This window comes from Methyloprofundus sp. (assembly GCF_965251085.1).
In the GTDB taxonomy this organism is placed as follows: Bacteria; Pseudomonadota; Gammaproteobacteria; order Methylococcales; family Methylomonadaceae; genus Methyloprofundus.
This window is the reverse complement of the sequence record NZ_OZ252594.1, coordinates 1,095,757-1,211,099: the sequence shown is the minus strand read 5'-3', so window position 1 is coordinate 1,211,099 and position 115,343 is coordinate 1,095,757. Positions and strand designations below refer to the sequence as shown.

At 42.6% G+C, this 115,343-nt stretch carries 89 protein-coding genes and 5 pseudogenes; 40 read left to right on the top strand and 54 right to left on the bottom strand.

Annotation, left to right across the window (positions count from 1 at the left end; genetic code table 11):
* Positions 1–356: 356 nt before the first annotated feature.
* Positions 357–1,718: an IS1380 family transposase gene (locus tag ACQY3F_RS05555; protein ID WP_428352976.1), complete on the bottom strand. Its 1,362-nt coding sequence runs from the start codon at positions 1,716–1,718 to the stop codon at positions 357–359.
* A 281-nt stretch (positions 1,719–1,999) separates the two neighbouring features.
* Here ACQY3F_RS05555 and ACQY3F_RS05550 point away from each other — a divergent pair, with 281 nt between their 5' ends.
* From ACQY3F_RS05550 to ACQY3F_RS05540, 3 genes are all read left to right on the top strand, one after another.
* Entirely contained in the window at positions 2,000–2,845 is an 846-nt protein-coding gene (locus ACQY3F_RS05550) for a formate/nitrite transporter family protein (protein WP_428353931.1), read from the top strand.
* A 270-nt stretch (positions 2,846–3,115) separates the two neighbouring features.
* Positions 3,116–4,351: a DUF3179 domain-containing (seleno)protein gene (locus ACQY3F_RS05545; RefSeq protein ID WP_428353930.1), complete on the top strand. Its 1,236-nt coding sequence runs from the start codon at positions 3,116–3,118 to the stop codon at positions 4,349–4,351.
* Between the two features lie 102 nt (positions 4,352–4,453).
* On the top strand, positions 4,454–5,683 hold the full coding sequence (locus tag ACQY3F_RS05540; RefSeq protein ID WP_428353929.1) for a DUF3179 domain-containing (seleno)protein: 1,230 nt from the start codon (positions 4,454–4,456) through the stop codon (positions 5,681–5,683).
* Between the two features lie 186 nt (positions 5,684–5,869).
* On the opposite strand, the gene ACQY3F_RS05535 is transcribed toward ACQY3F_RS05540, so the two are convergent.
* From ACQY3F_RS05535 to ACQY3F_RS05515, 5 genes are all read right to left on the bottom strand, one after another.
* On the bottom strand, positions 5,870–6,430 hold the full coding sequence (locus ACQY3F_RS05535) for a hypothetical protein (protein WP_428353928.1): 561 nt from the start codon (positions 6,428–6,430) through the stop codon (positions 5,870–5,872).
* Positions 6,431–6,437: 7 nt separating this feature from the next.
* Positions 6,438–8,018 carry an FMN-binding glutamate synthase family protein gene (locus ACQY3F_RS05530; RefSeq protein WP_428353927.1) on the bottom strand — a complete coding sequence of 527 codons (1,581 nt, stop codon included), beginning with the start codon at positions 8,016–8,018 and terminating at the stop codon, positions 6,438–6,440.
* A gap of 134 nt (positions 8,019–8,152) precedes the next feature.
* On the bottom strand, positions 8,153–9,595 hold the full coding sequence (locus ACQY3F_RS05525; protein ID WP_428353926.1) for an aldehyde dehydrogenase family protein: 1,443 nt from the start codon (positions 9,593–9,595) through the stop codon (positions 8,153–8,155).
* Complete coding sequence (locus ACQY3F_RS05520; RefSeq protein WP_428353925.1) at positions 9,592–11,229, bottom strand: acetolactate synthase large subunit; 1,638 nt, start codon at positions 11,227–11,229, stop codon at positions 9,592–9,594. The genes ACQY3F_RS05525 and ACQY3F_RS05520 overlap by 4 nt, the downstream gene beginning before the upstream one ends.
* Positions 11,230–11,249: 20 nt before the next feature.
* Positions 11,250–11,384 carry a hypothetical protein gene (locus ACQY3F_RS05515; protein WP_428353924.1) on the bottom strand — a complete coding sequence of 45 codons (135 nt, stop codon included), beginning with the start codon at positions 11,382–11,384 and terminating at the stop codon, positions 11,250–11,252.
* A gap of 356 nt (positions 11,385–11,740) precedes the next feature.
* Here ACQY3F_RS05515 and ACQY3F_RS05510 point away from each other — a divergent pair, with 356 nt between their 5' ends.
* The 4 genes from ACQY3F_RS05510 (at position 11,741) to ACQY3F_RS05495 (ending at position 18,045) form a co-directional block, all read left to right on the top strand.
* Complete coding sequence (locus ACQY3F_RS05510; protein WP_428353923.1) at positions 11,741–12,613, top strand: hypothetical protein; 873 nt, start codon at positions 11,741–11,743, stop codon at positions 12,611–12,613.
* A gap of 350 nt (positions 12,614–12,963) precedes the next feature.
* The gene (locus ACQY3F_RS05505) at positions 12,964–14,055 is read left to right on the top strand and encodes an efflux RND transporter periplasmic adaptor subunit (RefSeq protein ID WP_428353922.1); all 1,092 of its coding nucleotides are present in this window, start codon (positions 12,964–12,966) and stop codon (positions 14,053–14,055) included.
* 23 nt (positions 14,056–14,078) lie between these two features.
* Positions 14,079–17,150, top strand: coding sequence for an efflux RND transporter permease subunit (locus ACQY3F_RS05500; RefSeq protein WP_428353921.1), 3,072 nt, complete (start codon positions 14,079–14,081; stop codon positions 17,148–17,150).
* Between the two features lie 205 nt (positions 17,151–17,355).
* Positions 17,356–18,045 carry a transposase gene (locus ACQY3F_RS05495; RefSeq protein WP_428353770.1) on the top strand — a complete coding sequence of 230 codons (690 nt, stop codon included), beginning with the start codon at positions 17,356–17,358 and terminating at the stop codon, positions 18,043–18,045.
* A gap of 210 nt (positions 18,046–18,255) precedes the next feature.
* Here ACQY3F_RS05495 and ACQY3F_RS05490 read toward each other — a convergent pair whose 3' ends face one another.
* Both ACQY3F_RS05490 and ACQY3F_RS05485 read right to left on the bottom strand, forming a co-directional pair.
* A complete protein-coding gene (locus tag ACQY3F_RS05490; protein WP_428352924.1) occupies positions 18,256–19,332 on the bottom strand; it encodes an IS91 family transposase in 1,077 nt (358 codons plus the stop codon).
* A pseudogene (locus tag ACQY3F_RS05485) lies at positions 19,329–20,236 on the bottom strand (tyrosine-type recombinase/integrase). Before ACQY3F_RS05485 ends, ACQY3F_RS05490 begins: the two are co-directional and overlap by 4 nt.
* 127 nt (positions 20,237–20,363) lie before the next feature.
* On the opposite strand from ACQY3F_RS05485, the pseudogene ACQY3F_RS05480 reads away from it, so the two are divergent.
* The 3 genes and pseudogenes from ACQY3F_RS05480 to ACQY3F_RS05470 all read left to right on the top strand — a co-directional run.
* Positions 20,364–21,155 (top strand): annotated as a pseudogene (locus ACQY3F_RS05480) (IS1380 family transposase); the annotation flags it as partial.
* A 337-nt stretch (positions 21,156–21,492) separates the two neighbouring features.
* Positions 21,493–22,854, top strand: coding sequence for an IS1380 family transposase (locus tag ACQY3F_RS05475; protein ID WP_428352976.1), 1,362 nt, complete (start codon positions 21,493–21,495; stop codon positions 22,852–22,854).
* 215 nt (positions 22,855–23,069) lie between these two features.
* Complete coding sequence (locus ACQY3F_RS05470) at positions 23,070–23,300, top strand: hypothetical protein (protein ID WP_428353920.1); 231 nt, start codon at positions 23,070–23,072, stop codon at positions 23,298–23,300.
* A gap of 156 nt (positions 23,301–23,456) precedes the next feature.
* Here ACQY3F_RS05470 and ACQY3F_RS05465 read toward each other — a convergent pair whose 3' ends face one another.
* Both ACQY3F_RS05465 and ACQY3F_RS05460 read right to left on the bottom strand, forming a co-directional pair.
* Positions 23,457–24,206, bottom strand: coding sequence for an ISAs1 family transposase (locus ACQY3F_RS05465; protein ID WP_428353157.1), 750 nt, complete (start codon positions 24,204–24,206; stop codon positions 23,457–23,459).
* Positions 24,185–25,237: a Druantia anti-phage system protein DruA gene (locus ACQY3F_RS05460; protein WP_428353919.1), complete on the bottom strand. Its 1,053-nt coding sequence runs from the start codon at positions 25,235–25,237 to the stop codon at positions 24,185–24,187. The genes ACQY3F_RS05465 and ACQY3F_RS05460 overlap by 22 nt, the downstream gene beginning before the upstream one ends.
* Before the next feature lie 191 nt (positions 25,238–25,428).
* Here ACQY3F_RS05460 and ACQY3F_RS05455 point away from each other — a divergent pair, with 191 nt between their 5' ends.
* On the top strand, positions 25,429–26,016 hold the full coding sequence (locus ACQY3F_RS05455) for a hypothetical protein (RefSeq protein WP_428353918.1): 588 nt from the start codon (positions 25,429–25,431) through the stop codon (positions 26,014–26,016).
* A 158-nt stretch (positions 26,017–26,174) separates the two neighbouring features.
* On the opposite strand, the pseudogene ACQY3F_RS05450 reads toward ACQY3F_RS05455, so the two are convergent.
* The 3 genes and pseudogenes from ACQY3F_RS05450 to ACQY3F_RS05440 all read right to left on the bottom strand — a co-directional run bounded on the left by ACQY3F_RS05450 (position 26,175) and on the right by ACQY3F_RS05440 (position 29,260).
* A pseudogene (locus ACQY3F_RS05450) lies at positions 26,175–26,849 on the bottom strand (Druantia anti-phage system protein DruA).
* A gap of 185 nt (positions 26,850–27,034) precedes the next feature.
* Positions 27,035–28,756 carry an IS66 family transposase gene (gene tnpC / locus ACQY3F_RS05445; RefSeq protein ID WP_428353917.1) on the bottom strand — a complete coding sequence of 574 codons (1,722 nt, stop codon included), beginning with the start codon at positions 28,754–28,756 and terminating at the stop codon, positions 27,035–27,037.
* A gap of 111 nt (positions 28,757–28,867) precedes the next feature.
* Positions 28,868–29,260, bottom strand: coding sequence for a putative transposase (locus ACQY3F_RS05440; RefSeq protein ID WP_428357620.1), 393 nt, complete (start codon positions 29,258–29,260; stop codon positions 28,868–28,870).
* Positions 29,261–29,355: 95 nt separating this feature from the next.
* Here ACQY3F_RS05440 and ACQY3F_RS05435 point away from each other — a divergent pair, with 95 nt between their 5' ends.
* Entirely contained in the window at positions 29,356–30,552 is a 1,197-nt protein-coding gene (locus ACQY3F_RS05435; protein WP_428352931.1) for an ISAzo13 family transposase, read from the top strand.
* On the opposite strand, the gene ACQY3F_RS05430 is transcribed toward ACQY3F_RS05435, so the two are convergent.
* The 6 genes from ACQY3F_RS05430 to ACQY3F_RS05405 all read right to left on the bottom strand — a co-directional run bounded on the left by ACQY3F_RS05430 (position 30,483) and on the right by ACQY3F_RS05405 (position 38,151).
* Complete coding sequence (locus ACQY3F_RS05430; protein WP_428353916.1) at positions 30,483–31,922, bottom strand: putative transposase; 1,440 nt, start codon at positions 31,920–31,922, stop codon at positions 30,483–30,485. The two genes, ACQY3F_RS05435 and ACQY3F_RS05430, sit on opposite strands and share 70 nt — an antisense overlap.
* Before the next feature lie 59 nt (positions 31,923–31,981).
* Positions 31,982–32,446, bottom strand: a complete 465-nt coding sequence (locus ACQY3F_RS05425; protein ID WP_428353027.1) for a hypothetical protein — start codon at positions 32,444–32,446, stop codon at positions 31,982–31,984.
* A gap of 578 nt (positions 32,447–33,024) precedes the next feature.
* Positions 33,025–35,256, bottom strand: coding sequence for an IS4 family transposase (locus ACQY3F_RS05420; protein WP_428353915.1), 2,232 nt, complete (start codon positions 35,254–35,256; stop codon positions 33,025–33,027).
* A gap of 605 nt (positions 35,257–35,861) precedes the next feature.
* Entirely contained in the window at positions 35,862–36,611 is a 750-nt protein-coding gene (locus ACQY3F_RS05415; protein ID WP_428353914.1) for an ISAs1 family transposase, read from the bottom strand.
* Positions 36,590–37,642, bottom strand: coding sequence for a Druantia anti-phage system protein DruA (locus ACQY3F_RS05410; protein WP_428353913.1), 1,053 nt, complete (start codon positions 37,640–37,642; stop codon positions 36,590–36,592). The genes ACQY3F_RS05415 and ACQY3F_RS05410 overlap by 22 nt, the downstream gene beginning before the upstream one ends.
* A 161-nt stretch (positions 37,643–37,803) precedes the next feature.
* On the bottom strand, positions 37,804–38,151 hold the full coding sequence (locus ACQY3F_RS05405; RefSeq protein ID WP_428353912.1) for a phenylpyruvate tautomerase MIF-related protein: 348 nt from the start codon (positions 38,149–38,151) through the stop codon (positions 37,804–37,806).
* A 221-nt stretch (positions 38,152–38,372) separates the two neighbouring features.
* Here ACQY3F_RS05405 and ACQY3F_RS05400 point away from each other — a divergent pair, with 221 nt between their 5' ends.
* The 4 genes from ACQY3F_RS05400 to ACQY3F_RS05385 are packed head-to-tail and all read left to right on the top strand — an operon-like array spanning position 38,373 to position 41,354.
* Complete coding sequence (locus ACQY3F_RS05400) at positions 38,373–38,525, top strand: hypothetical protein (protein ID WP_428353911.1); 153 nt, start codon at positions 38,373–38,375, stop codon at positions 38,523–38,525.
* Between the two features lie 9 nt (positions 38,526–38,534).
* On the top strand, positions 38,535–39,089 hold the full coding sequence (locus ACQY3F_RS05395; RefSeq protein ID WP_428353910.1) for a cytochrome C oxidase subunit II: 555 nt from the start codon (positions 38,535–38,537) through the stop codon (positions 39,087–39,089).
* A complete protein-coding gene (locus tag ACQY3F_RS05390; protein ID WP_428357619.1) occupies positions 39,082–40,707 on the top strand; it encodes a b(o/a)3-type cytochrome-c oxidase subunit 1 in 1,626 nt (541 codons plus the stop codon). The genes ACQY3F_RS05395 and ACQY3F_RS05390 overlap by 8 nt, the downstream gene beginning before the upstream one ends.
* 2 nt (positions 40,708–40,709) lie before the next feature.
* A complete protein-coding gene (locus tag ACQY3F_RS05385; protein ID WP_428353909.1) occupies positions 40,710–41,354 on the top strand; it encodes a c-type cytochrome in 645 nt (214 codons plus the stop codon).
* 115 nt (positions 41,355–41,469) lie between these two features.
* Here the strand turns inward: ACQY3F_RS05385 and ACQY3F_RS05380 are convergent, their stop codons facing one another.
* Complete coding sequence (locus tag ACQY3F_RS05380; protein ID WP_428353908.1) at positions 41,470–41,886, bottom strand: OsmC family protein; 417 nt, start codon at positions 41,884–41,886, stop codon at positions 41,470–41,472.
* Between the two features lie 83 nt (positions 41,887–41,969).
* Here ACQY3F_RS05380 and ACQY3F_RS05375 point away from each other — a divergent pair, with 83 nt between their 5' ends.
* On the top strand, positions 41,970–42,497 hold the full coding sequence (locus ACQY3F_RS05375; RefSeq protein WP_428353907.1) for a hypothetical protein: 528 nt from the start codon (positions 41,970–41,972) through the stop codon (positions 42,495–42,497).
* Between the two features lie 97 nt (positions 42,498–42,594).
* Here the strand turns inward: ACQY3F_RS05375 and grxD are convergent, their stop codons facing one another.
* Entirely contained in the window at positions 42,595–42,918 is a 324-nt protein-coding gene (gene grxD / locus ACQY3F_RS05370) for a Grx4 family monothiol glutaredoxin (RefSeq protein ID WP_428353906.1), read from the bottom strand.
* 180 nt (positions 42,919–43,098) lie between these two features.
* On the opposite strand from grxD, the gene ACQY3F_RS05365 reads away from it, so the two are divergent.
* The 11 genes from ACQY3F_RS05365 (at position 43,099) to ACQY3F_RS05315 (ending at position 58,639) form a co-directional block, all read left to right on the top strand.
* A complete protein-coding gene (locus ACQY3F_RS05365) occupies positions 43,099–44,271 on the top strand; it encodes an acetylornithine transaminase (protein ID WP_428353905.1) in 1,173 nt (390 codons plus the stop codon).
* A gap of 11 nt (positions 44,272–44,282) precedes the next feature.
* Complete coding sequence (argF, locus tag ACQY3F_RS05360) at positions 44,283–45,185, top strand: ornithine carbamoyltransferase (protein WP_428353904.1); 903 nt, start codon at positions 44,283–44,285, stop codon at positions 45,183–45,185.
* Between the two features lie 71 nt (positions 45,186–45,256).
* Positions 45,257–45,928, top strand: a complete 672-nt coding sequence (locus tag ACQY3F_RS05355) for a TIGR04211 family SH3 domain-containing protein (RefSeq protein WP_428353903.1) — start codon at positions 45,257–45,259, stop codon at positions 45,926–45,928.
* 354 nt (positions 45,929–46,282) lie between these two features.
* Complete coding sequence (ilvD, locus tag ACQY3F_RS05350) at positions 46,283–47,968, top strand: dihydroxy-acid dehydratase (RefSeq protein ID WP_428353902.1); 1,686 nt, start codon at positions 46,283–46,285, stop codon at positions 47,966–47,968.
* A gap of 260 nt (positions 47,969–48,228) precedes the next feature.
* On the top strand, positions 48,229–49,542 hold the full coding sequence (gene argA / locus ACQY3F_RS05345; protein WP_428353901.1) for an amino-acid N-acetyltransferase: 1,314 nt from the start codon (positions 48,229–48,231) through the stop codon (positions 49,540–49,542).
* 57 nt (positions 49,543–49,599) lie between these two features.
* Positions 49,600–50,181 carry a Uma2 family endonuclease gene (locus ACQY3F_RS05340; RefSeq protein ID WP_428353900.1) on the top strand — a complete coding sequence of 194 codons (582 nt, stop codon included), beginning with the start codon at positions 49,600–49,602 and terminating at the stop codon, positions 50,179–50,181.
* 156 nt (positions 50,182–50,337) lie between these two features.
* Positions 50,338–50,811, top strand: coding sequence for a hypothetical protein (locus tag ACQY3F_RS05335; protein WP_428353899.1), 474 nt, complete (start codon positions 50,338–50,340; stop codon positions 50,809–50,811).
* A gap of 130 nt (positions 50,812–50,941) precedes the next feature.
* Entirely contained in the window at positions 50,942–51,562 is a 621-nt protein-coding gene (locus ACQY3F_RS05330) for a DUF2760 domain-containing protein (protein ID WP_428353898.1), read from the top strand.
* On the top strand, positions 51,559–53,472 hold the full coding sequence (locus ACQY3F_RS05325; protein ID WP_428353897.1) for an Hsp70 family protein: 1,914 nt from the start codon (positions 51,559–51,561) through the stop codon (positions 53,470–53,472). Before ACQY3F_RS05330 ends, ACQY3F_RS05325 begins: the two co-directional genes overlap by 4 nt.
* A 115-nt stretch (positions 53,473–53,587) precedes the next feature.
* Positions 53,588–56,332 (top strand): Hsp70 family protein, encoded by a 2,745-nt coding sequence (locus tag ACQY3F_RS05320; protein WP_428353896.1) that lies wholly within the window; start codon positions 53,588–53,590, stop codon positions 56,330–56,332.
* A 168-nt stretch (positions 56,333–56,500) separates the two neighbouring features.
* Positions 56,501–58,639, top strand: a complete 2,139-nt coding sequence (locus ACQY3F_RS05315) for a TonB-dependent receptor domain-containing protein (RefSeq protein WP_428353895.1) — start codon at positions 56,501–56,503, stop codon at positions 58,637–58,639.
* Positions 58,640–59,222: 583 nt separating this feature from the next.
* On the opposite strand, the gene ACQY3F_RS05310 is transcribed toward ACQY3F_RS05315, so the two are convergent.
* A complete protein-coding gene (locus tag ACQY3F_RS05310; protein ID WP_428353894.1) occupies positions 59,223–60,128 on the bottom strand; it encodes a hypothetical protein in 906 nt (301 codons plus the stop codon).
* Positions 60,129–60,372: 244 nt separating this feature from the next.
* Between ACQY3F_RS05310 and ACQY3F_RS05305 the strand changes: the two genes are divergently transcribed.
* Positions 60,373–61,734, top strand: coding sequence for an IS1380 family transposase (locus ACQY3F_RS05305; protein ID WP_428352972.1), 1,362 nt, complete (start codon positions 60,373–60,375; stop codon positions 61,732–61,734).
* Between the two features lie 324 nt (positions 61,735–62,058).
* Here ACQY3F_RS05305 and ung read toward each other — a convergent pair whose 3' ends face one another.
* Positions 62,059–62,799, bottom strand: coding sequence for a uracil-DNA glycosylase (gene ung, locus ACQY3F_RS05300; RefSeq protein ID WP_428353893.1), 741 nt, complete (start codon positions 62,797–62,799; stop codon positions 62,059–62,061).
* A 275-nt stretch (positions 62,800–63,074) separates the two neighbouring features.
* A complete protein-coding gene (ftsH, locus tag ACQY3F_RS05295) occupies positions 63,075–65,018 on the bottom strand; it encodes an ATP-dependent zinc metalloprotease FtsH (RefSeq protein WP_428353892.1) in 1,944 nt (647 codons plus the stop codon).
* 124 nt (positions 65,019–65,142) lie between these two features.
* Here ftsH and ACQY3F_RS05290 point away from each other — a divergent pair, with 124 nt between their 5' ends.
* Together ACQY3F_RS05290 and ACQY3F_RS05285 are read left to right on the top strand one after the other, a co-directional pair.
* Positions 65,143–65,379, top strand: coding sequence for a TIGR02647 family protein (locus ACQY3F_RS05290; protein WP_428353891.1), 237 nt, complete (start codon positions 65,143–65,145; stop codon positions 65,377–65,379).
* Positions 65,380–65,490: 111 nt separating this feature from the next.
* Positions 65,491–66,078 carry a DUF4136 domain-containing protein gene (locus tag ACQY3F_RS05285; RefSeq protein ID WP_428353890.1) on the top strand — a complete coding sequence of 196 codons (588 nt, stop codon included), beginning with the start codon at positions 65,491–65,493 and terminating at the stop codon, positions 66,076–66,078.
* A 376-nt stretch (positions 66,079–66,454) separates the two neighbouring features.
* Here ACQY3F_RS05285 and ACQY3F_RS05280 read toward each other — a convergent pair whose 3' ends face one another.
* The 3 genes from ACQY3F_RS05280 to ACQY3F_RS05270 form a co-directional block, all read right to left on the bottom strand.
* Entirely contained in the window at positions 66,455–68,368 is a 1,914-nt protein-coding gene (locus ACQY3F_RS05280; RefSeq protein ID WP_428353889.1) for a multiheme c-type cytochrome, read from the bottom strand.
* A gap of 447 nt (positions 68,369–68,815) precedes the next feature.
* Positions 68,816–69,781: a discoidin domain-containing protein gene (locus ACQY3F_RS05275; RefSeq protein ID WP_428353888.1), complete on the bottom strand. Its 966-nt coding sequence runs from the start codon at positions 69,779–69,781 to the stop codon at positions 68,816–68,818.
* A gap of 526 nt (positions 69,782–70,307) precedes the next feature.
* A complete protein-coding gene (locus tag ACQY3F_RS05270; RefSeq protein ID WP_428353887.1) occupies positions 70,308–70,952 on the bottom strand; it encodes a hypothetical protein in 645 nt (214 codons plus the stop codon).
* Positions 70,953–71,889: 937 nt separating this feature from the next.
* Here ACQY3F_RS05270 and ACQY3F_RS05265 point away from each other — a divergent pair.
* Entirely contained in the window at positions 71,890–73,686 is a 1,797-nt protein-coding gene (locus ACQY3F_RS05265; protein ID WP_428353886.1) for a hypothetical protein, read from the top strand.
* Positions 73,687–73,884: 198 nt separating this feature from the next.
* Here ACQY3F_RS05265 and hrpA read toward each other — a convergent pair whose 3' ends face one another.
* From hrpA to ybgC, 12 genes are all read right to left on the bottom strand, one after another.
* Positions 73,885–77,787 (bottom strand): ATP-dependent RNA helicase HrpA, encoded by a 3,903-nt coding sequence (gene hrpA / locus ACQY3F_RS05260; protein WP_428353885.1) that lies wholly within the window; start codon positions 77,785–77,787, stop codon positions 73,885–73,887.
* Positions 77,788–78,135: 348 nt separating this feature from the next.
* On the bottom strand, positions 78,136–79,104 hold the full coding sequence (locus ACQY3F_RS05255) for an FAD-binding oxidoreductase (RefSeq protein ID WP_428353884.1): 969 nt from the start codon (positions 79,102–79,104) through the stop codon (positions 78,136–78,138).
* 632 nt (positions 79,105–79,736) lie between these two features.
* On the bottom strand, positions 79,737–80,744 hold the full coding sequence (gene rluB / locus ACQY3F_RS05250) for a 23S rRNA pseudouridine(2605) synthase RluB (RefSeq protein WP_428353883.1): 1,008 nt from the start codon (positions 80,742–80,744) through the stop codon (positions 79,737–79,739).
* 277 nt (positions 80,745–81,021) lie between these two features.
* Entirely contained in the window at positions 81,022–81,408 is a 387-nt protein-coding gene (locus ACQY3F_RS05245; RefSeq protein WP_428353882.1) for a YbaY family lipoprotein, read from the bottom strand.
* A gap of 55 nt (positions 81,409–81,463) precedes the next feature.
* Entirely contained in the window at positions 81,464–82,111 is a 648-nt protein-coding gene (queE, locus tag ACQY3F_RS05240; RefSeq protein WP_428353881.1) for a 7-carboxy-7-deazaguanine synthase QueE, read from the bottom strand.
* A gap of 5 nt (positions 82,112–82,116) precedes the next feature.
* Positions 82,117–82,932 carry a tol-pal system protein YbgF gene (gene ybgF / locus ACQY3F_RS05235; RefSeq protein WP_428353880.1) on the bottom strand — a complete coding sequence of 272 codons (816 nt, stop codon included), beginning with the start codon at positions 82,930–82,932 and terminating at the stop codon, positions 82,117–82,119.
* Complete coding sequence (gene pal, locus ACQY3F_RS05230; RefSeq protein ID WP_428353879.1) at positions 82,932–83,492, bottom strand: peptidoglycan-associated lipoprotein Pal; 561 nt, start codon at positions 83,490–83,492, stop codon at positions 82,932–82,934. Before pal ends, ybgF begins: the two co-directional genes overlap by 1 nt.
* Before the next feature lie 561 nt (positions 83,493–84,053).
* Complete coding sequence (gene tolB / locus ACQY3F_RS05225; RefSeq protein ID WP_428357618.1) at positions 84,054–85,325, bottom strand: Tol-Pal system beta propeller repeat protein TolB; 1,272 nt, start codon at positions 85,323–85,325, stop codon at positions 84,054–84,056.
* Between the two features lie 74 nt (positions 85,326–85,399).
* Complete coding sequence (gene tolA / locus ACQY3F_RS05220) at positions 85,400–86,341, bottom strand: cell envelope integrity protein TolA (RefSeq protein ID WP_428353878.1); 942 nt, start codon at positions 86,339–86,341, stop codon at positions 85,400–85,402.
* A 7-nt stretch (positions 86,342–86,348) separates the two neighbouring features.
* Positions 86,349–86,774 carry a protein TolR gene (gene tolR, locus ACQY3F_RS05215; protein ID WP_428353877.1) on the bottom strand — a complete coding sequence of 142 codons (426 nt, stop codon included), beginning with the start codon at positions 86,772–86,774 and terminating at the stop codon, positions 86,349–86,351.
* Positions 86,774–87,448 (bottom strand): protein TolQ, encoded by a 675-nt coding sequence (tolQ, locus tag ACQY3F_RS05210; protein WP_428353876.1) that lies wholly within the window; start codon positions 87,446–87,448, stop codon positions 86,774–86,776. Before tolQ ends, tolR begins: the two co-directional genes overlap by 1 nt.
* Positions 87,441–87,845 (bottom strand): tol-pal system-associated acyl-CoA thioesterase, encoded by a 405-nt coding sequence (ybgC, locus tag ACQY3F_RS05205; RefSeq protein WP_428353875.1) that lies wholly within the window; start codon positions 87,843–87,845, stop codon positions 87,441–87,443. Before ybgC ends, tolQ begins: the two co-directional genes overlap by 8 nt.
* Before the next feature lie 502 nt (positions 87,846–88,347).
* Here ybgC and ACQY3F_RS05200 point away from each other — a divergent pair.
* Positions 88,348–88,833: a hypothetical protein gene (locus ACQY3F_RS05200; RefSeq protein WP_428353874.1), complete on the top strand. Its 486-nt coding sequence runs from the start codon at positions 88,348–88,350 to the stop codon at positions 88,831–88,833.
* An 85-nt stretch (positions 88,834–88,918) separates the two neighbouring features.
* On the opposite strand, the gene ACQY3F_RS05195 is transcribed toward ACQY3F_RS05200, so the two are convergent.
* Entirely contained in the window at positions 88,919–89,143 is a 225-nt protein-coding gene (locus tag ACQY3F_RS05195; protein ID WP_428353873.1) for a hypothetical protein, read from the bottom strand.
* A 612-nt stretch (positions 89,144–89,755) separates the two neighbouring features.
* Between ACQY3F_RS05195 and ACQY3F_RS05190 the strand changes: the two genes are divergently transcribed.
* Positions 89,756–91,117, top strand: a complete 1,362-nt coding sequence (locus tag ACQY3F_RS05190; protein WP_428352976.1) for an IS1380 family transposase — start codon at positions 89,756–89,758, stop codon at positions 91,115–91,117.
* A 230-nt stretch (positions 91,118–91,347) separates the two neighbouring features.
* Here the strand turns inward: ACQY3F_RS05190 and ACQY3F_RS05185 are convergent, their stop codons facing one another.
* The 9 genes and pseudogenes from ACQY3F_RS05185 to ACQY3F_RS05145 all read right to left on the bottom strand — a co-directional run.
* Complete coding sequence (locus ACQY3F_RS05185) at positions 91,348–92,016, bottom strand: glycosyltransferase family protein (protein WP_428353872.1); 669 nt, start codon at positions 92,014–92,016, stop codon at positions 91,348–91,350.
* The gene (locus ACQY3F_RS05180; RefSeq protein WP_428353871.1) at positions 92,013–92,537 is read right to left on the bottom strand and encodes a phosphatase PAP2 family protein; all 525 of its coding nucleotides are present in this window, start codon (positions 92,535–92,537) and stop codon (positions 92,013–92,015) included. Before ACQY3F_RS05180 ends, ACQY3F_RS05185 begins: the two co-directional genes overlap by 4 nt.
* Before the next feature lie 418 nt (positions 92,538–92,955).
* Complete coding sequence (gene ltrA, locus ACQY3F_RS05175) at positions 92,956–94,269, bottom strand: group II intron reverse transcriptase/maturase (RefSeq protein WP_428353786.1); 1,314 nt, start codon at positions 94,267–94,269, stop codon at positions 92,956–92,958.
* A 1,313-nt stretch (positions 94,270–95,582) separates the two neighbouring features.
* Entirely contained in the window at positions 95,583–96,374 is a 792-nt protein-coding gene (locus ACQY3F_RS05170) for a hypothetical protein (protein ID WP_428353870.1), read from the bottom strand.
* Positions 96,375–96,589: 215 nt separating this feature from the next.
* Positions 96,590–97,951 carry an IS1380 family transposase gene (locus tag ACQY3F_RS05165; protein ID WP_428352976.1) on the bottom strand — a complete coding sequence of 454 codons (1,362 nt, stop codon included), beginning with the start codon at positions 97,949–97,951 and terminating at the stop codon, positions 96,590–96,592.
* A 92-nt stretch (positions 97,952–98,043) separates the two neighbouring features.
* Positions 98,044–99,444, bottom strand: coding sequence for a hypothetical protein (locus ACQY3F_RS05160; protein ID WP_428353869.1), 1,401 nt, complete (start codon positions 99,442–99,444; stop codon positions 98,044–98,046).
* A gap of 355 nt (positions 99,445–99,799) precedes the next feature.
* Complete coding sequence (gene gor / locus ACQY3F_RS05155; RefSeq protein ID WP_428353868.1) at positions 99,800–101,155, bottom strand: glutathione-disulfide reductase; 1,356 nt, start codon at positions 101,153–101,155, stop codon at positions 99,800–99,802.
* A 288-nt stretch (positions 101,156–101,443) separates the two neighbouring features.
* Complete coding sequence (locus tag ACQY3F_RS05150) at positions 101,444–102,178, bottom strand: DUF3124 domain-containing protein (protein ID WP_428353867.1); 735 nt, start codon at positions 102,176–102,178, stop codon at positions 101,444–101,446.
* Positions 102,179–102,189: 11 nt separating this feature from the next.
* Positions 102,190–102,321 (bottom strand): annotated as a pseudogene (locus tag ACQY3F_RS05145) (MarC family protein); the annotation flags it as partial.
* A gap of 111 nt (positions 102,322–102,432) precedes the next feature.
* Between ACQY3F_RS05145 and ACQY3F_RS05140 the strand changes: the two are divergent.
* A complete protein-coding gene (locus ACQY3F_RS05140; RefSeq protein WP_428352976.1) occupies positions 102,433–103,794 on the top strand; it encodes an IS1380 family transposase in 1,362 nt (453 codons plus the stop codon).
* 208 nt (positions 103,795–104,002) lie between these two features.
* Here ACQY3F_RS05140 and ACQY3F_RS05135 read toward each other — a convergent pair whose 3' ends face one another.
* The 3 genes and pseudogenes from ACQY3F_RS05135 to ACQY3F_RS05125 form a co-directional block, all read right to left on the bottom strand.
* Positions 104,003–104,512: a MarC family protein gene (locus ACQY3F_RS05135; RefSeq protein WP_428353866.1), complete on the bottom strand. Its 510-nt coding sequence runs from the start codon at positions 104,510–104,512 to the stop codon at positions 104,003–104,005.
* Positions 104,513–106,552: 2,040 nt separating this feature from the next.
* Positions 106,553–107,748 (bottom strand): ISAzo13 family transposase gene (locus ACQY3F_RS05130; protein WP_428352995.1). Its coding sequence is split into 2 segments (ribosomal slippage): positions 106,553–106,941 and positions 106,941–107,748, totalling 1,197 coding nucleotides; the frame shifts between segments, so codons are not numbered across the junction.
* Between the two features lie 66 nt (positions 107,749–107,814).
* Positions 107,815–108,148 (bottom strand): annotated as a pseudogene (locus ACQY3F_RS05125) (hypothetical protein); the annotation flags it as partial.
* A 691-nt stretch (positions 108,149–108,839) separates the two neighbouring features.
* On the opposite strand from ACQY3F_RS05125, the gene ACQY3F_RS05120 reads away from it, so the two are divergent.
* The 3 genes from ACQY3F_RS05120 (at position 108,840) to ACQY3F_RS05110 (ending at position 109,995) form a co-directional block, all read left to right on the top strand.
* On the top strand, positions 108,840–109,325 hold the full coding sequence (locus ACQY3F_RS05120; RefSeq protein ID WP_428353865.1) for a Crp/Fnr family transcriptional regulator: 486 nt from the start codon (positions 108,840–108,842) through the stop codon (positions 109,323–109,325).
* 140 nt (positions 109,326–109,465) lie between these two features.
* On the top strand, positions 109,466–109,618 hold the full coding sequence (locus ACQY3F_RS05115; protein WP_428353864.1) for a hypothetical protein: 153 nt from the start codon (positions 109,466–109,468) through the stop codon (positions 109,616–109,618).
* Between the two features lie 62 nt (positions 109,619–109,680).
* Positions 109,681–109,995: a Crp/Fnr family transcriptional regulator gene (locus tag ACQY3F_RS05110; protein WP_428353863.1), complete on the top strand. Its 315-nt coding sequence runs from the start codon at positions 109,681–109,683 to the stop codon at positions 109,993–109,995.
* A gap of 12 nt (positions 109,996–110,007) precedes the next feature.
* On the opposite strand, the gene ACQY3F_RS05105 is transcribed toward ACQY3F_RS05110, so the two are convergent.
* The gene (locus tag ACQY3F_RS05105) at positions 110,008–111,069 is read right to left on the bottom strand and encodes a cytochrome-c peroxidase (RefSeq protein WP_428353862.1); all 1,062 of its coding nucleotides are present in this window, start codon (positions 111,067–111,069) and stop codon (positions 110,008–110,010) included.
* Between the two features lie 210 nt (positions 111,070–111,279).
* Positions 111,280–111,855 (bottom strand): DUF1264 domain-containing protein, encoded by a 576-nt coding sequence (locus ACQY3F_RS05100; RefSeq protein ID WP_428353861.1) that lies wholly within the window; start codon positions 111,853–111,855, stop codon positions 111,280–111,282.
* Positions 111,856–112,382: 527 nt separating this feature from the next.
* On the opposite strand from ACQY3F_RS05100, the gene ACQY3F_RS05095 reads away from it, so the two are divergent.
* The gene (locus ACQY3F_RS05095; protein ID WP_428353860.1) at positions 112,383–113,720 is read left to right on the top strand and encodes a DegQ family serine endoprotease; all 1,338 of its coding nucleotides are present in this window, start codon (positions 112,383–112,385) and stop codon (positions 113,718–113,720) included.
* 189 nt (positions 113,721–113,909) lie between these two features.
* Positions 113,910–115,271, top strand: a complete 1,362-nt coding sequence (locus ACQY3F_RS05090; RefSeq protein ID WP_428352976.1) for an IS1380 family transposase — start codon at positions 113,910–113,912, stop codon at positions 115,269–115,271.
* Positions 115,272–115,343 lie beyond the last annotated feature (72 nt).

Below are 115,343 nucleotides of genomic sequence, written 5' to 3'. Positions count from 1 at the left end.
ATTATTTAACACATTGATTTATATACTAATGTAATCTTTGTTACTTGTAGGTGGGTGGCCAGCATGGCTTAAAATGCTGATTACGTACAACTCACAGCTAAATTAAAAATATTATATAATACCTAAATCCTGCAAGCCCATATTTTGACTCTCATTAACCTGTCTAGCTAAGTGGTTATTAGGTTTTTACTGCCGCTTTGCCAGCCCTCTTTGTCCAACCGATCAAAATATCCAGATTTAAATCATAAATAGAGGAAATTTTTTGTATCGTATGGATATCCCCCGAGCCCAAGGCAATAAACACCCTGCCAACGTGCCATGACCTTTTAATCAAAGTGACTTAACTTCGGTTAATGTTAAGCGAGTAACCCCACCTTAACCCAATCATCCCATTCCTGTGGATAGAGCGGACCTGCAGGTGTTCTGACTCTCAGCTGATTATTGCCTGTGAGTAATTTTCCAGCCACCCGAATCAGATAAGTACGAAGTGTATCCGGCTCCCATTGGCACAACGTTTTGTTGCCACTCAATTGAGCCATCCAGCGCACGGTATTGTAGGCAAGAACGGCGCAATGAAATAATGCGGCATTAGCCAGAAATTGATTCGTTCTGATTTTACCTAAACCCATTTGTGATTTTGCTTCTTCAATCCATGTTTCGCACGTCGCTCGTTCACCATACTTCTTATGTGTTTGCCAAGGCGATAGAGGTTCAGTTGTTACATAACAAAAATAGTCATATTCTGCCGTATCCCAAAGCTCGGACTGAGGTCCTGTCACTTGTTTAGGTTGCTTTATCCTGACCGCGACAAACTGACGAGAGCGAGACCAGCCACCACAACGATATTGAAACTCGCTCTGCTCCCAACCGGGTCGGCCTTGTATGGCTGTCCAGGCCTGTTTGGCCAGCAATGCGTTCAAATTCTTAAGTTTAACCTTTATTAGATACCCATGCCCTCTGGTATCGAGAAATTCAAGCAAATCACCGACAAAATAACCACTGTCACCGCGAAAAATAATGCGCATCCGATTGGGCAAGTGTGCAAGTAACTGTTTGGTAAATTCTACAACACCATTGCTTGTAAAGGCATTGCCTGTCCGGAACCAGGCTTGTAAAATTTCTTTTGTTTCCGCTAGAAAAGCGAGTTGTGGATGGTATGAACGGGCACCTTTCTTTTTGGGGTTGAAGCCTTTGGCACTTCCTTCTTGTCGACCACAAACGGTGTCCACAGTTGAATCGACATCGACCCACTGGACGGATTGTATGCCAGTTTTCGATTTTCCGGAACGAAGCAATCGCCGCCAGTGTTGACCACGCAAAGTATGCGTGAGCGTTTCAAACTGGCTTATCTGCCTATCACTTACTTCTTTAAAGATCCGTAAAATTGTGGTTTCAACAGGAATCTTTATCCAGCCAGCTACTTTGCGCAGTACGCTATCTGCCCATACGGTCGTCACCTTTGCCATTGATGTTGCTCCCCCCATCATGCCAACCAACGTCAATAGAACCACATCAGATAAGTGATGGTCTGCATTTTCACCCCGCCGATGTGGAACGCTTTGTTTTACGGTTTTTTCAAAACCTATCCTGTCTAAATATTTCACGACGGGAATCAGTCCCGCCTGGCTTGTCAATCCATGTGCTGTAGATGTCATTTTTACCGTTCGGGTACGGTTTCTTACGTGAGATGAGGATTTTGATACTTTAGAGGGCTTCATTAAAACAATGAGATAGTGAAATCAGGAAAATGATATTATATCATTGTTTAATAAGGAGTTTTGTGGATTATTATGTATAATGCTTGCAGGATTTAGGTAATATTATAAAATGTCAGTTTCTTAAGAGCCTCGCCATTCCCGAAGTTTTTTATCTGGAATCTTTGCTTAACCATGAGATTCCTGCTCACGCTTGACTGGATAGCATGCAGGATGACGAATATAGCTGAGAGTTATGGGAAATATGGTTTCAGACATACAAAATAAATAACTGGGAGATAAACATGGATACTGAAAACCAACACAGCAAGGAGCCTATGCGGCAGCACCTTTCCCCACCAGAAGTATTAGGGGCTATGCACCGTGAAGCTACCTGGCTATTTCATCTTGAACACACGAAAGTAATGATCCTGGCTCTGTTAGGGGGCGGCTTCATCACCATGGGTGCACTATTTTCAGTGCTGTTATCCGCAGGCGTGGAAGTCACAGGCCTGAAGCTATTACTACAGGGTTTGGGTTTCTCGACTGGGTTTTATATGATCATCTTATCGCGCACAGTTCTTTTTACCGAGGCGAATGTGCTTGTTCCAGCCAGCATGTTACAGAAAAGCTCCAAAGAAATCTGGATACGTGCATTTCAATTCTGGTGTCTTGCCTTGGTGGGAAATGTGCTCGGAGCTTATATTGTAGGAACGGTCATCATGTATGCTCAAAGTTACCCGGAAAGTGTTCATGCAGCTCTTAGGGGAATAATCGCAAAAAAGATGGCTTATATGGAAGTTGGCGGTGTATCTTCCTGGTTTAAAATTATCGTTTCGGGTATGTTTGGAAATGGCCTGATTGGTATGGCTGCCTTTTTTGCTATTATGGCAAAAACCTTAACCAGCAAATTTGTCCCTATCTTCCTTGTGGTATCACTTTTTGTTGCTGGCAACCTGCAACACAGCCCAGCCAATATGGGCTATTTCTCGCTGATAATGGCTATTGATGAGGGGCCTGGATGGACTTCCGCATTTTTGTGGAATATTATTCCGGCAGGCATAGGGAATATTATAGGAGCAACTTTACTGGTCGCTCTGCCATTCTGGTACAGCCTTTCACCCCAAGCCCCTGATCAAGATGTAGAGTAAAAATTAGTAAGGTATCTGAACAATTACCTTCCAGCATCACCCATAAACAGCTTTATCGCAAAATAAGATGTATTTTATTGAATACACAGGAACGCGCACGGAATAAGTTGAGCATCTGACACAGGATTTTTATTCGTATTCAGGGTGTAGAAACAGGCGCATAGCCAGCTACGTAACTGTTTCTACAACGTAGAAGACGGATAAAAAGACAAGCCAGGTGTTTAAGTTATTCCATGTACGTTCCTTACCGCATTACACTGGAGATTAAACATGTTAGGAAATATTGTGTTCTGGTTGGGACTCGCCACCTCACTCGTCATCGGCTTTCTCTATTTCCGCGATCTGGGCGACGTCAGCCAGATGCTGATCCGGGTGAAACGCAAGAACATGCAGCGCTTCATCCGCAACGAGTACCGACTGCTCACTATAGGACTTGTAGCTTTAGCTCTCATGACAATCGCTCATTTTGGCTTCGCAGCGGGTTCACGCGGATACGCCTGGACAGCGATACTTCTCAGTGTGTTTCTTTACGGTTTCCCATATATCTGGGTCCACGTCGGCCTCAGGAACCAGAAGGATTCCGCGCGCTATTACAGTATTGAGGAAGCTAAAGAGTACGTCAGTCCGTCAAGCCAGGTAATCGTGATTGAGAACAATGGTATTGCTCGAGCCCATCCTCAAGCTCAGTTAATGCGCCCTCATCTGGCTGGCAACGGGGAAGGCCTCGACGGCGAGAACGTCGTAATGACCTACTGTGCCATGGCTAATCTGGGGATTGGCTACTCACCCGAAGTGGAAGGTCAGAAAATTGAGCTCGAAGTACTGGCACAGCATGGCAATAACCTTGTTCTGCGGGACAACCGAACAGGGGAGCCTATACAGCAGATTTATGGATTCCGCGAGGCAGATGCTACTCCGAAAACAGAGGGCGCTGCCTGTCCATTACGCCCCACGCTCTCTATGCGCCCCTGGCCGACCTTTCGGATGACATTCCGTGGTTTCCAGAAGGCCTACCCTGAGGGCACTGTTTTCATAAACAAGCCGCCATCGAATCCGATCCTCTATCTGTTTGACCAGGTCCTTGAGATGCTATTTTCATCCTCTATTGACCGACAGCACCGCGAAGCAAAACCGGTCATGGACAATATGAGCCACTACGATGACCGCCTAGCGAATAAAACCTATGTCTGGGGGGTAAACTTTGATAATGATGCGGTCTGCTGGACCGACGATTTTGTAGTGGAACAGGAAAATATCCTGAATACCGAGGTCGGTGGACAGCCCCTGGTCGTGGCCTGGGATCCTCGCTATGAAAGTCTTGGTATCTGGTATAACAACACGGGCGAACCGGTGAACGAAATTGATTTTTTTGGCAAAACGCCCGCGGGTCAACTCAAGCGTGTCGAAGGATTGAGGCCGGGCCTTTTCTGGCACGTCTGGGTGGAGTTCTTCCCGCATACGGATATTAACCGTGTTGGCTCAGTTTCTGAACAAGTTGCCGCGTAGCTGCGCAATGAATATTGGCCTCCAGCAGCAGCAATAAACATCTTTATCGCAAAACAAGATGTATATTTTTTCGACATTATTTAATCATAAAGGATAAAAAAAATGCTAATTGAATTAGTTCACTGGGTCGCTCTTGTTACGGCTACCATCGTTTCATTTATGTTTTTCCGTGATCTAGGCGATATTACTCAAGCCTTCCTCACAGTAAAACGTAAGGGCATGATCTTTGCTATCCGCCACGAAAAACTCATGATCAGTATTGGCCTGGTAGGGTCTATTATTGCCATTGTTACCACGACTAAATATGGTGCGGGTTACAAACCTCTAACTTACGCTTTGGGGGCAATCAATATATTTTCTGTTGGATTTCCCTATATCTGGCTACACTTCGGCTTACGCAATCAGCAAGACCATGCCAGGTACTACAGCATTGAAGAAGCAAAGAATTATCTGCGCTCAGATGAAAGTGTTATCGTATTAGAGAACAAGGGTGAAACACGTGCGCACTCCGACTTCCATATCAAGCGTCCTCACCTTGCCGGAACCCCTGAGGGTCTTGGTGGTGAGAATGTTATTTTGACTTACTGCTGCATGACACATCTTGGTACTGGGTACATACCCGAAATTAATGGTGAAAAACTGGATTTAGAAATCCTTGCCCAGCACGGTAATAACTTGATTATGCGTGATGAGGGTAGCGGTGAACCGATACAGCAAATGTATGGTACCCGCGAGTGTGATGGACGCTGGAGTGATAATAAAATGCAGGCGTGGCCGACTTTTCGCATGCCTTTTAGTGCCTATGCCAAGGCTTATCCTGACGGCAAGGTATTCCTGAATAAGATCGTCCCCTTTACCAAGAATCCAGTGTTGTGGTTGTGGGATAACATTGTTGAAATCGTTTTTCTGTGGGCAACTGTATCCCACCACCGCACCCAGTCTTTATTAACCAGTACGATGGATGTTGATGATGGTCGCTTGCTACGTAAAGAACTGGTCTGGGGTTTTACCATCGGTAAGGATTCTATGGCCTATACCGAAAGATATATCAGAGATCAGGATAATATTGTCAATACTACAGTTGGCGGTCGCGATATTGTTGCTGCTTATGATCCTGAATACGAGAGCGTTAACATCTGGTATAACGACAGCGGTAAGCCAATTAAAAACATAGATTTCTTCGGCAAGTCAGATCAGGATGAGCTCAAGCGCGTTGAAACGGTTAAAGCGGGGCTATACTGGTTTGTCTGGATTAACTATTATCCAGAAAGCCAGTTAAATGATGATGGGGTAGTGAATACCGAACACGAGAATCTTTTTGGTCCTGCCTAGCTTTTAGGCAACTTGCAATGTTCGGCGCGCCACCTTGCGCCGAATGAAAGATTTTGGGACTCCATGCCTCAATTAATAAAAAGAAAGGCATTAATGAATTAAAGTCTTTTCCTTATATTGGTGTTAAAGTTGAAATAGCCCCAAATCCTGACCTGGTTCGAGACGTAATTATAGGTTGATGTAGCATCAAAACCCAGTACCAATAGCAATACCAAAAGTAATATTGGCGTTAGACTCACCAAAAAAATCTGCACGGACAGTAGGTGCTATTGATACATTCCCCAGGTGAAATTCCCAGGCTAGCCCGACACCATAGACAAAATTAACCTCAGTCGCATCACTATTATGCTCTGCAATCTCAAATCCCGGTCCAGTCATCAGTTTTAAACCGTACTCCCTAAAAGGTCGATAAGTTACACCTGTCAAGAATAGTGCGGCACGCCCGTCTGATCCAACAGTAAAATCTGCCAGTACTTCTATGCCAAATGGTTCATTTAACCGACGTTCATAGCTTAATCCTAGCGCAACAAAGGTTTTGTTTGAGTCACCTACTGGTGACATCCCTCCTACAAAAACGGCAACATGATTATGTTGTATTTCATGTTCTGCTTCAATATATAAATGGCTTTCGCTTGAAGACTCTGACGCAATACATACCGAAATCAGATTTGAAAACATGAACACCATAGAGCTAACAAGAATAACATTACTAACCAAGCATAATTTTCCGAACTTTCCTTTTTGCATAAAAGCGCTAAAAGTGTTCAGCGTGTGCTCTTTGTAATAATTTATTAAAAGGTTCGGGGTAAGGTTCTTGCAAAAGGCAACCAGGTTCCAGCGATGGATAAATCTCATCGTAAGAGCGTACCCGGTCGGAACTCACCCGGCGTTGAATATCACAACGCTTAAGTTGATCAGGACTGGTTAAACCAGCGGCTGCAATCAATTCAACCACTGATTCTACCGTCAGTTTATGCAAATTCTCGACACGCTGCCGCTTATCCGCAACATTCATGCCTTCATATAAAGCGGGATCTTGCGTTGCAACACCGGTTGGGCAGGTGTTTTTATTACATTCCAGAGATTGAATACAGCCCAATGCCATCATCATACCTCTGGCACTGTTGCATAGGTCAGCACCTTGTGCCAATAAACGCACCATATGAAATCCACTGAAAATACGCCCACTGGCAATTACGCGTATATCTTTCTTAAGGTCAAATCCAATCAAACAGTCAACCACGAACGCCAGGCCTTCACGCAGGGGTGTGCCGACCGAATTAGTATATTCCAAAGGGGCAGCGCCGGTTCCCCCTTCGCCGCCATCTACGGTAATAAAATCCGGTTTAATCCCTGTTTTAAGCATGGCTTTACAGAGTGCGATAAATTCGCTTTTACGCCCTATACACAATTTGAATCCAATGGGCTTGCCACCAGAATGTTCACGTAGAAGCTGAATAAATTGCATCATTTCCAGAGGTGTGGAAAATGCACTGTGCGTCGGTGGTGAGTTCACCTGGGTATTGGGCTGCACACCTCTAATTTCTGCAATTTCCAGGGTGTTTTTTATCGCCGGTAAAATACCGCCATGACCAGGCTTTGCACCTTGTGATAACTTTATTTCGATCATTTTGATATTGTCTAAGCTTGCCTTTTCCGCAAAGCCTTGCTCCGAGAAGCCTCCTTGTTCATCACGACATCCAAAATACCCCGTTCCAATCTGCCAAATCAAATCTCCGCCGGGTTCAAGGTGATAGGGACTAAGGCCCCCTTCACCCGTATTATGCGCGAAACCGCCTATTTTCGCACCACCATTAAGCGCTAATATTGCATGCTTGCTCAGTGCACCAAAACTCATTGCAGAAATATTTAATATACTGGCTGAATACGGCTGTTTACAATCTGGGCCTCCAATGATAATTCGAGGGTCCAGTTCTAGATCTTTAGCATCCAGTGCTGTCAGCGAATGGTCCATCCATTCATAACCGCTTCGGTAAGTATCCATCTTGGTACCCAAAGGGACCGTATCCAATACCCCCTTAGCACGTTGATAGACTACCGAACGAAACATCCGGTTAACGGGTACACCATTGGTGTCAGATTCAATAAAATACTGGTATATCATTGGCCGTAACCATTCCATTATCCAGCGCCAATGCCCCCACAAAGGGTAGTTACGCAGGATGGTATGCCTAGTTTGGAATATATCATAGAGTCCGAGCATCACAATACCCGCTACAAGTGCTAGCAACCAGCCCGCTGGTGGCCATAACCAGGTGAGGATCGTAGATAAGATAAGACTAATGGATGCAACTCGATAAAACCGTTTACGCATGGCTATTTCCTCTGATTGTAGGGGCAACCCCTTGTGGTTGCCCAGGTGCATAGAAAGGGCAACCACAAGGGATTGCCCCTACAAAATACGGGAAGTAATTATTAAGCAGTTTCTTAAAGTTAGCATCCAGGCTTTCAAAGGGCCTTCGATCGTATCACCAGCATCTTTTCAATTTGCATATCATTATAGGTATACGCAATTCCACCGACACCATAACCAGATTGACGTAAGCCAGCAAATGGCATCCAGTCAACACGAAATGCGGAATGATCGTTAACCATGACAGCAGACGCAGCCAGATGTTTGTACGCATGCATAATAGTATTAATATTCTGACTCATTACCGCAGCCTGAAAAGCATAGGGAAGCGCATTGGCTTGCTGAATAGCATCATCTATATGCTCATACTGATACAGGCAAACAACCGGGCCAAATATTTCTCGTTGACTCACTTCAATAGTCTTAGAGGGGTTAAGTAGTAGTGTCGGGGCATAAAGTGAGTCAGACAGTTTTGTACCACCCGTTAACACTTGTGCACCTGATGCAGCGGCAGACTTCACCCAATTATCAATACGCGTTGTTTCTCGGTGGCGTATTAATGGTCCCACTTGTGTCGTTGCTAATAATGGATTACCCACCTGTAATTCACTGACCAGTTTACTCATGCGTTCAGCCACTTGCTTAATCAAACGCTTATGTACAAAGACTCTCTGCACCGAAACACAGACTTGTCCTGCATGATAAAAACCGCCCTTGACCAATAATGGCAAGACATCATCCAGATCGGCATCTTCAGCAACAATTACTGGCGCAGCACCACCGTGTTCGAGTGCACAGCGTGTACCAGCTGATAATTTAGAACGCAACATCCAGCCTATATTGGCACTGCCTATAAAACTAAAAAATGCCACCCGACTGTCGGTAACCAGTTTCTCAGCCACTCCAACATTGGTAACGGCTACAGCCTGGCACCATACATCCGGTAAGCCCGCGGCTCTTAATAATTTTACCAGTTCGAAGCAACTAGCCGGTGTACCCTCTGCCGGCTTAATAATCACTGGACAGCCGCTAGCAATAGCGGGGCATACCTGGTGCACGATAAGATTTAGAGGATGATTAAATGCACTAACAGCAACCACGACCCCACTAGGTTCTTTGTGCGTTACAGCAAATCGCTGGCTGGATGCCGGGTTAAGCTGCATGGGGATTTCCTGCCCATGTTCAGTACGAATACAATCGATACATATCCTAACGCCATCAATCGCTCGTTCAATTTCAATGCGGGTATCAATTAACGGCTTGCCGCCTTCCAGTACCGCTATCTGCACTAGGCTATCGAAACGCTCCCGCATCAACTGAGCAGTGCGTTCCAGAATAGTTATGCGCTTATCTGCAGGCAACCAGTTATTACGCTTACTAAAGGCTTGAAAAGCATTTTGTAAAGCCTGTTCGGCTCCTTTTTCATTGATCGTTTCAATACTTGCGACTTGTTCACCGTTAAACGGTGAGCTAACCTCCAAAACCCCACAACTTTGTGCACCTGGAACCTGAATGGTATAGTGCACCTCTTTATTCATATCGGACATACCAGTTCACCTAATTTTTCGGTTAGCTTCATGTTCTCACTATAGTCCACCGGTACATCGATAATAACCACCGTATTATCCGCAAATGCCTGCTCCAGAGTTGGAATCAATTCCTCGGCACTATTAACCCGGTAGCCTATTGCGCCAAATGACTCGGCATATTTGACAAAATCCGGGTTAGTAAAGCTAATATCGCCACTACGACCAAACCTGCGTTGCTGGTGCCACTTAATTAACCCATATTCATTGTCATGCCAAATCATTACCACTAGAGCGAGCTTATGACGCAATGCGGTTTCAATTTCCTGAGAATTCATCATAAACCCTGCATCCCCGGTAATCGCCAGGATTCTCTTTTGTGGATATGCCAGCTTGGCCGCCAGAGCACCCGGTAAAGCAATCCCCATAGACGCGAAACCATTGGAAATAATGCAGGTATTAGGCAACTCGCAACGAAACAGCCGGGCAATCCACATTTTGTGCGCGCCGACATCTGATAGCAAAATATCTGCATCAGCTAAAACCTTTCGTGTATCGTATAAAATACGCTGGGGTTTAAGTGGAAAACTGCTGTCTTCGGCATGGTTGTTTAATTCAGATTTAATTACCTCGCGTAATGAACCCATGTGAATTGTGTCTTTGGGGACAGCCTGCTCTGCTATTAAAGCCAGAGTTTTGCTGATTTCACCCAACACCCCGACTTCAAGCTGATAATGCGCGTCCACTTCGGCATAAGTCTGATCAATATGAATGATTTTTTTATCCGCCTGGGGGTTCCAGAGTTTAGGGTGATATTCAACAATATCGTAACCGATACAAATCACCACATCTGCCCGGTCAAATCCACAGCTTACATAATCATGCGCCTGCAAACCGACAGTTCCTAAACTCAATGGGTGAGAAAAAGGCACACAACCTTTGGCCATAAACGTCATTGCCACCGGAATATTGAATTTTTCGACAAAATCTAATACAGCTAGACTGGCTTTTGATCGAATCACGCCATTCCCGATCATAACAATAGGAAATTGGGCGGCCGAAATAGCATCAATGGCCTGCTGGATTTTGTCCGGAGCTGGAAAAGGAGACGTAGGACTTTGTACTTTTAAGGGCAATAATGCTTGTGTGACTTCCATACCTGCAATATTCTCAGGAAAGCTGATAAAGGCACCGCCCGTTTTTTCGGCTTGTGCATCTTTAAATGCCTTACGCACCACTTCCGGCACTATGTCGGGGTGTAAAATTTCGCTGCTGTATTTTGATATGGGTTTGAAAAGACTGACCAGGTCTAGCATCTGGTGACTTTCCTTATGCATCCGCTCAGTTGAGCCTTGACCAGCAATTGCTACAATCGGTGCCCTGTCCATATTGGCATCGGCAAACCCGGTAATCAGGTTAGTCGCCCCTGGACCCAGAGTTGCCAGACACACACCGGCACGCCCAGTAAGACGGCCATAGACATCGGCCATAAACGCAGCGCCTTGCTCATGCCGAACGGTAATAAATTTGATTGAGCTTCCGCGAAGTGCATCCATTACATGAAGGTTTTCTTCTCCGGGAATACCGAAAATGTATTCGACACCTTCATTTTCCAGACAGCTAACAAACAATTGAGCAGCATTCATAGTTCACCTTACGTAATTGATTATTCATTTTTTTGATAACTTCCTATAAAACTGGTCAGGTTGGGCCAGTTGGCAACATAGAATGGCTTGCCTGCCTTGGTGTTACGTTCGATAAATTCCAGCGTGCGTTTTTGTACTTCCGGACCTATCTTCATATAATTGTCGTGGCTATTATCACCCTATTGACGTGCTTTCATCCCTTTTTATCCTCGGCTTTCCATTTCTCGCCATTCTGAGCCTCTAGTATGTAATATTCAGCATCGTGCACGATTTCTTTTGCCAAAGATAAAGATGAAAATAGCAGCAGTCCCGTTACCATAATGTTGAAAAGAATTGTCTTCATAAATTCTTTCTTTTTATTATGTGAATTTCAAAGTTATATTTAGTTCATTGACTCAGCTCCAAATTAAACTATATCATCTGTTAATTTTTTATGATTTAAGGTAAATGATTGTAACTGAATATTCACGCCCGCATTATCAAAAAATCGCAAATTTAAACGATACAGTAAATGGCTGAACAACCTTTTTTCTTACACCAATCTATTCACGATTTTGATGAATTTTGTGCCAACGCCCGTCATTGGGATATGGAGTATCGTCAACTCGAAGCAGGACGATTTTCCAGCGAGCTAATGATATTCGGAGGTCTCAGTAGCCAATTTTCCAGAGCCCGACTTCATCGGGGTATGATCCAGCAAGGGACATCTCCAAAAGAACTGATTACAATTGGCTTGTTAGCAAAACCTGAAATCAGTATCCACTGGCGTAATATTGATATTAGAGGCGATATGCTGCTTATTTTTCCCCCTGGGGGAGAATTGCAAAGTATTTCCCAGTCAGATTTTGATGTGTTCACCTTGTCATTTAGCGAAAAAAAACTGAATCAATTGTGCGCGGCTCACGAATTACCCGAATTTAATGCTCTGATTAAGAAAAATGAAGCTTTTCGCTGTCATCCTGGGAAACTTGCTGCACTAAGAAGGTACTTATTGTCTATGGACCATGCGCTCACTACAGGTAAAGAGCTAATCAGAAGCCCGCATTACCTAACACAACTTGAAGAGGAAATTGCGGCTAACGTCGTCAGCTTGATTGCTGAGAGCCTTCACCCCGTTATTAGAAAACCTATACGCAAACGCGATAAAGCAGTTAAATTAGCAGAAAACTATATTTTTGAATCTGACAGTGACGTAGTAACAATACCCGAACTATGTGTTGCTGCCCATGCTAGTCAACGTACTCTGGAATATGCCTTTCGTGAACGCTATGGCTGCACAATCAAGGCATATACGCTCATGCACCGACTGAATAATGCGCACAAACAACTCCGCCACGCAGAGCCAGGTGAATCTAGGGTATCAGACATTGCACAACGATGGTGAATCTAGGGTATCAGACATTGCACAACGATATAGCTTCTGGCATCAGGGAAAATTTAGTGCTGATTACAAGAAGATGTTTGCCCAATTACCATCTGAAACACTGAAAAAAAAGGTTAAACTTAGATCCCAAATTCACAACTAAATGCGGATCCGGGTAGAAAGTATTCATTAATTCAAGTCCAAACGTGTCAAATCAAAATTAATTCAAAGTTTCGGGAGATTATGCAACAATAGTTGCATTAGTTGTAAACTATCCACAACAAGCTAAGGAATACGCCTGGAATAACTTGAACAATTGACTAATTACAGGCGCGTTCCTAAACACTCACTCCACTTCTCAGGGATTTTCTATGTTAACCCAGCTTATTCATAAATCATCTTTAGCAATCATGCTAATCACCCTCAGCGCCTGTCAGGATAAACCTGAAGTCGTCGAACAAATCAGAGCATTAAAAACCTTTACCGTCTCCGAACTGGCTAATGGTCAGCAGCGCAGGTTTCCTGGTATCGTCCATGCAACTGACTCATCTTCTCTCAGCTTTGAGGTCGGCGGTAAAGTACAGCAGGTACTAGTGGACATAGGTGACTCTGTTAAAAAAGGACAGTTACTGGCAGATTTAGATAAGGAGCCCTATAAACTGGATGTACAAGCGGCACTGGCCGATTTAGCTTCTGCCCGGTCTGATTACAAAAACAAACAGAATCAATTTCAGCGCGTCGATGAACTGGAAAAGAAAGGCTGGGCCAGTAAGTCTATGTGGGATACGGCGCTGGCAGAACGAGATACATCAAAAAACCGGATTAATTACGCTAATTCCAAACTCAACCTAGCCAAGCGTGATCTACGCCTGACTGAGTTAACTGCCCAGTTTGATGGCAGTATTGCATCCCGCTCGGTAGACCCTTTTACCAAAGTGATTGCAGGTCAGAAGCTGTTTGAGATTAATGCTGATGGCACTATGAATGTAGAATTTGATATTTCTGAAACTATTATTTCCAAAATTCATCAAGGCATGACTGTCATGGTTAATTTCCCAACACTGGATAGTGAAACCAGTGAAGCCCGTATTTCTTTTATAGGTTCTGCTGCAGGTACTGCCAACTCCTTTCCTATCAAAGCCGACTTACTCAATCCCCCTGCCTTCATTAGACCTGGCATGAGTGCTGATGTGCATTTTATCCTACGCGATGATAAGCACCATGATGGGTATTTGATACCCCTGGCTGCTATCTTACCGGGTGATGATGATGCTTTTGCCTATGTTTTTATCTACAACCTCGAGACATCTAAAGTACATAAAACAGCCATTGAGACACCCAAAGATGCCGCACAGAATAATATGATACAGGTGAGCAAAGGACTGAATGCAGGCGACCGCATCGCCGTTGCCGGGGTGAGTTTTCTTAATGATGAGCAGCAAGTTAAATTAATGCAGCACTGAGAGCCAGAAAGGAGAGCATTACAATGATTAATATTACCCGGTTTTCACTGAACAATTCCAGACTGACTATTTTATTCCTGTTATTAGTCTTTTTTACAGGCGTGTTTATCTATCTAGACTACCCGAAACAGGAAGACCCCTCTATTGTCATTCGCGAGGCGGTGGTTATGGCCTCCTACCCTGGCATGTCTCCCGAACGCGTGGAAGACTTGATCACACGTAAACTGGAAGAAAAAATCCGTGAAATTGGCGAAGTGGATGAAATCACTTCCGACTCAAAAACAGGTATTTCACTTATTCATGTGATCATTAAAGACCAGTATGCCGACCTGCAACCCATCTGGCAGGATCTACGTAATAAAATGGCCGATGTCACACCTGAATTACCCGCAGGCACGCAAGGTCCTTTTATTGATGATGAATTTGGCCTGACATCCATTGCTGATATAGCAATATGGAGTGATGGCTTTACTATGGCCGAAATGCGTGAAGTGGCACGTAATACCCGTGACCGTTTATATACCCTGAAGGGGATTCGCAAAGTAGAGCTATATGGCATACAGGAAGAGCGCATCTACTTAGAATTTTCCAATAGTAAAATGGCCAAATTTGGCCTAACACCGGGCATTATAGGCCAGACGCTTAAAGAACAGAACATCCTACTCCCTGGCGGTAAAGTCAATGTCTATGGCCAAGAGGTTATTATCGAACCTTCTGGAAATTTTAACGATGTTGATGCCATCGCATCGGTGATGATTCCGATACCAGGTACCGAAAAAGTAACGCCGCTACGCGATCTAGTCACCATCATCCGTGATTATGTCGATCCACCGGAACAACCGGTTTATTTCAATGGTCATCCAGCCATCATACTCAGCATCTCAATAATGGAGGGTATTAACTCGATAGAGTTTGGTGAGCGCCTGACACACGAGGTCAAAACCATCGAGCAAACTCTGCCCATTGGTTACAAGTTTGATTTTGCAACGTACCAGCCATCTCTAGTACAAGTGGCGGTTGACGGTGCAATTTCCAATTTAATGCAGACTCTGGTTATTGTCCTTGCAGTCGTTATTGTATTCCTTGGCTTACGTACCGGATTGATTGTCGGTTCATTTGTGCCTATGGCGATGCTGCTTGGCCTGGTAATCATGTCTTTTATGGATATAGAATTACAACGTATGTCTATCGCATCGATGATTATCGCCTTAGGTATGTTAGTCGATAATGGAATAGTGGTTGCCGAAGATATTCGTACCCGTATGGAAGCTGGACAGCCGCGCCTGGAAGCAGTCACTGAGGCAGGTGACACTCTGGCAGTACCGCTATTGACATCTTCTCTAACCACGATCCTCGCTTTTTCAACCATGCTGCTGGCGAATGGAAGTACCGGAGAATATACGCTGTCATTAGCCCAGGTGGTGACCATCGTGCTAATGGCATCCTGGTTTCTGGCGATGTATATGACCCCGGCAATGTGCTTCTGGTTTATGAAGGTTGACCCCGTAGACAGCAATGCAGAAAAACCCGATCCCTACGGCGGACGGTTTTATGTTTATTACCAGGATTTTCTAAAAACAGTATTAGGCAATCGTGTTATTGTCATAGGAATACTGATTGCAGGACTGGCACTCGCCGGCTTTGCATTCCGTTATGTGGTCGTTGAATTTTTCCCCGCAGGGGACCGTAATCAATTTCTGGTTTATCTGGACCTCCCCGCTGGAACCCGCTCTGATAAAACCGCTGAAAATGTGCAGCAACTCACCGACTGGATGGATGATAAGAAAAGTAATCCAGAGATTACTGGAACGATAGCCTATGTCGGCGCAGGTGGTCCACGTTTTTTTCTCTCGTTGTCTCCAATGGATCCTGACCCCCATCTGGCTTTTATCATTGTTAATACCGAAAGCATAGAACAAGTACCGGAAATGGTCGCCAGGGTACGTCAGTATATTCTTGAACATATCCCTGCAGCGCGTGGACGCGTCAAATCAATGTGGCTGGGTGCGAGCGAAACTGGCTTACTGGAAATTCGCATAAAGGGGCCGGACAGTAATGTTCTCTTATCAAAAGCACAGCACCTGCAAGATAAATTGCATTCTATTTCAGGTACACTGGATATTGAACAGGACTGGGAAAACAAACTATGGAAAATAGAAGTGCAGATAGATCAGGCACGCGCCCGTCGTGCAGGACTCACTTCACAGGAAATTGCTGACTCCTTGAGCGCCTATCTTGATGGGGCAGAAATCACAGATTACCGTGAGGGCGATATCATTATTCCGATTATAGGCCGTGGACTGGAAGAAGAGCGTATGCAAGTGTCGCATGTGCGCAGCATCAATGTATACTCCAATCAACGCAAAACCACGGTTCCTCTATTGCAGGTCGCAGATATTGAGCCAAGAGCAGAGTACAGCCGCATCAAACGTCTTGACCAGCAACGCACCATCACGGTCAGTGCCAAACATCAAATTCTGAAAGCGGGGGAACTGTTTGATGCATTATTACCTGCACTAGAAACGCTAAACCTACCTCCCGAATACCACTGGGAATTGGGTGGCGAACTGGAAGATTCAGCCGAAGCACAGGCTTATCTGTTTGAATGGATGCCCGTTTGCTTTCTGCTGATTATTGTATTGCTGGTCTGGCAGTTTAACTCCTTCCGCCGTGCAGCGATCATTATTATTACTATCCCGCTGACCTTTATCGGTGCAGTGATAGGACTGCTGGTCATGAATGCACCTTTTGGCTTTATGGTAATACTGGGCCTGCTAAGTCTTGCCGGTATTATCATCAATAACGGTATTGTGCTGCTGGATCGTATCGCAATCGAATGCGATGCTGGGAAGCCACCCTATCAAGCAGTTATTGCCGCTGCCATTGCGCGCTTTCGCCCGATCCTGATGACCACCCTGACCACTATACTCGGCCTGTTGCCGCTGATTCTTTCCAAGGATCCACTGTTCTATGGCATGGCCTGTGTGATTGCTTTCGGGCTATTGGTTGGTACTATACTAACTTTGGTGGTCGTACCAGTGCTTTATTCCTTATTTATGCGTGTGGAAACACCTGAACAATCTGCGTCAGCATAAAATTCAGTAGCGTAGCACTATGTTTATTCTTTAAACGGTGCAATTACTTGTCCAGCCCCGGTGTTATGCTCCCGACGACAAAGCCAGACCCAGTAAATTTAAATACTACCTAAATCCTGCAAGCATTATACATAATAATCCACAAAACTCCTTATTAAACAATGATATAATATCATTTCCCTGATTTCACTATCTCATTGTTTTAATGAAGCCCTCTAAAGTATCAAAATCCTCATCTCACGTAAGAAACCGTACCCGAACGGTAAAAATGACATCTACAGCACATGGATTGACAAGCCAGGCGGGACTGATTCCCGTCGTGAAATATTTAGACAGGATAGGTTTTGAAAAAACCGTAAAACAAAGCGTTCCACATCGGCGGGGTGAAAATGCAGACCATCACTTATCTGATGTGGTTCTATTGACGTTGGTTGGCATGATGGGGGGAGCAACATCAATGGCAAAGGTGACGACCGTATGGGCAGATAGCGTACTGCGCAAAGTAGCTGGCTGGATAAAGATTCCTGTTGAAACCACAATTTTACGGATCTTTAAAGAAGTAAGTGATAGGCAGATAAGCCAGTTTGAAACGCTCACGCATACTTTGCGTGGTCAACACTGGCGGCGATTGCTTCGTTCCGGAAAATCGAAAACTGGCATACAATCCGTCCAGTGGGTCGATGTCGATTCAACTGTGGACACCGTTTGTGGTCGACAAGAAGGAAGTGCCAAAGGCTTCAACCCCAAAAAGAAAGGTGCCCGTTCATACCATCCACAACGAATAAGGTTAGATTGTGATCGCGAAGCGAGCCACAATCTGAACCGTTTGTTGGACAAGCCCGGCACGATAGTAGGAATTCATTTAATGCGCTCTATGAAAATAGCTTTTTGTTGATCAGCCCGACTGATGAATCGAACCTCTGTTTTTACCTGTTTAACTGAACTTTGAGCGTTGTCCATTGCAGTCAACTCTCAAAGTCCAAGTATCGGAGCAAAATTCTGCCTTAATCTCCGATTTTAGCCCAAGCAACTCCCTCAGCATTTAATCCGCTGATAGCCTGGGTCGAAGTGTTTAAATTTACATAAGCGCTAGTGATTCCAATTGTTAAGTTGGCAAAGGCTGAAACATTATTTCCACCCTGGGTATTTGCCGACGCCCAACAACCATCGCCCCGCCACAACATTTGCAACTGAATGCCGGCCGTACTTTGAGTGCACGCAATATCTTCGTCGGGTCAAACTTTAGCAGGGAGTGAATCAACTTAATAACACCCTTGCTATTCGGATGTAAAAAGCCATAATTGCGCGCACGACGAAAGCCTTTAGGCAAAACATGTTGCAGCACCAGCCACAGAAATTTAGCCCCCGATACCGTTTTGGTTTGATAGCGTTTGGTTTTGCTGTCTTGATAACGGTAGGTTACTTTGCCATTTTGGCAGGATAAGATATCCTGTTCACGAATCACACCACGATACAGGTATCGACCCAGATATATCAATGCTTTATCGCCTGCACCGACAAACTTACAATCGACCACCCATTTTTCCGGAATAGCTGTGGGAAATGGCAACTTTTCTTCGTTCATACGCGCTAGCATCTTTGCACGAAATACTTTTGCTAGTGCTTTATGATGAAACAGGTATTTGCCTTCCTTAGTGCGCCAGAGCTTCTTGATTTTATCCACGATTGCCGCAGGCATAATGACATGAATATGCGGATGATAATTTAATTCGCGTGAGTGTGTATGTAAGACAGCAATCGCCCCGGCATCGCCTTGCAACTGCTTATCATTTTTACTAAAACTCTGTAAAGTCGCCCAGGCACAGTCAAACATCATACTGTAAAGTAACCGCGGATGCTGCCTGGCTAACGACCTTAACTGCGCAGGTAAGGTAAAGGTATTCATAAAATAATCAGCAGGGACTTGTTTTTGTACCTGTCGTTCAATCCATTGTTGACTCTCATGATGTTGACAATGCGGGCAGTTACGCTGGCCACAGGAATGAGGCACAAAGGTTTGATAGTCACAGTCTGCACAGTTAACCTGCATCACAGGACTCAGCTGTGTCCGACAGCTCTTCATGGCATGTAATGCACTGATCTGATTGGAGCGTAAACGAGATTGATACTCGCTTAAAAAGTCAGACTGAAATTGATCAATCACTGCAGCTAGGGTTATCATGAAATCTGCCCCCAGTGAATAGAAAAGTCATTGACTAACTGATTAATGTGCAGCTCTGCATTCTCATCGGTAATATCGGTCAAATGCGTATAGCGAGCCGTGGTTACTAAACTGGTATGGCCCAGAATCTTCTGCAACTCAACTAAATCAACCCCGGCTTCTAACAGGTGAGTGGCGTAACTGTGGCGCAGCGAGTGGCAGGAAATCTTTTTTTTAGTCCCATTTCTTGCGTCACAAGACGGATTGTCTTCTGGATGCCACCGCGATCAAGGGGGGATTCAGCAAGATGTGCACCTTTTAGACCCCGGGCACGGTTGGGAAATACCAGCACTGGATTTTTATGCACAGCCCAAAACTTACGCAACACCTTCAAGGTATTCACAGGCAAAGGCACAAGCCGATCCTTATTGCCTTTGGCATTGCGAATATGTACCCGCATGCGTGTCGCATCAATATCACCTACTTTCAGGCTTAAGCCCTCGCCCAAACGTAAACCTAGACTGTAAATCGTAAAATAAAAAACTCGATAGCTTAGATTACGGGTCGACATAAACAGTTGTTGTGCTTCAACCACAGTGACAATATCGGGTATACGCGTACATCGTGGTGGTTTAATCATTAGCACATCAACCCACGGCTTTTGTAGCACATGTGTATAGAAAAACTTGAGACCATAGAGATCTAGTTTCACGGCACTCCAGGAAAGGCGGCTTAAAAGAGCATGAAAATAATCCACCAGTTGATCTTGCGTTAAGTTATCCAGATGCCCCTGAAAGTGTTCCCCGATACGGCGAATAGCGCGTGAATAAGCGTCAATGGTTTTGGGTTGCAGTCCCTTAAGCTTTAAATGCTTACAGTGCTGGATATAATAATGGTTGAATTTAAGCTCTATCGATGGTGTCATAACAGTGTAACCTCATTATTGTTAGTTGGATGAGCTTACAAGTTACCTGTTATGCATATAACAGGCAATGAGGTTACACTTTAAATTTAAGGGATGCGCTGTTTTTCTCCGCGATAGCGGCTTCGTCCAACTCGCTTTTCTAGCGGAAACAAAAGAAATTTTACAAGCCTGGTTCCGGACAGGCAATGCCTTTACAAGCAATGGTGTTGTAGAATTTACCAAACAGTTACTTGCACACTTGCCCAATCGGATGCGCATTATTTTTCGCGGTGACAGTGGTTATTTTGTCGGTGATTTGCTTGAATTTCTCGATACCAGAGGGCATGGGTATCTAATAAAGGTTAAACTTAAGAATTTGAACGCATTGCTGGCCAAACAGGCCTGGACAGCCATACAAGGCCGACCCGGTTGGGAGCAGAGCGAGTTTCAATATCGTTGTGGTGGCTGGTCTCGCTCTCGTCAGTTTGTCGCGGTCAGGATAAAGCAACCTAAACAAGTGACAGGACCTCAGTCCGAGCTTTGGGATACGGCAGAATATGACTATTTTTGTTATGTAACAACTGAACCTCTATCGCCTTGGCAAACACATAAGAAGTATGGTGAACGAGCGACGTGCGAAACATGGATTGAAGAAGCAAAATCACAAATGGGTTTAGGTAAAATCAGAACGAATCAATTTCTGGCTAATGCCGCATTATTTCATTGCGCCGTTCTTGCCTACAATACCGTGCGCTGGATGGCTCAATTGAGTGGCAACAAAACGTTGTGCCAATGGGAGCCGGATACACTTCGTACTTATCTGATTCGGGTGGCTGGAAAATTACTCACAGGCAATAATCAGCTGAGAGTCAGAACACCTGCAGATCCGCTCTATCCACAGGAATGGGATGATTGGGTTAAGGTGGGGTTACTCGCTTAACATTAACCGAAGTTAAGTCACTTTGATTAAAAGGTCATGGCACGTTGGCAGGGTGTTTATTGCCTTGGGCTCGGGGGATATCCATACGATACAAAAAATTTCCTCTATTTATGATTTAAATCTGGATATTTTGATCGGTTGGACAAAGAGGGCTGGCAAAGCGGCAGTAAAAACCTAATAACCACTTAGCTAGACAGGTTAATGAGAGTCAAAATATGGGCTTGCAGGATTTAGGTACTACCTAAATCCTGCAAGCATTATACATAATAATCCACAAAACTCCTTATTAAACAATGATATAATATCATTTTCCTGATTTCACTATCTCATTGTTTTAATGAAGCCCTCTAAAGTATCAAAATCCTCATCTCACGTAAGAAACCGTACCCGAACGGTAAAAATGACATCTACAGCACATGGATTGACAAGCCAGGCGGGACTGATTCCCGTCGTGAAATATTTAGACAGGATAGGTTTTGAAAAAACCGTAAAACAAAGCGTTCCACATCGGCGGGGTGAAAATGCAGACCATCACTTATCTGATGTGGTTCTATTGACGTTGGTTGGCATGATGGGGGGAGCAACATCAATGGCAAAGGTGACGACCGTATGGGCAGATAGCGTACTGCGCAAAGTAGCTGGCTGGATAAAGATTCCTGTTGAAACCACAATTTTACGGATCTTTAAAGAAGTAAGTGATAGGCAGATAAGCCAGTTTGAAACGCTCACGCATACTTTGCGTGGTCAACACTGGCGGCGATTGCTTCGTTCCGGAAAATCGAAAACTGGCATACAATCCGTCCAGTGGGTCGATGTCGATTCAACTGTGGACACCGTTTGTGGTCGACAAGAAGGAAGTGCCAAAGGCTTCAACCCCAAAAAGAAAGGTGCCCGTTCATACCATCCACAACTCGCTTTTCTAGCGGAAACAAAAGAAATTTTACAAGCCTGGTTCCGGACAGGCAATGCCTTTACAAGCAATGGTGTTGTAGAATTTACCAAACAGTTACTTGCACACTTGCCCAATCGGATGCGCATTATTTTTCGCGGTGACAGTGGTTATTTTGTCGGTGATTTGCTTGAATTTCTCGATACCAGAGGGCATGGGTATCTAATAAAGGTTAAACTTAAGAATTTGAACGCATTGCTGGCCAAACAGGCCTGGACAGCCATACAAGGCCGACCCGGTTGGGAGCAGAGCGAGTTTCAATATCGTTGTGGTGGCTGGTCTCGCTCTCGTCAGTTTGTCGCGGTCAGGATAAAGCAACCTAAACAAGTGACAGGACCTCAGTCCGAGCTTTGGGATACGGCAGAATATGACTATTTTTGTTATGTAACAACTGAACCTCTATCGCCTTGGCAAACACATAAGAAGTATGGTGAACGAGCGACGTGCGAAACATGGATTGAAGAAGCAAAATCACAAATGGGTTTAGGTAAAATCAGAACGAATCAATTTCTGGCTAATGCCGCATTATTTCATTGCGCCGTTCTTGCCTACAATACCGTGCGCTGGATGGCTCAATTGAGTGGCAACAAAACGTTGTGCCAATGGGAGCCGGATACACTTCGTACTTATCTGATTCGGGTGGCTGGAAAATTACTCACAGGCAATAATCAGCTGAGAGTCAGAACACCTGCAGGTCCGCTCTATCCACAGGAATGGGATGATTGGGTTAAGGTGGGGTTACTCGCTTAACATTAACCGAAGTTAAGTCACTTTGATTAAAAGGTCATGGCACGTTGGCAGGGTGTTTATTGCCTTGGGCTCGGGGGATATCCATACGATACAAAAAATTTCCTCTATTTATGATTTAAATCTGGATATTTTGATCGGTTGGACAAAGAGGGCTGGCAAAGCGGCAGTAAAAACCTAATAACCACTTAGCTAGACAGGTTAATGAGAGTCAAAATATGGGCTTGCAGGATTTAGGTGTAACACCTAATCAACGCCATAAGGGCTTAGATAGTGCAATTCTAGAGAAGAGAAAGAGTGTTATCGAGCAAGCGAAGGAATGTCATCCTGAGCGCTGGAATGGGCGTAACACAAGGAATTTAGACCCTATAAAAACTGTTTTTCTGAATCCTGATAAGGATGAAATCAGCTCGGCAGAAAACGAATTACAGTTGAAAAATATCGCTTAAGTTAACAGTAAAGCAATCGGCGACATAAGCCGCCCATTACCCTTGACAGTCATCGGCTCCTCAGCCTGTACTGTAAGAATATTATATCATTACCCTTGCTTAAATACCTTGGGGGTTTGGGGGCAAAGCAGGGTTAATTTGTTCATATTCTAAACCTTATGCGGCACAAGGCCTCCTGGTATTTTTTGTAATTTTCAAATAGTCTAAAACAGCTCTGGTATTCTTATTGAGTTGCCTCATTTTCTTTGAAATCCCTTTCTCAACTTTTGATTTTATTAATCCGATAGCAAAGCGCCTAAGACGGGTCATGTTCTCAGGGCCATAACCGGTACGAATTGTTGAGCGATCTTCATCAAAAACCCAGTCAATAATATAATGACTGACTTCAATAGACCAGTGACCTCGAACTTTATATAAGATGGTTTTCGGATCTGCGTCTTTTTTTGTTCTGCTGGTCACACCGTAAGCGGTCGCAAGTGATGTTTTCCCACTTTTCTTGTCCGTTATTTCTCGTTCTATGCGATAAACCTGGGCAACATGAGGGAATAATACATACTCACTTAATTCCGATGTGACCCAGATTCTACGAATCTCAATTCGTCCGTGCCCGACAGACACTTTGTCTTCATAATCTGCCAAACGGCTATCATTTGAAAAGTAGGTGGTAATATCATCAAGCAGTGTCGGCTGGTTTCCTTTGACACTAAAATAATAATGCGCTTTTCGTTGTTCTACTAAATAACGCGCGAATTCAGTCTGGGTGTGCAAAGCATCGCTGGTGATATCTTTATTTTCAATCGGTAGTGTATCTAATAATTTCGGAGCAAATGTTATTTCATTGGTTTGCTTAACTTCATCCGACCCATCTCCAACAGGCAAAGTACCTACTTTTTTTGGGCGTAGCAAATTCCTGTGGTATGCCCAACAGCACTCATTATTTGTGTTTGGCGCCCTGATTCATCAATCGCATTACACATGACTTTGCCATCTATTGCGAGTGAGTTGTCATCCTGGGCATAGGCTTTGTTCCAGGCATTAAAGGCTGCGTCAAGTTCATTCGGGTCTACTCTTACTAAGATATTTCTAAAAATGCTTAGGCTTGGAATCACATAACGGCCTTTATCATAACGGCAACGAAAATGCGCTCTGGACTTTTGAGATAAGCTTTCAGCCCAGTCAAAAATAGATTCATAGCTCCTCATGCCGCATAACACAGCTCCAGCGGCTATTCCCAGAACAGTCTGTATTCTATGGCGTCGCCCTTGGGCTCTACGGGGATCATTAATTTCCTTGAAGAAATCCGGTAATGAACGCATTTGATGACGCGTTATTTTCATTTTTACCTCACCTAATAAAAAATGATGACTTAATATAGTGTGAGATAAAACAGATTGTGCTCGACGATGAAGTGGCTTAACGAAAATCAGCTTTTTGTGCTCTGTTTGAGCAGAGTAACCGTCTGTTACCCTGCGAAACCCTTTCGTGTAACCAATAGCCTGCCAGTTACTGGCTCGATAAACACCTCCATGAAATCGCTTTGGATCGACAAAGGTCTCGACCAACAAAATAGGGTGTCCATACTTTTCAACCCAATCATTGGATAAGCGTTTAAGGCACAGTGAAAGGAGGCGTGATCCTAGGTTTTTATCATGCCTCGTCGGTAATATCAAAAAACGGCTGTTGTTGGCAATCAGTTTTAAGCGGCCCGTTTGGTGGCGATAACTCCATCCTATCCAGCTATCACGAGCCGCACACTTTAATGCGGCGGCCGAAAAGCTGATCAGTGCAATCCATTCTGTTTCAGAATAGACCACATACCAAAGGGTTTCACCAATTTTTGGAATAGCACCTAAGTAATGCTGGGCCTCCATCAAATCCTGATATTTTGGTTCTTCTTGCTTTAAAATGGGCCTGACTGATATTTGGTTGAGTTGCATCGTTTTATCTCAAGAAACTGGATAGAAACTATACATGCTTTTCATGGGTTTGTTCATCTTGGGGTGTAACTCATTACCATGCTTACCCTTTATAGCTAGAACAAATTAGCCGTGGGGGGCAAAGCCCCCATGAACTTGCGTAGCAAGTTTTATATCACAATAATGCGACAGGTTGGTTGACATATAGCGGTATGGATGGTGCTTATATTCTGATGCAAGAAGACGGGTGGCGTGAGGCGATGGTGGGAGCAGTGTCTTTCTATGATACTGAAGGCAGTCGGCTTCATTCACTTTATCTGGGAGCGCCGCCAGAATATGGTAAGGACATCTTCAAGCAACGGTACGAGAAAGAAATCCGGCACATCAAAGCCCTTTACCCAGATGCTCTTTATCTAGGCATAGCTGATGGAGCTAAAGATAACTGGTCATTTTTGACACCCCACACGAGTCGTCAATTACTCGATTTCTATCATGTGACAGAATATCTCGGCAAAGTGGCTTATGCCGCCTTCCCTCAAAAAACAGGAAAGCCAAAAAGAAAAGAGTGGCTATCGGATCGATGTCATCAACTAAAACATGATTCTGAAGCCGCTAAAAAGTTAATTAAGGAAATGGAAACACTAACACGAAAAAAAGGATTAACTAAATCAGTTAAAGAAGATCTAGCTCAGGCGTTGACCTACTTTAACAATCATCAGCACCAAATGAATTATGCAGAACATATCGCCGCTCATTTGCCGATTGGATCGGGTGTGACGGAAGCAGCCTGTAAAACGTAGTTAAGCAACGCTTATGTTGTTCGGGTATGCGTTGGAAAAACCAGGGGGCAGGGATTATTTTAAGTCTTAGAAGTCTTGTTCAATCCGGCGATCGGTGGGAACAATTCTGGAATAAAATTAATCAATATGGCGCGCAATGCTACTCTTAAAACATCATATTAAGGCTTCACCCTTCTAAACTGACGACACAGCGGATAAAGCCATAAGTCTTTGATGGGTAAGCTTTGTTTACCAGCAGGTCCCAACTTGCCGCGCCCTTTGGTTTTACCTACGTAGATCCAATTGGCGGCTTTGTAACAAGTCCCTGCAAATCGCTCGGTATCAACAAAAGTTTCCAGTAACACCGGACGGATGCCATAACGCTCTTCCCATTGTGTAGGAAGGCGACGAGCTATCATGGATAAAATAGTGGAAGCAAGATTTTTGGATTTCACCTAGGGCATAATCAGAAAACGGGCATTGTTCACGACTAACGGCAGGTTTTTTTGCCGCTGTTCGTGGCTCCAGCCAATAAACTGATCACGTGGTGCCGTTTGCCAGGCGGCCGCACTAAAACCGAGCGCTGCAATAATTTGCTCGTCGAGGATGACGAAGTAGCAAAGCTGTGCGCCGGGTAGCGGCTTGTGCCCCAGGTAGTGGTAGCGATGTATGTACTCATTCCATAGTCGTGAATGATCACGGGTGATGACTGGACAAAGCTGGATGGCCGCAAGTTCATGAACAGGCAGGAGGATCGCTGGTTGCGGGTCCGTCTGTTCAGTAAAGTTGAGTTTCTGTCGCGGGGGTGGTTTGCGCCGTGGTGGCGGCAGAGCGATAAGTCCATCTTCTGCCATGCCGCAGCATGGCAGCACGGCAGCACGGCATGACATATCCTTGAGCCCCCCATCAGGCTTGTACCAATCAAGCATCCTGCAGGTCAGGCGCGAAAGTTCGGCACGCGTGCGCCCAGCATCCTCGGCAATCAATTTCCGCATCTGTTCCAGTTCCTGCTCGCTAAAGTTTCGTCCACAATACCGTGTCATGGTGATTGGGGCTGTTCTGACTCGAGTGGAGTCGCAGTCAGTTCAGGCAAGGGTTTGCTCAACTGCTGTTTGCGCGACTCGCTCATCATCCAGGGAATAAACGGGCGGATGTCTGAGGGAGGCTGCCCACCATTATTCGCACAGGCATCTAGATAGTCGTGAAGCCAGTGATGTGGGTTCAATCCCCATAACAGGATTGTCTGAAACAGTGAAAACATCATGGCTGCCAGTCTGGCACTCCATTGACTCCCTGAACCATAATAGTTTTTACGCCCCATACCGGGATTACGCATACGCCGCTCGGCGATATTGTTGTCCATGGGCACCTGGGGATTAGCCACAAATACCATCAATCCTTTCCAGTGGTTATTCAGGCTGTTTAGGATCTTGCATTGAATGCGCTCTAGGTTTTTGTTCTCTTTCTCCGCTTCCAGTAAATGCGCGTAGCGCTCTTTCATCTTTTGGCTTGCCTGTGCAAGGGCTTGATGGTGTTGCTTGAAGTCTTGATTCTGGGTTTCCAGGCTTTTTGTTTCGTCCCACTCTTTCAGGCGTTGCTTGTTAAGATGATAGAGTTCGGCAATGAGTTCGACCCAATCAAGCATCCATGCTTCAAGTTTCGGATAGCTTCTGGCGGCATCCAGAAAGTCACGGCGGACATGTGCCCAGCAGAAAGCCAGTATGATCTGTGGAATTTCCCGTGCCAGCCGAATGTAACCTTTATAACGATCACAGACCACAATGACCTGTTCCAGGTGTTTATCCAGTCCGGAAAAATACTTGATGGGTATATCACCACTACGGCTAGGTGCCAGTATGTAATAGACTACCGAACGGGACTGAGTGACCCACAACCACCAGCGGTAGCCCGTTTTTCCCTCTATGATTTCAAACACTTTCCAGCCGGTTTCATCATTATGGAATAGATCTTCGGTGAGTTGTTTTTTAACCAGTTCATTGACGAGCGGTTCGAATAGCGGAGCTATCTTCTGTAATCCACCCGTGAGTGTGCCAGGGGCAATGCATAGACCTCGATGTGTGTAATCTGTACACAAATTATTGAGTGCTCGTGAGAACAGAAACTTGTTAAGCAGAACTTCTCTCCATACCGAGATGCCAATACCACTTTTGAGGATAAGACGTGGTGCAGGAGGAGCCGTAATCAATCCGGTGACTCCCTCGCATTGACAGCCCTGAACATACACCTTTCGTTTGACACGACGAATATAGCTGTTAACCTTTATTTCAACAATATTTGAATCCTCTGTCTGTGACAGAAGCTTGTAGGGTTTTGTACAAACTAGGCACAACGTGTTTTCAGCAGCAATGTCATGCTCTTCTTCAATAATCGGCAAATCAGGACTGGGAGTGCGCCCGTGTCCCTTGCTACCTTTTTGCTGGCCACGAGGCCGAGGTGTATCAGTATGATTATGTCTTCCAGAACTATTTCTCTTGGCAACGCCTTTTTCAGTTTTTTTGCCAAATAGGCGTTGTTTCAAGTCTCGAATGCGTGCCTGTGCAGATTCAAGCTCTAGCTTAAGATCTTCATTTTTCTGTTTGACTTGGTGATACTGTCCTTTCCAATAGTTTGCATCCCATTTAAGCTGTATATACTCTGCTTGTGTCAGTTCAATGACAATTTGAGCAAAGGGAGACTTTGTGATTTCTCCTGTCTCTATGCGTTGCGGACACGCTGCTGAATGTTGGGAGGCACTTTCCATGAACACCTTTATACAGGGTTTTGGATGATGTGTCCCGTACTCTTTTTATTTATTGCTGTATAGATGGGTTCAGACATCTTGATTCAGACGAAACTAATTTGAGACCATTTCCTAATTTTTTGCGGATGAAGTCAGCTCATAAATTAAGCGCAGATCGGTTCCTGGATAATTGAGTTCCGTTTGATTGAGTTGTTCAAATAACTTTTCTATTGCTTTATTACTTGCAGGTCGGGAAGTACTATGCACACGTATCCGAAGTTGTTTTTTTACTTCATCGGGTAATATATCTGCTTCTGTCACAAACAGCGTTTGTAATAGTTGCCTTGCCATCGGAAAGTCGATTGTCGGTGAGGTTAGCAGAGCGGCCATTGCTGTTTCTGCCCGATAAGCGATCATGTTGACAGTATCTATCAGCCGCTTTTTCCCTGGCAGAAGCTGTTCGAACTTATCTTCGTCTCTCAACTCTTGCCAGGTAATGTGTTTGGGCGTTTGGCTTAGGGAGATGGAAAGAAATAATCATCCAAACGAAGTAAGCTTGTGTCTCAATAATTTATAATAATGAATTCTGAATTTATTCTCACACTAGGCAGATAAGCTTGTTGATATTAACAGATAGCATTATAGGTTGGATTATAAATACAGCCCATCGTTTAAAAGGCTCGGTACGTCGTATATTCATGGCTGAAACGGTGGAGCTACTAGGCTCAGGTGGTGCAAGTATTGCTGAAGAAAAACTAGGATGGAATAGAGGCACTATCCGAAAAGGACAATATGAACTTGAAACTCAGCCCATAGAAGATAATTTTTCAGCGAGAGGGCGTAATAAAAGTGAAGAGCATTTTCCTCATCTACTTGATGACATAAAAAAAATTGCTGAACCGGAGTGTCAAACGGATCCCTCTTTTAATTCCTGTCGATTATATACCCGGCTAACGGCTAAAGAAGTTAGAAAACGTTTACTGGAGATTGATTATTACGATGAAAAAACATTACCTTGCTCAAAAACTATCAATACAAAATTAAATGACCTGAGTTACCATCCAAAAAAGGTACAAAAAACAAAGCCTCATAAGAAAATCAAGGAAACGGATGCAATTTTTGAACAAGTTCATTCAGTCAATGGAATGGCAGATATCAACCCAAAAGAGATTCGTATATCAATTGATGCCAAAGCAAGAATGAATATAGGAAATTTTTCACGGGGAGGACGAAATCGGGTTTTAACAAAAGCAGAGGATCATGATTTAGATGTTAAGGAAAAGTTAACTCCTTTTGGTTTTTATCTGCCTGAACATGATGATTTTTTCCTTTTCTTTACAGCAGGCTATGCCAGCAGTGATTTCATCGTTGACCGATTGGAAGAAATTTGGCCAGAAATTCAAGAAAAATATGGAGTAGATATTCTGACAATTAACGCTGACAATGGTATGGAGAACAGTAGCTCCAGAACTCAGTTTATAAAAAGGCTTGTGGAGTTTGCTGAAAAAAGCAACATAAAGATAAAACTGGCCTACTACCCTCCTTATCATAGTAAATATAACCCAATTGAACGAGTATGGGGAGCCTATGAAAATCATATTAGTGGCGACATAATGGATACAGTTGAAACAACTTTAAAATTTGCCAAAAGTATGACCTACAATGGCAAAGCACCTATTGTTAAATTAACAGAAAAAATATATGAAACAGGAGTAAAGGTAGGTAAAAAAGCAATGAAGACGTATTATCAGTTTGTTGACCGAATGCCATCGTTGGAGAAATGGTTTTTGACCATTTCTCCTGGTTGTTCTGGATGATTATTTCTTTCCATCTCCCTTAGTTGTTCCTTGATGGTTTTTAGTTCATTTTCATAATGCTCTATTTCTTCGAGTAATTCTGCTCGTTTTCTTTCCCATTTCTTGTATTTCACATCTTCCGTTTCATCTTTTTTAATCACCGGATGAAGTTCCATCGCTGCAAATCGAGATAGACGGTAATTGAGTTTGGATTGTATCGAATTACGCTGTCCTTCCTGTTGGCGCCTATCAGGGTTGACCACCTTTTGGGTATCGGATAGTGGCTCTATTCCATACTCCTGTAGCATATCTAGCCCATAGTGGTGCTTCATATATCTAAAAAAGTTCTCTTGGCACCACCGGCTAAACATTCGCCCAGAAACAGCCGTCAATTCTAGTTCATAGGCTGTGGTAATAATACTGGTTTGGTGACCAGAATCAGTCAACTTGCGCACTTCTCTCATCCACATCGCCTGTTTTCCAGTTCCAACCAGACTGCCTCGTTCGGCGAGTTTCATGATGACTTTTTCACCACTCGGTAGGGTGATCTCCTGACTGGAAAAATTGTCCAGTGGCCAATTTTCGGTGGGAAATTTATGATAGGTCATGCAAGCGACACGATGCTTGTCCCACATCTTTCTAAAGAATGCGGGGCTATAGCCTTCTCTATCAAACACCAGGATAAAACGACAGGCTTGTTTGTTTTGCTGTAATGCTTGTGCACTCGGTTGATTCGGAATGTCTTTGAGTAATCGGGGGACGATATCTTCTTCCAGCGTTTTTAGTAAGCCCGGATCCACCGTTTTTTCAACGACAAAGAAGGGACGCCCCGTACCATCATTAACCCAGTAGTCGGTGATACCCCGTAAGCAGAGTTTTTCGCGTGAAACATGCCGTTTGGGAAGTTTAGTCAAGTGTCCATGATAGACACGGACATGACCATCTATGTAGAGTGTTCCTGCTGCCTCTGGTTCATTTTCCATCCATTGTCGACTGAGGTCGGCCGCCCAGCTTTCGACTGATTTTGGTTCAGCCAGTCCTTTTACTTTGGATCTTAAACAACGCACTTCGGGAGCCCGATCCAGGCCAAGTAGTTTGCCGAATTCACCCGGTGCATGCTCGCGAAGTTGTTCGGCATTTTTGATGCGACATAGCCCCATAAAGGCGAGTAGCAATAGAATATGAAAGGTTTGATAGTAACCTGTCAGTTTGCCCAGGTGGCGCTCAATGTCATTTAATAAGCCATTGCCAAGTAACGCGGGCAATGCACATAACACACCGCCTTTAGGAACATCTAAACAGGATTCGAATTCGATTGAGGCTCCCTTTTCCTGCTCACCCAAAGCAGCCTGGATTCGCTCTTCTACTCGAGTGCAGGCCGTACCAAGCACATCGGCTGCATTGGCATCTATAATATCACGGGCTGATTTGGTACTGCCATCATTGGGGTCTATTGATGCGGCAGACTTTTTTTTAAACGTCCATCACTGATCGCCTTGCGAAAGGTATCTGCCCGGATGCCTAATTCTTTAGCGGCTTCGTTAGGCGTCATACCTTGATCCAGATATTCCTGAGCTTGCTGCAAAACCTCAAGCGTAAAGAGTGGTCCTCCCTTGCGAGTCGGGCGAGGTTCAAAAAACGAATCAGCCCCTTTTTCTCGTAGTTGCCTTAATGAGCGCATAACACTACTTTTAGAGACACCAAAGGTTGTAATAATATCGATTGAACGACAGGAACCGGTATTGATGAGTTGAGAGGTGTGAAGTCTAAATAATCTCTTATTGTCAGCCTGGTGAGAATAGATCGGGATACCGCCGAGGAAATAAAACCACTCATCATTTCGGTTATCAACACTGACCTGACCATTTATAATAGTCGTACCCTGAGGAATTATTGGGAGCATGAGTTGCTGCATTAATTGAATACCTCGTATGATATGAGGACTTAGTTTAACCTAAATGAGTACCATTTTCATTTCTTTAGCTGAAAATATCAATCATTTGACAATAATTCCCTAACCCTTTAATTATATTGCCTAGTTTAAGTTTTAATGGATTTCTTTCAGGATAGCGAATCAAGATGTCTGGGGTTAGTCGAATATTTACGAAGATTCTATTTATGAAACTGAATAGGAAATTACAAGGTTATTATAATTACTACGGTGTTCGAGGAAACTATCAAAGCTTAAACAGTTTTGTTTACCGAGTCTGGCAACTTCTTTACAAATGGCTTAATAGGCGCAGTCAGCGTAGGAGCTATAATGTAAAAGGATTTAAAGGACTGGTAAAAGACTTTGGAATTGCGAAACCAAGGATATGTCATGATTTCTAAGAATAGACGTGTAGCGAAGTGCGAAGCGAGCAGTTCAGAAGAGCCCAGTGCGGTAATTTCGCACGCTGGGATCTGTGAGCAATGTCATTCGTTTAAGAAACACTCCTATTCGGTTAAGAATCAGATAAACTTCAACCCAACCCACATTCTTATGTTAAAAAATCAAGCGCTATTTCTCCGCGTATTCCATTGCTGTGCTGACTGTTTCGATTCTCTTGCGTAATGACGCCCCTTCCTTTTCTTGTGATAGTAACGTGAAATTGAACAAACCAACTCAGTCATCACTTGATTGATGTATATACTGGGTGCATACAAAATCTCCTCAAGATGTCGGGCTACGGTCGTTAATGTATTTTTAAAGTTCACCTGAATGGTTTGCTCTGCCTCTGATTCTTCATCGACAGGAAGATTCAGCAAACTCGCCAGTAAATGCTCAGAGGCACTCGCGCAGAGTCGACTCATGGTGATCAACACAAAGTGAGCGTACAGTTCTTGTTTGACCGTGCGCTCACTGCGTCCATGAAAATCATCAACCTCAACTAGCTTTTTGCTCACTTTATAAAGCTCCTCAATGCCCCAGCGATCATGATAGACCGATTTCAACGAATCAATGGTGTATTGCTTATCCATCAGCGTGGTGCCAATGCAATAACTCGTGCCATCAATGACATATTTGATGAGACGTATCTTTAACGGTACAAAGATCATCTGAGGAAATTCTTTTTTGATCTCTCTCTGACGCGCTTTTGTTGGCATCAGAGTGATGATTTCATCTATTTTATCACTGTCGATAAATGCATCAATCGCTTTCCCTGCTTGTCTTTTCATTCTAAAAACAGGGTGTACGCCCGCTTGAATGTGCTGGGATAAAGAGGCGTAAGAAAAATAACCGCGATCATAGACGCAAACGTCATTTGGCTCTAGTGTTTGTAAATGCGCCAAAGCACACTTGCGTTCATTGCCATGACTGACCAGATCAAAATCATAGGGGATTTTTGATTTAAGTTGATAGCAGCAACTGAGCAGGCCTTGTGGGTAATGGCTGTTTTGTTGTGGTGTGGCATAACCTGCTTTGATTAATTCTCGGGGCAGATTGATCTTGCTACCATCCACTCCAAACAGGCGATGTCCCAACCAGCGTTCTGATGTTTTCTCAGGACAGGCCTGGATAATGCGCTGGTTCAACTCGATAAAAATGGATTCATTCAGTTTTTTACGTGCCTCGGTAAAGGATGAGGCTGAAATGGCTTGTTTTTGGGGCAAGGGAAACTTCATCCGATGGCAATTGTGCCAGAATTCGGTAATGGTGGTGCCATAGCTCTGTGTGTTTTTTGAAAAAACCAGGCGAAAAATAAGAAAAACCAGTAATAATGAGTCTATCACCCGTTTGCGTTTTTGCCAGGTGGCATCGTAGGCAAGAGCCACCTCAGAGATGATATTGACAACCTTGCCCCATAAGTTTAAAAAGTCGTCATCAATGATCGATTTTTTTTGGCTGACAGGTTCATTTTTCAATACGGCTCTAAAGTGTGGATTAAGCGGAAAAACAAACAACTTCTTAATGGTGCCCTCTTTATTATCCGTCGCTTTTTGCCAGTCTTTGCCACTGGTTTCACCGATATGTGACCAATTAGCAGCGAGATAACAGGTGCCGTGGTATTGCGTGGTGTCCACAAAGGTTTCAATCAAGACGGGACGGTAAGCGTGCGTTTTATCCCAATCATCTGCAATTTGACGAGTCACGATAGACAAGGCGTGACTGGCTAAATTTTTGACTTTGACCCAGGGTAAAATCAAAAAACGGGTGTTATTAATGATCAGGTTTAAGCGTTGCTCCCTATCTTTCGTTTGCCAGCCAATCCAGTGATCACGGTCAGCCAGGTGCCAGACAGAGGCTGAAAACTGCAGGCAACCCAGGATTTGTCGTGTCGGTGTATTGGAGATGATAAAGTATTTTAAGGCCGCACCGATAGGATGACGATAACCCAGGTAATGATGCCGATCAACGAGCTCATTCCAAAGCGCGACATCCGCCTTATCTGTGACAACCTCTAATTCTATAGGCCCCAAGGAACTGAGCTCACATTCAATAGGTACACCAGGAACCGATTGTGATGTCCAGATGATCGGTTTTGATTCGCGTTTCTTTTGAACGCGTTTTACCGGTAAGCTGATATAGCCCAATTTTTCCAGCTTAGCTAAGGCGCTTAGGCAGGCATTAATTTTATTGCGTTTTTTTGCCGTGACCCAGTGCAAATGTTCGCATAGCGTTTCGGCAAGTTCGGTCAGGCTTAAGTTGGGGAACGTGTTAACGGTTTGCTGAACGTAGGCGAGTTCTTTTTTAGAAAAATAACGAGCAGAAAGTGTAAGGGGTTGGGTAATAGCTGTTGTCATTATGTTGCCTGCCTGCAAAAATTAAATTATCCATGCTTATGTTGGCAGATTAGATGGATATAGTCAAGGCAAAAAGTAACTGAGGAAAGTGTTGCTTAAGCTTATGAGTTTTAATCACTTTATTTTTTTTTGTTATTTTTGTATTTAAGTGAATGACATTGGATCTGTGAGGGGGCAGTTGGGTAACTGGCTGTTCTACCTTGATAAGTCTCGTGGCTCGATTAGTTCTGGGTAGGCGAGAATATGGAAACACTGATGGTCAAGGTATGTAAACAAAGACTTCAGAGTATGCATTAAGGGCAACCAACCATCATAATTTATGGCTATGTCACCGTTAAGTATTGAAAATATAGCTCGAAACTTTTGAAAGCTTGAATTGCCTCACTTTAAGCAGTATTTCATAACATTCTTAAGTGATTGAAAAAATGAGTTTTTTTAAAATTCCACACTTAACGGTGACATAGCCTAATTTATTGATTGTTCAACAAACGGATAGGCATGGATTCAACTAACAAGTAGTGTTCGTTTTTTTGAACAACACTCTCGAGTATTTTTCAATAACCCTACACGCCCGACACAGGGTTAATTTGTTCATATTCTAAACCTTATGCGGCACAAGGCCTCCTGATATTTTTTGTAATTTTCAAATAGTCTAAAACAGCTCTGGTATTCTTATTGAGTTGCCTCATTTTCTTTGAAATCCCTTTCTCAACTTTTGATTTTATTAATCCGATAGCAAAGCGCCTAAGACGGGTCATGTTCTCAGGGCCATAACCGGTACGAATTGTTGAGCGATCTTCATCAAAAACCCAGTCAATAATATAATGACTGACTTCAATAGACCAGTGACCTCGAACTTTATATAAGATGGTTTTCGGATCTGCGTCTTTTTTTGTTCTGCTGGTCACACCGTAAGCGGTCGCAAGTGATGTTTTCCCACTTTTCTTGTCCGTTATTTCTCGTTCTATGCGATAAACCTGGGCAACATGAGGGAATAATACATACTCACTTAATTCCGATGTGACCCAGATTCTACGAATCTCAATTCGTCCGTGCCCGACAGACACTTTGTCTTCATAATCTGCCAAACGGCTATCATTTGAAAAGTAGGTGGTAATATCATCAAGCAGTGTCGGCTGGTTTCCTTTGACACTAAAATAATAATGCGCTTTTCGTTGTTCTACTAAATAACGCGCGAATTCAGTCTGGGTGTGCAAAGCATCGCTGGTGATATCTTTATTTTCAATCGGTAGTGTATCTAATAATTTCGGAGCAAATGTTATTTCATTGGTTTGCTTAACTTCATCCGACCCATCTCCAACAGGCAAAGTACCTACTTTTTTTGGGCGTAGCAAATTCCTGTGGTATGCCCAACAGCACTCATTATTTGTGTTTGGCGCCCTGATTCATCAATCGCATTACACATGACTTTGCCATCTATTGCGAGTGAGTTGTCATCCTGGGCATAGGCTTTGTTCCAGGCATTAAAGGCTGCGTCAAGTTCATTCGGGTCTACTCTTACTAAGATATTTCTAAAAATGCTTAGGCTTGGAATCACATAACGGCCTTTATCATAACGGCAACGAAAATGCGCTCTGGACTTTTGAGATAAGCTTTCAGCCCAGTCAAAAATAGATTCATAGCTCCTCATGCCGCATAACACAGCTCCAGCGGCTATTCCCAGAACAGTCTGTATTCTATGGCGTCGCCCTTGGGCTCTACGGGGATCATTAATTTCCTTGAAGAAATCCGGTAATGAACGCATTTGATGACGCGTTATTTTCATTTTTACCTCACCTAATAAAAAATGATGACTTAATATAGTGTGAGATAAAACAGATTGTGCTCGACGATGAAGTGGCTTAACGAAAATCAGCTTTTTGTGCTCTGTTTGAGCAGAGTAACCGTCTGTTACCCTGCGAAACCCTTTCGTGTAACCAATAGCCTGCCAGTTACTGGCTCGATAAACACCTCCATGAAATCGCTTTGGATCGACAAAGGTCTCGACCAACAAAATAGGGTGTCCATACTTTTCAACCCAATCATTGGATAAGCGTTTAAGGCACAGTGAAAGGAGGCGTGATCCTAGGTTTTTATCATGCCTCGTCGGTAATATCAAAAAACGGCTGTTGTTGGCAATCAGTTTTAAGCGGCCCGTTTGGTGGCGATAACTCCATCCTATCCAGCTATCACGAGCCGCACACTTTAATGCGGCGGCCGAAAAGCTGATCAGTGCAATCCATTCTGTTTCAGAATAGGCCACATACCAAAGGGTTTCACCAATTTTTGGAATAGCACCTAAGTAATGCTGGGCCTCCATCAAATCCTGATATTTTGGTTCTTCTTGCTTTAAAATGGGCCTGACTGATATTTGGTTGAGTTGCATCGTTTTATATCAAGAAACTGGATAGAAACTATACATGCTTTTCATGGGTTTGTTCATCTTGGGGTGTAACTCATTACCATGCTTACCCTTTATAGCTAGAACAAATTAGCCGTGACGCCCGACATGTCCCTCAGTAGTGTAATTTGCTTTAGCTACCATTCCTAGCCAAAAGTAGAGCCATTCCAGCCCCAGAATTCTGCTGGACAATTACTAAACTCTATATAAACTCTATCCGCACTAATATCGATACTATTGCTTAATAGCTGGCTTATCGACAGTGATAAAGACGTTGCCTGCGCAGACGATAGCCCTATACTCTTGCACTCAACATAGGCCAATGGCTCTGGGCTTCCGCCAAAGATCATATCTCTGCCCCCTTCTATATCTACCATCACATAACGTTCAGGTTTTCCCGTTTCACTTGCTAGCAATTGAGAGCATTCTGTCATTAGCTGGGGTATTTTCTCATTTGCTATAGCAACATTAGTTCTGAGTTTTATAAGCGGCACGATCGTTTCCTTTTGGTTAATAAAGCTATCTTAAATGAGCAACAATGCATACTATTTCACAGCTAAAGTCCTGATAGTATCCTAATTTTCAAAAATTCTACAATTAAATTTTTTTACTTGTTACTTTGCCCTGAAAACTACATTAGTGTATCCTTAATTAACTTATGTTTGTAAGGCATTTAACCAATTTTACCCCTACCAGATAATTCAAGAGGCACATTATGAATAAAATAACTGATGAAGAACGGCAAAAAATACTGGAAAGCCCACCTGTAGGAACTTGGGTACTCATGCTTTCAGTCGCTGGCGGTATGGTTGCAGCCTGGCTATTTCTCTATTACGGGGTGTTTCTATCCCGTGGCATACTTAATTAAGGTGACATAATGCATATAGACCCCTTAGAACGAAAATGGGTATTTGTCGCCCTGGCCATGTGTGGCTTATTTGTTTCAATCATTATGATAGATGCTTTATTTCATGGCGTGAATGCACCCAGCAATGTCGAAACCATAGACTCACGTAAAATTCATTTAAGCGAAGAGTTTAACGAAGACAATTTAGGTGTACAGGTCGCTGAGAATGGTGAAATCACTATTCGCCTAGTGGCTAGCCGTTATGCCTTCTTCCCTAAAGAAATCACTATTCCTGCGGAAACTAAAGTAACTTTTCGCTGGGTCAGTATGGATGTCTTGCATGGCGTACATATGCCGATGACCAATATGAGTACCATGATTGTTCCTGGCTATGTCTCACAAGTTGAAAGCTCTTTTCCCCGGCCGGGTGAATACCCTCTGTTGTGTAATGAATACTGCGGCTTAGGCCATGACCATATGTGGAGTAAAGTTAATGTCATTGATAAAGAAGAATGGGATACCCTGCGATCTGCATTAAGCAACGCAGAAAATGACACTATTGATGAGGAACAAAATGATGAATGATGTTACAGCTAAAAATTTAGCCCTGAGTCACATGTGGGTTGCATTTTCGGCATTTATTCTTGCCTGTTTTATGGGTGAATATCAGGTGCTGGAACGTAGTGGCCTTTTTGATTCATTGAGTTCGCCTAGCGTTTACTTTGCCTCGGTGAGTACTCACGGGGTATTAATGGCATTTGTATTAACCACCTTTTTTATTATGGGTTTTGGTTATTACACGGCTAGCCACTCGTTAAAAGTCCCGGTATGGAATCCTAAACTGGCCTGGTTTGGTTTTGGTTTAGCTCTAACAGGTGTTGTGATGGCAGCTGTGCCATTGCTGAGTGGCTTAGCTTCTGTTCTGTACACATTTTATCCCCCCCTCCAGGCTCACAGTGCCTTTTATATTGGTGTAACCCTACTTGTTGTCGGCTCCTGGATCTGGTCTGCCACTATGGTGGTTATGTTCTCCCAATGGAAAAAAGCCAACCCGGGTCAAACTGTGCCATTAGTCATGTTTGCCACCACAGCTAATGCACTTTTATGGTTATGGACCAGCGCTGGTGTCGCTGTAGAGGTATTATTCCAATTAATCCCCTGGAGTTTGGGCTGGATGGATACCATTGATATAGGCTTGTCGAGAACACTCTTTGCATGGACTTTACATCCGATTGTTTATTTCTGGCTAATTCCTGCCTACACCGCATTTTATGTCTTTGTGCCTAAACAGGCTGGCTCATATTTGTTCAGTGAAGAAGCTGCACGTATGGCATTGATCGTATTAGTGGTATTTTCTTTACCCATTGGTATGCACCATTTATATATGGATCCAGAGCAAGCAAAGGGCTGGAAATTACTGCATGGTTTAGGTACGTTTATCGTCGCCTTACCGACCTTAGTAACGGGTTTTACCGTGATTGCATCATTAGAAATTGCAGGTCGTTTACGTGGTGGTAAAGGTTTATTTGGCTGGATTGGTAGCCTGCCCTGGGGCAACCCGATGGTGTTATCGGTAATTCTATCTTTAGTCATGCTAATTTTCGGTGGCTTTGGTGGTATTGTGAACGCCAGTTATGCCATGAATGCCATGATCCATAATACCGCCTGGGTACCGGGTCATTTTCACCTGATCTTTGCTGGTACGACGATCATCATGTATTTTGCGATAGCCTATTACTTGTGGCCTGTACTGGTGAAAAAACCCTTATACTCAAAATCACTCGCTTTGGTGCAACTCTGGACCTGGTTTATTGGTATGAGTGTTATGACCACACCGTGGCATGTATTAGGCTTATTAGGGCAACCCAGACGAATCTCCAGCGTGCAATATAACAACTTATTAACCCTATCATGGGAACCATATGAATTGTTAATGATTTTAGGCGGCTTAGTATTATTGGGTTCTGCCTGTTTATTCTTTTACCTTTTAGTTAAAACACAGTTTAGTGCAAATACTGAGTCTTTTGAGGGCGAAGTGGAATATGCCGAGCCTTTACATGAAGTTAAAGATTTACCTGAGTATTTGAATGACTTCAAGCTGTGGAATAAGGTAATCGCGGTACTCATGTTAATCAGTTTTGGCGTACCGATTTTACAATTCTTTTTTATGGATACTTACGGTTCAAGCCCATGGGGATATTAAATATGAAACGCCTTTTATTATTAACTGCTTTGATAATGCCCTCTTTTGTGGCAGCCGAACCCGCATCTAATATGGTTTGGCTACCTGAAACACTGGACCTGGTAAAAGATGCAAACGTACAAAAAGGCAAGCAACTTGCTGAGTCATGCATTAGTTGCCACGGTGAAAAAGGGATTAGCCCTGCGGGTATGTTCCCTTCTTTAGCGGGGCAAACGGCTAATTATACTTATAAGCAATTACGTGATTATGCCGATGGCAAACGTGATAATGTCATGATGTCTTCAATTGCCCAAGGGCTTAGTGAACAGGACAGTGCTGATTTAGCCGCCTGGTTTCAGTCTTTACCTGCGGCAAAAAACAAGCCATCTAAACAAGACATCAGTAAAGCAGAAGTGTTAGTAGATAACGGAAATGGTAAAAAAATTCTGCCGCCCTGCTTTACCTGTCATGGCGCTTCAGGCGAAGGGCAACGTATGGATACCCCTGCTTTAGCTGGTCAGCAAGCGGAATATACGATTAATACCCTGCTAGAGTATAAAAACGGTACCCGCCATAATGATATTTATAGCCGAATGCGGCTGATTGCGAAGCAGCTGAGTGATGAAGAAATTAAACAACTCGGCGAGCTGTATCAGCAGATGAAGTAAGTTGTGGTCAGCTGTAGGGCGTGGCTTTAGCCCGCCATTATTAACGTAAAATAATATAGTGCTATGCCAAGGCGGGCTAAAGCCACGCCCTACAGCCGAACCCTACAGTTACACTTTATGCTTCTACTATTTCAAAATCATGAGAAATTTCGACTGCTTTTTCAAGCATGATCGAAGCGGAGCAATATTTTTCTGCAGATAGTTTAACGGCCCGCGCAACAACCGCTTCTTTTAAACCTTTTCCTGTAATAATAAAATGTACATGAATTTTGCTAAACACTTTAGGAATGGTATCAACGCGTTCAGCTGAAATCTCGGCAACACAATCGGTCACATTTTGTCGGCCTTTTTGCAGGATTTGCATCACATCAATAGAAGTACAGCCGCCCATCCCCAATAACAGCATTTCCATGGGACGAACGCCCATATTCTTGCCACCTATTTCAGGCGGCCCATCAATAACAATGGCATGACCACTTTCTGATTCTGCCAGAAACATCATCCCCTCTACCCATTTAATACGTACATCCATCAAAGCAACCTTCTCATTGAAAAAAAAGCTAGATTAGCATACATTAGTCGGCACTTGTTACAATCCAGAGATAATCTAGACTTATGTTCATTAATTCTTTAGCGGCCTTTTTTGCCTATACAACCTTCTTAAGCCCAATAGAAACAGGCGTCATCCTATTGATCACAGCCTATACCATTTATGCTTTAACGCCTGAACGCGTTATGCTGGATCCCAGCGAGGCTAGTTTAGCAAAAGCAGATAACCAAGGTTTCTATATGTACATACAGTCAGCCTGGTTGGGAAGGCAGTCGTTGGCACGTACATTTTTCCCTTTTTTTGTTATTTGTAACAGTACTTTCTTTTACGCGGATTACCGTTCTGAAAATGGTACCTATACCATTGAAAGCTGGCTAACGATACTTGTTATTCTCGCTTCACCTGTTCTCTGGTGGACAGTCTCTGTCTGGCGCAGCTCAATACATGCCAGTCGTTTTTGGGCAAGTATGGCACGTTTTTTTACTGTTGCCGTCTACTATGAATATATTTTACGTCTGATAATCGGCTACTATTACCCGCATATATGGTTTAACTGTCAGCAGTTAATTATCGAATTCGGCGATTGCCTTTAAACCCCACAACCTCGGAGCGATCAGATCGCACAGAGGTTGCATTTTAACCTAGGGGTGTTGCTAATACAGAGTATCAATAAGCTCTAGTTGCTAATAATTACTCTGTAACACAGTCTACATTAGCGATCATTTTCTGTAACTCGCCCTTATTATATAGGTCCATAATAATATCGCAGCCACCGACTAGTTCACCGCTAATATATAGTTGCGGGTAAGTAGGCCATTGTGAATACTCTTTTAGAGCTTCTCGCACTTCCTGATCTTCAAAAATATTGATATACATAAATTTTGCACGACAAGCCTGCATAGCCTGAATCACTTGCCCAGAAAAACCACACTGAGGAAAATCAGGGGTTCCCTTCATATATAAAACAACAGAATGTGCGCCTAATTGATCTTTAATTCTCTCTACTGCATCCATAATATTTATCCAAATAAATAAAAACCTAGTAATCTTATCAGGATTTATCTCACAAAAAAAGTACCGAATCTAAACAATTATTACTTGCTCATTAAATTTAACAAAACTATAATCAGCCCTTTTTTCAAAAAGCAGGGAAAATTTTATTTAAATTTTCTAGCTTTATAAAAAGCAATCATTATGACCAGTCATATTATGCCCACCTATGGGCGGCTCGATGTAACTTTCACCAAAGGCGAAGGTGCATGGCTCTGGGATGAAAACGATAAGCGCTACCTAGATGCTCTATCAGGCATTGCAGTCTGTAGTCTAGGGCATGCTCACCCTGCTGTACATCAAGCGATTTGCGCGCAAAGCCAGCAGTTAATACATACCTCTAACTTATATAATATCCCCGCTCAGGAAAAACTGGCTACCCGACTCTGCCAACTTAGCGGAATGGATAATGTTTTTTTCAGTAACTCTGGTGCCGAAGCAAACGAAGCCGCAATTAAAATAGCGCGCCTGTACGGACATGAAAAAAACATAGCCCATCCGGCCATTATTGTTATGCAGCAAAGCTTCCACGGGCGTACTATGGCTACCTTGTCTGCTACTGGAAACCCAAAAGTACAAGAGGGCTTTGCTCCTTTAGTTGATGGCTTTGTACAGGTCGCGTTTAATGATATAGCCGCAATTGAAACAGCACTTGCACAAGATAATAATATAGTTGCCATACTAGTTGAGCCAATACAAGGTGAAGGTGGAGTCAATATTCCTGCTGCTGATTACCTAAATAAAATCCGTAGCTTATGTGATCAGCATGATGTATTAATGATGCTGGATGAAGTGCAGACAGGCATAGCCAGAACCGGTGCCTGGTTTGCCTTTCAGCATAATAATATTGTTCCTGATGTCTGTACTTTAGCTAAAGCCTTGGGCAATGGCGTACCGATTGGTGCCTGTATGGCGAAAGGCATAGCCAGCAAATTATTAACTGCTGGCAAGCATGGTTCAACCTATGGCGGTAGTCCACTCGCCTGTAGTGCAGCCTTAGCTGTACTGGACACCATAGAAAAAGAACAACTGTGTGCACAGGCAAAGACAAAAGGTAATGCGATTAACCAGGCTTTCAGCACCCGATTGATTAACAACAAATCGGTGATTGAGATACGCAATAAAGGCATGATGATTGGCATCCAGCTAGATCAGCCCTGCACTGAATTAGTCGCTATTGCTCTACAGGCTGGTTTGCTAATCAATGTAACTGTTGAAAAAACCATACGTCTTTTACCGCCCCTTATCATTAGCAACGAACAGATAGAATTGCTGGTAGATACTTTGTCCAGCCTGATTGAAAGCTACGTAAAATAAGAATAAACCTCATGAACAAACCTAGACACTTTATCAGCTTACTTGACCTATCAAGTGTAGAAATTCGTGCTTTAATCCAGCGCGCCATCAGCTTAAAAAATGCTCGTAACCCTGACTTTCAGCCCTTAAAAGGACAAGTGTTAGGCATGATCTTTGAGAAATCATCGACGCGCACGCGAATTTCATTTGAAACCGGGATGACAAATTTTGGTGGTAGCGCGATATTCTTGTCTCCGCGTGACACTCAATTAGGACGTGGAGAACCGATTAAAGACAGTGCCAGAGTCATATCAAGCATGGTTGATGCCATTATGCTACGCACGAATGACCATGCAACAGTAACCGAATTTGCCGAGCATTCCAGTGTTCCGGTCATCAATGGCTTAACTGATTTACTGCACCCCTGCCAGCTGTTAGCCGATATGCAGACCTACTTTGAACACCGGGGTGATATTCAAGGCAAGACGGTTACCTGGATAGGTGACGGCAATAATATGTGTCATTCTTATATTAATGCAGCGATACAGCTGGATTTCAATCTACGAATCGCCTGTCCTGATGGCTATTCACCCAATGCTGATATGCTTAAATCAGCGGGGGATCGAGTACAGATGTTTGCGAGTGCAAATGAGGCAGCCAACGGCTCTGATTTAATTGTTACAGATGTTTGGGCCAGCATGGGCCAGGAAGAAGAACAAAAGTTACGCGAGCGCGCGTTTGAAGATTACCAGGTCACTCAAACAGTGATGAACCATGCGCATGCTGATGCTCTATTTATGCACTGCTTACCTGCTCATCGCGGCGAAGAGGTGGCTGCAGAAGTTATTGACGGGCAACATAGTGTCATTTACGCCGAGGCCGAAAACCGCCTACATGCGCAAAAAGCCTTATTAGAATTGCTTATGTGTGCATAACTTCGTAAACTAACCAGTTACTCAGAAAAGACAGAGTATAATTGTCGCTTAAAAACCCCCGGGGGCTATTTGTGAAATATTTTTTTTATCTTAGTTTAACTATATTTAGCTGTAACAACGCCTTTGCTGAGACTGTTTACGTGGCTGACAGTATGAAATTCACTTTGCGTAGCGGTGAAAGCAGTAGCCATAAAATCATCAAAATGCTACCCAGCGGTACCAGACTAACGCTGCTAGAAAAGAATAAAGCGACCGGTTACAGTCAAGTTAAAACCAGTGCAGGACTTGTTGGATATCTACCTACACGTTTTACGCAAGACAAGCCTATCAGTCGCTGGTACCTAGACAAAGCAAACCAGGAACTGAAATTACTTAAATCAGAAAACCAGCAGATGAAAACGAGCCTAGCGGATTTACAACAAAATAATAGCAATGCTGTCACTAGCAATACAGATCTAACCAATGAACGCGACCAACTTAGTACCGATCTGAATGATTTACGCCAGACAGCTTCGAATGCCATACAATTAAAACGCCAACGTAATGAGTTACAAGAGCGAGTGGTTAATGTCGAACGCGAATTGCAGCAATTAAAAAGAGAAAAACAGGCTTTAGAAGATAGTACTAGCCAAGACTGGTTCCTATACGGAGGCATTTTATCTTTTCTAGGCATCTTTTTTGGATTATTAATTCCTAAAATAAGCTGGCAACGTAAGTCTCATGGGAATTGGGATACGTTTTAGTAACACATATTATTAAACTTCGCGCGGGCTCGGGTGCGGAAAATATAGAGAGCTGATTTTGATCGATAGCAAAGCCTGCCCCGTACTTGATACGGGGACGCTGAAACTGGCGCATAGCTAGCTACGTAAAAGTTTCAGAAACGTAACTATCGGCAAAAATTCAGCCGCTAGAAATCCGCATCCGTGACAGCGCGAACTATAATATTGTTTGGCAAATACCAGACCTGCGTTAAATACAGCTTATTGCACAGGCCGCACTAAACGAGGTATCTACACTACGTTTAAAGAAATAGTCTAAACAATAGCTAGCCCCTTCATAATTTATCAACACTTTAACCAGGCGATTACAAGCACATGGCAAACGATAATAAAAGCAGAAATTTTTCTTCTACAGTAGTAGACGGAATGGAACGCGCACCTAGTCGCGCTATGCTACATGCGGTAGGTTTTACTAACGAAGATTTCCACAAACCACAAATTGGCATAGCTTCCACCTGGAGCATGGTGACACCTTGCAATATGCATATTAACAAGCTTGCCGACGATGCTGCTCGCGGCGTTGATGATGCCAAGGGCAAAGCGGTAATTTTCAATACTATTACCATTTCGGATGGTATCTCCATGGGTACCGAAGGCATGAAATATTCATTGGTGTCACGTGAAGTGATTGCTGATTCCATCGAAACGGTTATTGGCTGTCAAGGCTTTGATGGAGTGGTTGCCATTGGTGGCTGCGATAAAAATATGCCTGGCTGCATGATTGCCATTTCACGCTTAAACCGTCCTGCTATCTTTGTTTACGGTGGTACGATCCTGCCGGGTTGTCATAAAGACAAGAAGCTAGACGTCGTTTCGGTGTTTGAAGCGGTAGGCGCACGAGCCAATAATCAAATAGATGATGCTGAGCTGGCCGCTATCGAAGAGAAAGCCATACCCGGAGCCGGTTCTTGTGGTGGTATGTACACAGCCAATACCATGGCATCAGCAATCGAAGCACTGGGTATGAGCTTACCTGGCAGTTCTGCACAGGCGGCTATTTCGGAAGAAAAGCGTGTTGATTGTGAACGTGCTGGAGCGGCTGTATTAGAACTGCTTAAACAAGATATTAAGCCTAGCGATATCATGACAAAAAAGGCGTTTGAAAATGCCATTACCGTCATTATTGCGCTCGGTGGCTCGACTAATGCCGTGTTACATATTATAGCTATGGCGCATTCGGCAAAAGTTGATATACAACTGAGTGACTTTACCCGCATCGGTGCAAATGTACCCATGGTAGCTGACTTAAAACCCAGTGGTCGCTATCAGATGGCTGAGCTAATTGAAATTGGTGGCATTCAGCCGCTAATGAAAATATTGCTCGACCGTGGTTTATTGCACGGTGACTGCCTGACCGTTACCGGTAAAACTCTGGCTGAAAACCTGGCTGATGTTGCCCCTTATCCTAAGGATCAGGATATGATTTTACCGCTAGACAAGCCCATTAAAAAAGACAGTCATCTAGTGATATTGCACGGTAATTTAGCGGCTGAAGGTTCCGTTGCTAAAATCACCGGCAAAGAAGGCCTTCATTTTACCGGTACAGCAAAAGTGTATGATGCTGAAGAACAGGCACTGCAAGGTATTTTAAAGGGCGACATCGTTAAAGGTGATGTCATCGTTATTCGTTATGAAGGCCCAAAAGGCGGACCGGGTATGCGCGAAATGCTATCACCTACTTCGGCCATTATGGGTAAAGGTCTGGGTAAAGACGTTGCGCTTATTACCGATGGCCGTTTTTCTGGTGGTACTCATGGTTTTGTGGTCGGACATATTACTCCCGAGGCGCATGTCGGTGGGCCACTGGCCATTATAGAAAATGGCGATAAAATCACTATTGATGCGGAAAGTAAAAACCTGACTTTACATTTGGAAGATGCTGAAATTTCAGCTCGCTTAGAGAAATGGCAACAACCTGCACCTAAATATACCCGCGGTGTTTTAGCGAAATACGCTAAATTGGTGAGTTCTGCTTCATTAGGAGCAGTAACAGATAATTAGGATAGTAAACTATACAAAGCTGATTAAAGAATAACTAAAATCTGCGTCATTACAACGGGGGAGTAGGCTTTAGCCTACACTGATCAAGGTATCGTGTAGACTAAAGTCTACTCCCCTTTTTCGGTTATCTAGGGAGTATCAGTAGGGTACTTAACGATCCCATGCTCTGCATAGGAGCACTCTTTTTATTCATTAAACCAACCTTGCCAGACCCTTAGTCAAATAAGATAACAAACACTCTTTATTAGCAATACTATTAAATGCAAAACGCTGACTCATTTGTTAACTGGTTTCGGGATTCTTCCCCCTATATCCATGCCCATCGCAATCGTACGTTTGTCATTTACTTTGGTGGCGAAGCTGTTCTGGATGAGAGTTTACACAACCTTATCCATGACTTCGCCCTGTTAAATAGTTTAGGCATACGCCTGGTCTTAGTCCACGGTATTCGTCCGCAAATAGACCAGGGACTACAAAACCGCAACATACAATCTCAGTTCCACCAGCAACTGCGCATCACCGACCCGAGCGCTTTACAATGCGTTAAAGAATCAGCCGGTCTGGTGCGCGTAGAAATTGAATCCTTGCTCTCATTAGGTGTTGCCAATTCACCGATGTCAGGCGCTAAAGTCAGGGTAATCTCTGGCAATTTTGTAACCGCGCAACCTTTAGGTGTACTTGATGGCATAGACTATCAATACACCGGCAAAGTTCGCCGAATAGACAGTGCGGCTCTAAACCAGCAACTAGACCTAGGACATGTCGTACTTATATCTCCTATCGGTTACACCCCTAGCGGTGAACTATTTAATCTCTCCGCAGAACAGCTTGCGACTGAAATAGCGATTGCCTTGCAAGCCGAAAAGCTAATACTTATGACCGAGCAAAGTTGCCAATCGACAGCAAAGGGGCAACTTATCGCACAAATGACCAGCGCTGAAACCCGGCAGTTTATTGATCATGAAACACATCTCGCGAGCAGTACTCAATGTGCCTTAGAATCTGCAATATATGGTTGTCAGGCAGGGGTTAAACGCGTACATATTTTAAACAGAAAAATAGATGGCGCTTTATTAATCGAACTTTTTAGTCGTGATGGCATGGGCACGCTGATTAGCTCGACTGAATTTGAAGTCATTCGTCCAGCCGTTTTAAACGATATCCCGGGTATTCTGGAATTAATTACTCCGTTGATTAAACAAGGGTATTTAATTGCACGATCCGTAGAGCAACTGGAAATCAATATTAATGATTATATTGTGATCGATCGAGATGGACTGATTATAGGCTGTACTGCGCTACATAAAATTGCACAGCAAAATACAGGCTTGATTTCCTGTCTAGCGGTACACCCTGAATATCAACAAGCAGCGCGTGGCAATCAATTACTGGAACAGCTGTATAGCAAAGCAAAGCATGACGCTATCAATCAGTTATTTGCGCTATCCACACAGACTATGCACTGGTTTAAAGAACGTAACTTTCAGGATAGCAGTTTCACAAACCTACCACCCGCATTACAGGCAAGCTATAACCACCTACGCAATGCCAAGGTGCTAGAAAAAAATATTTAAGGTAAAATTAAAACTGTAAAATAAATTCTTTACCACAACTATCAAGTGGAGTGCATTATGTCATCGGTGATTCAACAAACAGCTGTGAGTATCGAAGAATACTTAAAAGATGAGCTCGCTGGTGATATTAAGCATGAACTTATTGATGGTCAAATCTACGCTATGGCGGGTGCCAGTGCAAACCATGAAAGAATCGCTAACAATATTTCTAGAAGATTTGGTAATCATCTAGAAGGTTCGCCTTGCGAACCTTTTGGTTCGGATATGAAGGTAAAAATAGGCTCGAAATTCTTTTACCCTGATGTCATTGTCGATTGTCAATTTGATGAATCAAGCCCCTACTACACCGAATCCCCCCGTATTATAGTTGAAGTCTTATCAAAATCTACGCGCAGAATCGATGAAACGACCAAACGCTTCTCTTATATGAACTGCCCCGTTTTACAAGAATACGTGCTAATAGAACAGGATATTGTTGATATTGAAGTGATCAGAAGAAGCGAAGGCTGGATTTCAAAACATTATTTTCTGGGGGATCAAGTACCTTTTACCTCAATCGACTTAACTTTGTCGGTAGAAGAAATTTACCATCGCGTACAGAATGATGAAATGCAGGATTTTTTACACACTAATCTGTAAATATTGACTTGTAAAACCTATAGCACCCCCCCACATTAGTAAAAATCTATACCTACTTTGCAAATAACTGAGCAATACTCTGTCCACACAAGAGTCATTGTTCATAGCCTTACATTCGCGTAAAATTACCCTTCGCATATTAACTATCAATACCTCATGAAAAAAATTACATTGCTTATTTTCTGTACCTTGTTTCTACATGCCTGTGCTGACGAGAAGACAAACAATAATCCTACACCAGCGACCGCAAGTACCCAGCCACAAGCCAAAACGACACAGGCAATAGCGGATTCAGCAGCAAAACCCAAATCTACAAGCTGGAATGGATCGATCCTTTCCGATGCAACCATAAAACAAGTACAGGAAGATAAATATATCTACACCCAGTGTGTCTATAAAGAAGCACAAAAAAAGGGCTACAAAAAAATTGAATCACGTGTCGCTACCGATGCGGTCATCAAACAATGCGAACCTGAGTTAAGCAAAATCCGTGAAACGTTTGTAAATGATGGTGTACCCGAAGTCATAGCCGACCGTTACCTGAAAAAAACCCGCATTGATATCACACGTAGAATATTAAAATCATTAATGTTTGCCGAAGCAGCCCGTAAATCGGGAGCAATTCAATAGTTAGATCCATAGTCTTTAGCAGATCATTTTTAAAAACATTAAAACCCTTATGAACAACAACCAGTATAAAATTGATTTAGAAATATTTCCCACTACCTTTGATGCTATTCATGCCTATTTAGCAGCAACCGTGTTTGCCCTGGCACTCACCGTTATTATTCTACTATTTGCTCTGCTAATTAGCATGATGCGCAGAAGTAAAACTACAACTCAAACAATTGATAGCTCTAAAGAACAGACTATTTCCACACAGATTCCAAAGCTTCAACCGGAAGTAAAAATTGTTGAAAAGATTGTTGAGGTTGAAAAAATTGTAGAAGTAGAGAAAATCGTTCAACTTCCAGCCCCAGAACCTATCGTATTAAAAGAAACAACACCTGATGCAGCATTACAACTGTTAAACCTGTTACAAAAAGAAGCACGCTTTATTGATTTTATTAAAGAAGATGTTAATGCCTATAGTGATGCTGATATTGGTGCTGCCGCACGCGTTGTACATTCAGGTTGTAATAAAGTAATTAAGGAGCATTTCAGTTTAGCCAACGTTCGTGCTGAATCTGAAGGTAGCAAAATCACCTTAAACAAAGGTTTTAATGCCGCTGAAGTGCGCTTGACGGGTAATATCGTGGGCCAAGCTCCCTTTACCGGCACTTTAGTGCATAAAGGCTGGCAAGTAAAAGAGGTTAAATTACCTAAGCTTACAGAAGGTCATAATGCTAATATTATCGCTGCGGCGGAGGTCGAACTATGAGCGAATTCGACAACCAGAACCAACACGATAACAATGAATCTGATGATAAGCAGACGGAAGCGCAAGCCGAAAAGGGTGCACATTACTCCATCGGTATCGATTTAGGTACAACACATTGCGTACTTTCCTATGCTGATATATCAGACCCTGATGCTGATGAAATATTTCAACAGGTGCTACAAATACCTCAACTCACTGCGCCTGGCGTAATCGAAGAAAAAGATCAATTACCTTCTTTTTTATATCAGGCACATGAAGCTGAAATTAATGAAGGTGAAACCGCCCTGCCCTGGACGGCTAAACCTGATTACCTGGTTGGTGAAATCGCGCGTAACTTAGGGACTAAAACTCCTATTCGCTTGGTTTCTAGTGCAAAGAGCTGGCTTTGTCATGCTGGTGTGGATTGCAAATCGGCTATTCTACCTAATGAATCCCCCGAAGATGTTGAACGTGTTTCGCCTTTTCAAGCCAGCTCTGCATACTTAGAACACCTTTGTGCAGCATGGAATAAACAACATCCTGAGGCACCAATACAAGACCAGGAAATCACCCTGACAGTGCCAGCTTCTTTTGATCCAGCTGCACGAGAATTAACTGCGGAAGCGGCAAAAAAAGCCGGATTGCAAAATGCTATTTTACTAGAAGAACCCCAGGCAGCACTGTATAGCTGGATCGAGAAAAGTGAAGGCGACTGGCGTAATCATGCCAATGTAGGTGATATTATTCTGGTGGTTGATGTCGGTGGTGGTACTACCGATTTATCATTGATTGCTGTAACCGAAGAAGGAGGTACGCTAGGCCTAACGCGTATTGCCGTCGGTGATCATATATTGCTGGGTGGTGATAATATGGATCTGGCTTTGGCCTACACGCTTAAAGCCAAGCTGGAAAAAGAAGGCGGAAAGCGCCTAGAAAGTTGGCAAATACAAGCTTTAACTCATGCTTGCCGAGCTGCGAAAGAAACTATTCTTAGTAATGACGAAGCGGATAATATACCTATCGTAGTGCCAAATCGTGGCTCATCTTTAATTGGCGGTACACTACGTACCGAGCTTAATCGGGATGAAATCAATACAGTATTGCTACAAGGCTTTTTGCCTGAAGTGGCTAGTAGTGAACAGCCTGTTAGTCGTGCGCGGACTGGCCTACGTACAGCCGGTTTACCATATGCTCAGGATGCGGGTATTACACGTCATTTAGCTAGCTTTTTAACACGCCAGTTAAACGCAATTGATGACCTAAGTGATATTAGCCTGCCGGGGAATGCAACATTTATACACCCAAGTGCCGTGTTATTTAATGGCGGTGTCTTAAAAGCAACTCGCTTTGCCGACCGTTTAATGGATGTTATTAATTCCTGGTTACGTGCTGAACAGGCCGAAGATGCGAGGGTTTTGACAGGGCTAGATCTAGATTTAGCGGTAGCACGCGGTGCGTCTTATTATGGCTATGTGCGCAAAGGTAAAGGCGTACGTATTAAAGGCGGGACTGCGGCTTCCTATTACGTAGGAGTCGAAAGTGCCATGCCTGCAGTTCCCGGTATGTCTCCAGAGATTCAAGCCCTTTGTATTGCCCCGTTTGGTATGGAAGAAGGTACTGAAGTCGAGTTACCGAATGACGAATTTGGCGTGATTGTGGGTGAACCCGTGCGCTTCCGTTTTTTTGGCTCTAAAACACGCCGAGAAGACCTTGTCGGCACCCGTCTGGATTACTGGTCAGATGATGAACTAGAAGAGTTAGATGAAATAGAAATTACCTTACCCGAAGAAAACCGTAAAGCCGGTGAAGTCATTCCCGTACATCTTTCTGTCGCTGTCACTGAAATTGGAACCTTAGCATTACAGGCAATATCCAATCAAGATGACAATCGCTGGAAAATTGAATTTGATGTGCGCTCTGGCGAAGAGTGACAAAAAGACGTGACTATATAGGATGAGTTGAGGCACGAAACGCATCATACATGAATGATGCGTTTCCTATCGTCAACGCATCCTATGCATAGCACAGGAGCGGGAAATTACACTTGTGAACAACAAATTAGCTCAATATCATATCGGCATAGACTTAGGCACAACACACACCGTTGTTGCTTACGCCAAAACCGGCCAAAAAAATGCAGTTATCCAGATTTTTGCCATCCAGCAGCTGGTCGCACCTGGAGAAGTCTCTATACGAGATTTATTACCTTCGGTCCGTTATCATCCAGCAGAAGGAGAGTTATCCGATGCCGATATGGCTTACTCACCTTCGGGTGATAAAGCAATTATTGGTACTGCTGCTCGCGCCTTAAGCTCAAAATCACAGGGCCGTTTTGTCAGCAGCGCTAAAAGCTGGCTTTCCCACCCATCTATAGACCATACTGCCGCAATTTTACCCTGGGGCAGTACAGAAGACGTGCTAAAAGTCTCTCCCCTTGATGCCAGTGCCAGTTACTTAAAACATGTAAAACAAGTCTGGAATCATCAGTTTGCTGACGCTCTATTTGAACAACAGAATTTAGTCATCACTGTACCCGCCTCATTCGATGAAGCCGCACGTTCATTAACTCTGGAAGCAGCAAAAATAGCAGGCCTGAACCATATTCGACTACTAGAAGAACCACAAGCTGTTTGTTATGACTGGTTACGCCGCCATAGTGATAATCTTCAAAAGACTCTGAATAATATTAAATTGCTATTAGTCTGTGATGTAGGTGGCGGAACCACCGATTTAACATTAATTAAAATAGATCATAGTTTAGATGAACCCCAATTATCACGTATAGCTGTGGGTGATCACCTAATGCTCGGGGGTGACAATATTGATCTGGCGCTGGCACATTTAGCAGAGTCAAGATTAAGTACTGATAATAAAAAATTATCGGCCGCTGACTTATCGCATTTGCTGGAACAATGCAGGATCGCTAAAGAGCGTTTATTAGCCGACAATGCTCCCGAACAGGCTAATGTCACCTTACTGGGCGGAGGCGCTAAACTAATCGGTGGCACTCGTTCGGTAAATTTAACACGTGATGAAGTGCATGAAATCGCTTTAGATGGTTTTTTCCCACTCTCTAAATTAACAGACCTACCGGATAAAAAACGTAGTGGTGTCATCGAATTTGGTCTGCCCTATGCTGCAGAACCCGCAATTAGTAAACATATAGCCGGCTTTTTAAAAACCCATCAGCAGGCAGCAAAGAATGCCCTCGGCACTGATAGTACCGTACCAGATGCACTACTCCTTAATGGTGGAGTATTTCGTAGCCAACCCATCACTCAACGTACGATCGAGCTCATTAGTTCATGGCGTGATGCCGAACCTACTTTACTAGAAAATCAACACCCAGAACTTTCTGTCGCTTACGGAGCAGTGAGTTATGGTATCGCTCGAGAACATAAAAAGATTAAAATTGGCGGGGGTGCTTCGCGCAGTTACTTTCTGCTTGTCGGTACTGAAAGTGACCAGCAAGGCGTTTGTATCCTGCCCCGTGGCAGTGAAGAAGGCAATGAAATCATTTTAAAAGACCGTCAATTCTTGCTACGTCTGGGACAGCCTGTCAGCTTTCATTTAGTTTCTCTTACAGGTGGCAAAGAATATCAAGCAGGCGATATAGTTCCTTTAAATGAAGACTTTCATCCCCTACCTCCACTTGCCGTAGCCTTCGATCAGCAAACTGACAGTGCGACAACTGCAGTGAACGTAGAATTATCAGTTACCCTATCCGAAGTGGGCACCCTGCAAATCCAGTGTGTGGCCATTGAAAATATCCAACAGCGCTGGGACGTGCAATTTCAAATCAGAAAAAGCAAAGCCGTATTATTTAGCAAAGAATTACCAGCTGGCTTTACAAGTGCTGTGACATTAATTGTAGATATTTTTGGTTCTAAATCAAAAAATATTAACCCCAAAGCAGTAAAAAGTTTACGCGCAGACCTTGAAAAAAGTTTAGGCTTGCGTAGCGAATGGTCTAGCCATTTACTGCGTGAATTATTTGCCGTATTACTGGAGGTACGTAAAAATCATCGCCGCTCTGCAAATCATGAACGAGTCTGGCTCAACCTAATGGGCTATTGTTTACGCCCAGGCTTTGGTTACCAGCTGGATAGCTGGCGCGTTGAACAACTGTGGAAAAGCTATAACAATAATATTCAGTTTGTAAATGAAACCCAGAACTGGAGTGAGTGGTGGACTTTGTGGCGACGCATTTCAGGCGGCCTGGATACCGAAGCGCAGGAGCTTATTTTCAAAGACCTGGCTAAATACCTGAACCCCGCCTCTGCACGTCAGGGAAATACAGTCAAGCAAAGTAAACAACGCGGTTATGATGATATGGTACGTCTGGCAGCCGTACTCGAACGTTTACCTGTAGAACAAAAAATACAATTAGGCGAATGGTTGTTAAAACGCTTACAAAAAGCTAGCGAGCCCGCACAAACCTGGTGGGCTGTTGGTCGTATCGGCGCGCGCGTGCCTTTTCATGCCAGTACGCACTTTGTTGTTCCCGCCTACATAGCATCGATCTGGCTAGAACAAATACTAAAAATAGACTGGAAAAAAACGCCGCAAGCAGGCTTCGCAGCTACCTTAATAACACGTATGAGTGGCGATAGAGCGCGAGATATAGATGATGAGTTGCGTGCAAGAGTTATTGCTCAATTGAAAACCAGCAAAGCACCTATCACATGGCTGGAAATGATTGAATCGGTTAGAGAGCTGGATGCTAGTGAAGAGAAACAAGTCTTTGGTGAAGCTTTACCTCCGGGTTTAACACTGATTAATAATGAATAAAACAGGAAAGCAGGGCGTGCAATCAAAAAAATTGCTTACAATTTTACAATAATTCTCATTCAATACTCTCCTGATTCGTTATTTACACTATTTATTAAATAAGACTAGCCTAATAAGCTAATTTTTAAGATAATACTTGTTCGAAAGGATTTTAATTTATCACATTCAATGGATATGATGCCTAGTAATTTCTGCAAAGCCCTGACTATCTTTCTTGCCAGCGGCCTAATCTCTATAAGCCATGCCGATAATACAGAAGAGCATGCTCAAACAACAGATTCACAAGAGCCAAATAACTCGCCAGATCAAGCCTTTGATTCTTTACCTACTGACGTATCACAAGATCCTTCTGCTGTTACTTTGGAAGCAATGGTCATTTCCTCAGACCAACCAGGTCAAGCCTTTGAATCTATCAAACTGATAAAGAAAAACCTAGGTATTGCTACTGATGGTGCAGATATCTTAAAACAAACCCCTGGGATCTCAGTAACTCGCCAAGGTGGAACTGCCAGTGACCCTATGCTTAGGGGACTAGGTGGCACACGGCTAAACATTTCTATTGATGGCGTGCCTTTTGGCGGCGTGTGTAATCATCGTATGGACCCTGCAACAGCCTATATCAGCCCGGGTTCCTTTGATTCTCTTATTTTACTAAAAGGCCCACAATCAGTTACTAATGGTAATAATATTTCAGGCGCGGTTGATTTTGAACGTGATACACCTAGCTATGAAGAAATAGGCGCAAAGGCCTATGGCAGTTTTTTATACGGTAGCTTTAACCAGGAAGCTGTCTCCATCGACAGTTCGGTGGGAACTGAATATGGCTTTTTAACTTATACGCATAATAACACCAGTGGCGACGATTATGTGGATGGTGATGGAAATGTCGTGGATCAAACTTTCTACGACACCTCTAATGACCGTGGCTCTATTGGATTCACACCCGATGATGACACTTTAATTGAATTTTCTGGTTTAACCGGCAAAGGTGTCATTGGTAACGCGACCATCCATATGGATGTCACTAAATTAGACCGTCAAAATTACGATTTACATCTTCAAAAAAATAATATTAACTCCTGGCTAGCAAGTGTCGACCTACGCTATAACTATACTGATGTCGATCATGAAATGGATAACTTTAGCTATAGGGACCCTGATTTTGGACATGGGTATAATGTAATGTCTCAATTCTGGGTACGCAATTATGCAAAAGCTGAGTTTGTTATTGATATTAATCCAGAACTGCAATTAACAAGTGGCGTTGATTATAAAAATGATAATTATGAAGGCCGGGGGGCTGGTGGCTATGCTGGTGGTATCCCTGGAATTCCTGCGGACCCTGCACCAGACATCTCACAGAAACCGCTTAATCAGCTGGTAGCTTTTGATAATTTTGCCGCGTTTTCGGAATTAAATTATCAAATGACAGAATCTCTACGCTGGGTTTCAGGCTTCAGAGTAGATACCTTAGGTACAGATACCGGTACAATGCATGCCGCAGGTGAAATCAGCAACATAGTCTTATCTGGCTCAAACCAGCATCGCAGACAAACTTTATTTGCCGGCTTCTTGCGCTCGGAGTATGCGGCGGAAAATCTGCCTCTAGCTATGTCTGCTGGCTATGGACATGCTGAAAGGGCTGCAGATTATTGGGAAGTTTACAGTATGGATGCATTTGCGCTCAACCCTGAAAAAAATAACGAAATAGATGCTATTATTTCTTATCAAGCTGAAGAGTTCACAGTTGAGCTTTCAGCATATTACAGCTATATATCTGATTTCATTCTGGTAAAAGGCGGAGCCAGCGCCTTAAATATTGATGCACAGCGCACAGGAACAGAACTTCTTACGGCCTATTATGTGACCGATGAAGTGAGTTTGACAGGTAATTTATCCTATACCTATGCACAGAACCTAACGCAAAATACACCCCTGGCACAAACACCTCCACTGGAAGGAAATATTGGTATACAGTACGATGATGGTGTGTTTTATGGCTCAGTCAATACGCGCCTAGTCGCTAGGCAAGATCGTATTCATACAGGCTTTGGTAATACTGTAGCATTGGATACAACCCCTACCGCTGGTTTTGTTACTGCCTCATTACAACTAGGTTATACACCACACCCTTTAGTTAAATTTCAGTTTGGTATCGATAACATATTCGACAAAACCTATACCGAACATTTAAATCGTAGCGCAGCAAGTGCCGCTGGCCCAGCATTAAAGAAACTCATCGAACCGGGAAGAGCTTACTGGGGAAGAATAACGGTTGACTTTGATTATCCGGCTAGTTTTATCTGATAAGCGGCTTCGCCTGAGCATGAACTAATGCTCTGCTAATGACACGCCCTATTACACGTATTTCTCTTATACTGCAGCGTGTTGGAATGATTACTAAACAATCACCCGCCGAAAGATGGTTGGGGTTGAAAGCTTGGCGACTGAAAGTCAATTTAGCCTCACCCTTTCTGTTTTAAAATTATCAGAATGTAGCCTGTATGAAGCTTGCGTAATACAGGGATAGCCGTGCACCCACTTTCCACATGCTCCACACGGGCTAAGCTTGTGCAATAAATGTCTCTAAGTATACTTCCGCGAGGTCACGGGTGCGAATTTCTAGCCGCTGAGTTTTGCTAATAGCTACATTGCTGAAACCGTTACTTAGCTAGCTATGCGCCAATTTCAGTACCCCGTATCAAGTACGGGACAGGCTTTACTATCGACAAAAATCAGCTCACTATATCCCGCATCCGTGACCGCGCGAAGTATAACTGATGTTTGTCTGGGTTCAGGTACTTATTTGATCAGACACTTCACACGCAAAAAAAAACGCCACTTCAAAATGAAGTGGCGTTTTTTATGGATCAAGGTATATCTGTGAAGCTTACATAGCCGTGTTATTCATACACATACCATCTGGCATCATATGCTGACCTTCCGCGCAGCCATCTGTATCATCCATTTCCATTTGCTCTACCCAATGGCTAAGCGCACCCGCATCAATCAAACCACCAAATTGGGGGCCGTATACATACAAATGACCATTTTGTGCACCCATATAAACATTACTAACCGAGTAAAAACGCGCATAGTACCCCATTACATCCATTGAGTCTTGATGTGTAGGGAAAAATTCTGGATACTTAGCCTCAGCCCAGTCATATAATTTATCAATTGTTTCCGTATCCACAGCTTCTCCAGCATCACCAGCGGCAAATTCAACAATTAACTTAATTTCATTATCATAACCAGTAGGACTGTCGGGGTTAGCGCAGTTTGGCATGCTTCCCATCCCTGCAATATGACACATCGAACCATCTAAATTGACATAAATATTATTTTTATCAAACATTATTAATTCTGGATCTAGCCCAAAAGGTGCAAAATGGGTATCAACTTGTACATTTACTATATCAGGTAAACTATCATCGGTATCTTCGAAATGAAAGCCTGTTGAATATTCATACATATATTGATTATCAAAATCCTGAGCCTCAATAGATGTATAAGTTAATTTAATCATATTCTGATTAAAGTCAATATCCCAGTCAAACGTACTTACACCCTCAGTGAATACATAAAAATTCTGTTCATCCGGGTCAGTAGCATCACTTGCAAAAATCATCACCTCATTTGTTACTCCCTTCACTGAAGTAATATCTCCTGAATTCCAAATTTCAAATTTCAAATTTATATTATGGCCATCGAAAGATTGCTGTGCTAATGCAAACGGAGACATTGCTATCCCTGTTAACAAAAATGAAGCAGCTGTTAATTTTTTTAAGTTCATTTTTTTGTCTCCTATTTATATTTAACCTAGATCTATATTACCAAATCCTTAAAGGTTAATACAGCATAGTTACCATATATTTCGCTAAAGTATAGACTAGAACACATATAAAGCTGACAAATGTCGTTAAGTAAATAAACAATGTTACCTAAATCCTGCAAGCATTATACATAATAATCCACAAAACTCCTTATTAAACAATGATATAATATCATTTTCCTGATTTCACTATCTCATTGTTTTAATGAAGCCCTCTAAAGTATCAAAATCCTCATCTCACGTAAGAAACCGTACCCGAACGGTAAAAATGACATCTACAGCACATGGATTGACAAGCCAGGCGGGACTGATTCCCGTCGTGAAATATTTAGACAGGATAGGTTTTGAAAAAACCGTAAAACAAAGCGTTCCACATCGGCGGGGTGAAAATGCAGACCATCACTTATCTGATGTGGTTCTATTGACGTTGGTTGGCATGATGGGGGGAGCAACATCAATGGCAAAGGTGACGACCGTATGGGCAGATAGCGTACTGCGCAAAGTAGCTGGCTGGATAAAGATTCCTGTTGAAACCACAATTTTACGGATCTTTAAAGAAGTAAGTGATAGGCAGATAAGCCAGTTTGAAACGCTCACGCATACTTTGCGTGGTCAACACTGGCGGCGATTGCTTCGTTCCGGAAAATCGAAAACTGGCATACAATCCGTCCAGTGGGTCGATGTCGATTCAACTGTGGACACCGTTTGTGGTCGACAAGAAGGAAGTGCCAAAGGCTTCAACCCCAAAAAGAAAGGTGCCCGTTCATACCATCCACAACTCGCTTTTCTAGCGGAAACAAAAGAAATTTTACAAGCCTGGTTCCGGACAGGCAATGCCTTTACAAGCAATGGTGTTGTAGAATTTACCAAACAGTTACTTGCACACTTGCCCAATCGGATGCGCATTATTTTTCGCGGTGACAGTGGTTATTTTGTCGGTGATTTGCTTGAATTTCTCGATACCAGAGGGCATGGGTATCTAATAAAGGTTAAACTTAAGAATTTGAACGCATTGCTGGCCAAACAGGCCTGGACAGCCATACAAGGCCGACCCGGTTGGGAGCAGAGCGAGTTTCAATATCGTTGTGGTGGCTGGTCTCGCTCTCGTCAGTTTGTCGCGGTCAGGATAAAGCAACCTAAACAAGTGACAGGACCTCAGTCCGAGCTTTGGGATACGGCAGAATATGACTATTTTTGTTATGTAACAACTGAACCTCTATCGCCTTGGCAAACACATAAGAAGTATGGTGAACGAGCGACGTGCGAAACATGGATTGAAGAAGCAAAATCACAAATGGGTTTAGGTAAAATCAGAACGAATCAATTTCTGGCTAATGCCGCATTATTTCATTGCGCCGTTCTTGCCTACAATACCGTGCGCTGGATGGCTCAATTGAGTGGCAACAAAACGTTGTGCCAATGGGAGCCGGATACACTTCGTACTTATCTGATTCGGGTGGCTGGAAAATTACTCACAGGCAATAATCAGCTGAGAGTCAGAACACCTGCAGATCCGCTCTATCCACAGGAATGGGATGATTGGGTTAAGGTGGGGTTACTCGCTTAACATTAACCGAAGTTAAGTCACTTTGATTAAAAGGTCATGGCACGTTGGCAGGGTGTTTATTGCCTTGGGCTCGGGGGATATCCATACGATACAAAAAATTTCCTCTATTTATGATTTAAATCTGGATATTTTGATCGGTTGGACAAAGAGGGCTGGCAAAGCGGCAGTAAAAACCTAATAACCACTTAGCTAGACAGGTTAATGAGAGTCAAAATATGGGCTTGCAGGATTTAGGTGTTATTTAACTTGATTTTTTATTGCTGCAATTATTCGTCAAAAACCAAGCTGTTAAGCCTTCTAGATTCAACTCTAAGAAATAATGCTCTATAGTCCAGTTGCTAGATTAATTTCCTGAGCCTGCTTAAATTGCGCGATTGCAACACTATTAGCAGGCAATTGCCACTCAATAGGTGTTATTCCATTATTCAGCAAATACTCAATAGCACGGGAAAATGGTTTCTGAGCAAAAAACCCACGATATGCTGATAGGGGCGACGGGTGTGGCGCTTTTATTACCAGATGTTTGCTAGTATCTATAAAACTCCCTTTTTTCTGCGCATAACTGCCCCAAAGCATAAACACCACATGCTCTGCCTGTTCATTAAGCTTGGCAATCACAGTATCGGTGAAACGTTCCCAGCCCTGCCCCTGATGCGCTGCTGCCTGGTTTTTTTCCACACTCAGCACGCTATTTAATAACAACACACCTTGCATCGCCCAACTCACTAAACAGCCATGCTCAGGAAGAGGAACAGTAAGATCAGTGCTCAATTCTTTATATATATTCAGTAGTGATGGCGGAGGCGTAACCTCGGGGGCAACAGAAAAGCAAAGCCCATGTGCTTGCCCAGGCCCATGATAGGGATCCTGTCCTAGTATTACGACTTTAACATTTGCAAAAGGAGTTAAATTCAAAGCAGCGAAAAACTCATTTGCATGTGGGTAAACCGTTTTACCCTGACGTTTTTCTTGCCGTAAAAATTCACCTAAGGCCTGCATATAATCCTTAGTGAATTCGTCTTGCAATACGTCTTTCCAGGATGATTCAAGTTTAATACTATTCATTGCCTATTAGCCCTGTTACTGTAAATGTACTAAGCAAAAAAAAGCGGACAAAAAGCCCGCTTTTCACACTTCTTGGTTGCAAGCATAAGGCAAAATACCTTAGCTTAGGCACCTGGAAACAAATAACCATCCAACTTTGCTGGTCTTTTTGCCCGTCATTAGCACTGTAGAAATAGTTACGTAGCCAGCTATGTGCCTACTTCTACAGCACTAATGACAAACAAAAATCCAGCCCAAATATTGGACGCTTATTTATTTACAGGTGCCTTACATCCCTACATTTCCTGATGTCCATGTACGCCAGAACTCCCACCTAATTGTGCATCATCATTCTCCGCAACAATATCAGCTTCAGGCTCATTCTCAGTAGCTAAAGGCGCTGTCGGCTCATCTTCGTCCGGCTCATCAACTGGAGGGTCTATTTTTTCACCCTTTAATAATTTTGCAATCTGGTATTTATCGATCGTTTCCCAATCCATCAATGCATGCGCCATATTATGTAAGATATTAAGATTGTTATTTAAAATATCTTCGGCTCGCTGATAATTTTTATCGATAACGACACGTACTTCATCATCGATTATTTTTGCCATTTGTTCAGACATAGGCTTACTTTGCGAGCCCATATAGCCCTCACTGTCTCCATAGTCCATAGGCCCCAGTTTGTCCGACAAGCCCCATTTGGTTACCATATTACGCGCTAACTGGGTAGCACGTTCTATATCATTTGATGCACCTGTCGTTACTTTATTTTTTCCGTAAATAATGGCCTCGGCAACACGCCCACCGAACAGTCCTGATATCTGACTTTCCAGCTTATCTTTACTCGCACTGTATTGATCCCGCTCAGGTAAAAACATGGTAATACCTAAAGCACCGCCACGCGGCATAATACTCACCTTATACACAGGATCATGTTCAGGTACATTCTGTCCGACGATGGCATGACCCGCCTCATGGTAGGCAGTCATTAATAAATCTTCTTTACGCATAACCATAGATCGTTTTTCTGCGCCCATCAGTAATTTATCACGCGCCCGGTCTAAGTCATTCATATTCACCACACGCTTATTATTTCGTGCCGCTAGCAACGCTCCTTCATTCATTAGGTTAGCCAATTCAGCTCCTGAAAAACCCGGTGTACCACGCGCTAAATCCTTAATATTGACATCTTTATCCAGAGGTATATTTTTACCATGCACCTTCAAGATTTGCTCACGGCCTTTTATATCCGGCAAGCCTACATGCACTTCTCTATCAAAACGTCCCGGTCTTAATAATGCTTTATCTAATACATCAGAGCGGTTGGTCGCGGCAATAACGATAATACCTTCATTACCACTAAAACCATCCATCTCTACCAGTAACTGATTAAGTGTTTGCTCGCGCTCATCATTACCGCCCCCGCCTGGTCCAGAACCACCACGCTGACGACCTACTGCATCAATCTCATCGATAAAAATAATACAAGGTGCGCGTTTTTTAGCTTGTTCAAACATATCACGCACACGCGAAGCCCCTACCCCGACGAACATTTCCACAAAATCAGAACCTGAAATTGAGAAAAATGGCACGCCCGCCTCACCAGCTATCGCACGAGCCAATAATGTTTTACCGGTTCCTGGTGGTCCAACCATTAGTACACCATGGGGAATTTTACCGCCCACATATTCGTATTTTGATGGATCCTTAAGGAAATCCACCATTTCCATCACATCTTCTTTTGCCTCTTCTACTCCGGCAACATCGGCAAAGCCTACTGTAATCTCATCTTCTTCTAATAACTTTGCCCGGCTCTTGCCCATGCCCATCTGACCACCGCCACCACCGGCACCACCGCCTTGTTGTTTGCGGAAAAAATATACCCACACCGCTATCAATAACAACATCGGTGCCCAGGAAATAAAAATTTGAGTCAGCATGGATTGTTTTTCAGGCGTGACTACTTTTATTCTAACCCCATACTCAATTAGATCATCTATCAGATGATCATCACCCGGGTTATAGGTAATAAATCGCTCTCCGTTACGCAGCTTACCTTTTACTTTTTCCCCACTAATTGTAACTTCAGACACAGAACCATTGCGTATGTTTTCAATAAAATCGGAATACATTACGGTATAGTTACTTTCATTCCCGGGCTGCATTCTGCCCATAATGGTAACTAAGGTGGTTCCAATCACAATAAACATTGCGACTCTCATAAGAATTTTCATCATTTCATTTCTCTATATTGTGGCTATTATCTCTATTCTGAGATATTACTGTATTTTGCCTGCCTCTTAGTGGTATAAAATAACACAAAGTAATCACGACTACATTTTAAAAATAAGGAATTATACTATGCCCATTTCATCCGAACTTGTTGAAGAACTGACTATTTTAGCACGTTACAAGTTAACATCGACACTCGAAGGTATTAAAGTTCACAACACAGCAGCACCAGAAACAGTTGCAGCGATAAAGCGACTGCATGAAAAAAACTTAGTTAGCCAGGATGATGGTGGCTATTTAACAGATTTAGGTATCGAAACAGCTGAACATGTCCAAAAAGCATTAGCAATTTTAACATCTAAATAGCTTAAGCTTAAGCCTCTAAATCAAAAATATATTAGCATATTGCAAGACACTGATTTAAAGGTCTTTTAATAACTGTAATTCCCTGTCCATTGCAAAGTATAAGGAACATATATGAAGCATTCTCTTTTAGCTCTATTTTTAGCCTTTCTTTTAACCGGCTGCTCATCGCTTTCGCTAAGTACCGATTACGATAAAAGCATAGATTTTTCTAAATTTAAAACCTATCGCTGGCACGTAGACAATGAACACAACACTGCCAGTTTAAAATATTTAGACCATATTATGGATAAAAGAATCCGCTCGATAGTAGATCAGCAACTCGGTGCAAAGCATTATGCAAAAAAATCCGAAGGACCGGTTGACTTCCTGGTTAACTACAGTGTCGTAATAGAAGATAGAGTCGATGTACGCACTTATAATAACTACAATGGCATGTATCCCGGGTATAGCTATAGAGCCGGCTATGGGTACTACGGACGGGCTGTAGGCGTGGGTTATAGCACAGGTTCCGATACTCAGGTTACGCACTACAAACAAGGCACGCTGATTATCGATATCATTAACCCGGCAACAGACCAGCTAATCTGGCGTGGTGCCGCCGATGGACGCTTACCCAAAGGCTCCGATAGAGAAAAAAGCGACAAGTTAGTAGAAAAATATGTCACTAAAATTCTGTCTAATTTCCCACCTAAGCAATAAAACATATTTAAGTGCCGAACCCAATAGGCACTTAGGCACCTGGAAATAAATAAGCGTCCCATATTTGGGCAGGATTTTTGTTTGTCATTAGTGCTGTAGAAGTAGGCGCATAGCTGCTACGTAACTATTGCTAGAGTGCTAATGACGAACAAAAAGACCAGCACGATGGATGATGTGTGTTTCTAGGTGCCTGACTATTTTCCATGCTTAGGAACGCGCACGAAATAACTTAAGCAACTGGCTTGTTTTTTTATCCGTCTTCTGCGTTGTAGAAACTGTTACGTAGCTGGCTATGCGCCTGTTTCTACGTCTTGAATACGAATAAAAATCCTGCGCCAGATGCTCAACTTATTCCGTGCGCGTTCCTTATCTATTGCTAATTTCTCAACGTAATATAATTAACTTTATTTATACTTGTTGATTTTAAAGAAGACGCATTAAACATTTGTTTAAACCGGGACACTTCAATAGCCTGGTCGCTGAATAAATCCTGAGCAAATGCATAGCCTAATGTTTGATAGATCAGTTCCGCCTCAATTGAATATTCCTGACCGGGCATATTCTTAAGGGCAAAGCGAAGAGTATCACTACCGCCGATAAAATCTTTATCCTCTGCTGCCAACCCCTGTACCTGAATTTTATTCGGCACAGTTTGCTTATCAAACCCCTTGGGTAATAAGCGATTGTCTTTTATATAGCTTTTTGCACGTAGTAAGGTGTAGGTAATATTATCTTCATGGTCCTGCATAACTGCTTCATAAACCTGAACCTGTTCAGCTGATTCAATCACATCATAGTGCGGCTCATAAAAGCCGGCATTTCGATCAGAGTCCAGCTCAACCACACTCCCATCAGCATTGACTTTACCCGTTTCAAACACAATATTGCCTTGCTTATCCCGCACTAGTACATGGACAATCACGCGCCGTGACGGATATCCAGACGGCAGTTTATGACCAGTGAGGCTATTAATCTTTAAATTGAATTTCAATTGCGCATTGTCCACCGAGACATTATTTACCTCTAATAAAGCAGCCTCACTCAGCAATTGTTCTGCATTTAAAAGACTAGTAGAAAAATCTTCAGGTACAACACCCAGCACTTCTCGATAATCTTGCAATATAGATAGCATCAAGCGATTACTGCCCAGAAAGCTGTGCTGCGCAAAATCATCTCTTTGCGTCTTTAAACCATTAGGTTGACTGGCAATAACCACGCCGTTAGCACGCGGCATATGGCATTGCTGACAACTATCCGTTGCGACATAATCACTATGCAACCATTCGCTGTAAGGCATTTGCTCGGGGAATTCATCTGCAGTACTACTACTTAAAATATTACCTTGTGCGTCAGTATACGGGGTGGTTAAATCATGACAGCTGGCGCATAGCTCTGAGGACTTTATATGCTCACTATACACAGGGGTAAAATTAGCAAAATTTTGCATGGGGCTGGTTAATACATTTTCGAAAGGCCCGTATATTAAGCGCTCGGTGCTGGTCGGGTAAGTATCTATCACAAAGTTCCCGGAAAAGCTGGCCTCAGTGCCAAAGGGCTCGTTGGGTGATATTTGATGGCATAAGCTACAACTAACGCCATTCATCGCCAGATTGTGATAAGGATTAGTCCTATTCAGAAACCCTGCTCCAAAAACCTGCTGAATACTATCACCCTGCTTTCTGGCCTGTTCATTTGCCATAGGTGCATGACAACGCGTGCATGTATCATTAATAAAATCTTGCTGGTTCGGAGTTCGATTTAATTCGCTCCTGATCTTGGCCTGCCAAAAAGGATCGCGGGTAGCATTGGCCATCATGCTTGTTTCCCATGCAGAAACGATAGACACATCGTTGCCCTGATCATCTTTAATACCATTATGGCACTGCGCGCAGATACCCGATCCGCTAAAGTGCTTCGATCTAAAAATAGTTCGTCCCCGGGAAGCAATAATACTTGACGATAAATTATGTATCTGAAATATATTTTCTCCCAGGTAGTGCATATCAGCCGCGTATTGTTGACCATCTAGCTCTATCCGAGACAAATGCAAACTTAAATCACTATAGACCGGAACTATTTCTGCTGGGGGGACTAACTCCAGTTGACTGGCTATCTCTTCAAGTTTGAGTTTGTCGGGTGGTAGAAAACTTAAATTTGCCTGATAATATTGCTCTTGAAAGCGCAGGTAAGGGATATGCAACTGATTTTGTTCTGTCGTAAAAGTCGCATCTGCCCAGCACGGGCTCACAAAAGCTATTATCAGGGTTATTAATACGCTATATTTTCTCATCGGATTTTTTCTAAACAGGGAAAGAAACCAAGCACCATGCCGGGAGTATAAGTACTCGATTAAAATTTTTAACACTTTAGATTGAATTTTCACGAAGGATGGGTAGAGCGTCTTTTTGCGACTCGCAAGAGCTCGAAGAGGAACCCATCATTCTACGTGGGATTGATGGATTTCACTGCGCACCTAAAAAACCAGGTGCTACGTTTTACCCATCCTGTCAGAAATGTTAAATTAATTTTACACAGGCACTTAGCTCTCACAAAAGCCCGTTACGAAGCTTGCGGAAGGAATCTGCAGGGCATTATTTCCCGCATTCCGCGAACTTTATGCGGGCAACCTATGTTATAGCTAATACAGCCTTATGAACTATACAAAGTGCTGCTGTAGATGGGTAGATTACAGCACCTGTTAGACGCATAGACGCAAACTGAAACCCATCAACTGCGCTTATTTGCCATAAGCCGCTATTTCTATCAGGCCGGTATTGCCACCGGTACTTGTCACTACATCCAGACGTATCGTTGAGCTAGTCCTGTCCAGTTGGAATTCGTAGGCTTGATTTGTATCGGGTAGAGTAAATGGTCCTAGCACTTCACCCTCATCAAGGCTAATGGTAAAGCTGAGAATTTTAGCCGTTCCATCTGGCATAAAGCGAGACCAGACTTCAAGTGTATCTATTTGTGATGCTTCTGCCAGGGTAAATTCTATATAGGCATTATCGCCATCGCCAGCGGAAGACCAGGCCGAGTTTGCAGAACCATCAATAGCACTATCCGCACCCCAGGCTTGATTATTTTGCGCACCGCCAAAATTACTACTGACGGCTGTCACTATAGCGCCATTCGCAGGCGCAAGAAGGTTATTATCGGTAAGGCCCTGAGCAGCTGTTGTAAAACTGTTTACTTCATCCCAGTACAGACGCCCCTGGGTATCCGTTCCTTGTACCCGATAGAAATAAAGAGTCTCTGCTTCCAGGTTTATCAAGATAGGATTATGGTCGATGATGGCGCCACCATTCATATTCGCATCTATTGCCACTGCGCCAAACTCAAGCGTCTTTCCATAAACTACCGAGCAAGCAAGGGGTATTGATGATATAAAGCTTAATCGTGCTTCCGTGGCTTTAATATCTACAATAGCCGGTGCCGGGCCATCAGTCACTAAATCAAGGTCATAAAGTTGCGGAGGAACTTGAGTATCCGCTAAAAAACCATAATCATTGAGTTTAAAATTGATTTCACCTGTTGCATTAGCAACATAGCCTAAGTCTGCCCATAAGTATTGCTCCTGAAACTGAATGACCGGAACATGTAATTTTAATTCTTCTGACAGTGTTGCGGGTTCAGCTATTACGACGGAAGTTGAGTAATATAAGCACGCTAGTAATAGGCAAGTGTTATTTTGGATTTTCATGGGAAACTCAAAGATTAGGGAATGTATACGAAATAACTTAGGAGCGAGAATTCAATAATACCCGAAAGTATGGCGCAGGGTTTTGGCATCACAGTCGTGTTAGAAAAACAGGCGCATAACAGGCTACGCAACTGTTTTTCTAGCGCGACGGTGGAGTCAAAAGACAAGTCAGACTCGGATATTATTGAATTCTCGCTCCTTAAGCACCTGGAAATAAATAAACGTCCAATATTTGTTGTAGATTTTATTTCGTGCACATTCCTAAGGAAGAAAACATGACCATTAACCTAGAAAAATCAGTTGAGCGCGAATTTATAGTACAAGATATCGGTTTCACAGTGCTTTCAAAAAATTTTAGCTTCACCCATAGGTTAAGCGGGTATTTTTTGGAAGTGCGGTGGAATCGAAAGCTTGTGCTAGAAACCGTGGGCAACTGATTTTTCTAGGATTAAGAGAAGGCAGAAAAAAAAGAGCCCCACTAACAAGAGGAGCTCTTTAATTTATAGCTTATACAATAAGGTACGAATTACATCGACATCGCAGGAACATGTGACGCTGTAAAAGTTGCACGATATCCGTGTACACCTTTATAACAATCATCTGTTTCAGAACAGTACATTGCGTTCACGCCGCCAATATTTACAGAGTATTTACCTGCTGGTAATTTAGCACGATAAACAATAGTGTCTTCTCCCCAGGCTGAAAATTCTGCTGCTTTAAATTGAATGGTTGACCAGAAGTTACCAATCGGGTTAAAGCTACCTTTTTCTTTTTCAGTTGTGCTATCCCAACCTTCGTATATAGACATTGCAGGATACAACATAGCACCAGAAGTAGCATATGATTTAGCACCTGTTTCTCTATCAACTTTCAATTCGTATACGCCTTCCTGACGCGTGATTTTAATTTCTAGAACAACTTCAGCTTCTAGGTCTAGTGCTACCCAGTCAGTCGTGTGAGTCCAGCCAATATCTGGCGCTTCAAAAGCAGGTTCAAATGAGCCTTTACCACCTGTGCTACCAATAATTTCAGCACTGCCATGATGGCCTAGAGATACAGTCCACTCGTAACCAATTCCGCCTTCTTCAGGGTCTGCGAATTGTACATCTGCTATAGCAGTTGTTGATAAAGCAAAAGCACCAGCGCCCAAAATCGTTGCAAATTTATTCATTCTATTTAATACCTCTATTTTGTTATGCAAAAGTTCATGATAAGTCAGTTTTACTATATAAAGGGCTACATAACCTTTTGCTAAAAATAACTATCAGAACAAATTTAAGGTTACTCTAAAGTAACTAACAGTAAATTAAAGCATATATTATGCCATAAAACATTTTTAGATTCATATTGACTGGTTCTAGTGTCATAAAACTGTGATTTCACCAATTTCCCATATTAAACAATATCTAAACTTTGCCGCTGAATTTTCTAATTTAAATTTGAGCGAACCAGGTTCAATTCTCTTGAGGCGATGACAAGTATCTATAATCATTAACAATTAAATAAGCAAATTTTAATATTCTGAACATTTATCAATTACTTCTTGCCTATACAGATCTGCATTGCGGTTACCCTTTATCTAAAAATACCATAGCCAGCATTAATGCATAGATGCAGATTAAAAAAAAATAACGACAAAACTCTAGCAACCATAGCCTTTCTATTTATTAATCTATGTTAAATAACGATTATAAGTGACGGCATTTACCTTATTCATATAATGTATTGAAGGTTAATTTCTCTCATCCCTAGATAAACAAGCCCAGACTAATTTTCATTTATGGTACGGTTTGTGCTTTCCTGTAACATCCCTTAAGCAATATTTCAGCTGCGAGAATTATTCGTTATTTATGCTAAAAATTAAAGCCATTAAAACAATTTCCCTAAGTTTTTTCTTATTAACAGCCTGCCTCTTATTCAATCAGCAAACCAGCCTAAATTCATCAACAATCAAGCCGCTGGGCAAAGGTAATTTAACCGCCCTGAACCAGGTTTATAACTATTGGAAACAAAATTATCAGCAACATAATGGTGATCAGTTTCTAAGCATTCCTCTCAGCGCACACAAGGGCTTAAATGGGATTTCGGAAAGCCAAATAACTATAGACATGTATAGCGGTACTGTAACTGCTGCAATTAAAAATTTAGCACCTAATTCCTATGACATCTGGTTAGTCGGCAGTCAGAAAGCTGACAAACACATACAAGTCACCCAGCGTCTAGGTCACTTGATTGACTCTGGAAATAATACCTACCGCCTAGAATCACAATTAAACCGCTCTGAGATGCAGGACATCTACCTCAGTCGTATCATTGTGAGTTCAGACTTACAAAATCCGCTATCAAACATCTTGCTATCTGGTTCACCCAGCTTATTTCAAAAAATCTTTTATGGAGATCAGTACTGGACTGCCGCGCAATTAGAAAGCGCCTTATTGCCCAATGAAGCAACTGACCAATCCGACTCTATATTTGATCAACTATTACCCAAAGCGGCCTATGCTAAAAGCCCTAGACATTCATTAGACGATACTTTAAGCGCGCAAATTGCTAAAGGCAGGGATATATTTATCAATGAAACGTTTGAGGGAAATGGACGAACTTGCAGCACCTGTCACAGACTGGATAACAATCATACAATTGATGCGAAGTATATTGCTCAATTAGCAGATGACGACCCGCTGTTTATTGCTGAAACTAATCCCGATTTAGCCAATCTTGAACAGCCCAAACTATTACGCCAGTTCGGACTGGTACTGACGAACATAGATGGCTTTGATAAGCCAGGTGTACTCCGTAGCGTTCCTCACCTACTTGCCTTAGGAACATCTATTACCCCGGAAGATGAGTTTGAAGCTAAGCACGTCATACATGCCCTGGGCTGGTCTGCCGATGGAGCTCCTGATGATGGTTCATTACGCACCTTTACCATTGGCGCAGTCATGCAACATATGCCCAAAACTTTAAACCGGGAAGCAGGCATAGATTTTCGTTTACCAACTAATGAAGAGTTAGATGCACTAGAAGCGTATATGCTATCCCTCGGTCGCTCGGAAGATTTAGACTTGGACAATATGTACTTCTCTTCGCCACTGGTACAAAGGGGTCGCGAATTATTTCATAGTAAAGAACCTGGAACTGGTCAGTGCAAAGGCTGCCATGTTAATGCCGGGGCAAATAGCTCTAGCTCTTTGCAAAATGGCAACCGCAATACCGGTGTTGAGAACATGCCGGATAACCTGCTAAAATTAGTCTGGAAGCAAACACCAACGGATGGCGGATTTGGCAGAGATCAGCGCAGTGACTGTGGCTGGTCTGAACAGTATAACTGCTTTGGTAATCATGAATTTAATATGACCACTGTGGTTGAAGCGGCAGATACGCCACCATTCTTCCATAATAATTCGGTCAATACGATTGAAGAAGCCGTGGCCTTCTATAACAGTAATGCCTTCCATGCTTCTCCGGGAGCAAACCCTGCCGACCCTGATGACCCGGATTCTGTATGTGAGCGCTGTATTCATTTGGAGCCAACTCAGGTAACAGCCATTGCATTATTTTTACGCACTATTAATGCAATGGAGAATATTCGTAGTGCAAATGACTTGCTGCACCAGGCAAAGTTTTTAAAACGGCATCAGCGCAATGAGTTAATATTACTTGCCATAGCCGAGACTGAGGATGCCATCGAAGTTCTAGAAGGTGGTGCGATTATTCCTAACCCTGAATCAGTTAAATTATTGCATAAGGCGTTGTCTTTAGAACAAAGAGCACTGCAAAAACGTAATAGAAGAAGTGTGGGTAACTTTATTAATGAAGCCATTGAATATCAACAGCTAGCTAATGATTTGATATTAACTGAAGCGCCTGAAAATAGCGACCTTCTTGCCTCTACATCTGAATAAACACAAAGCGCAATTCTTACCAGAAAGAGCCGTCTAAAGAGACTGTAAAAGAATTTTTGTAGATTGGGTAGAGGAAAGAAAAAACAATAATCGAAGCCACTAAAGCTATTGATTTTTTTGGATCTTAAGCTCCTCCCAATCTACGACGCCTGTCTTTTTATGCATACCTTGATACATTCACAGCTTCTGAAGCTCTCTCTACAGACTGTTCCACGCTTTTTCTAATCGCTTAGCAGATATAGGTATAGGAGTCTTTAATTGCTGGGCGAATAATGACACTCTAAATTCTTCCAGCATCCAGCGAAATGGCTCACGTTCGGGATTGACAATTTCATCTTTCTGCCGCTTTTCAATACTTTGCCAGAACCATTGCTGAAATTTTGCCATTTCCTGCATTTTTTGCTGGTCCCTATCAGCCTGGTGCAACATGTTTTGCAATCTTATTTCTAGCGCCTGTAAATAACGCGGATAATGCTTTAAATGTTCATCAACGCTCGTGGTTAAAAATCCCTGATAAAACAAACGTGCTAATTGCTGTTGCACATCAATCACAGATTTGTCCTGTTGTGGCAATCGATCGACTTGTTTTTTAATTTGCGTGTACAGCGATAAAGCCTTAATTACATGCTCACCAATTTTATTTGCCGTGTTAATCAGTTCTGGCTTATTTGCTTTTAGGCACTGTTCAAATTGCTGTTCATTACGCAGGGTATGACCCTTCACAAAAACAGACTTGATAATCAGACTTAGCATATCTTCTTTATAGTTGCGGCTGAGTATGTCTTTGTTTAAATCTGGATGTTTTTCCAGGCGATTATAGGCCAATTCAGACTCAGGAGAGAAAGGCAGGTTTTTTAAAATATATTTGGCATCTTTTTTTAACTGTAATTGAAATAAGCGCTGCAAGCCCATTTCATGCAGTAAAACTGCTTTATCCTGAGTATCCAGAATACGCACACCAACAGCATCGCCCTCGTCGATAATTGCGGGATAACCAATAAAGTCCTGTCCGTTCTGCTCAAATTGATAAACCTCAGGTAACTCATCAAACACCCATTTAATACAACCCGTATAATTTAATTCATCCTCTGCTATCTGGTTAAAGCTATCCCCTGCGGTTTCATTATATTTACGTTGCAAGGCTTTTAAATCTCTGCTGTTATCCAGTTGTTTACCCTCTTCATTGACCACACGAAAATTCATGCGTAAATGATCGGTAATCACCTCTGTATTCCAGGCTGTTAAAGGAATGGATTCACCAGTGAGTTTACGCAAACGCATGGTTAGCCATTCATATAAAGAGCCTTTGCCATCGGGTTCAACTTCCAGGCAGCGCTCTACCATACTAGGCACCGGGACAAAGTATTTACGCAGATTCTTTGGCAGTCCTTTGACCAGAGCAATTAACTTATCTTTTAACAAGCCAGGAACTAACCATTCAAAAGCTTGCTCGGTTAACTGATTTAGCTGATGCACGGGAATAATCACCGTTACCCCATCCTCTTCATGACCAATTTCAAAGCGGTATTGCAAAGGCAATACTAACCGGCCTATCCTGATTTCGTCTGGATATTCCCAGGAACTGATATGCCCTTCATCCTGACGGGTTAAGTCTTCTTTAGACAAGAATAATAATCGCGGTTGTTCATGTTCGGCTTTTTTGCGCCACTGATCAAAGGTAATGCCGTTAACCACAGTTTCCGGGATTTTCTGATCATAAAAATCATATAACCATTCTTCATCTTCGATTAAATCAACACGCCGTCCCTTATGTTGTATATAACCCACTTCTTCCAGTAATTTTTCATTTGCTTTGAAAAATGGCGCATTCGTTTGATAGTCATGCTCAACTAAAGCCTGACGAATAAACATTTGTCGCGCGGCTTTAGGGTCCACATGCTCATAGGGAATTTTACGCCGTGCTTGCAGCGTAATTCCAAATAATAAAGTGCGCTCAAAAATAGCGCCCCGCCCGGCTTTTTTCTCCCAGTGCGGATCAAAGTGATTTTTCTTGACCAGGTGCTCGGCACAGCGCTCTATCCATTGTGGTTCAATTTTCGCTACGCAACGCCCATACACTTTACTGGTTTCGACCTGCTCGGCTGCCATAATCCATTTCGGCCGCAAACGGTGTTGTCCAGAGCCCGGAAAGATAAAGAATTTTAAATTACGTGCGCCCAGGTATTCATACTGCTCATGTTTAAAGCCAATATTCGACAATAAACCTGGTAATAAGGCCTGATGTATTGCTTCATAAGAGGCTTCGGAGCTATTCAGCTTAAGTTTTAATTCACCTTTGATCACTTGCAAGATCTGCGTATGTACATCCTGCCATTCTTTTAGGCGCACATAAGAAAGAAAGTTCTGCTTACACCACTTGCGTAACTGATTATTAGAAAGGTGTTTTTTACGTTCTTCAAAGCTGTTCCATATATTAATAAAGCTGAGAAAATCAGAGTTTTCGGCGACAAATTCAGCGTGTTTGGTATCTGCCTGTTGCATTTTATCGGCCGGCTTTTCACGTGGATCCTGTATGCTGAGTCCAGCAACGATAATAGCCACTTCACTTAAACAGGACATTTCTTCGGCCGCAATTAACATCCGTGCTAGTTTTGGATCAACCGGGAGTTTGGCTAATTTCTGTCCAACGGCTGTAAGTTTGCCAGCTTTATCCAGTGCATTGATTTCCTGCAAGGACGTTAAACCATCGCGAATCATTTTATCTTCGGGTGGCTCTACAAATGGAAATTCGCGTATATCACCTAATTTCAGCGATGCCATTTGCAGGATCACCGAAGATAAGCTGGTGCGCTTAATTTCGGGCTCGGTAAACTCAGGTCGGCTTAAATAATCATCCTTCGAATATAAACGTATACAAATCCCTTCAGCAACACGACCACAGCGCCCTGCTCTTTGATTAGCGCTAGCTTGAGAAATTTTCTCTATCGGCAGGCGCTGAATTTTACTGCGATGACTATAACGACTGATCCGCGCATGACCTACATCAATCACACTGCGTATACCGGGTACAGTCAAGGATGTTTCAGCGACATTGGTTGCTAATACTATGCGTCGTTTACCCGCTTTGGTTTTAAACACCCGTTCCTGTTCGTTAACACTGAGTTTTGAATACAGAGGCAGAATCTCGTAGCGACCATGATTATGCTTAGTCAGAGATTCATTGGTTTCACGTATATCACGTTCACCACTCAGAAAAATCAGGATATCACCGCTAATGTCATGCTGTAATTCATCCACAGCATCTAAAATAGCCTGCTGTACATCCTTAGTGGTTTCATCTTCTTCCTCTTCCTGCTCAATCGGCCGGTAGCGCATTTCCACAGGAAATGTACGCCCAGAGACGTTAATGATGGGTGCATTGAAGAAATGTTCGGAGAAGCGTTCGGGGTCAATGGTTGCCGAAGTAATAATAAGTTTTAAATCAAGACGGCGCGGTAATAACCAGCGCATATAACCTAGCAGAAAATCTATATTTAAACTACGCTCATGCGCTTCATCAATGATGATGGTGTCATATTGACTCAAATAAGGATCATTTTGCGATTCGGCCAGCAAAATACCATCGGTCATTAATTTAATAAGCGAGGTTTCCCGGGTTTTATCATGAAAGCGAACTTTATAACCCACAGCCTGGCCGAGTGGCTGCTTCACTTCTTCTGCAATGCGGTCTGCAACTGTACGTGCAGCAATACGTCGAGGCTGAGTATGGCCAATTAAGCCAGCTGCACCACGCCCGATTGATAAACATATTTTAGGCAACTGGGTGGTTTTACCGGAACCGGTTTCACCACAGAGAATGACTACTTGATTATTTTTTATCAGCTCAGCTATTTCATCTCTTTTTGCAGAAATGGGTAAATCTGGAAACTCCAGTACAGGAAAACTGGCAAGACGTGCATGACGCTTTTCTATAGACTGCTTGAGCTTTAGCTCCAGGCTAAGCAGTTTGTCCTGAACATCTTGTCCTTTTCTTAATTCATTACGTAAACGATCGAGTTGTCGCTTAATGGCTAGACGGTCTTTATTAAGCGTTTTGGATAGACTTTTGGTAATTTGCTGGATCAGTTGTTGCGCTGGCATATTAGATTATAAATTAACGGGGGATATTATTTAGAGTGCCGCTAGAGCAGACGTGTATCTAGCACAATCAAATTAAACTCGATAACAGTAGAACTACCGTGACTTATAGAGACTCAACGGCTCTCACTTGATAAAAAAAACAGAAGGGGATCTGAACAACTTCTAAGGAGCGAGGATTTAATAATATCCGCAAGTATGACGTAGAATTTCGGCATCACAGGCGTGCAAGGAAAACAGGTGCATGGCAGGCTACGCAACTGTTTTTCTAGTGCACTGTGGAGTCAAAAGAAACCTCATTCCTACCTAGGTAGGAACAAGTCAGGCTCGGGTATTATTGAATTCTCGCTCCTAAGCTGCTGAAACAAATGCATCCGTATAGATATCTTTCATCGATACTCCTTGCATAAAAGCTTCCATTTTCATGGAACTAACCATATCAGGGTGACCACATAAAAATACTCTCCAACCTTTCCAGTCTTGCATATGTGCTACCGCTGCTTTATCAGCACGTCCTGCAATAAATCCTTCGGAAGCTGTTTCACTTGAGACACAAGGGAAATAGGAAAAGTTATCATATTTTTGCGCAAACTCCCGCAACTCATCAATTCGGTACAGGTCTTTGACCTCACGGGAGCCATGAAATAACATAACGGGCCCTGTATGTCCCTGCTTTAGCGCATCCTCCAAAATTCCAGCTAATGGAGCCAATCCTGTTCCGGTGCCTATTAATAATAAGCCCTGATCAGCCTGTTCAGGAATATAAAAACAGTGTCCCTGCGGCTCTGAAACAGCAATGTTATCGCCAACTTTTATTTCATCATGCAACCATTCGCTGAATTTACCATCAGGTAAACGGCGTATATGAAACTCTAAAATACCATCTTGTTTCGGCACGTTAGCAATCGAATAGCTACGAATTAAACCATCTTCACGCTGTAAATTAACAAACTGCCCAGCAAAATACTCTTGTATATCCTGACATTCGATTTTTAATAACAAGGTATTATGGTTCAACATTTCATTGACCACGACTGTTCCCTGGCTAAATATCTCAGATTGTTCCGGTAATTTAAGCTGCATATCCTGCTCGGGGAAACATTGGCAGGCAAGAAAATAATTTTGCCGTTTCTGCGTATCTTTTAAGCCCTTTTGTGCCAGTTCAGGAGGTGCTTGATCAACACTACGTATAAGGCAACTATGGCAAGTCCCTTTTTGGCAAGCATACGAAATATCAACGTCTTCTCTAATCAGGGTATCCAGCACCGACTCATTTAGCTGACAGGTATAGCTTTCTTCGCCCAGAGTGATTTTGGTCATTTTATAATCCTACTTAATTAAATATCTATGTTCTTAGAACGTGGTTTTATTACACCCTAGAAGGTGTGTTTTTAGCATCGTTGGTGTTCAAAAATCGGGTGGAGTGCAATAGCTTCAGCTATGCTGTTGCGGAAAAAGCTAAAGCTTTTTTTCTCCCCTCTTTAACCTAGAAAAATCAGTTACTCACGGTTTCTAGCCCAAGCTATTGATTCCACGCCCAACTGATTTTTCTAGAATAAAGGGCACGAAAGCCTTTTTTGGACACGGTTATACTTAATCATCTGGTCTAAGAAAGAACTAAGGGACGTGAACGAAATAAAATTTACAACAAGTAATGGACACGGGATCTTTAGTCCCGCATGGAAATGGCGGGACTAAAGATCCCGCTTCCAAGTTGACTAATTTGTTTCGTGCACATTACTCAGCTTAAAACACGACTTCCCCCAGTCGAGCATGATAACTATACTTCGCGCGGTCACGGATGCAGATTTCTAGCGGCTGAGTTTTTGCCGATAGCTACGTTGCTTAAACCGTTACGTAGCTAGCTATGCGCCAGTTTCAGCGCCTTGCTATCAACAAAAATCAGCTCACTATACAACCGCATCCGTAACCGCGCAAAGTATAGTAAGCGATTATCTCCGAGGCCGCTTGTTTTTATCATAAGACGGTTTTTTATCGGCTCTATTTCGCTCAGTGGGGCGTCTAGATTCCCGGCCATCTTGTTTAGTGACAAATCTAGATTTTGGCTTCGCCTGTGTCTGTACTCTTGGTTTGCTTACATTTCCTGGCTTCTCACTCGGCAAGCCTACAAAACTTAATAGATCATTAAGCTCTCTTGTCGTTAATTCATGCGTCTGCCTAACGCTTAAACCATCCGGCAAAAATATCGGACCGTAGCGTACGCGCATTAAACGGCTAACCTGAAATTCTAGTGCTTCCCATAGACGACGAACCAGACGATTTCGCCCTTCTTTTACCGTCACATGGTACCAGCGGTTAGCCCCTTCACCGCCATTAAATTGAATATCATCAAACTTCGCCAACCCATCTTCTAGCTTTACACCTTGTTTTAATTGAGCAAGATGAGCATCAGTCACTTCACCCAGAATACGTACGGCATATTCCCGGTCAATTTCCGATGAAGGATGCATTAGGCGATTAGCTAATTCACCATTGTTGGTAAATAATAATAAGCCCTGCGTGTTAATATCGAGTCGTCCGACGGCAATCCAGCGACTTGTTTGTAACTTAGGTAATTTTTTGAATACTACCGGGCGGTCTTCGGGGTCTTTACGGGTAACCACTTCTCCCGTCGGTTTATGATAGATCAATACACGAGTTGCTTGTATGCCAAATTTTTGCCATTTTAAAGGCCGCCCCTTTAAAAATAATTCATCTCCTGCTTTTAAACGGTCCCCTAAACTAGCCGCCTGACCATTTAGTAGTATGAGCCCTTCTGTTATCCAGCCTTCAACTTCCCGGCGTGAGCCAACGCCTCCTCTCGCTAATACCTTCTGGATACGCTCACCCTCAAGTTTTTTTTCAGTTTTGGGGGGGGTAGCAACTTGCGTCGAAGCATCAGCAGATTCCTTATCATCTGCATAAGGTTTTATATTGATAACGGGGGCTTGAGTTTTCACGTGTTAGTCTGTTTAATAGATAATTGTATGATTTAGATAGTTTTAATGGAAATAATACACTATCTAAAAATAGATTTTATAGATATTTTACTGCGTTCAAGCTCAATCCGTTTAGCTATTTCTGAACGATAGTCTAAATTGTCAAAATAGGCTACGAATTTAAGACGGGACAGCACTAAAAAAGTGCGCGTGAAGATATTATTTTTTACCATGAAAGACATCATGCGCTTCAGGGTGATTATTGCCCTGCTTAAAATAGAGCGTGTATTAATGCCGCTTATTTTCCTTGAATACTTTTCACCATCACCATTTTCACCAGGAGTTCAGACTGATTTTCACCCTTCAGAACTGGGTGCATAGTATCGCTGATAAATTTTAATTTTCCATCAACGGTGATTTTTGCACGTACATTATAACGGTGGCCAGGCTTGATTTCAGTACTGTCATATTTGATAGCAAAGGCAAAGGGCGGTTGCCCCGCCGGAGTAGTGCTATCACTGCCTAAAACAACCGCAGCAATATCCATCAAAGAAACATCTTCCAGAACCGCTTCAAATACGGCGTTGCCTGGTAACGCTATGCGTTCACGATAATAAGCACTCCCAGTAAGCGTTGCTGGTTCAGCATATAGAGTATTAACTGAAACACTGAGCAGTAAACCCATTAGGACAGGGGAAATTTTGATCATTTTGCTTCCTTATTCAAGACACTGTTTAAACTCACTTCCCAGCGACATCGCCCCAAAGAAACTTGTGTAATTGTACCTGAAAGCGCACCGGTAATTGATCTGCTAGAATCCACTCGGCAAGCTCGGTAGGGTCTTGCTGACCCATCGACGGAGAGAATAGAATCTCACATTTTTGCGCTAACTGATATTCTGTCATTTTTGCTTTAGACCAGGCATAATCTTCTGCATTGCAGATAACAAATTTAAGCTGATCTTTACTATCCAGATAGTCCAAATTAGCATATAAATTGCGTTGTTCTTCGGCTGATGCCGGTGTTTTAAGGTCCATAACCTTAACGATGCGAGCATCGACATTAGCAACATCGATTGCACCACTGGTTTCCAGAGAAACGCTATAGCCTTTATCCGCTAGTTGTCTGAGTAGTTCCACACAACCCGGTTGCGCTAATGGCTCACCGCCAGTAACGGTAATATAAGGGGTATTATACTGTGCGGCCTGGTCAATAATACTCGCTATGCTTTGCATTTCTCCACCAGAAAATGCATAGCTGGTATCACAATACTGGCAGCGTAAGGGACAACCTGTTAAACGTATAAAAACGGTGGGTAAACCAACCGTCCTAGATTCTCCCTGCAGAGAATGAAATATTTCACTGATACGTAAATCTTCACTTTTCACTGCGCTTATAGACCTATATTCTGTAATTTCTTTGTTGCCATATGCGCTGCTGTGCTATCCGGGTACTGAGTGCTAATCTGGGTATAAAGTTGTTGTGCCTTTGACGTATTATTTTCTTGCTTATAAATATCCGCTAACTTCAGCATGGCCATGGAGGCTTTTTCACTTTTTGGAAACTGTGTATAGACAGCCTGAAAATTTTTCTTTGCTGCCGATATATCATTCACCACTTTATAGACAGAGCCTAACCAAAAGTAGGCATTATCACTGTATGAACCTCGAGGATAGTCTTGCAAGAATTGCTCAAGCTCACTAATCGCCTGTTGATAGTGACTATTTTTGACACTGGCAAAAGCTTTATCAAAGGCTGCTTTCTCCTCTGCCTTGGATTTAGGCTTTACTTGTTTAACCGCTTGCGCTTGCTTAGTAATGGCAGGCGCAGTCGCTTTAGCTTTGTAGTGCTTAACAGGAGCAGTGTATGGCTTCATCACGGGGACGGGTGCGCTAACCGAAATTCCGGCAGCGCTCTCTAATTGTTGCAGGCGTGAGTTCATATCTGCATATAGGTTTTGCTCGCGCTGCTTTAAATTATTAATTTCATGACTCTGTTGCTCAAGCATACCGCGCAACTGTTGTATCTCGGTTTGCAAGGATTCCACCCGGCCTAGCATCTCCAACATAGGTTGATTCCCAGCCGCTTGACCAGAATAGGCTGCGCCATTGGCATAGGTGGAATTATTAATAATCGGCGGCAATGATTTTGATTCAGCATAGACCATGCTGGAAATACATAAGCCTAAAAGGATTGAAAATATTTTCATTATTTATATACCACTTCTACCCGGCGGTTAAGGGCAAAAGCATCATCATTATGTCCAAGAGCAACAGGTTTTTCTTCGCCGTAACTGACAACCTCTATCTGGTTACTCATCGTGCCAATTAATTGCATCATTTTGAAAACTGATTTTGCCCGTTGCTCTGCAAGCGCAATATTATACTCGCGAGAACCGCGCTCATCTGAGTGGCCTTGCAGCGTAATTCTTTGATTCGGATGATTCATTAAATACTGTGCATGCGCTTCTATCACGGGTATAAATTCATTCAGTACCTGGCTACTATCATATTCAAAATAAATCGTACGCTTTGATAATGGGCTGGACGGATCAGAAAATTCAGGGCTGAGCATTAAGGCTTCGGCAGCACTGAGGTTTTTATCCAGAGTAAGCTCTGTTATCTTTGCGCTATCGGCATCATAAACATAGCTCTCACTAACTGAACTGCCATCTAACGTAGTTGCGCCATCTTTTACCGCATCTTTAGTACAGCCGGATAATAAAAATGCCGTAATAAAGAGGCTGATTACTGATATATATATTTTCATTTGGTATGCCTTTATGGAAAATAGTTAATGTTCTGATTGTTTATGTTGAAAACTTAAACGGGTAGAAATTGTATAAATATGCTTCGGTGTGCTCTAGCCTAAGTTTGCAGCCTGTTTTTCTAACGTTAATAATCTTAGCATCTCTGTTTTAGCAATGCGCAGAGAATAATTCGGTCACTGGGAATCAGGATCTTTAGTCCTGCCTGTTAATCGCAGGACTAAAGAGACAGTGAAAGTGTCATATAATTCGCATAAACCTAGAAAAATCAGTTGCTCACGGTTTCTAGCACAAGCTATTGATTCCACAGCACTTCCAAAAAATTCCCGATTAACCTACGGGTGAATCTAAGATTTTTTGAAAGCACTGTGAAACCAATATCTTGCACTATAAATTCGCGCACAACTGATTTTTCTAGGATAAAAGAACAGGCTTTTAGCTTGGAGTTGGACTTGAAAAATTCAACAATCAATAGCTTATGTAGCTCCGATTGTTGGGTTTCGTACCTCTACCCAACCTACAAAAACACCATCACTTACTCTAAAGATCTTTGCCAGCTAACTTTATTTACGCGGAGCCCATGCAGGTTCACGCACCTTACCAGTAAGAGCCTGAATATCCAGCTTGGTCAAACCATCCAGAGTCACAGTAGATAAAATTTCATTATCGCCTTTTCTGCGTGCATAAATAATTGCCTGGCCGTTCGGTGCAAAACTAGGTGATTCGTCCAGAGGGCCATCGGTTAAAACAGTGTTGCTACCTGTTATCAGATCTAATACAGCAATACGGTAATTACCCTTTGCACCTTGTACCATGACTATGGATTTTCCATCTGCTGAAAATGATCCCCGGGCATTATAATTACCATCGAAGGTTAGCCGTTTTGCGCTACCTTGTCCATTGCTGGGCATTACATAGATTTGCGGTAATCTGCCCCGATCTGAAGTGAACAGGATTTGCTTACCATCCGGCGACCAGGAGGCTTCAGTATCTATCGCCCAGGACTGAGTTAATTTACGTAATGACAAATCAGCCAGAGTTAAGATATAAATATCCGAATTACCATCTTTGGATAATGTGATAGCTAATCTTTTCCCGTCCGGTGACCAGGCAGGCGATCCATTAATACCTTTAAATTTAGCTACGCTTCTTCGCTCACCCGTTTTCAGGGTCTGAATAAAAACTTCAGATACCTTGTTTTCAAATGAGACATAAGCGATTTTTTGCCCATCCGGTGACCAAGCCGGCGACATGATAGGTTCTTTTGATTGCGCGATTGAAATGGGGTTTTCACCATCATAATCAGCGACCTGTAATTTATATTGCGGCTTATTTTGCGCATCAAACACACTGGTAACATAGGCAATACGCGTAGTAAACACCCCTGGAATTCCGGTAATTTTCTGAAAAATTGCATCGCTCAAATGATGTGCAGCCATATTTAAAGACGCGGCCTCTACGGTAATTCGCAAACCTTTTAACTGCTCTTTTTTATACACATCAAACAGGCTCATCTGTATGTGATACAGATTATTATCTTTAGTAATAAAACCAATCACCAGATAATCCTGACCTATGGCAGCCCAGTTACGAAATTTTACCTGCCCTGGCTGAGTCGGGTGTGTCAGCATTTCATCCCTGGCTAATACTTTGAAATAGCCACTTCCCGCTAAATCCTGGGCAATCATTTGCGCTACATCAGTATTCAGCTTTTCTCCCTGAGGCGCAGCAAAAGGCACAACCGCTATCTTATAAGCGCGTTGTACACCTTCAGTAATTTCTATGGTTAATTCTGCTTGCAGGACATGACTATAAATCAGGGTAGTCAAGGATATTAGTAAAACAGCTAGTTTGTTGTTTAAATTAATCACGTTCACTCATTTAATAAATTCATACTATGCAAGAAGCACTATTTATCCGGGGAAAATTCCAGATTAAAGCTTCTAAACCTTTTAAAAATATTCGCATCTTTAGGCACGGGTAAAGGTGAAGCTTTGCGCACCGCGCGTTCTGCTGAATTATCGAATAATGGATTACCACTACTTTCTACAATAACCACCGACATAACATCACCGCTTGCAATCAGTCCTATTCTAATCTTACATTTTAGATTGACAGGTACTGAGCCGGGTCGATTCCAGTTTTGCGTTATTTTACGCTTTATTAATGCAGTTGCATTCGCCGTTGCCTGCTCGGCAATTCTAGCATTTTCTGCTCGTTGTTTATTGAGTTCTGTTTGCCGGACGGCCTCAAGACGTAACTTTTCCGCCTGGGCTTTTTGTTGTTTTTCTGCAGCAATTTTCTTCTGCTTTGCCGCTTCTTTTTTAGCCGCGTCCTGTTTGGCCTTTGCTTTTTTTCGCTTTGCTTCAGCCACTCGCTCGGCTTCGGCTTTACGTTTTTTGTCTATTGCGCGTTGTTTTTCTTCGGCCTCGCGCTGCTTTTTGATTTTCTGCTGCTTTTTCTTTTCTAGGGCAAGTTTTTGCTTAATCGATTGTAATTTTTGCTGTTCTTGCTGGGCTGCTTTTTTAAGCTGCTCAGCCTGTTTTTTTGCTGCTTTTTCTGCTTGTTGTCGCTGTGTTTTTAGTTTCTGCAACTGCTGTTTTTCTTGTGCTAATTTACTTGCGTACGCTTGCTGCTGCTTTTTTTCCCGTTGCTTTAATTCCTCTGCTTTCGCAGTCACTACACTCTCATCCAGAATAGTTGCTTGGATAATTGCCGGAGCTTCTTTTTTCCTGGTTAGCGTAGGACTATCTTCGGGAAGACTAAATGCGAATAGTGCAATAATGCTTAAATGCAAGCTTAATGCTAGTAGAAAGGAAAGAAAATATTTACCCATAGCTGATGTTTTCAAAATCCGTCTAAAAATTTTCCGTCATTAAACCAACATTAGGCACTTTCGCTTCTTTTAAGGCGGCCATTATAGTGACGATTTTTCCATATTCAACTTCTTTGTCCCCACGAATATATACCTGCGTTGCCGGTTTATTTAATCTGACTGCCTTAGTTAAGTGTAACACTTCAGTAGCAGAGACGGGGGCATCATCATCTTCACCATTACCTAAATCAATATAAAACAGGCCTTCTTTAGTCACCGTAATAATAACCGGGCTAGGTAAGTCTTCCAGGCTTATATCCTTGGCATCTGCCTGGGGTAAATCCACATCAACGCCTGATTGAATCAAAGGTGCAGTGATCATAAAAATAATCAATAAAACCAGGGTCACATCGATATACGGCACGACATTAATTTCCGCCATAGGTTTTCTACGTGAGCGTTTAGCCATTATGCATGCGCCTGTCGCTGTAATAAGACAACAAACTCATCAATAAATAATTCATATCGCCCTGATAAACGCTCTATTCGGGTAGTAAAGGTATTATAGGCTATCACAGCAGGAATAGCGGCGAATAAACCTATAGCTGTTGCCACCAGCGCTTCGGCAATACCCGGGGCAACTTGTGCCAGTGTTGCCTGTTTTGCAGTGGATAAGGAACGAAAGGAATTCATAATTCCCCATACGGTACCAAATAACCCGACATAAGGACTGGTTGAGCCGACTGTCGCTAAAAAAGATAAACTTTCATCCAGCTTATCAAGTTCGCGAGCAAGTTCTATACGCATAGCGCGTTGTGCATTATCTACCTTTTCAGAAGGCAGTACGCCATTTAGTTTGTGCATGCGTGAAAATTCTTTATAGCCAGCAACAAAGATTTTTTCCAGCCCTTCTGTCTGTGTTCCTTGCGCCGTTAATTCTGTGTATAAGCGGCTTAAATCGCCCCCCGACCAGAACTTGGATTCAAACTCTTCAGTAACTCTGACTGCTCGTTTTAACTCTTTACGCTTGGCGATAATAAAGGTCCAGGAAATTACCGATGCCATTAATAAAAGCAGCATCACCAGCTGTACGACTACGCTGGCCTGGGTAATTAAATAAAAAATTGATAAATCGTTATTCATAGCTTATGGCTTGTTTGAGAGCATCGGGAATTAATTTTGGGCGTAAGCTTTCTGAATCCAGACAGCCAATACGAATACTTGCTGTATTTAAGAGATCGTCATTGCGGGTGATTGTTTGTTCAAAAGTTAAACTAGCACTTTTAATCTTGCTTAAAGAAGCGGTCACATTGAGCATTTCATTAAATCTGGCTGGCTTTAGATAATCAACCTGTACCGAACGGACGACAAATATAACCGCCTGTTGTGTGATCAACTCATCTTGCTCAAAGCCCATGTCACGTAACATCTCTGTTCGGGCACGTTCATAGAATTTCAAATAATTGGCATAAAAAACTACGCCCCCCGCATCGGTATCTTCATAATAGACACGTACGGGCCAATTAAAAACCTTACTCATTGATATCTTTACATTCCATACTTGATAAATACTATAACTCGTCTCAACCGGATCAGGGTTCTACTTAAAAAAATCATCCAGCCAAAAAACTGACTATCTGACTGGCAATATTCTAGCTTAAACATCAGCATATAATAAGCAAAATTTATTCCATAGTCATAATCACCAGAATCCGTTCATTTCTATTCAACCTAAAAAATCAGTTGCCCACAATTTCTTGGTTCAAACCATGCCTATCCGGTTAGCACAGGTTATATGGATCTCGCCAGCTTCGGATGTGCCTGCCCGCTTTCGTACAAGCCCTCTAAGTCGGTGCATCCATCCGGGCGGCTGTCTCCAGCAGACTGTTGAGTGCAACCAGCAGCAAGAGCCGGAGGTTGAATATGAACCTCAGAGGATCAACCTGTGTCAACCGGATAGGCATGGTTCAAACAATATTAGCTATCGTGTTTATTTGCTGTTAATTTATGCTATCAATTTCAACATAAAATAAGAATAATAAATGATCCCTAATATTATCGACATTGAAGCTTCGGGTTTTGGCGGGACTAGTTACCCCATTGAAATTGGGATTGTCTTAAGTAGCGGTGAAAAATATTGCAGCTTAATCAAGCCAGAACTTAACTGGACTCACTGGAGCGAAGAAGCCGAACATGTTCATCATATTAGCAAAGAAATATTACAACAAAGAGGTAAACCTGCGCTTCAAGTTGCAATAGCTATAAATGAATTTCTAGAGGGTAAAACGGTCTATAGCGATGGCTGGGTGGTAGATAAACCCTGGTTAATAGAACTTTTTGCTGCCGCAAGAATAAACAATACTTTTTGCATCAGTGCACTGGAATTTATCCTTGATGAATACCAGATGGAACACTGGCACAAAACAAAAATAGAAGTCATCAAAGACCTTAGCTTAACTAGGCACAGAGCCAGTAGCGACGCGTTTATAATTCAGGAGACTTATCGCAGAACAAAAGCCCATAACTGAGAAAGGGCAGGATTGTTTTCTTTCTCGACTTGAAGAAAGCTAACGACCTGCCCTAACATCCAGGTAAATACCAGAACAAACTACCCTAGATCTGTATATTTAGCCCTAGTACCGTAGCCGCCAATAGTAAATAACAGGTAACGGCTAAACCCGCATGACCAAGAATTAAGCCTTTTTGCACTTTACCTGTCTTGAAACGTCTGGAAACTGCCAGAAAACCCAAGACCATGATAACCACAACCATCGTAATATTCACGTATACCCGGTCGTCTCCTGTCAGTGCTGCCCCTATTGCGAGCAACGCACCCAAACCAGCCATACCTGCATGAAGCATATAGACAGGCGAGATGTGGGGCGTCCCCTGAACAGGTCAATAGCCATCAGCAAACCAACAATAGCTGCTACCGTAAAGGCACACAGTGAGGCAATTAAAAATTGCCATAATTTTATTCATCCTTAATAAGGAACGCGCACGAAATAACTTAAGCAACTGGCTTGTCTTTTTATCCGTCTTCTGCGTTGTAGAAACTGTTACGTAGCTGGCTATGTGCCTGTTTCTACGTCTTGAATACGAATAAAAATCCTGCGCCAGATGCTCAACTTATTCCATGCGCGTTCCTAAGTTACTGGGAAATATTTTTAACTCACTTTTGTTACTGGAAGAATATCATTTGCAAAAATTTAGGTTTATTGTGTGTATTCACATGATTTAAAACTTCTCATGTATAGATAAAAAAATGCCCTTTCACTCAGCCCCCCTGAACCTAGAAAAATCAAGTAGCTTTGATTAATATTGACAAAACGGCATAGTGCAAATAACTATCACCTAAATCCTGCAAGCATTATACATAATAATCCACAAAACTCCTTATTAAACAATGATATAATATCATTTTCCTGATTTCACTATCTCATTGTTTTAATGAAGCCCTCTAAAGTATCAAAATCCTCATCTCACGTAAGAAACCGTACCCGAACGGTAAAAATGACATCTACAGCACATGGATTGACAAGCCAGGCGGGACTGATTCCCGTCGTGAAATATTTAGACAGGATAGGTTTTGAAAAAACCGTAAAACAAAGCGTTCCACATCGGCGGGGTGAAAATGCAGACCATCACTTATCTGATGTGGTTCTATTGACGTTGGTTGGCATGATGGGGGGAGCAACATCAATGGCAAAGGTGACGACCGTATGGGCAGATAGCGTACTGCGCAAAGTAGCTGGCTGGATAAAGATTCCTGTTGAAACCACAATTTTACGGATCTTTAAAGAAGTAAGTGATAGGCAGATAAGCCAGTTTGAAACGCTCACGCATACTTTGCGTGGTCAACACTGGCGGCGATTGCTTCGTTCCGGAAAATCGAAAACTGGCATACAATCCGTCCAGTGGGTCGATGTCGATTCAACTGTGGACACCGTTTGTGGTCGACAAGAAGGAAGTGCCAAAGGCTTCAACCCCAAAAAGAAAGGTGCCCGTTCATACCATCCACAACTCGCTTTTCTAGCGGAAACAAAAGAAATTTTACAAGCCTGGTTCCGGACAGGCAATGCCTTTACAAGCAATGGTGTTGTAGAATTTACCAAACAGTTACTTGCACACTTGCCCAATCGGATGCGCATTATTTTTCGCGGTGACAGTGGTTATTTTGTCGGTGATTTGCTTGAATTTCTCGATACCAGAGGGCATGGGTATCTAATAAAGGTTAAACTTAAGAATTTGAACGCATTGCTGGCCAAACAGGCCTGGACAGCCATACAAGGCCGACCCGGTTGGGAGCAGAGCGAGTTTCAATATCGTTGTGGTGGCTGGTCTCGCTCTCGTCAGTTTGTCGCGGTCAGGATAAAGCAACCTAAACAAGTGACAGGACCTCAGTCCGAGCTTTGGGATACGGCAGAATATGACTATTTTTGTTATGTAACAACTGAACCTCTATCGCCTTGGCAAACACATAAGAAGTATGGTGAACGAGCGACGTGCGAAACATGGATTGAAGAAGCAAAATCACAAATGGGTTTAGGTAAAATCAGAACGAATCAATTTCTGGCTAATGCCGCATTATTTCATTGCGCCGTTCTTGCCTACAATACCGTGCGCTGGATGGCTCAATTGAGTGGCAACAAAACGTTGTGCCAATGGGAGCCGGATACACTTCGTACTTATCTGATTCGGGTGGCTGGAAAATTACTCACAGGCAATAATCAGCTGAGAGTCAGAACACCTGCAGGTCCGCTCTATCCACAGGAATGGGATGATTGGGTTAAGGTGGGGTTACTCGCTTAACATTAACCGAAGTTAAGTCACTTTGATTAAAAGGTCATGGCACGTTGGCAGGGTGTTTATTGCCTTGGGCTCGGGGGATATCCATACGATACAAAAAATTTCCTCTATTTATGATTTAAATCTGGATATTTTGATCGGTTGGACAAAGAGGGCTGGCAAAGCGGCAGTAAAAACCTAATAACCACTTAGCTAGACAGGTTAATGAGAGTCAAAATATGGGCTTGCAGGATTTAGGTAATATGTTCATATTTACTTTCCACAGGGACCGGTGAATAAACATGAAATTGAAAATTTTTAAACGGGCATAAATGCCTGATTACTTCATGCTGAATTTCAAAGGGCAAATAAACAACAATTTTATTTTTTACAGTACTTTTAGGGAAATCTGGAGTATCAATAATAGGCGGCAAAATAGGCTGATCAAAGTGATGCCAATGCAACCCAATACCGGTACTTACGGGAGCAAAATTCTTTATCACCAGATCGGCCAGTGGATCGGATCCGGTACGGGGAATATCATGGCCAAAAGCATATTGATGACCAATACCCAATACTTTTACTTTTTTGGTTTTACCCGCCCAAGCTGTTACTGGTTCAAAATCACTAATCACCAGATCATAGGCAGATAAATCTAGTCCTTTAACATCTTTGACAAAGGTTATGGGTTTAGCTTGCAACACAGACTTAATATAATTCACCTGACCTTTATCTGTATTAAAAGTCAGACCTTCCTTATGTTGATAGCCATTAAAAACCTGCATATCAAAAAACTGATCACTAGGGCGACCGGTAAACTGAAAATCGACATCAAACCCAGCAGCAAACAATTCCTTTGCCATCACTCTCGCACGCGTAATATGACCGTTACCGGTTCCCTGTACTCCATAAAATATTTTCATAAAATTATTTGATTTAAACTATAGGTTGCGGCACTAATACCAAGAATCATTCCCACCAAAGTATCAGTAGGAAAATGCACTCCAAGCACCACACGGGAAAATCCGACTAATGCCGCCCAGAGTAATAAAGGTAATAACAAGACAGGAATAAAGAAGCCGGAAATAATCGCCACCATAAATGCGGCAGAGGTATGCCCGGAAGGAAAGCTGAATTTATCAGAAGGTGTGACCAGACTATGAAATTCTTTTATTGCAGCCTGCGGGCGGTTGCGCTTAAAACCGTTTTTCAGTACAAAATATATCGGCCGTTCCATTAAAAAAGCCAGCAGCAGTGTTTGTAAAAAAGGACTTTGCCAGCCATCTTTAAAATACAGTACAGTGACTAAAAGCAAATATAAATAACCATCCCCCGTTCGTGATATATAGCGCGCTGCTGTTGCAAGATTATGATAAAAGCTTGCATTAATAAGGCGGTTGAACATAAAAACATCATACTTATGCACAGAATAGATCAGTTTCATTTTTCTTACCCCTCAGTAACAATAAAAAAGCAGTATTATTCAATTTCTTATCGCGTATTTATTTCAAACTGAAAGGATAGTGATCTTGTATGACAAATTGATGAAGGTTTTTTGAAGCTTTTATGACAAACGTAAATACTCTAATGCTACTATTTAGTGGCTTATATTTTGTACTACTCAGTCTGTAAAAATGCCAAATAATTACTTGATTACCCACAACTCTCAGCTAGACTCCGTCATTCCAGCTACCATTTTAAAACGGGACAAAGCAATGTAGGCTGGGTTAGCTTATCTAACGAAGCGCAGATAACGTAACCCAGCACTTTACGTATACGGGGCTTTGCTGGGTATCGGGTCAGAGGAGGCCGCAGCCTCCGTCTGCCCACAGCACCGTGCGTACGGGTCCGTACACGGCTCCTCACGCAAGACTTATCCATTGAGAAACCTCAAACCAATGCTTCACCCTTCGGTCAGATCGTATTTCCTGCCCTTTCTCTTTTATAAACCAACTATTCGGATAGGCTTTCGTCACTGCTCGCGCATTTGATAACACCCACCGTTTGTTGTTTGAGAATACGGCATTCCCTGCTTGTTTTCGCGGTACTCCTCGTTTGATCAGTTTTCGATACAGGTGCTTTTTCCTCTTTTGTTGATCCACTATCCTTGATCGTAATCGTCGCCTTATATGCGCTTCAATTTTCTTTAGTTGCGCGGGGTAATAGGTCAAACTGTAGTAGTTTGACCAACCCACGTACCATTGATTGATCTCGTCTAGTGTTGTTTCCAGAGTCTGATGAGTGCCTCTTGGGGTCAGTTCTTTGACTTTATCCATGGCGGATTGCAGGGCTTTATGCGCAATCGCAATCGTCCCGTCTACCACGGTAAATCCCAAAAACTTGACCTTCTCGGATTTGGCCACTTGGCTTTTATCCCGATTCACTTTCAGTTTTAGCTTCTTTTCGATAAATTGGCTGACTTTTTCCATGACTCTATCTGCCGCTTTTTGCGATTTGACAAAGATGTTACAGTCGTCTGCGAATCGACAAAACTCAAGTCCGCGTTTTTCCAATTCCTGATCCAGTTCATCCAGAACTATGTTGCTCAGTAAAGGGCTTAGTGGACTTCCTTGTACCGCCCCTTCTTCGCTTGAGGTAACGACACCCTTTATCATGACACCGCTTCGCAACATGATCCCTACGAGACGAAGTATCCGTTTATCCGATACTTTCTCTCCCATTCGGGCTATTAACCGGTCGTGGTGGATTCGATCGAAAAACTTCGATAAATCAATATCTACCACATAGGGCTTACCACTTTTTATTATATGTTGAGCCATTTGCACGGCTTGGTGCTGACTTCGTCCTGAGATAAAGCCGTAACTATGCTGTGAAAAATTCCGCTCAAAAATAGGGTCTAGTAGTATTTTCATGGTTGCTTGTACCACTCGATCTCGTACCGTCGGTATGCCAAGTAGTCGTACTCCCTGGCCTTGCGGCTTAGGTATTTCTACTCGACGTACGGGCGAGGGTTTGTAAGTCCAGTCTGTCAGTTCCTGTTGCAGCTGGCTTAGCTCTTCGTCTAAACTGGCTTCAAAGTCCACTATGCTTATCCCGTCTATTCCAGGCTTGCCTTTGTTCTTCTTTACCTGTTCAAATCCTATAGTCAAGTACAATGTTGAGCATAGGTTTTCGAAAAGTCTTGGTTCCTCTTCAAATAGGTCTCTTTGGTTCATTTTACTCTTTCGTTTGCAGTGGTCTTTCATGCATCTCGCACAATCCATTCGTTCACAGTATACGTTGTGAATAGTGAGTTGCTCCTTTCAGGCAGATGTCATACCACCAGTCTATAATCAACGGCCGTGACCGCTTACGTGTTCCGCCCTTCACCTCTAACACCCTGTTGCTGATTCGATGTTTTGCCCTCATCCATGTCACCATGAATTCATCGGCACCGAACTTTACGATTACTATGGCTTCATCTGAAAACCCTCGGTCCATAACGACTACATTGCTGCAGCGCCTAGGGCTTAAAGAGTCGCAGTTACTCCGACCCAAATCCGACGGCTCCTCACTGGGTAAGATAGTCACCCGTTTCTCAATCTACCTACCTTCAATACGACAACCCGTTACGGTGAGAATGTCGGGCTTTGGTGGTTGCAGACACCTTACCCCCTGATTGCCGCCTTACAAAGGTTCACTTTCGCTTAGGTGATTGATTTGGCTAGAGCTTCCTTCAGATTCCGCATTGGCTCTCTATAACCGTGGTTCCCTGTTGGGTAGCTATGGAGAGTTTCTTTGGACACCCTTGCTTTCGCCTACTTCTTCCCTTCTCACAGGGCAAAGGCTGGACTTTCACCAACTAGCTGACTATCATGCCAGTCACACTACGTTTTTTTACTTCGTTAAAAAAATCTAACCCAGCCTACGGTGTCCCGCCTTAAGTGCGTAGCCGTGATTCCTGCATGCTTTTAGCAGGGATCTCGTAGGTTAAGCATAGATTCCCGATAAAGCTTGTGCCCACGCTTGGCTGGGTAGACTTTCGGAATGACGAGTTTTTTAATATACTGTTTTTAATGTTTTATTCTCTTATGGCTGAGAGTTGTACGTAATCAGGAATAATTATCTATTTATCAATGATTTGGAGCGCAGGCTTTATCTTGTTTTCCATGCAGGCTAAAGCCTGTGCCCCATTAAACCTAGAAAAATCAGTTGCTCACGGTTTCTAGCACAAGCTCTTGATTCCACAGAGCTTCCAAAAAATGTCCGCTTAACCTATGGGTGAAGCTAAAATTTTTGAAAGTGTTATATTAATTCAATATCTTGCACTATAAATTCGCGCTCAACTGATTTTTCAGGTTAAATAAATACGCTGAGTAGTTACTATAGTTTTTAGCATTAATATTAACGTACGTAACCTACATTCTATTAAAAAAAACCAAAAGGGTCAGACTCGATTGAAAACAAAACCAATGAAAATTGTTAGTTTCCATGCCAGAAAATAGCCGAAACCAGCGATTCAATATAAGATTTAAGGTTCATTGCTTATTTACGGCTGCTGCACTGGGCCTAGTAATGGTGTTTTAACAGGTGCAGCAAGTCCAATAAATACGACAATTTCATGCCCGCCCGGGTTCTCTAAACCTGGAGGAAGCAAGCCAATTTCTTCATAGTTATTAACTACCCAGACATTACCTGAAGGATCTATTTGAATGCCCGTAACGCGCTTCAAGGCATCGCTGGCATAACCAGCATCTAGCGAAAAAGGCTCACCCGTACGCACTCCCGGTGGACAGTTTTGCTCTTTTACCCCGCATAATTGCATAATTCGCTTGCCTGCAAAGTTAGCCACCCAGACATTGTCTTTGCCATCGACAGCAATGCCCCAGGGCCATCGCAAACCGTCTCGCGGCATATCGATAGTTTTACCGAAGGTAGTTACCTCGCGCTTCTCACCTAGATGACGAATCAATGTGACTGCAGCGGTTTTATTCCTCGAACCATCAGGGCCAATCACATCATCCTCAGAAAGAATGGCAGGACAAGGTGGGTTAGGCCGTCCGGCATCGGCAAACCATAGATTACCCTCGCTATCCGCAGCAATTCCCATCGGTCGTTTGATATTTTCCCCTGAGATATAGTCGCCTACTTTTATACCATTGTGATCTAGCTCAAGCACATTACGCGTTTTGTTACCCGTCACCCAGACATGCCTCTGGTGATCTATTGCAACAGCAAATGGTTTGTCAAAATCTCTAGCTGGAAATAGGTAATTCTCGACCCTATCAGGATCACCTTGTGGATAGCGAGTGATACTACTACCTAAATCCTGCAAGCCCATATTTTGACTCTCATTAACCTGTCTAGCTAAGTGGTTATTAGGTTTTTACTGCCGCTTTGCCAGCCCTCTTTGTCCAACCGATCAAAATATCCAGATTTAAATCATAAATAGAGGAAATTTTTTGTATCGTATGGATATCCCCCGAGCCCAAGGCAATAAACACCCTGCCAACGTGCCATGACCTTTTAATCAAAGTGACTTAACTTCGGTTAATGTTAAGCGAGTAACCCCACCTTAACCCAATCATCCCATTCCTGTGGATAGAGCGGACCTGCAGGTGTTCTGACTCTCAGCTGATTATTGCCTGTGAGTAATTTTCCAGCCACCCGAATCAGATAAGTACGAAGTGTATCCGGCTCCCATTGGCACAACGTTTTGTTGCCACTCAATTGAGCCATCCAGCGCACGGTATTGTAGGCAAGAACGGCGCAATGAAATAATGCGGCATTAGCCAGAAATTGATTCGTTCTGATTTTACCTAAACCCATTTGTGATTTTGCTTCTTCAATCCATGTTTCGCACGTCGCTCGTTCACCATACTTCTTATGTGTTTGCCAAGGCGATAGAGGTTCAGTTGTTACATAACAAAAATAGTCATATTCTGCCGTATCCCAAAGCTCGGACTGAGGTCCTGTCACTTGTTTAGGTTGCTTTATCCTGACCGCGACAAACTGACGAGAGCGAGACCAGCCACCACAACGATATTGAAACTCGCTCTGCTCCCAACCGGGTCGGCCTTGTATGGCTGTCCAGGCCTGTTTGGCCAGCAATGCGTTCAAATTCTTAAGTTTAACCTTTATTAGATACCCATGCCCTCTGGTATCGAGAAATTCAAGCAAATCACCGACAAAATAACCACTGTCACCGCGAAAAATAATGCGCATCCGATTGGGCAAGTGTGCAAGTAACTGTTTGGTAAATTCTACAACACCATTGCTTGTAAAGGCATTGCCTGTCCGGAACCAGGCTTGTAAAATTTCTTTTGTTTCCGCTAGAAAAGCGAGTTGTGGATGGTATGAACGGGCACCTTTCTTTTTGGGGTTGAAGCCTTTGGCACTTCCTTCTTGTCGACCACAAACGGTGTCCACAGTTGAATCGACATCGACCCACTGGACGGATTGTATGCCAGTTTTCGATTTTCCGGAACGAAGCAATCGCCGCCAGTGTTGACCACGCAAAGTATGCGTGAGCGTTTCAAACTGGCTTATCTGCCTATCACTTACTTCTTTAAAGATCCGTAAAATTGTGGTTTCAACAGGAATCTTTATCCAGCCAGCTACTTTGCGCAGTACGCTATCTGCCCATACGGTCGTCACCTTTGCCATTGATGTTGCTCCCCCCATCATGCCAACCAACGTCAATAGAACCACATCAGATAAGTGATGGTCTGCATTTTCACCCCGCCGATGTGGAACGCTTTGTTTTACGGTTTTTTCAAAACCTATCCTGTCTAAATATTTCACGACGGGAATCAGTCCCGCCTGGCTTGTCAATCCATGTGCTGTAGATGTCATTTTTACCGTTCGGGTACGGTTTCTTACGTGAGATGAGGATTTTGATACTTTAGAGGGCTTCATTAAAACAATGAGATAGTGAAATCAGGAAAATGATATTATATCATTGTTTAATAAGGAGTTTTGTGGATTATTATGTATAATGCTTGCAGGATTTAGGTACTAACATTCCGGTTAGTTCCAGCTACTGGCTGGTTAGAACAGTTTGCAACCCAAATATTACCCGCCAGGTCTGAAGTAATACCTTGCGGCTGTAGTAAATTACCAGATCCATCATAACCATAACCGCCGGGAATATTGTTTTGCGGGTCACCATCAGGGAGTGAAAGCCTTTCTCCTTTCGAGCTAAATCTTGAGACACTTACCGCCAATAATTCAGGGTCCTCAGTACAGTTAGGTGTCTTAAAACCGAAATTAGTTATCCAGGCACTATTATCCGGACCCACAGCAATACCAAAGCCTGAGCCGTACAGTCCACCTGAATTCAACCCACTGCCATCATTAGTACCGTAAGGAGATCCCGGAGCATTGTTACCCGTGGGTGTTAATTTGTATACTTGAGTACTACCACACAGAGGAGGCTCTGGCGTTTGTTTGTCACTGAACTGAAAATTATTATTTATCCAGACATTACCCTTGGCATCAAATGCCAGGTTCCCGGGGCCGCTTAACTGTCCATCTGCTTTATAACGAACTGCTAATATCCAGGCATTCGGTGTCACATTATTAACTTTTGGAACGTCTGGTTTCAATCCCGGGCGTAGTGCAGGTTGATATTGTGTTGATAACAAAGAAACAATAAATCGTTCGACAACTTGTGAGCCAGGATTTTGCGCTATGATGGTCATCGCCGCAAAGGTGTTTTCTGGTTCAGGGCCACGCGGAGGTTTTGCAGCATTAAACAAGGCAGTACAATTTTGCGCATCTTGTATACAGGCATCCAACATATTTGCCAACGAATTAAAAATCTGCAAAGTAAACGTCAAGCGTCCATTAGGCTCTGTCTTGAGTAATTCGGTAGCTTCACCGTTACTCAAATCAGCCAGGTTTTGTGCAATACCCGCCGCATTTTTCAATCCCGGATTCTTGCCGCCTATGTTTTGTCCATTCGTATACTGCGCCATTGCATAAGCGGTAGCAACTGTACTAGGTGGGGTGATATAAACTTCCGCTGGAATATTTGAACTATCCAGAACTGCGGCCAGTTTAATCGGACTTTGACTTGGCCCGCGCTTTTCTCCTTCCGCTATCAGGTACAGCACAGGACCTGATTTGTGCATATTATGTCGTGACTGCTTTTGTGCTTTCGCATGCAATGCATAGCTGATAGCGTAATGCCCATTCTTATCAGTCGTCGTTTTACCTAGAAGCATGCCCATGCTAACTCCTGCCCTGTATAAACTTACCTCAGCACTTTCAATAGGCGTTTCGCCACTCAAAACATAACCCGAAATATGCTTTAATCCATGTTCATTGACATGCGCAGACACACTTGAGCCAAAACAGAGGCATAATGATAGGCTAATAAAAAAGCTTCTAAAGCGATGGATATACATTACAAAGTCCCTTGAAAAAATTGAAATATTGAGCACTTATTTTTATCTCTTAGTTCAACTAAGGAACCTGGAAACAAATAACCATCCAACTTTTCTGGTCTTTTTGTCCGTCATTAGCACTGTAGCAATAGTTTCGTAGCCAGCTGTGCGCCTATTGCTACAGCACTAATGACAAACAAAAATCCTGCCCAAATATTGGACGCTTATTTATTTCCAGGTGCCTAAATAAGTGCATCTTGTTTTTTGCACTTGAAGTTTATCCCATATTTAGTCTTATGCAAATGCAGCAAGGTTTTTCTATACTTAAAATGAAACACAGTTCACAGTTTTACTCTCACAGATTAGCTTTTAAGACTTATTTACTGATCGGTGACCGCATAGTCACAAATTCTTCTGCCGCAGTCGGATGAATTCCAATAGTAGAATCAAAGATAGCTTTAGTCGCACCCGCACGAATAGCAACCGCTATACCTTGGATAATTTCCCCTGCCTCAGGACCCACCATATGTATACCTAATACTTGATCCGTACTACGCCTGACTATCATTTTCATCATGGTTTTCTCATCTAAACCAGATAGTGTATGTTTCATAGGCGTAAATACGGATTTATAAACATCAATATCCGCATGCCGGCTTTTGGCTTCGGCTTCGCTCAGCCCTACAGTGCCTACATTTGGTTGGCAAAACACAGCAGTCGGAATATTATCGTAATCAACAGGGGTATATTGCTCAGTATATAACTGGTTTACCAGGGCCATAGCCTCTGCTGTTGCAACCGGTGTTAAATTCATGCGATCAGTCACATCACCCAGAGCATAAATTGAAGTAATATTGCTTTGGTAGTGTTCATTAACTTTTATAGCGCCTTTATTATTCAGCTCTACACCTAGGTCTTCTAACCCTAAACCAGAGGTATTTGGCGAACGGCCCGTAGCATATAGGATTAAATCAGGTTCCAGAGTTGGCCCCTGATCCGTTTGTGCAGTAAAAGAATCACCATTTTTCGTAATGGCCTTAATTTGCGTGTTAAACAAAATATTAATGCCTTTTTTCTGCATTTCAGTTGCGACAAAATCGCGGATATCTTCGTCAAAGCCACGCAATATTTTATCGCCACGATAGCAAAGGGTCGTCTCTACACCTAAACCATGCATAATCCCGGCAAATTCAACGGCAATATAGCCACCACCAACAATAACCATACGTTTGGGAAATTGCTGTAAGGCAAACATTTCATTTGAGGTGACCACAAACTCTTTACCCGGAATATCAGGCACCGATGGCCAGCCTCCCGTAGCAAGCAGAATACGCTCACATGTAAGTAATTGCTCACCCACTCGAACCGTATGTGCGTCTACAACACTGGCCTGCTGTTCATATAAGGTCACGCCCGAGTTATTTAATAAGCCTTCATAAACACCCTGTAAGCGCCCTATTTCCTTATTTTTCTGCGCCATCAAATGTGCCCAGTCAAATTCAGGCTGAATACCAGACCAGCCAAACCCCGCTGCAGCCCTAAAATCCTCACGAAAATGTGAGGCATACACAAACAGCTTTTTCGGCACGCAGCCAACATTGACACAAGTGCCTCCCAAGTAACGGTCTTCAGCAATAGCCACACGAACCCCTAACCCAGAGGCCATCCGCGCTGCACGTACACCACCGGAACCAGCACCAATGACAAACAGTTCATAATCATATTGAGTCATTTAAATTCTCGTAAAGAGTTGTATTAAAAAGGGCCAGACGATTTGTATAATTCTAGAAACATCTGTTTAGCGCGAATTTATAGTGCAAGATATTGAATTAATATAACACTTTCAAAAATGTCCGCTTAACCTATAGGTGAAGCGGACATTTTTTTGGAAGTCCGGTGGAATCAAGAGCTTCTGCTAGAAAACGTGAGCAACTGATTTTTCTAGGTTTATATTCGAGGATAAGTTATTTATCAGTGTTACGAAAAATAATTAGGTTGTACTCGACCAAAAAAAACCCAGCTATTCACTTTTTGAAACCAAGGGAACCCGCTGACTCTTGTTTATTTCTCTTCCAGAACTAGTAAAAGACATGCCTTGAGTTCCAGTAGAACCAGCCATCACAGCTTCGATAACAGGTGAATTGGCCTTTGAATTTTCTGCCCAATTGACAATAAAATTCGCACCTGCACCACCGCGCGCATCAGTCTGACTAACAAAAAAATGCGTAGATGCCATGGGCTCCAGAAGATAAGGCACAGGAAGATAATTTTCGATTAATTTACCCGCCGTATTGTAATAATTCACTGTCTTTACCACGAGTGGATATTCAAAGTCAGTGTTGCGTATACTTAAAGTGATTGCCAGATTCAACTTGCCGCCTCCGGCAACAAAAATTTCCGAATATACAGGGACATAAATACTCTTTTCTTGAGTGAGCGTTAGATTATTATCCTTTAAAGGGTAAAAGAATGAACTATCTTCCATACTATTTGCAGGTAACACATCTTTACCTAGTTTTAAATCATCACAAGCCGTTAATACAAAACTGCAAAGCAAAGATACTAATGTCCGTCTACAACTTAGGGATGAGGATTTAATAATATCCGCAAGTATGACGCAGAATTTTGGCTTCACAGTCGTGTTAGAAACACAGGCGCATAGCAGGCTACGCAACTGTTTTTCTGGCGCGGCTGTGGAGTCAAAAGACAAGTCAGACTCGGGTATTATTGAATTGTCGTTCCTTAATGTCATCATTTTGGCTCCCTTTAAACAGACTGAAAATACTGTTTCAATCCTGATAAGATGTATTCTGTTGCTACAGTAGCTAGAATCAGCCCCATCACACGACTGATAATACCCGCCCCCGATTTACCAATAATACGTAAAATCCAGCCCGCACTTAATAATAATACCTAAATCCTGCAAGCATTATACATAATAATCCACAAAACTCCTTATTAAACAATGATATAATATCATTTTCCTGATTTCACTATCTCATTGTTTTAATGAAGCCCTCTAAAGTATCAAAATCCTCATCTCACGTAAGAAACCGTACCCGAACGGTAAAAATGACATCTACAGCACATGGATTGACAAGCCAGGCGGGACTGATTCCCGTCGTGAAATATTTAGACAGGATAGGTTTTGAAAAAACCGTAAAACAAAGCGTTCCACATCGGCGGGGTGAAAATGCAGACCATCACTTATCTGATGTGGTTCTATTGACGTTGGTTGGCATGATGGGGGGAGCAACATCAATGGCAAAGGTGACGACCGTATGGGCAGATAGCGTACTGCGCAAAGTAGCTGGCTGGATAAAGATTCCTGTTGAAACCACAATTTTACGGATCTTTAAAGAAGTAAGTGATAGGCAGATAAGCCAGTTTGAAACGCTCACGCATACTTTGCGTGGTCAACACTGGCGGCGATTGCTTCGTTCCGGAAAATCGAAAACTGGCATACAATCCGTCCAGTGGGTCGATGTCGATTCAACTGTGGACACCGTTTGTGGTCGACAAGAAGGAAGTGCCAAAGGCTTCAACCCCAAAAAGAAAGGTGCCCGTTCATACCATCCACAACTCGCTTTTCTAGCGGAAACAAAAGAAATTTTACAAGCCTGGTTCCGGACAGGCAATGCCTTTACAAGCAATGGTGTTGTAGAATTTACCAAACAGTTACTTGCACACTTGCCCAATCGGATGCGCATTATTTTTCGCGGTGACAGTGGTTATTTTGTCGGTGATTTGCTTGAATTTCTCGATACCAGAGGGCATGGGTATCTAATAAAGGTTAAACTTAAGAATTTGAACGCATTGCTGGCCAAACAGGCCTGGACAGCCATACAAGGCCGACCCGGTTGGGAGCAGAGCGAGTTTCAATATCGTTGTGGTGGCTGGTCTCGCTCTCGTCAGTTTGTCGCGGTCAGGATAAAGCAACCTAAACAAGTGACAGGACCTCAGTCCGAGCTTTGGGATACGGCAGAATATGACTATTTTTGTTATGTAACAACTGAACCTCTATCGCCTTGGCAAACACATAAGAAGTATGGTGAACGAGCGACGTGCGAAACATGGATTGAAGAAGCAAAATCACAAATGGGTTTAGGTAAAATCAGAACGAATCAATTTCTGGCTAATGCCGCATTATTTCATTGCGCCGTTCTTGCCTACAATACCGTGCGCTGGATGGCTCAATTGAGTGGCAACAAAACGTTGTGCCAATGGGAGCCGGATACACTTCGTACTTATCTGATTCGGGTGGCTGGAAAATTACTCACAGGCAATAATCAGCTGAGAGTCAGAACACCTGCAGGTCCGCTCTATCCACAGGAATGGGATGATTGGGTTAAGGTGGGGTTACTCGCTTAACATTAACCGAAGTTAAGTCACTTTGATTAAAAGGTCATGGCACGTTGGCAGGGTGTTTATTGCCTTGGGCTCGGGGGATATCCATACGATACAAAAAATTTCCTCTATTTATGATTTAAATCTGGATATTTTGATCGGTTGGACAAAGAGGGCTGGCAAAGCGGCAGTAAAAACCTAATAACCACTTAGCTAGACAGGTTAATGAGAGTCAAAATATGGGCTTGCAGGATTTAGGTAATAATAATAATAAAGTAATCAACAATACTATTAACATTGCAGAAGCGGTAACCACCTGACTATAGAGGTCATAGTGGGTATTGTCTGTCAAAACCACCACAGCAAGCATAGCTCCTGGTGATGCAATAGAGGGCATAGCAAGCGGAAAAACCGCGCAATCCATCCCCGCTTCTAATTCCATCTGCTCTTCCTGTTGCGGTTTAGACTCACCAAAAATCATAGTAAGCGCAAACAAAAACAAGATAATTCCTCCAGTAATCTGAAAAGAAACCAGTTGAACATCTAACGCTTCCAGTAAAGTCTGACCTACCGATAAAAAAAACATCAGGATTAATGCGGCAAAGGCAATAGCCTTAAATGCGGTTTGTCTGCGTTGTTTTGCAGTTAAGTTTTTTGTTACTGAAATAAAGACAGGAATCGTACCAATAGGGTCAATAACGACCCAAAGGCCAACTAAGTCTGCAAGAATAAGTTGCCACATAAAATTTGTTCCTATTGGGTCATTAATGTTTATCCTAGAAAAATCAGTTGAGCGCGAATTTATAGTGCAAGATATTGAATTAATATAACACTTTCAAAAAATCTTATATTCACCCGTAGGTTAATCGGAGATTTCTTGAAAGTGCTGTGGAATCAATAGCTTGTGCTAGAAAACGTGAGCAACTGATTTTTCTAGGTTTATATTGTTATTAATTTAATTCCTGAAACAATCGAGTATCTTCTCTTAGGTAACTGGAAATAAATAAGCGTCCAATATTTGGGCAGAATTTTTGTTTGTCATTAGTGCTGTAGCAGTAGGCGGTCGGGGTAGAAATACGGCGCGCGCAGGCTTAGGCCAATAGTTTATCCATGGTATCCTCTGTTTCCAGATTAGTAGCAAATAGCTATTGACCATACATCACGTTTCCGCAAGCCCCCCTACGATCCCGGACGGTCGGTTTTCCCGAGTCCGGTTCTGACCTTGATTAATACCTTCAGTCGCCTTCCCAAAGAGCATGAAGCTTAAGTGTTGACTCACATACACCCCTCTGCTCCTTGATTTACTTCCAAGGTTACCTCTAATATGTTCCTCGGCCTTACATTGTCCGAGTACTCAAGAGGCTATCAAGCGCCCAGAGTCCCTTTGCATGTTCAAGGCGTTATCTTTCACACCGAGGCATCCAGCACCCCGTCAGCAGGAGTTACCCTGCCTTCATCGCTCATACGAACTCATGCGACAATCCTAAATCCTCCTTATGCCTACGGAATTAACCTTGAACATAAGGTCTTTGCAGGTTGCTGTCAACCCCTGCTGGAAGTAGGATCTTCCCGACGTTATCTCTACAAACCTTTCTCTGCGTGCAAGGACCCCTACCCCGGCTGCTCTCATGGTGCATTTACCCGTTTCTTCCCACAAGACAACGGCCTTCCCAGCGCTATGAACTGGTCGGCGCTTGGCAATAACCCACACTGCAACTTCTGTGTGGCGTAGTTTTCGAGGCTGCAGTCATTCTCTAATGTTCCAGCCCGCAGATTTGCTCGCCCCCCAAATTGCTCCTACCGCAGAATTTCTCAACTCCAGGCAGTCAGGGCTTTTACTTCCCCGCATATTTCAGTCTGTTACCTCGCTGAACAGGGGATATACTAACCGTCCGTTATCGGGCAACTGACGGTGAAAGGACTTTCACCCTCCAAGATTTGCAGCCTTGTCGGCCGCTCCCATAGCTGGCTACGTAACTATTTCTACAGTGCTAATGACAGACAAAAAGACTAGTAAAGTTGGATGATTATTTGTTTCCAGGTGCCTTATTCTTCGTGCTAGATAATTGGCGAGATTGATCAAGGCTTTGATTTTATTTCTCCCTGAAGAACTGCAAATGGAATTACAAGACACTCTGTTTTGGTGAGTGCAATAATATCTGCCGAACATATTTGACCGCTAACTAATGATACCTCACAAAAGCACACTCCTGCGACCATTGTGGTTAACCGAAATCAATCTATATCAGCCTTTTCTACTGCAACTTCTACTTCACCTAGAACCTAGAAAAATCAGTTGAGCACGAATTTATAGTGCAAGATATTGAATTAATATAACACTTTCAAAAAATTTTAGCTTCACCCGTAGGTTAGGCGGACTTTTTTTGGAAGTGCGGTGGACTGAAGATGTTGTGCTAGAAATCGTGAGCAACTGATTTTTCTAGGTTGAAGAATAAAAAACATTGAATCTGCCGAATCTCTATTGTGGCAAATATATTCAACCGTACTAAAGCACACTAAATTACCTGAGTGTTTAGATATTCAAGTTCATGCTACTCCATTCCGGCACTTAAAAACTACTTTTCCAATGCTTTTCTAGTTCACTAACTTAACCCACTACCCTCCTGATCATTCAATAATACCTTATTCTCACACCATTCAAGTACTCTATCAGTATCGCTAAAATTGTAAAATTAAAATTGTTGATTAGTTTACTGGAGCTTCTTAATCCTCTTTTTAAATGGCTATGTCACCGTTAAGGGAGATGGAAAGAAAGAAATAATCATCCAGAACAACCAGGAGAAATGGTCAAAAACCATTTCTCCAACGATGGCATTCGGTCAACAAACTGATAATACGTCTTCATTGCTTTTTTACCTACCTTTACTCCTGTTTCATATATTTTTTCTGTTAATTTAACAATAGGTGCTTTGCCATTGTAGGTCATACTTTTGGCAAATTTTAAAGTTGTTTCAACTGTATCCATTATGTCGCCACTAATATGATTTTCATAGGCTCCCCATACTCGTTCAATTGGGTTATATTTACTATGATAAGGAGGGTAGTAGGCCAGTTTTATCTTTATGTTGCTTTTTTCAGCAAACTCCACAAGCCTTTTTATAAACTGAGTTCTGGAGCTACTGTTCTCCATACCATTGTCAGCGTGTGTGTCAGAATATCTACTCCATATTTTTCTTGAATTTCTGGCCAAATTTCTTCCAATCGGTCAACGATGAAATCACTGCTGGCATAGCCTGCTGTAAAGAAAAGGAAAAAATCATCATGTTCAGGCAGATAAAAACCAAAAGGAGTTAACTTTTCCTTAACATCTAAATCATGATCCTCTGCTTTTGTTAAAACCCGATTTCGTCCTCCCCGTGAAAAATTTCCTATATTCATTCTTGCTTTGGCATCAATTGATATACGAATCTCTTTTGGGTTGATATCTGCCATTCCATTGACTGAATGAACTTGTTCAAAAATTGCATCCGTTTCCTTGATTTTCTTATGAGGCTTTGTTTTTTGTACCTTTTTTGGATGGTAACTCAGGTCATTTAATTTTGTATTGATAGTTTTTGAGCAAGGTAATGTTTTTTCATCGTAATAATCAATCTCCAGTAAACGTTTTCTAACTTCTTTAGCCGTTAGCCGGGTATATAATCGACAGGAATTAAAAGAGGGATCCGTTTGACACTCCGGTTCAGCAATTTTTTTTATGTCATCAAGTAGATGAGGAAAATGCTCTTCACTTTTATTACGCCCTCTCGCTGAAAAATTATCTTCTATGGGCTGAGTTTCAAGTTCATATTGTCCTTTTCGGATAGTGCCTCTATTCCATCCTAGTTTTTCTTCAGCAATACTTGCACCACCTGAGCCTAGTAGCTCCACCGTTTCAGCCATGAATATACGACGTACCGAGCCTTTTAAACGATGGGCTGTATTTATAATCCAACCTATAATGCTATCTGTTAATATCAACAAGCTTATCTGCCTAGTGTGAGAATAAATTCAGAATTCATTATTATAAATTATTGAGACACAAGCTTACTTCGTTTGGATGATTATTTCTTTCCATCTCCCTAAGTATTGAAAATCACCCAGAGCAGAATGCAACAATTTCTCAGGAGTTATATTGTGATTCTGATCCAGAATTCTGCACCAACCTAAATAATTAGGTAAATACTTTGTTGCTACACCATGAAAGCAGTGGTGGTATGCATTTACGTTTTGTATATGATAGGCTCCTTTGGTCACCCGCTGCCCTTGACTCATATTCACGATTTCATGAGATACTTTTTCAGTTTACAAAATGCAGCATAAATTGACTGCCATCACCAACAAGGAGGGCATCCTGGTCTAGTATTAGCTTTAAATGAGTGTAACTACTCAGACAAGCTGAGTAGTTACAGCAAAATAAACTCTGTAGGATGGGCAAAGGGCTTCATCCGTGCCCATCAACGAAAACATGATGGGCACGTCGTACCTCCTTTGCCCATCCTACAAAAACGCTTGTTCCATCAGGGTGTTTTTTATCAAATACCTGCTTTTCTGGTGCCTGGCTGGGAATATACAATCTAATTTCGTAACTATCAGATACGCTGAGTAGTTACAAATGAGTAAGCAATGATTTTGAAGATATTTTTCATAATATTATTTTTGTGTTGCACTTTATTCATGATGTCGAATCATTCCATTTACAGGATCCTGGCAATTCATTTGTAAACACTATTCAGCAGGATCCTGAAAAATTTACCAAGGTAAAAAAGTCTTATTAGATAGCATTATCAAGTTTGTCGAATATTCTATCGAACAAAACAGACTCAACCTAAGGTATTTATACCTTAATCAACTATACTACTGCCAAGTCACAGCACCCTAAAATGACACCCGAAATTAATTTAGAAAAAGCATAACCTAATTTCAGTATTAATAGTGGGTATTTTATAGCTCTATCACTTGACTGATTTAGATAAGCACAGGATACTATTTAAAAAATACATCAAGCTCTATTGCTGCGAAATATATCTCAAGTATCAGCATTGAACCCGACCTTAAGTCTCAGGATTAAAATGAATGATATTGAAGCTAGCCTCCAAGAATTTCCGTTAATATCTCTATCTAGTGGAGAATTTCTGTTAACTCAGGGGGAAAAAACTGATTGCTTATATTTTTTGCACAAAGGTGCTGTCAAAATTCTAAAAGATGGCTATGAAGTCGCCAAAAGAACTGATAATGGTGCGGTATTAGGTGAAATGTCGATCATGCTCGACATAGAACATTCTGTTTCTGTGCAATGCGTTCAGGACTCAAAGTTTTATTGTATAGAACAACCTCGGAAATTCCTTGAAAAACACCCCAATGTTATCTGGAATATAGCCCAGATACTTTCTCTAAGGCTATATAACCTGACCCAGTATCTGGTAGATGTAAAATCCCAGTATGAAGGCCACGACCCTTTGAATGTGGTAGATGAAGTGCTGGAAGCTTTGCTAAACGCACAGCAATCCAAAGTCCTGAAAAGAGGAGAGAGTAATCGCGATACACCGGATTACTGACCGATGTCTAATCCAGTTGCTTAATTTCACTCCCCGCAAGTGAATTCCATTCAGCAAGCATCGCTGTTAGATCGACAGTCATATGCGCGGATATATCGCCGAAATGACTACCTGAATAAACTACCCCGCCGCCAGCAGACGTGCTATTAAACACTATTTATGCAGGGAAAATGTTGGGTGAAATTGCCTGTATAAATAATATAGAACGCTCGGCTACAGCAATTGGTCAATGCACCTTACTCGCCATCAAGCAGAATGATTTCCTAAAACAAAATCCAGAAGTTACCATTTAACCTAGAAAAATCAGTTGCTTGTGCTAGAAAGCGTGAGCAACTGATTTTTCTAGGTTTAACTATTGAAAGTCTTATGTCATAAGCTCATAGATACCAGCGATAGAGTCGAAACGGTGGGCTTATTGCCGGTTACCATGAGTCTGTCACGGTTATTATTAAAGGCTGCAAAACAATCAGGTCAACAAACTCAGAATGGTTTGTTTATCGACTGGAAAAAATCACAACAGGTGATAGGCAATGAAATAGGTGTCACGCGTGAAAGTGTTAATAAACAATTAAACCAGTGGAAAAAACAGGGCATCCTATCTCTAGGTGGTCAAAGCCTGAGCATTACAATTCATGATTTGGATGCTCTGCAAAATATTGCCGATGGTTAACCCCCCGTACTTTTATTTAGACTGATGCTGCTCGCTAGTCAAAGCCTTTAAAAAAGCGACTAGATCCAGTTTTTCCTGGGCCGTTAAATGCAGAGGGAAAATAGCCGGATCCAGAAAAGGATTTTTATCACCGCCTCTATCATAATACTCAACTACCTCAGCCAGTGTCTTGATGCTACCATCGTGCATATAAGGTGCGGTTAAGGCTATATTTCTTAGCGTAGGTGTTTTAAACTTGCCAATATCGGCAATAACAAAGGTAACATTAAAGCGGCCTAATTCTGCTTTCTGAGAATCAGAAAAAGAAAAATCTTCAGTCTTATGCCCTACCCTTAAGCTTTGTACAAACTCAGCTATTTGCGGATTTACTTGAGTAAATCCTATACCTAAATTATAAAATCGGTTATCCATAAACAAAGCATCTTTACCGCTGATTTCATGACAGTTAGCACAATTACCTTTGCGCCTGAAAAGTCGCATACCTCGCGCTTCGCTTAGTGTTAAAGCTTGCCTCTCTCGAGCAAATAAATAACGGTCAAACCCTGAATTTCCTGCTATTAGAGTACGCTCAAAACTAGCAATGGCTTGAGCAATGTGTTCTGGTGTTATTTCGTTAACATTAAATACCCGTGCAAATTGTTGCCGATAATTGCTGTCCTGACTAACTATGTCGGCAATGTGCTGTGGATCTTTTAAGCCGTGCTCGATTGGGTTTACAAAGGGACCTAGCGCCTGCTCCTCCAGAGTGGCAGATCTGCCATCTAAAAATAAGCTCTGATAAAAAGCAGCATTAACGACGGTAGGGGCATTTCTGAATCCAGTCTGCTGGTTTATACCCACAGCCACTGGTTGTCCATCAGTAAAGGCTCTATCCTTGTTGTGACAACTTGCACAACTGACCGTTCCATCCAGGCTTAAACGCTTATCGTTAAATAACTGTTTACCCAGAGCAATTTTCTCTTCGCTTTGTTGATTACTAACAGGGATCGTTAGCTTTGGCAAACCGAGTAAGTTATCCGCATAAACATAGAAAACTTGTAAAAACAGTAAAAAACCAATGCAATATTTCAGCATATTATTCTCCACATCTTTAGTTTATAGAATATGCATTACATATCCGTAGTGACATCTTAATATAAAACCAAATTCAAAAAAAAAAGCCCTTCAGAAAAGGGCTTTTAAAAGAAGACCAAAGCCACTTTATCCAATAATCTCCAGTATTGGTAAAACAGCCTCTAGCCTTATTTAGAATCTATCACGAAAGTGTTAAACAAATATGTCAGATTAGTCTTGCTCTGGCATATCCTGAACAATCATAACGTACGGTTCGCCCAAAGGAAATTCATCATCAATATTCTGGAAGTACACGACTTTACCGTAAGTTTCATTAACTGCAGGTAATATTTTAGCACCTTCTTCAGCTGTTAAATCCGGGAATGTTGCATGAGCTCTAGGCACTTCGATCAAATGATAATGCCAGTATTTTTTCTCTGCTTCAGGTAATGAATTATATTGCGCGGTAGTAATAATATATTCAAAACCAATAGGCTTATCCTGATCTTTCATGCCTGAATGGAACATTAGGCAGATGAATGTTCCATCATCATACGCTTTACAGTGATGATGTACGATCATTTGTAATTTTGGATCATGAATATCATGAGTATCAGGTCTAATATGTCGGATCGCCTGAATATGTAAATCGTTAAAGCCTAAGTGATTAGGGTATTCTTTTTGACGCGGGTTCAATGTTTCGTTATAAACCGCTTCTTTTTCTACAACGATAGGGGGTTTATCAAATGTAGAACAGCCTGTCACTAGTACGATTAACGCACTTGCTATTAGTAATTTTAATTTCATATTTTTCTTCCTCAGCTTAAAAAAAATGGTTTTTATTATGTCAGCTTTGCAGAAACCTTCCAGGCCCAACAAAACATCTAACCAGATACGTAAAGTATCTGACTAATTCCTTATATCCATATGAGGCGAGATAGTGTAACTATTACACTTTACTCTTTTTAGATAATAGTATTGAATAAATACATATTAGGGTTTTATTATATTGTAATATTGATATATGTCAAACTATTACCCTAGTACTTTAGTAAAGAATTACAGATCATAAATTAAATACATATAATTCAAACACTTGCTTATTTATCCCTAATCTTAATCAGTGATTTATCTTGCCCTTGTATTTTTAAATTTTGTCTATAAGATAGAAACATAGTCAGCAAGATTGCGCCACCAACCTATAGTCTGCTGCAAATATAAAGTTAAAATAAAGCTCTAACCCTTTATTTTTATACCCTTTTTCATTACGCCCACACAGTGATATGAATATAAAACAGCAGCTTTTCATTATTTTGACCCTGAACATCTCAGTTTTGTCTGGTACAGCCACGGCTTTTAGCGAATCGCCTAATCGCAGTTATCCCTTGTCACCTAGCCAGGCAGTTCCAACACTTGCACCGATGCTTAAAAATGTCTTACCTAGTGTCGTAAATATTTCTATTCAGGGCACCATAGCGGTACAACAGCACCCGCTGATGAATGACCCTTCTTTTCGTCGCTTTGCACCGCAAATGCCGAAGCAAAGACGTACACAGGGAATAGGCTCAGGCGTTATAGTTGATGCCGACAAAGGTTTTATTATTACTAATAACCATGTGATTGACCATGCAGATACTATTTTTGTTACTTTGCATAATAAACAGAAACTCAAAGCCAAACTTATTGGCACCGATGCCGAAACGGATATTGCTGTATTGCAGGTAGAAGCTAAAGATTTAAACAGTATTCCTCTGGGCGATTCAGATAAATTACAAGTGGGTGATTTTGTCGTGGCAATTGGTAATCCCTTTGGTCTTAGTCATACTGTCACTTCGGGTATGGTTAGTGCGCTGGGGCGTACCAACCTAGGCATAGAAGGCTATGAAAATTTCATACAGACGGATGCCTCTATCAACCCCGGAAATTCAGGCGGTGCATTGATTGATCTACGCGGCCGCTTAATTGGGATTAACTCAGCGATTCTTGCTCCATCCGGTGGTAATGTCGGTATCGGCTTTGCAATCCCGATCAATATGGCAAAAATGATCATGCATCAGTTACTTGAGCATGGTGAGATTAAACGTGGCTTGTTAGGCGTACAAATTCAGGATCTAAACACCGACCTTGCCGATGCAATGGATTTAAAAGGCATCCATGGTGCTTTAGTATCGCGCGTCACGCCTAAGAGTGCTGCCGAGAAAGCAGGTATTAAAGCCGCTGATGTCATTGTAGCGGTGAATGGTAAAAAAATAACCGGAGCAAATTCATTACGCACTAACATTGGCCTTAAGCGCGTTGGCGAAAAAGTAAGTATTGAACTATACCGCGATAAACAACTTCAGACGGTTAAAGCAACCATAGGTGGTGCCGTAATTCCAGAGCAATTAGCTGCATCATCTAGTGATATGCCCTTATTTAAAGGTGCAACGCTGAAAGAACTCAGTATTAAGGAGCCCTATCAGGGGGTTGAACAGGGTTTATTAATTACTGAAGTACAAGCTAACAGCCCTGCGGCACAAGTCGGTTTAATGAATGGTGATATTATTTTAGCGGTTAATAAACAAGAGGTCGCTACGCTTGCCGAATTAACCCAAGCAGCAAAATCATCCCAAAATCAACTGTTAATTCATTTACAACGCGGACAGAGTTTCTTATATATTGTGATTAAATAGAAGTACAAATAGCCATCACGCCAAGACAAAAGAGCTGCGGCCTTATATTTTGGCAAAGCCTTTACGGAGGAAATTCGATGTTAGAAATACAACCTAAATCCTGCAAGCATTATACATAATAATCCACAAAACTCCTTATTAAACAATGATATAATATCATTTTCCTGATTTCACTATCTCATTGTTTTAATGAAGCCCTCTAAAGTATCAAAATCCTCATCTCACGTAAGAAACCGTACCCGAACGGTAAAAATGACATCTACAGCACATGGATTGACAAGCCAGGCGGGACTGATTCCCGTCGTGAAATATTTAGACAGGATAGGTTTTGAAAAAACCGTAAAACAAAGCGTTCCACATCGGCGGGGTGAAAATGCAGACCATCACTTATCTGATGTGGTTCTATTGACGTTGGTTGGCATGATGGGGGGAGCAACATCAATGGCAAAGGTGACGACCGTATGGGCAGATAGCGTACTGCGCAAAGTAGCTGGCTGGATAAAGATTCCTGTTGAAACCACAATTTTACGGATCTTTAAAGAAGTAAGTGATAGGCAGATAAGCCAGTTTGAAACGCTCACGCATACTTTGCGTGGTCAACACTGGCGGCGATTGCTTCGTTCCGGAAAATCGAAAACTGGCATACAATCCGTCCAGTGGGTCGATGTCGATTCAACTGTGGACACCGTTTGTGGTCGACAAGAAGGAAGTGCCAAAGGCTTCAACCCCAAAAAGAAAGGTGCCCGTTCATACCATCCACAACTCGCTTTTCTAGCGGAAACAAAAGAAATTTTACAAGCCTGGTTCCGGACAGGCAATGCCTTTACAAGCAATGGTGTTGTAGAATTTACCAAACAGTTACTTGCACACTTGCCCAATCGGATGCGCATTATTTTTCGCGGTGACAGTGGTTATTTTGTCGGTGATTTGCTTGAATTTCTCGATACCAGAGGGCATGGGTATCTAATAAAGGTTAAACTTAAGAATTTGAACGCATTGCTGGCCAAACAGGCCTGGACAGCCATACAAGGCCGACCCGGTTGGGAGCAGAGCGAGTTTCAATATCGTTGTGGTGGCTGGTCTCGCTCTCGTCAGTTTGTCGCGGTCAGGATAAAGCAACCTAAACAAGTGACAGGACCTCAGTCCGAGCTTTGGGATACGGCAGAATATGACTATTTTTGTTATGTAACAACTGAACCTCTATCGCCTTGGCAAACACATAAGAAGTATGGTGAACGAGCGACGTGCGAAACATGGATTGAAGAAGCAAAATCACAAATGGGTTTAGGTAAAATCAGAACGAATCAATTTCTGGCTAATGCCGCATTATTTCATTGCGCCGTTCTTGCCTACAATACCGTGCGCTGGATGGCTCAATTGAGTGGCAACAAAACGTTGTGCCAATGGGAGCCGGATACACTTCGTACTTATCTGATTCGGGTGGCTGGAAAATTACTCACAGGCAATAATCAGCTGAGAGTCAGAACACCTGCAGGTCCGCTCTATCCACAGGAATGGGATGATTGGGTTAAGGTGGGGTTACTCGCTTAACATTAACCGAAGTTAAGTCACTTTGATTAAAAGGTCATGGCACGTTGGCAGGGTGTTTATTGCCTTGGGCTC

Bases quoted from the DNA above. Each gene is read 5' to 3' on its own strand.
- ACQY3F_RS05255 (WP_428353884.1), bottom strand. From the start codon at position 79,104: ATGACCAAAATCACTCTGGGCGAAGAAAGCTATACCTGTCAGCTAAAT.
- ACQY3F_RS05400 (WP_428353911.1), top strand. From the start codon at position 38,373: ATGAATAAAATAACTGATGAAGAACGGCAAAAAATACTGGAAAGCCCA.
- ACQY3F_RS05140 (WP_428352976.1), top strand. From the start codon at position 102,433: ATGAAGCCCTCTAAAGTATCAAAATCCTCATCTCACGTAAGAAACCGT.
- ACQY3F_RS05425 (WP_428353027.1), bottom strand. From the start codon at position 32,446: ATGCAGCAACTCATGCTCCCAATAATTCCTCAGGGTACGACTATTATA.
- ACQY3F_RS05455 (WP_428353918.1), top strand. From the start codon at position 25,429: ATGGATGGTGCTTATATTCTGATGCAAGAAGACGGGTGGCGTGAGGCG.
- ACQY3F_RS05185 (WP_428353872.1), bottom strand. From the start codon at position 92,016: ATGAAAATATTTTATGGAGTACAGGGAACCGGTAACGGTCATATTACG.
- ACQY3F_RS05530 (WP_428353927.1), bottom strand. From the start codon at position 8,018: ATGCGTAAACGGTTTTATCGAGTTGCATCCATTAGTCTTATCTTATCT.
- ACQY3F_RS05545 (WP_428353930.1), top strand. From the start codon at position 3,116: ATGTTAGGAAATATTGTGTTCTGGTTGGGACTCGCCACCTCACTCGTC.
- argF (WP_428353904.1), top strand. From the start codon at position 44,283: ATGAACAAACCTAGACACTTTATCAGCTTACTTGACCTATCAAGTGTA.
- ACQY3F_RS05460 (WP_428353919.1), bottom strand. From the start codon at position 25,237: ATGCAACTCAACCAAATATCAGTCAGGCCCATTTTAAAGCAAGAAGAA.
- ACQY3F_RS05265 (WP_428353886.1), top strand. From the start codon at position 71,890: ATGTATAGCGGTACTGTAACTGCTGCAATTAAAAATTTAGCACCTAAT.
- argA (WP_428353901.1), top strand. From the start codon at position 48,229: ATGCAAAACGCTGACTCATTTGTTAACTGGTTTCGGGATTCTTCCCCC.
- tolQ (WP_428353876.1), bottom strand. From the start codon at position 87,448: ATGAATAACGATTTATCAATTTTTTATTTAATTACCCAGGCCAGCGTA.
- ACQY3F_RS05375 (WP_428353907.1), top strand. From the start codon at position 41,970: ATGTTCATTAATTCTTTAGCGGCCTTTTTTGCCTATACAACCTTCTTA.
- grxD (WP_428353906.1), bottom strand. From the start codon at position 42,918: ATGGATGCAGTAGAGAGAATTAAAGATCAATTAGGCGCACATTCTGTT.
- ACQY3F_RS05165 (WP_428352976.1), bottom strand. From the start codon at position 97,951: ATGAAGCCCTCTAAAGTATCAAAATCCTCATCTCACGTAAGAAACCGT.
- ACQY3F_RS05510 (WP_428353923.1), top strand. From the start codon at position 11,741: ATGGCTGAACAACCTTTTTTCTTACACCAATCTATTCACGATTTTGAT.
- ACQY3F_RS05500 (WP_428353921.1), top strand. From the start codon at position 14,079: ATGATTAATATTACCCGGTTTTCACTGAACAATTCCAGACTGACTATT.
- tnpC (WP_428353917.1), bottom strand. From the start codon at position 28,756: ATGGAAAGTGCCTCCCAACATTCAGCAGCGTGTCCGCAACGCATAGAG.
- ACQY3F_RS05245 (WP_428353882.1), bottom strand. From the start codon at position 81,408: ATGGGTTTACTGCTCAGTGTTTCAGTTAATACTCTATATGCTGAACCA.
- ung (WP_428353893.1), bottom strand. From the start codon at position 62,799: ATGAATAGTATTAAACTTGAATCATCCTGGAAAGACGTATTGCAAGAC.
- ybgF (WP_428353880.1), bottom strand. From the start codon at position 82,932: ATGAAAATATTTTCAATCCTTTTAGGCTTATGTATTTCCAGCATGGTC.
- ACQY3F_RS05470 (WP_428353920.1), top strand. From the start codon at position 23,070: ATGGGCTTGCAGGATTTAGGTGTAACACCTAATCAACGCCATAAGGGC.
- ACQY3F_RS05420 (WP_428353915.1), bottom strand. From the start codon at position 35,256: ATGACAACAGCTATTACCCAACCCCTTACACTTTCTGCTCGTTATTTT.
- ACQY3F_RS05515 (WP_428353924.1), bottom strand. From the start codon at position 11,384: ATGAAGATAGGTCCGGAAGTACAAAAACGCACGCTGGAATTTATCGAA.
- ACQY3F_RS05385 (WP_428353909.1), top strand. From the start codon at position 40,710: ATGAAACGCCTTTTATTATTAACTGCTTTGATAATGCCCTCTTTTGTG.
- ACQY3F_RS05150 (WP_428353867.1), bottom strand. From the start codon at position 102,178: ATGATGACATTAAGGAACGACAATTCAATAATACCCGAGTCTGACTTG.
- ACQY3F_RS05200 (WP_428353874.1), top strand. From the start codon at position 88,348: ATGATCCCTAATATTATCGACATTGAAGCTTCGGGTTTTGGCGGGACT.
- ACQY3F_RS05305 (WP_428352972.1), top strand. From the start codon at position 60,373: ATGAAGCCCTCTAAAGTATCAAAATCCTCATCTCACGTAAGAAACCGT.
- ACQY3F_RS05280 (WP_428353889.1), bottom strand. From the start codon at position 68,368: ATGAGAAAATATAGCGTATTAATAACCCTGATAATAGCTTTTGTGAGC.
- ACQY3F_RS05290 (WP_428353891.1), top strand. From the start codon at position 65,143: ATGCCCATTTCATCCGAACTTGTTGAAGAACTGACTATTTTAGCACGT.
- ACQY3F_RS05100 (WP_428353861.1), bottom strand. From the start codon at position 111,855: ATGAAATTAAAATTACTAATAGCAAGTGCGTTAATCGTACTAGTGACA.
- ACQY3F_RS05495 (WP_428353770.1), top strand. From the start codon at position 17,356: ATGAAGCCCTCTAAAGTATCAAAATCCTCATCTCACGTAAGAAACCGT.
- ACQY3F_RS05315 (WP_428353895.1), top strand. From the start codon at position 56,501: ATGGATATGATGCCTAGTAATTTCTGCAAAGCCCTGACTATCTTTCTT.
- ACQY3F_RS05135 (WP_428353866.1), bottom strand. From the start codon at position 104,512: ATGTGGCAACTTATTCTTGCAGACTTAGTTGGCCTTTGGGTCGTTATT.
- ACQY3F_RS05540 (WP_428353929.1), top strand. From the start codon at position 4,454: ATGCTAATTGAATTAGTTCACTGGGTCGCTCTTGTTACGGCTACCATC.
- ACQY3F_RS05410 (WP_428353913.1), bottom strand. From the start codon at position 37,642: ATGCAACTCAACCAAATATCAGTCAGGCCCATTTTAAAGCAAGAAGAA.
- ACQY3F_RS05340 (WP_428353900.1), top strand. From the start codon at position 49,600: ATGTCATCGGTGATTCAACAAACAGCTGTGAGTATCGAAGAATACTTA.
- ACQY3F_RS05525 (WP_428353926.1), bottom strand. From the start codon at position 9,595: ATGAATAAAGAGGTGCACTATACCATTCAGGTTCCAGGTGCACAAAGT.
- ACQY3F_RS05275 (WP_428353888.1), bottom strand. From the start codon at position 69,781: ATGAAAATCCAAAATAACACTTGCCTATTACTAGCGTGCTTATATTAC.
- ACQY3F_RS05550 (WP_428353931.1), top strand. From the start codon at position 2,000: ATGGATACTGAAAACCAACACAGCAAGGAGCCTATGCGGCAGCACCTT.
- ACQY3F_RS05365 (WP_428353905.1), top strand. From the start codon at position 43,099: ATGACCAGTCATATTATGCCCACCTATGGGCGGCTCGATGTAACTTTC.
- tolR (WP_428353877.1), bottom strand. From the start codon at position 86,774: ATGGCTAAACGCTCACGTAGAAAACCTATGGCGGAAATTAATGTCGTG.
- ACQY3F_RS05170 (WP_428353870.1), bottom strand. From the start codon at position 96,374: ATGGGCTTGCAGGATTTAGGTAGTAGTATCACTCGCTATCCACAAGGT.
- ACQY3F_RS05520 (WP_428353925.1), bottom strand. From the start codon at position 11,229: ATGAATGCTGCTCAATTGTTTGTTAGCTGTCTGGAAAATGAAGGTGTC.
- ACQY3F_RS05105 (WP_428353862.1), bottom strand. From the start codon at position 111,069: ATGCTGAAATATTGCATTGGTTTTTTACTGTTTTTACAAGTTTTCTAT.
- ACQY3F_RS05490 (WP_428352924.1), bottom strand. From the start codon at position 19,332: ATGATAACCCTAGCTGCAGTGATTGATCAATTTCAGTCTGACTTTTTA.
- ACQY3F_RS05325 (WP_428353897.1), top strand. From the start codon at position 51,559: ATGAGCGAATTCGACAACCAGAACCAACACGATAACAATGAATCTGAT.
- ACQY3F_RS05160 (WP_428353869.1), bottom strand. From the start codon at position 99,444: ATGTATATCCATCGCTTTAGAAGCTTTTTTATTAGCCTATCATTATGC.
- ACQY3F_RS05390 (WP_428357619.1), top strand. From the start codon at position 39,082: ATGAATGATGTTACAGCTAAAAATTTAGCCCTGAGTCACATGTGGGTT.
- ACQY3F_RS05270 (WP_428353887.1), bottom strand. From the start codon at position 70,952: ATGAATAAATTTGCAACGATTTTGGGCGCTGGTGCTTTTGCTTTATCA.
- ACQY3F_RS05380 (WP_428353908.1), bottom strand. From the start codon at position 41,886: ATGGATGTACGTATTAAATGGGTAGAGGGGATGATGTTTCTGGCAGAA.
- ACQY3F_RS05555 (WP_428352976.1), bottom strand. From the start codon at position 1,718: ATGAAGCCCTCTAAAGTATCAAAATCCTCATCTCACGTAAGAAACCGT.
- ACQY3F_RS05285 (WP_428353890.1), top strand. From the start codon at position 65,491: ATGAAGCATTCTCTTTTAGCTCTATTTTTAGCCTTTCTTTTAACCGGC.
- gor (WP_428353868.1), bottom strand. From the start codon at position 101,155: ATGACTCAATATGATTATGAACTGTTTGTCATTGGTGCTGGTTCCGGT.
- ilvD (WP_428353902.1), top strand. From the start codon at position 46,283: ATGGCAAACGATAATAAAAGCAGAAATTTTTCTTCTACAGTAGTAGAC.
- hrpA (WP_428353885.1), bottom strand. From the start codon at position 77,787: ATGCCAGCGCAACAACTGATCCAGCAAATTACCAAAAGTCTATCCAAA.
- ACQY3F_RS05535 (WP_428353928.1), bottom strand. From the start codon at position 6,430: ATGCAAAAAGGAAAGTTCGGAAAATTATGCTTGGTTAGTAATGTTATT.
- ACQY3F_RS05395 (WP_428353910.1), top strand. From the start codon at position 38,535: ATGCATATAGACCCCTTAGAACGAAAATGGGTATTTGTCGCCCTGGCC.
- ACQY3F_RS05475 (WP_428352976.1), top strand. From the start codon at position 21,493: ATGAAGCCCTCTAAAGTATCAAAATCCTCATCTCACGTAAGAAACCGT.
- pal (WP_428353879.1), bottom strand. From the start codon at position 83,492: ATGAAAATATATATATCAGTAATCAGCCTCTTTATTACGGCATTTTTA.
- ACQY3F_RS05505 (WP_428353922.1), top strand. From the start codon at position 12,964: ATGTTAACCCAGCTTATTCATAAATCATCTTTAGCAATCATGCTAATC.
- ACQY3F_RS05310 (WP_428353894.1), bottom strand. From the start codon at position 60,128: ATGAACTTAAAAAAATTAACAGCTGCTTCATTTTTGTTAACAGGGATA.
- ACQY3F_RS05180 (WP_428353871.1), bottom strand. From the start codon at position 92,537: ATGAAACTGATCTATTCTGTGCATAAGTATGATGTTTTTATGTTCAAC.
- ACQY3F_RS05335 (WP_428353899.1), top strand. From the start codon at position 50,338: ATGAAAAAAATTACATTGCTTATTTTCTGTACCTTGTTTCTACATGCC.
- ftsH (WP_428353892.1), bottom strand. From the start codon at position 65,018: ATGATGAAAATTCTTATGAGAGTCGCAATGTTTATTGTGATTGGAACC.
- ACQY3F_RS05190 (WP_428352976.1), top strand. From the start codon at position 89,756: ATGAAGCCCTCTAAAGTATCAAAATCCTCATCTCACGTAAGAAACCGT.
- ybgC (WP_428353875.1), bottom strand. From the start codon at position 87,845: ATGAGTAAGGTTTTTAATTGGCCCGTACGTGTCTATTATGAAGATACC.
- ltrA (WP_428353786.1), bottom strand. From the start codon at position 94,269: ATGAACCAAAGAGACCTATTTGAAGAGGAACCAAGACTTTTCGAAAAC.
- ACQY3F_RS05120 (WP_428353865.1), top strand. From the start codon at position 108,840: ATGAATGATATTGAAGCTAGCCTCCAAGAATTTCCGTTAATATCTCTA.
- ACQY3F_RS05090 (WP_428352976.1), top strand. From the start codon at position 113,910: ATGAAGCCCTCTAAAGTATCAAAATCCTCATCTCACGTAAGAAACCGT.